General features: G+C 38.4%; 114 protein-coding genes and 1 riboswitch. Of the genes, 75 read left to right on the top strand and 39 right to left on the bottom strand.

Annotation, left to right across the window (positions count from 1 at the left end):
- Positions 1–93: 93 nt before the first annotated feature.
- From ACT2CV_RS07400 to ACT2CV_RS07385, 4 genes are all read left to right on the top strand, one after another.
- Complete coding sequence (locus tag ACT2CV_RS07400; RefSeq protein ID WP_464974056.1) at positions 94–783, top strand: oxamate carbamoyltransferase subunit AllH family protein; 690 nt, start codon at positions 94–96, stop codon at positions 781–783.
- Between the two features lie 143 nt (positions 784–926).
- Complete coding sequence (allB, locus tag ACT2CV_RS07395; protein ID WP_464972891.1) at positions 927–2,300, top strand: allantoinase AllB; 1,374 nt, start codon at positions 927–929, stop codon at positions 2,298–2,300.
- Positions 2,301–2,302: 2 nt separating this feature from the next.
- Positions 2,303–3,655, top strand: a complete 1,353-nt coding sequence (locus ACT2CV_RS07390; RefSeq protein WP_464972890.1) for an NCS1 family transporter — start codon at positions 2,303–2,305, stop codon at positions 3,653–3,655.
- A 78-nt stretch (positions 3,656–3,733) separates the two neighbouring features.
- A complete protein-coding gene (locus tag ACT2CV_RS07385) occupies positions 3,734–4,954 on the top strand; it encodes a dicarboxylate/amino acid:cation symporter (RefSeq protein WP_464972889.1) in 1,221 nt (406 codons plus the stop codon).
- A 67-nt stretch (positions 4,955–5,021) separates the two neighbouring features.
- On the opposite strand, the gene ACT2CV_RS07380 is transcribed toward ACT2CV_RS07385, so the two are convergent.
- The 5 genes from ACT2CV_RS07380 to leuA all read right to left on the bottom strand — a co-directional run bounded on the left by ACT2CV_RS07380 (position 5,022) and on the right by leuA (position 11,170).
- On the bottom strand, positions 5,022–6,017 hold the full coding sequence (locus ACT2CV_RS07380) for an amidohydrolase family protein (RefSeq protein WP_464972888.1): 996 nt from the start codon (positions 6,015–6,017) through the stop codon (positions 5,022–5,024).
- 275 nt (positions 6,018–6,292) lie between these two features.
- Positions 6,293–6,895: a 3-isopropylmalate dehydratase small subunit gene (gene leuD / locus ACT2CV_RS07375; RefSeq protein ID WP_464972887.1), complete on the bottom strand. Its 603-nt coding sequence runs from the start codon at positions 6,893–6,895 to the stop codon at positions 6,293–6,295.
- A 9-nt stretch (positions 6,896–6,904) separates the two neighbouring features.
- The gene (gene leuC, locus ACT2CV_RS07370; RefSeq protein WP_464972886.1) at positions 6,905–8,314 is read right to left on the bottom strand and encodes a 3-isopropylmalate dehydratase large subunit; all 1,410 of its coding nucleotides are present in this window, start codon (positions 8,312–8,314) and stop codon (positions 6,905–6,907) included.
- Positions 8,315–8,452: 138 nt separating this feature from the next.
- The gene (leuB, locus tag ACT2CV_RS07365; protein WP_464972885.1) at positions 8,453–9,532 is read right to left on the bottom strand and encodes a 3-isopropylmalate dehydrogenase; all 1,080 of its coding nucleotides are present in this window, start codon (positions 9,530–9,532) and stop codon (positions 8,453–8,455) included.
- Between the two features lie 81 nt (positions 9,533–9,613).
- Positions 9,614–11,170 (bottom strand): 2-isopropylmalate synthase, encoded by a 1,557-nt coding sequence (gene leuA, locus ACT2CV_RS07360; RefSeq protein WP_464972884.1) that lies wholly within the window; start codon positions 11,168–11,170, stop codon positions 9,614–9,616.
- A 550-nt stretch (positions 11,171–11,720) separates the two neighbouring features.
- On the opposite strand from leuA, the gene ccmA reads away from it, so the two are divergent.
- The 11 genes from ccmA (at position 11,721) to pilW (ending at position 20,288) form a co-directional block, all read left to right on the top strand.
- Positions 11,721–12,359, top strand: a complete 639-nt coding sequence (gene ccmA / locus ACT2CV_RS07355; protein WP_464974027.1) for a cytochrome c biogenesis heme-transporting ATPase CcmA — start codon at positions 11,721–11,723, stop codon at positions 12,357–12,359.
- Complete coding sequence (ccmB, locus tag ACT2CV_RS07350; RefSeq protein ID WP_464972883.1) at positions 12,356–13,021, top strand: heme exporter protein CcmB; 666 nt, start codon at positions 12,356–12,358, stop codon at positions 13,019–13,021. Before ccmA ends, ccmB begins: the two co-directional genes overlap by 4 nt.
- Positions 13,022–13,037: 16 nt before the next feature.
- On the top strand, positions 13,038–13,769 hold the full coding sequence (locus ACT2CV_RS07345) for a heme ABC transporter permease (RefSeq protein ID WP_464972882.1): 732 nt from the start codon (positions 13,038–13,040) through the stop codon (positions 13,767–13,769).
- 45 nt (positions 13,770–13,814) lie between these two features.
- A complete protein-coding gene (gene ccmD / locus ACT2CV_RS07340) occupies positions 13,815–14,018 on the top strand; it encodes a heme exporter protein CcmD (RefSeq protein WP_464972881.1) in 204 nt (67 codons plus the stop codon).
- Positions 14,015–14,545, top strand: a complete 531-nt coding sequence (gene ccmE, locus ACT2CV_RS07335; RefSeq protein WP_464972880.1) for a cytochrome c maturation protein CcmE — start codon at positions 14,015–14,017, stop codon at positions 14,543–14,545. Before ccmD ends, ccmE begins: the two co-directional genes overlap by 4 nt.
- A complete protein-coding gene (locus ACT2CV_RS07330) occupies positions 14,542–16,488 on the top strand; it encodes a heme lyase CcmF/NrfE family subunit (RefSeq protein ID WP_464972879.1) in 1,947 nt (648 codons plus the stop codon). Before ccmE ends, ACT2CV_RS07330 begins: the two co-directional genes overlap by 4 nt.
- A gap of 44 nt (positions 16,489–16,532) precedes the next feature.
- Positions 16,533–17,078, top strand: a complete 546-nt coding sequence (locus tag ACT2CV_RS07325) for a DsbE family thiol:disulfide interchange protein (RefSeq protein ID WP_464972878.1) — start codon at positions 16,533–16,535, stop codon at positions 17,076–17,078.
- Complete coding sequence (locus tag ACT2CV_RS07320) at positions 17,078–17,545, top strand: cytochrome c-type biogenesis protein (protein ID WP_464972877.1); 468 nt, start codon at positions 17,078–17,080, stop codon at positions 17,543–17,545. The genes ACT2CV_RS07325 and ACT2CV_RS07320 overlap by 1 nt, the downstream gene beginning before the upstream one ends.
- Positions 17,542–18,450, top strand: a complete 909-nt coding sequence (ccmI, locus tag ACT2CV_RS07315; RefSeq protein WP_464972876.1) for a c-type cytochrome biogenesis protein CcmI — start codon at positions 17,542–17,544, stop codon at positions 18,448–18,450. Before ACT2CV_RS07320 ends, ccmI begins: the two co-directional genes overlap by 4 nt.
- 141 nt (positions 18,451–18,591) lie before the next feature.
- Positions 18,592–19,707, top strand: a complete 1,116-nt coding sequence (gene rlmN, locus ACT2CV_RS07310) for a dual-specificity RNA methyltransferase RlmN (RefSeq protein ID WP_464972875.1) — start codon at positions 18,592–18,594, stop codon at positions 19,705–19,707.
- 53 nt (positions 19,708–19,760) lie between these two features.
- A complete protein-coding gene (gene pilW, locus ACT2CV_RS07305) occupies positions 19,761–20,288 on the top strand; it encodes a type IV pilus biogenesis/stability protein PilW (protein ID WP_464974026.1) in 528 nt (175 codons plus the stop codon).
- Between the two features lie 23 nt (positions 20,289–20,311).
- Here the strand turns inward: pilW and cysZ are convergent, their stop codons facing one another.
- Positions 20,312–21,163 (bottom strand): sulfate transporter CysZ, encoded by an 852-nt coding sequence (gene cysZ / locus ACT2CV_RS07300; protein WP_464972874.1) that lies wholly within the window; start codon positions 21,161–21,163, stop codon positions 20,312–20,314.
- A gap of 133 nt (positions 21,164–21,296) precedes the next feature.
- Between cysZ and zipA the strand changes: the two genes are divergently transcribed.
- The 3 genes from zipA to paeA all read left to right on the top strand — a co-directional run bounded on the left by zipA (position 21,297) and on the right by paeA (position 25,677).
- Positions 21,297–22,253: a cell division protein ZipA gene (gene zipA / locus ACT2CV_RS07295; protein ID WP_464972873.1), complete on the top strand. Its 957-nt coding sequence runs from the start codon at positions 21,297–21,299 to the stop codon at positions 22,251–22,253.
- Between the two features lie 77 nt (positions 22,254–22,330).
- Complete coding sequence (gene ligA / locus ACT2CV_RS07290; RefSeq protein WP_464972872.1) at positions 22,331–24,352, top strand: NAD-dependent DNA ligase LigA; 2,022 nt, start codon at positions 22,331–22,333, stop codon at positions 24,350–24,352.
- Between the two features lie 26 nt (positions 24,353–24,378).
- Positions 24,379–25,677 (top strand): polyamine export protein PaeA, encoded by a 1,299-nt coding sequence (paeA, locus tag ACT2CV_RS07285; RefSeq protein ID WP_464972871.1) that lies wholly within the window; start codon positions 24,379–24,381, stop codon positions 25,675–25,677.
- Positions 25,678–25,704: 27 nt separating this feature from the next.
- On the opposite strand, the gene folA is transcribed toward paeA, so the two are convergent.
- The 7 genes from folA to plsY are packed head-to-tail and all read right to left on the bottom strand — an operon-like array spanning position 25,705 to position 30,855.
- Entirely contained in the window at positions 25,705–26,193 is a 489-nt protein-coding gene (gene folA / locus ACT2CV_RS07280) for a type 3 dihydrofolate reductase (protein ID WP_464972870.1), read from the bottom strand.
- Between the two features lie 2 nt (positions 26,194–26,195).
- Positions 26,196–26,726 carry a DUF1523 family protein gene (locus tag ACT2CV_RS07275; protein ID WP_464972869.1) on the bottom strand — a complete coding sequence of 177 codons (531 nt, stop codon included), beginning with the start codon at positions 26,724–26,726 and terminating at the stop codon, positions 26,196–26,198.
- A gap of 30 nt (positions 26,727–26,756) precedes the next feature.
- Positions 26,757–27,539, bottom strand: coding sequence for a TatD family hydrolase (locus ACT2CV_RS07270; protein ID WP_464972868.1), 783 nt, complete (start codon positions 27,537–27,539; stop codon positions 26,757–26,759).
- Between the two features lie 24 nt (positions 27,540–27,563).
- The gene (locus ACT2CV_RS07265; RefSeq protein WP_464972867.1) at positions 27,564–28,544 is read right to left on the bottom strand and encodes a DNA polymerase III subunit delta'; all 981 of its coding nucleotides are present in this window, start codon (positions 28,542–28,544) and stop codon (positions 27,564–27,566) included.
- Positions 28,545–28,548: 4 nt separating this feature from the next.
- The gene (gene tmk, locus ACT2CV_RS07260) at positions 28,549–29,184 is read right to left on the bottom strand and encodes a dTMP kinase (protein ID WP_464972866.1); all 636 of its coding nucleotides are present in this window, start codon (positions 29,182–29,184) and stop codon (positions 28,549–28,551) included.
- A gap of 1 nt (position 29,185) precedes the next feature.
- The gene (gene mltG / locus ACT2CV_RS07255; RefSeq protein WP_464972865.1) at positions 29,186–30,256 is read right to left on the bottom strand and encodes an endolytic transglycosylase MltG; all 1,071 of its coding nucleotides are present in this window, start codon (positions 30,254–30,256) and stop codon (positions 29,186–29,188) included.
- Complete coding sequence (gene plsY / locus ACT2CV_RS07250; RefSeq protein WP_464972864.1) at positions 30,253–30,855, bottom strand: glycerol-3-phosphate 1-O-acyltransferase PlsY; 603 nt, start codon at positions 30,853–30,855, stop codon at positions 30,253–30,255. The genes mltG and plsY overlap by 4 nt, the downstream gene beginning before the upstream one ends.
- 87 nt (positions 30,856–30,942) lie before the next feature.
- Between plsY and folB the strand changes: the two genes are divergently transcribed.
- Positions 30,943–31,299: a dihydroneopterin aldolase gene (folB, locus tag ACT2CV_RS07245; protein WP_464972863.1), complete on the top strand. Its 357-nt coding sequence runs from the start codon at positions 30,943–30,945 to the stop codon at positions 31,297–31,299.
- A 93-nt stretch (positions 31,300–31,392) separates the two neighbouring features.
- Here folB and ypfJ read toward each other — a convergent pair whose 3' ends face one another.
- Positions 31,393–32,235 (bottom strand): KPN_02809 family neutral zinc metallopeptidase, encoded by an 843-nt coding sequence (gene ypfJ / locus ACT2CV_RS07240; RefSeq protein WP_464972862.1) that lies wholly within the window; start codon positions 32,233–32,235, stop codon positions 31,393–31,395.
- 185 nt (positions 32,236–32,420) lie between these two features.
- Here ypfJ and lysM point away from each other — a divergent pair, with 185 nt between their 5' ends.
- The 8 genes from lysM to tsf all read left to right on the top strand — a co-directional run bounded on the left by lysM (position 32,421) and on the right by tsf (position 42,796).
- Positions 32,421–32,864 carry a peptidoglycan-binding protein LysM gene (lysM, locus tag ACT2CV_RS07235; RefSeq protein WP_464972861.1) on the top strand — a complete coding sequence of 148 codons (444 nt, stop codon included), beginning with the start codon at positions 32,421–32,423 and terminating at the stop codon, positions 32,862–32,864.
- A gap of 158 nt (positions 32,865–33,022) precedes the next feature.
- On the top strand, positions 33,023–34,318 hold the full coding sequence (gene tig, locus ACT2CV_RS07230) for a trigger factor (protein WP_464972860.1): 1,296 nt from the start codon (positions 33,023–33,025) through the stop codon (positions 34,316–34,318).
- A 154-nt stretch (positions 34,319–34,472) separates the two neighbouring features.
- A complete protein-coding gene (gene clpP, locus ACT2CV_RS07225) occupies positions 34,473–35,054 on the top strand; it encodes an ATP-dependent Clp endopeptidase proteolytic subunit ClpP (protein WP_464972859.1) in 582 nt (193 codons plus the stop codon).
- Between the two features lie 19 nt (positions 35,055–35,073).
- Positions 35,074–36,309, top strand: a complete 1,236-nt coding sequence (gene clpX / locus ACT2CV_RS07220; protein ID WP_464972858.1) for an ATP-dependent protease ATP-binding subunit ClpX — start codon at positions 35,074–35,076, stop codon at positions 36,307–36,309.
- A gap of 118 nt (positions 36,310–36,427) precedes the next feature.
- A complete protein-coding gene (lon, locus tag ACT2CV_RS07215; protein WP_464972857.1) occupies positions 36,428–38,848 on the top strand; it encodes an endopeptidase La in 2,421 nt (806 codons plus the stop codon).
- A 115-nt stretch (positions 38,849–38,963) separates the two neighbouring features.
- Positions 38,964–40,838, top strand: coding sequence for a peptidylprolyl isomerase (gene ppiD, locus ACT2CV_RS07210; protein ID WP_464972856.1), 1,875 nt, complete (start codon positions 38,964–38,966; stop codon positions 40,836–40,838).
- Positions 40,839–41,077: 239 nt separating this feature from the next.
- The gene (gene rpsB / locus ACT2CV_RS07205; RefSeq protein WP_464972855.1) at positions 41,078–41,803 is read left to right on the top strand and encodes a 30S ribosomal protein S2; all 726 of its coding nucleotides are present in this window, start codon (positions 41,078–41,080) and stop codon (positions 41,801–41,803) included.
- Between the two features lie 144 nt (positions 41,804–41,947).
- Positions 41,948–42,796: a translation elongation factor Ts gene (tsf, locus tag ACT2CV_RS07200; RefSeq protein ID WP_464972854.1), complete on the top strand. Its 849-nt coding sequence runs from the start codon at positions 41,948–41,950 to the stop codon at positions 42,794–42,796.
- Positions 42,797–42,855: 59 nt separating this feature from the next.
- Here the strand turns inward: tsf and ACT2CV_RS07195 are convergent, their stop codons facing one another.
- Positions 42,856–44,406 (bottom strand): phosphoethanolamine transferase, encoded by a 1,551-nt coding sequence (locus tag ACT2CV_RS07195; protein WP_464972853.1) that lies wholly within the window; start codon positions 44,404–44,406, stop codon positions 42,856–42,858.
- 139 nt (positions 44,407–44,545) lie between these two features.
- Between ACT2CV_RS07195 and pyrH the strand changes: the two genes are divergently transcribed.
- From pyrH to cysK, 20 genes are all read left to right on the top strand, one after another.
- Positions 44,546–45,262 carry a UMP kinase gene (pyrH, locus tag ACT2CV_RS07190; protein ID WP_464972852.1) on the top strand — a complete coding sequence of 239 codons (717 nt, stop codon included), beginning with the start codon at positions 44,546–44,548 and terminating at the stop codon, positions 45,260–45,262.
- A 146-nt stretch (positions 45,263–45,408) separates the two neighbouring features.
- Positions 45,409–45,966: a ribosome recycling factor gene (gene frr, locus ACT2CV_RS07185; protein WP_464972851.1), complete on the top strand. Its 558-nt coding sequence runs from the start codon at positions 45,409–45,411 to the stop codon at positions 45,964–45,966.
- A 104-nt stretch (positions 45,967–46,070) separates the two neighbouring features.
- A complete protein-coding gene (locus ACT2CV_RS07180) occupies positions 46,071–46,289 on the top strand; it encodes a hypothetical protein (protein WP_464972850.1) in 219 nt (72 codons plus the stop codon).
- A 45-nt stretch (positions 46,290–46,334) separates the two neighbouring features.
- A complete protein-coding gene (ispC, locus tag ACT2CV_RS07175) occupies positions 46,335–47,531 on the top strand; it encodes a 1-deoxy-D-xylulose-5-phosphate reductoisomerase (protein ID WP_464972849.1) in 1,197 nt (398 codons plus the stop codon).
- Between the two features lie 99 nt (positions 47,532–47,630).
- Complete coding sequence (gene uppS / locus ACT2CV_RS07170) at positions 47,631–48,350, top strand: polyprenyl diphosphate synthase (RefSeq protein WP_464972848.1); 720 nt, start codon at positions 47,631–47,633, stop codon at positions 48,348–48,350.
- 12 nt (positions 48,351–48,362) lie between these two features.
- Entirely contained in the window at positions 48,363–49,226 is an 864-nt protein-coding gene (locus ACT2CV_RS07165) for a phosphatidate cytidylyltransferase (protein WP_464972847.1), read from the top strand.
- A 9-nt stretch (positions 49,227–49,235) separates the two neighbouring features.
- On the top strand, positions 49,236–50,564 hold the full coding sequence (gene rseP / locus ACT2CV_RS07160) for a sigma E protease regulator RseP (protein WP_464972846.1): 1,329 nt from the start codon (positions 49,236–49,238) through the stop codon (positions 50,562–50,564).
- A gap of 48 nt (positions 50,565–50,612) precedes the next feature.
- Complete coding sequence (bamA, locus tag ACT2CV_RS07155) at positions 50,613–52,973, top strand: outer membrane protein assembly factor BamA (protein ID WP_464972845.1); 2,361 nt, start codon at positions 50,613–50,615, stop codon at positions 52,971–52,973.
- 105 nt (positions 52,974–53,078) lie between these two features.
- Positions 53,079–53,633, top strand: coding sequence for an OmpH/Skp family outer membrane protein (locus ACT2CV_RS07150; RefSeq protein ID WP_464972844.1), 555 nt, complete (start codon positions 53,079–53,081; stop codon positions 53,631–53,633).
- A 22-nt stretch (positions 53,634–53,655) separates the two neighbouring features.
- Positions 53,656–54,681 carry a UDP-3-O-(3-hydroxymyristoyl)glucosamine N-acyltransferase gene (gene lpxD, locus ACT2CV_RS07145; RefSeq protein WP_464972843.1) on the top strand — a complete coding sequence of 342 codons (1,026 nt, stop codon included), beginning with the start codon at positions 53,656–53,658 and terminating at the stop codon, positions 54,679–54,681.
- A gap of 135 nt (positions 54,682–54,816) precedes the next feature.
- Positions 54,817–55,278 carry a 3-hydroxyacyl-ACP dehydratase FabZ gene (fabZ, locus tag ACT2CV_RS07140; RefSeq protein WP_464974025.1) on the top strand — a complete coding sequence of 154 codons (462 nt, stop codon included), beginning with the start codon at positions 54,817–54,819 and terminating at the stop codon, positions 55,276–55,278.
- 9 nt (positions 55,279–55,287) lie between these two features.
- Positions 55,288–56,097, top strand: coding sequence for an acyl-ACP--UDP-N-acetylglucosamine O-acyltransferase (lpxA, locus tag ACT2CV_RS07135; RefSeq protein ID WP_464972842.1), 810 nt, complete (start codon positions 55,288–55,290; stop codon positions 56,095–56,097).
- Positions 56,098–56,162: 65 nt separating this feature from the next.
- The gene (gene lpxB / locus ACT2CV_RS07130; protein ID WP_464972841.1) at positions 56,163–57,326 is read left to right on the top strand and encodes a lipid-A-disaccharide synthase; all 1,164 of its coding nucleotides are present in this window, start codon (positions 56,163–56,165) and stop codon (positions 57,324–57,326) included.
- A 7-nt stretch (positions 57,327–57,333) separates the two neighbouring features.
- Positions 57,334–57,924, top strand: coding sequence for a ribonuclease HII (gene rnhB, locus ACT2CV_RS07125; protein ID WP_464972840.1), 591 nt, complete (start codon positions 57,334–57,336; stop codon positions 57,922–57,924).
- A 27-nt stretch (positions 57,925–57,951) separates the two neighbouring features.
- Positions 57,952–59,808 (top strand): SLC13 family permease, encoded by a 1,857-nt coding sequence (locus ACT2CV_RS07120; protein WP_464972839.1) that lies wholly within the window; start codon positions 57,952–57,954, stop codon positions 59,806–59,808.
- Between the two features lie 59 nt (positions 59,809–59,867).
- Positions 59,868–60,461 carry a molybdopterin adenylyltransferase gene (mog, locus tag ACT2CV_RS07115; RefSeq protein ID WP_464972838.1) on the top strand — a complete coding sequence of 198 codons (594 nt, stop codon included), beginning with the start codon at positions 59,868–59,870 and terminating at the stop codon, positions 60,459–60,461.
- Positions 60,462–60,466: 5 nt separating this feature from the next.
- On the top strand, positions 60,467–60,928 hold the full coding sequence (locus ACT2CV_RS07110) for a DMT family transporter (protein ID WP_464972837.1): 462 nt from the start codon (positions 60,467–60,469) through the stop codon (positions 60,926–60,928).
- A gap of 11 nt (positions 60,929–60,939) precedes the next feature.
- The gene (gene glnB / locus ACT2CV_RS07105) at positions 60,940–61,278 is read left to right on the top strand and encodes a nitrogen regulatory protein P-II (RefSeq protein WP_464972836.1); all 339 of its coding nucleotides are present in this window, start codon (positions 60,940–60,942) and stop codon (positions 61,276–61,278) included.
- A 15-nt stretch (positions 61,279–61,293) separates the two neighbouring features.
- Positions 61,294–62,346: an AI-2E family transporter gene (locus ACT2CV_RS07100; protein WP_464972835.1), complete on the top strand. Its 1,053-nt coding sequence runs from the start codon at positions 61,294–61,296 to the stop codon at positions 62,344–62,346.
- Between the two features lie 110 nt (positions 62,347–62,456).
- Positions 62,457–63,407 carry a cysteine synthase A gene (cysK, locus tag ACT2CV_RS07095; protein WP_464972834.1) on the top strand — a complete coding sequence of 317 codons (951 nt, stop codon included), beginning with the start codon at positions 62,457–62,459 and terminating at the stop codon, positions 63,405–63,407.
- Positions 63,408–63,482: 75 nt separating this feature from the next.
- Here cysK and ACT2CV_RS07090 read toward each other — a convergent pair whose 3' ends face one another.
- The 4 genes from ACT2CV_RS07090 to dapF are packed head-to-tail and all read right to left on the bottom strand — an operon-like array spanning position 63,483 to position 66,666.
- A complete protein-coding gene (locus ACT2CV_RS07090; protein WP_464972833.1) occupies positions 63,483–64,181 on the bottom strand; it encodes an HAD-IA family hydrolase in 699 nt (232 codons plus the stop codon).
- A 9-nt stretch (positions 64,182–64,190) separates the two neighbouring features.
- Positions 64,191–65,078, bottom strand: a complete 888-nt coding sequence (gene xerC, locus ACT2CV_RS07085; protein WP_464972832.1) for a tyrosine recombinase XerC — start codon at positions 65,076–65,078, stop codon at positions 64,191–64,193.
- Positions 65,079–65,121: 43 nt separating this feature from the next.
- Positions 65,122–65,823, bottom strand: a complete 702-nt coding sequence (locus ACT2CV_RS07080) for a DUF484 family protein (RefSeq protein WP_464972831.1) — start codon at positions 65,821–65,823, stop codon at positions 65,122–65,124.
- A gap of 18 nt (positions 65,824–65,841) precedes the next feature.
- A complete protein-coding gene (gene dapF / locus ACT2CV_RS07075; protein ID WP_464972830.1) occupies positions 65,842–66,666 on the bottom strand; it encodes a diaminopimelate epimerase in 825 nt (274 codons plus the stop codon).
- 176 nt (positions 66,667–66,842) lie between these two features.
- Between dapF and clpB the strand changes: the two genes are divergently transcribed.
- The 13 genes from clpB (at position 66,843) to ACT2CV_RS07010 (ending at position 79,889) form a co-directional block, all read left to right on the top strand.
- A complete protein-coding gene (gene clpB / locus ACT2CV_RS07070; RefSeq protein WP_464972829.1) occupies positions 66,843–69,413 on the top strand; it encodes an ATP-dependent chaperone ClpB in 2,571 nt (856 codons plus the stop codon).
- 165 nt (positions 69,414–69,578) lie between these two features.
- Positions 69,579–70,034 (top strand): TonB-system energizer ExbB, encoded by a 456-nt coding sequence (gene exbB / locus ACT2CV_RS07065; protein WP_464972828.1) that lies wholly within the window; start codon positions 69,579–69,581, stop codon positions 70,032–70,034.
- Between the two features lie 3 nt (positions 70,035–70,037).
- On the top strand, positions 70,038–70,424 hold the full coding sequence (gene exbD, locus ACT2CV_RS07060) for a TonB system transport protein ExbD (protein ID WP_464972827.1): 387 nt from the start codon (positions 70,038–70,040) through the stop codon (positions 70,422–70,424).
- A gap of 1 nt (position 70,425) precedes the next feature.
- Positions 70,426–71,190 carry an energy transducer TonB family protein gene (locus tag ACT2CV_RS07055; protein WP_464972826.1) on the top strand — a complete coding sequence of 255 codons (765 nt, stop codon included), beginning with the start codon at positions 70,426–70,428 and terminating at the stop codon, positions 71,188–71,190.
- A 91-nt stretch (positions 71,191–71,281) separates the two neighbouring features.
- Positions 71,282–71,644, top strand: coding sequence for a YbaN family protein (locus ACT2CV_RS07050; RefSeq protein WP_464972825.1), 363 nt, complete (start codon positions 71,282–71,284; stop codon positions 71,642–71,644).
- 184 nt (positions 71,645–71,828) lie between these two features.
- A complete protein-coding gene (gene raiA, locus ACT2CV_RS07045) occupies positions 71,829–72,149 on the top strand; it encodes a ribosome-associated translation inhibitor RaiA (RefSeq protein ID WP_464972824.1) in 321 nt (106 codons plus the stop codon).
- A 358-nt stretch (positions 72,150–72,507) separates the two neighbouring features.
- A complete protein-coding gene (gene grcA, locus ACT2CV_RS07040) occupies positions 72,508–72,891 on the top strand; it encodes an autonomous glycyl radical cofactor GrcA (protein ID WP_464972823.1) in 384 nt (127 codons plus the stop codon).
- A 196-nt stretch (positions 72,892–73,087) separates the two neighbouring features.
- Positions 73,088–74,884 carry a translation elongation factor 4 gene (lepA, locus tag ACT2CV_RS07035; protein WP_464972822.1) on the top strand — a complete coding sequence of 599 codons (1,797 nt, stop codon included), beginning with the start codon at positions 73,088–73,090 and terminating at the stop codon, positions 74,882–74,884.
- A gap of 8 nt (positions 74,885–74,892) precedes the next feature.
- A complete protein-coding gene (gene lepB / locus ACT2CV_RS07030; RefSeq protein ID WP_464972821.1) occupies positions 74,893–75,915 on the top strand; it encodes a signal peptidase I in 1,023 nt (340 codons plus the stop codon).
- A 1-nt stretch (position 75,916) separates the two neighbouring features.
- Positions 75,917–76,588 (top strand): ribonuclease III, encoded by a 672-nt coding sequence (rnc, locus tag ACT2CV_RS07025; protein ID WP_464972820.1) that lies wholly within the window; start codon positions 75,917–75,919, stop codon positions 76,586–76,588.
- A gap of 2 nt (positions 76,589–76,590) precedes the next feature.
- Positions 76,591–77,517: a GTPase Era gene (gene era, locus ACT2CV_RS07020; RefSeq protein WP_464972819.1), complete on the top strand. Its 927-nt coding sequence runs from the start codon at positions 76,591–76,593 to the stop codon at positions 77,515–77,517.
- 192 nt (positions 77,518–77,709) lie between these two features.
- On the top strand, positions 77,710–78,954 hold the full coding sequence (locus tag ACT2CV_RS07015) for a dicarboxylate/amino acid:cation symporter (protein WP_464972818.1): 1,245 nt from the start codon (positions 77,710–77,712) through the stop codon (positions 78,952–78,954).
- Between the two features lie 8 nt (positions 78,955–78,962).
- Entirely contained in the window at positions 78,963–79,889 is a 927-nt protein-coding gene (locus tag ACT2CV_RS07010; RefSeq protein WP_464972817.1) for an ABC transporter substrate-binding protein, read from the top strand.
- A gap of 43 nt (positions 79,890–79,932) precedes the next feature.
- Here the strand turns inward: ACT2CV_RS07010 and ACT2CV_RS07005 are convergent, their stop codons facing one another.
- Positions 79,933–80,679: an epoxyqueuosine reductase QueH gene (locus ACT2CV_RS07005; RefSeq protein WP_464972816.1), complete on the bottom strand. Its 747-nt coding sequence runs from the start codon at positions 80,677–80,679 to the stop codon at positions 79,933–79,935.
- A 55-nt stretch (positions 80,680–80,734) separates the two neighbouring features.
- Positions 80,735–81,706 (bottom strand): octaprenyl diphosphate synthase, encoded by a 972-nt coding sequence (ispB, locus tag ACT2CV_RS07000; RefSeq protein WP_464974024.1) that lies wholly within the window; start codon positions 81,704–81,706, stop codon positions 80,735–80,737.
- Positions 81,707–81,941: 235 nt separating this feature from the next.
- Between ispB and rplU the strand changes: the two genes are divergently transcribed.
- From rplU to cgtA, 4 genes are all read left to right on the top strand, one after another.
- The gene (gene rplU / locus ACT2CV_RS06995) at positions 81,942–82,253 is read left to right on the top strand and encodes a 50S ribosomal protein L21 (RefSeq protein ID WP_005695431.1); all 312 of its coding nucleotides are present in this window, start codon (positions 81,942–81,944) and stop codon (positions 82,251–82,253) included.
- A gap of 20 nt (positions 82,254–82,273) precedes the next feature.
- Positions 82,274–82,531, top strand: a complete 258-nt coding sequence (gene rpmA / locus ACT2CV_RS06990; RefSeq protein ID WP_005626413.1) for a 50S ribosomal protein L27 — start codon at positions 82,274–82,276, stop codon at positions 82,529–82,531.
- 73 nt (positions 82,532–82,604) lie between these two features.
- Positions 82,605–83,543 (top strand): DMT family transporter, encoded by a 939-nt coding sequence (locus ACT2CV_RS06985; RefSeq protein ID WP_464972815.1) that lies wholly within the window; start codon positions 82,605–82,607, stop codon positions 83,541–83,543.
- 31 nt (positions 83,544–83,574) lie between these two features.
- A complete protein-coding gene (gene cgtA, locus ACT2CV_RS06980) occupies positions 83,575–84,741 on the top strand; it encodes an Obg family GTPase CgtA (protein WP_464972814.1) in 1,167 nt (388 codons plus the stop codon).
- Between the two features lie 61 nt (positions 84,742–84,802).
- On the opposite strand, the gene ACT2CV_RS06975 is transcribed toward cgtA, so the two are convergent.
- Positions 84,803–85,540, bottom strand: a complete 738-nt coding sequence (locus tag ACT2CV_RS06975) for a ComEA family DNA-binding protein (protein WP_464972813.1) — start codon at positions 85,538–85,540, stop codon at positions 84,803–84,805.
- Positions 85,541–85,703: 163 nt separating this feature from the next.
- Positions 85,704–86,174 (bottom strand): thioredoxin-dependent thiol peroxidase, encoded by a 471-nt coding sequence (gene bcp / locus ACT2CV_RS06970; protein WP_464972812.1) that lies wholly within the window; start codon positions 86,172–86,174, stop codon positions 85,704–85,706.
- 129 nt (positions 86,175–86,303) lie between these two features.
- Between bcp and dapA the strand changes: the two genes are divergently transcribed.
- Together dapA and bamC are read left to right on the top strand one after the other, a co-directional pair.
- On the top strand, positions 86,304–87,197 hold the full coding sequence (gene dapA, locus ACT2CV_RS06965; protein ID WP_464972811.1) for a 4-hydroxy-tetrahydrodipicolinate synthase: 894 nt from the start codon (positions 86,304–86,306) through the stop codon (positions 87,195–87,197).
- A 108-nt stretch (positions 87,198–87,305) separates the two neighbouring features.
- Entirely contained in the window at positions 87,306–88,307 is a 1,002-nt protein-coding gene (gene bamC / locus ACT2CV_RS06960; protein ID WP_464972810.1) for an outer membrane protein assembly factor BamC, read from the top strand.
- Between the two features lie 62 nt (positions 88,308–88,369).
- Here bamC and ACT2CV_RS06955 read toward each other — a convergent pair whose 3' ends face one another.
- Positions 88,370–88,636 (bottom strand): GrxA family glutaredoxin, encoded by a 267-nt coding sequence (locus tag ACT2CV_RS06955; RefSeq protein WP_464972809.1) that lies wholly within the window; start codon positions 88,634–88,636, stop codon positions 88,370–88,372.
- A gap of 130 nt (positions 88,637–88,766) precedes the next feature.
- Between ACT2CV_RS06955 and ACT2CV_RS06950 the strand changes: the two genes are divergently transcribed.
- Positions 88,767–89,666: a RimK family alpha-L-glutamate ligase gene (locus ACT2CV_RS06950; protein WP_464972808.1), complete on the top strand. Its 900-nt coding sequence runs from the start codon at positions 88,767–88,769 to the stop codon at positions 89,664–89,666.
- A gap of 30 nt (positions 89,667–89,696) precedes the next feature.
- Here the strand turns inward: ACT2CV_RS06950 and ACT2CV_RS06945 are convergent, their stop codons facing one another.
- The 12 genes from ACT2CV_RS06945 to ACT2CV_RS06890 form a co-directional block, all read right to left on the bottom strand.
- On the bottom strand, positions 89,697–90,299 hold the full coding sequence (locus tag ACT2CV_RS06945; RefSeq protein WP_464972807.1) for a hypothetical protein: 603 nt from the start codon (positions 90,297–90,299) through the stop codon (positions 89,697–89,699).
- 135 nt (positions 90,300–90,434) lie between these two features.
- Entirely contained in the window at positions 90,435–91,427 is a 993-nt protein-coding gene (locus ACT2CV_RS06940) for a hypothetical protein (protein ID WP_464972806.1), read from the bottom strand.
- A gap of 35 nt (positions 91,428–91,462) precedes the next feature.
- On the bottom strand, positions 91,463–92,962 hold the full coding sequence (locus ACT2CV_RS06935; RefSeq protein WP_464972805.1) for a surface lipoprotein assembly modifier: 1,500 nt from the start codon (positions 92,960–92,962) through the stop codon (positions 91,463–91,465).
- Between the two features lie 254 nt (positions 92,963–93,216).
- Entirely contained in the window at positions 93,217–95,151 is a 1,935-nt protein-coding gene (gene thiC / locus ACT2CV_RS06930) for a phosphomethylpyrimidine synthase ThiC (protein ID WP_464972804.1), read from the bottom strand.
- Positions 95,152–95,270: 119 nt separating this feature from the next.
- A riboswitch (TPP riboswitch) is annotated at positions 95,271–95,366 on the bottom strand.
- Between the two features lie 99 nt (positions 95,367–95,465).
- Positions 95,466–97,739, bottom strand: coding sequence for a 5-methyltetrahydropteroyltriglutamate--homocysteine S-methyltransferase (gene metE, locus ACT2CV_RS06925; protein WP_464972803.1), 2,274 nt, complete (start codon positions 97,737–97,739; stop codon positions 95,466–95,468).
- Between the two features lie 181 nt (positions 97,740–97,920).
- A complete protein-coding gene (nagA, locus tag ACT2CV_RS06920) occupies positions 97,921–99,063 on the bottom strand; it encodes an N-acetylglucosamine-6-phosphate deacetylase (protein ID WP_464972802.1) in 1,143 nt (380 codons plus the stop codon).
- Between the two features lie 50 nt (positions 99,064–99,113).
- The gene (gene nagB, locus ACT2CV_RS06915; protein WP_464972801.1) at positions 99,114–99,917 is read right to left on the bottom strand and encodes a glucosamine-6-phosphate deaminase; all 804 of its coding nucleotides are present in this window, start codon (positions 99,915–99,917) and stop codon (positions 99,114–99,116) included.
- Between the two features lie 58 nt (positions 99,918–99,975).
- Positions 99,976–100,854 carry an N-acetylneuraminate lyase gene (gene nanA / locus ACT2CV_RS06910; RefSeq protein WP_464972800.1) on the bottom strand — a complete coding sequence of 293 codons (879 nt, stop codon included), beginning with the start codon at positions 100,852–100,854 and terminating at the stop codon, positions 99,976–99,978.
- Between the two features lie 11 nt (positions 100,855–100,865).
- Complete coding sequence (locus ACT2CV_RS06905) at positions 100,866–101,729, bottom strand: MurR/RpiR family transcriptional regulator (RefSeq protein ID WP_464972799.1); 864 nt, start codon at positions 101,727–101,729, stop codon at positions 100,866–100,868.
- A 29-nt stretch (positions 101,730–101,758) separates the two neighbouring features.
- The gene (gene nanQ / locus ACT2CV_RS06900; protein WP_464972798.1) at positions 101,759–102,229 is read right to left on the bottom strand and encodes an N-acetylneuraminate anomerase; all 471 of its coding nucleotides are present in this window, start codon (positions 102,227–102,229) and stop codon (positions 101,759–101,761) included.
- A gap of 16 nt (positions 102,230–102,245) precedes the next feature.
- Positions 102,246–103,124 (bottom strand): N-acetylmannosamine kinase, encoded by an 879-nt coding sequence (locus tag ACT2CV_RS06895; protein ID WP_464972797.1) that lies wholly within the window; start codon positions 103,122–103,124, stop codon positions 102,246–102,248.
- Positions 103,125–103,179: 55 nt separating this feature from the next.
- Positions 103,180–103,866 carry an N-acetylmannosamine-6-phosphate 2-epimerase gene (locus ACT2CV_RS06890; RefSeq protein ID WP_464972796.1) on the bottom strand — a complete coding sequence of 229 codons (687 nt, stop codon included), beginning with the start codon at positions 103,864–103,866 and terminating at the stop codon, positions 103,180–103,182.
- Between the two features lie 303 nt (positions 103,867–104,169).
- On the opposite strand from ACT2CV_RS06890, the gene ACT2CV_RS06885 reads away from it, so the two are divergent.
- From ACT2CV_RS06885 to ACT2CV_RS06870, 4 genes are all read left to right on the top strand, one after another.
- Positions 104,170–105,153, top strand: a complete 984-nt coding sequence (locus tag ACT2CV_RS06885; protein WP_464972795.1) for a sialic acid TRAP transporter substrate-binding protein SiaP — start codon at positions 104,170–104,172, stop codon at positions 105,151–105,153.
- An 88-nt stretch (positions 105,154–105,241) separates the two neighbouring features.
- Positions 105,242–107,089, top strand: a complete 1,848-nt coding sequence (locus tag ACT2CV_RS06880; RefSeq protein WP_464972794.1) for a TRAP transporter large permease subunit — start codon at positions 105,242–105,244, stop codon at positions 107,087–107,089.
- A gap of 96 nt (positions 107,090–107,185) precedes the next feature.
- A complete protein-coding gene (locus ACT2CV_RS06875; RefSeq protein WP_464972793.1) occupies positions 107,186–108,349 on the top strand; it encodes an N-acetylneuraminate epimerase in 1,164 nt (387 codons plus the stop codon).
- Positions 108,350–108,453: 104 nt separating this feature from the next.
- A complete protein-coding gene (locus ACT2CV_RS06870; protein ID WP_464972792.1) occupies positions 108,454–109,380 on the top strand; it encodes a LysR family transcriptional regulator in 927 nt (308 codons plus the stop codon).
- 52 nt (positions 109,381–109,432) lie between these two features.
- Here the strand turns inward: ACT2CV_RS06870 and ACT2CV_RS06865 are convergent, their stop codons facing one another.
- Genes ACT2CV_RS06865 through ACT2CV_RS06855 form a run of 3 tightly spaced genes read right to left on the bottom strand, consistent with a single transcriptional unit; the run spans position 109,433 to position 111,515 of the window.
- Positions 109,433–109,816, bottom strand: coding sequence for a SufE family protein (locus ACT2CV_RS06865; protein WP_464972791.1), 384 nt, complete (start codon positions 109,814–109,816; stop codon positions 109,433–109,435).
- A gap of 2 nt (positions 109,817–109,818) precedes the next feature.
- Positions 109,819–111,018 (bottom strand): aminotransferase class V-fold PLP-dependent enzyme, encoded by a 1,200-nt coding sequence (locus tag ACT2CV_RS06860; RefSeq protein ID WP_464972790.1) that lies wholly within the window; start codon positions 111,016–111,018, stop codon positions 109,819–109,821.
- The gene (locus ACT2CV_RS06855; protein ID WP_464972789.1) at positions 111,018–111,515 is read right to left on the bottom strand and encodes a thermonuclease family protein; all 498 of its coding nucleotides are present in this window, start codon (positions 111,513–111,515) and stop codon (positions 111,018–111,020) included. Before ACT2CV_RS06855 ends, ACT2CV_RS06860 begins: the two co-directional genes overlap by 1 nt.
- Before the next feature lie 105 nt (positions 111,516–111,620).
- Between ACT2CV_RS06855 and ACT2CV_RS06850 the strand changes: the two genes are divergently transcribed.
- Genes ACT2CV_RS06850 through ACT2CV_RS06835 form a run of 4 tightly spaced genes read left to right on the top strand, consistent with a single transcriptional unit; the run spans position 111,621 to position 115,266 of the window.
- Entirely contained in the window at positions 111,621–112,034 is a 414-nt protein-coding gene (locus ACT2CV_RS06850; RefSeq protein ID WP_464972788.1) for a CidA/LrgA family protein, read from the top strand.
- Complete coding sequence (locus tag ACT2CV_RS06845) at positions 112,031–112,714, top strand: CidB/LrgB family autolysis modulator (protein ID WP_464972787.1); 684 nt, start codon at positions 112,031–112,033, stop codon at positions 112,712–112,714. The genes ACT2CV_RS06850 and ACT2CV_RS06845 overlap by 4 nt, the downstream gene beginning before the upstream one ends.
- Positions 112,715–114,088 carry an anti-phage deoxyguanosine triphosphatase gene (locus ACT2CV_RS06840; RefSeq protein ID WP_464972786.1) on the top strand — a complete coding sequence of 458 codons (1,374 nt, stop codon included), beginning with the start codon at positions 112,715–112,717 and terminating at the stop codon, positions 114,086–114,088.
- A 41-nt stretch (positions 114,089–114,129) separates the two neighbouring features.
- The gene (locus tag ACT2CV_RS06835; protein ID WP_464972785.1) at positions 114,130–115,266 is read left to right on the top strand and encodes a glycerate kinase; all 1,137 of its coding nucleotides are present in this window, start codon (positions 114,130–114,132) and stop codon (positions 115,264–115,266) included.
- The last annotated feature ends 77 nt before the right edge of the window (positions 115,267–115,343 follow it).

Genomic DNA, 115,343 nt, shown 5'->3' with positions numbered 1-115,343 from the left:
CATAGTATTTTTGCTAAAACGGTTAACCTCTCATTTTTGAAAAAAATTTTTGCATTACAAACAAAAAATAGTTATTTGTCTCCTTTGAGTTTGTTGACGAATTATACAGAAGAGGAATTACAGCAATTAGCTCAGCAGTGGAATGGGGATAAACATGGCGTGGTGAAGATTGAATTTGACCTATCACAAGCCCATATTTATGACTCAAGGCTAACCAGTGTGCCTTTTGAACTCTCCATTTGCAAATATTATAGACAACTGGCAGTGCAGCTATTAAATCAATCCAATAAAGCTGGATTGCGCCATTTGTTGTTATGGGATAAAGCAGATGATTTTGTTTTCCAATCTGTAGGGAAAGTGTTAGCACAAGCAAAATGTGCATTTTTACAACAAAATGAACGAGAATTTGCGCATTATTTGGCAAAATTAATAGGAGTCGGCATAGGATTGACGCCAAGTGGTGATGATTTTTTATCTGGTGTTTTAGCGCTGCTACATAAAATTGGGCTAAAACAGACCGCACTTTTTGCTGAACTTCAATTGGCGATTCAACAAAATTTAGCCAGAACCAATGAGATTAGCGCGGCATTTTTAACCTGTGCATTGGAAAATCATTTCTCGCAACCTGTGATTCATTTTTTTGAACAAAATTCTCCGCAAAATTCCACCGCACTTTTTCAGGAATTTGACCAAATTGGTCATTCGTCGGGAATGGATACCATATGCGGCATTTATTTTATGTCCAAGCTATTAGCGGAAACCACTCTTGATTTAAAATCATAAACAGATTGTGACATAGCTCTCAATAATGAAAATACTTGATTGATTTGATGAAATTAATTAAATATACTCAACCCGATTTGTGCTTAGGTATGACTTTGTACAATTTAACTCACTTATTTTAATATTTCTAAGGAGATCTAGAGATGTATGATCTAGTATTAAAAAATGGAAAAATAGTGTTATCTGATGCTGTATTTGAAGGAACTATTGCCGTTAATAATGGAAAAATTGCAGCAATATTAGACGAATATTCAGAAGTGGATGCGAAAGAAGTTATTGATGTAAAAGGAAATTATATTTTCCCTGGTGCGATTGACACTCATGCACACTTAAATGATCCAGGTTATGAATGGCGTGAAGATTATGCACATGGAACCGCTGCAGCAGCTGTAGGTGGCTATACAACAATTATTGATATGCCATTACAAAATGAACCTGCACTGACAACCGCTGCTATTTTTGATAAGAAAATTGCCAAAGTATCGCCAAGCGCTTATGTAGATTATTGTTTCTGGGGCGGTTTAGTGCCAGATAATTTTGATCATTTAGCTGATTTAGATAAAAAAGGCTGCGTAGCACTTAAATCATTTATTGGTCCTGTTTCGCCTGATTATGCTTCTTTAAACTATGGTCAAACTTATGAAGCCATGCAACGTATCCAAAAATTTGGTGGACGTGCAGGCTTCCATTGTGAAGATTTCTCTACCATTAAATGGCAAGAACAGCGCATGAAAAATGAAGGTCGTTTAGACTGGAAAGCTTTCCTTGATTCTCGCCCGCTTATCGCAGAACTGCTTGCAACCGTTGATATTATTGAAATTGCCAAAGCAACAGGGTGTAAAGCGCATATTTGTCATGTAAGCCATCCTGATGTGGCACAAAAAATTAAAGAAGCACAACAAGAAGGCTATGATATTACCGCTGAAACCTGCGCGCATTATTTAGTGTTTACCGAAGATGACGTGATTGAAAAAGGGCCATTATTTAAATGTGCACCGCCATTACGTTCTAAAGCTGATGTGGATCGTTTGTGGGAATATGTGATTGATGGTACCTTTAGCGGTATTGGTAGTGACCATTCACCTTGTACCTATGAGGAAAAACACACTGAAATTCTTGGTCAAAAAATTGAAAATGTATTTGATGTATGGGGCGGTATCAGCGGTATTCAAAGCTGTGTTCAAGTTGCCTTCTCTGAGGGTTGTGTAAAACGTGGTATCTGCCCAACTGTATTAGCAAACTCAATGGCGAAATTACCAGCAAAAGCTTTCGGCATTTATGGACAAAAAGGGGATATTCGCGTTGGATTTGATGCAGATTTCACTATTATCGATCCTAACCAAGAATGGGAAATCAAAGCAGAAGATTTACAATATGTGAATAAAATGTCTGCTTATGTTGGATTAAAAGGTAAAGGTCTACCTGTTTGCACCATTGTTCGTGGTCAAGTGGTTGCTCAAGATGGAAAAGTTGTCGGAACCAAAGGTTTCGGTAAATTTGTTATGAAAGGAGAATAAAAATGATTGATAACAAAGTACTTAGCCCAGAGTTGGCGAAAGGGATCAATGAAGATCTGCAGCCAACCAAAACACGTATTATGGATAACTTCTCTTATTGGGCAAGTTTCTTAGGTGGCTGTGTGTCTATTGGTACATTCTCAATGGGCGCAAGCTTAATTGGTGCTTTAACTGTGACGCAAGCCATTTTGGCTATGTCAATTGGTTGTGTTGTTATTGCTATTGGCTTAGTGTTAATTGGTAATATGGGGCACAAATATGGTGTGCCATTCACCGTTCAATTGAGAAGTAGCTTTGGTACGACTGGCGTTAAGATCCCGGGGATTTTACGTGGTGTGCCTGCAATCGTATGGTTCGGCTTCCAAAGCTGGGTGGGCGCTGGCGCGATCAATATGTGTTTAAAACTTTTGTTTGGTTTTGATAATTTACCAATTGTTTATGTGCTATTCACTTTATTACAAGTTGGTTTATCAATCGGTGGCTTTAAAGGTATTAAATGGTTAGAAAACGTTTCTTGCGTATTCTTGATTGGTATCTTGGCTTATATGCTTTATGTGGTAAACACACAATTCTCTACAGAAATTGGTAACCGTTTCTCAAGCATTGAAGGTTCTTGGGGGATGCCATTCTGGGCTGCAACCACAGCATTCCTTGGTATTTACTCAACAATGATCTTAAACGCCTCTGACTATTCTCGTCATGTGAAAGAAAAAACAAGTGGCGTGACAACAGGTGTGATCTATGTGCTTTCAATTTTACCTGTTACCTTATTTATGGGATTAATCGGTTTATTAGTGACTGCAGCAACAGGTAATAGTGATCCAATCGAAGTATTTGCTACTGCAATGGATAACAAAGCATTAACTATCATCACATTATTATTTATTGCTTTCGCTCAAGTAACTACTAACGTATTAAACAACATTGTTCCACCATCTTACATTTTAATGGACTCATTCAAAATGAAATGGTCACACGCAACAATTTTGGTGGGTTTACTTTCAATGTGTGTAATGCCTTGGAAACTGGTTACCGCAGAATCAGCAGAAGGTTTATCATTATTCATTAAAATCTACTCTGCATTCTTAGGTCCTATCTTCGCTGTAATGGTAGTTGATTACTATATTTTAAGAAAACAAACCATTAACGTGAATGATATCTATGACAAACAAGGTATCTTCAAAGGCGTTAACTGGGCAGGTATCATTGCCATTGGTGTTGGTTCACTTTGCTCATTAATCGTTGTTGATTTATCTTGGTATGTGAGTTTAATTCCATCTGGTTTAACTTACTTCATTTTAATGAAAGCCCTGCCAAGCTCGGCAAACTTCCGTAAAGGAACGACCTTTGAATAATTAACAAAAAGTGCGGTGTAAAAACAATAAGTTTTGCACCGCACTTTTTTTATCACTCATGTTACATAGGAGCGTTTTATGAAGATAAAAGGTAATACCACATTACAAATTTTTCTTGCGATGGTTTTAGGGATTATTGCTGGATTTATATTCCCTAAATTACTGGTGGAATTTAAATTTATTGGTGATATTTTCTTACGATTAATCCAAATGGGGATTATCTTGCTTGTCATGGGCTCAGTAATTGAAGCTGTTGGTTCATTAAAACGTCAAGAAATAGGCTCTCTTGGCTTGAAAGCGGTCATTGGCTTTGCTATTACGACAACTGTTGCAGCTGTTGTTGGCATTGTGATTGGCAATTTAATTCAACCGGGTGTTGGCATTGATATGTCAAGAGAATTGGTTTCTAGTATCAAGGGAACGGATAAAACAATTACACAAATCATCGTTGACTTTTTCCCAACAAATTTAATCGCTTCTATTTCTTCAGGTAATACAATTCAAGTTATTGTATTTGCGATCTTAGCTGGTGTGGCGGCAAGTATTATTTCGGAAAGTAAGACAGATAATAACTTTTTGCTTTCCATAAAAAGCTTTAATGAAGTGCTATTAGGTGTGATCAAATTGATCATGAAAATTGCCCCATTAGGTATCTTCTGTTTACTTGGCTGGGTAATTGGTAACTATGGGGTGGAAATTATTATCCCACTAGTGAAATTTTTAGCAGCATTTGCGGTATCTACCATCATTATTCTAACGATTTTTATTTCACTAACTTGTGCGATTGTAAAAGTCAGCCCTGCTAAATTAATCCGTAAATTGTTACGCATGGGGATCATGGCATTTACAACGACCTCATCCGCAGTAACTTTACCAGTGAAAATGGAAGATGCAGAAAAGCGTATTGGGGTAAGTAAACGAGTTTCTCGCTTAATCAACCCGTTAGGTATGTCATTAAATAGTGATGGTTTAGCTATTTATTTAGCCTTAGCTTGCATTACTGTTGCGCAATTCTTTGGGGTTGATATGTCCATTAAACAACAATTTATTGTTGTTATTATGTCAACCCTAGCCACATTAGGGACAGTAACTGTACCAGGTGGCGGTTTAGTGGCATTAGCCATTGTCCTACCAACAGTAGGTTTACCAATTGAAGGTGTTGCGTTACTGGCAGGGATTGACTGGTTCTCTGGTATGTTCAGAACTGTATTAAATGTTGTTGATGATGCATTAGTGGCGACAGTTGTTGCTCATACAGAGGGAGAACTTGATCGTAACATTTTTGATAATACACCTTAATTATTTGTAAAAGTGAAAAACGCAGCCTTGAGCTGCGTTTTTTTATAAAGTGCGGTGTATTTTTGCTTTATTTTAATGGATCTAAGCCTAACACTTTACGCCCGTTAATACTTGCAATGTTCACCATTTCTTCTAAATTAGGGAAACGGCAGCCCGCTGCTAATAAACTCAACTCTTGCCACATATCGCCTTCACATAATGGCACCATATAGTCACAGATGTTATCTGTTCCAATTGCCACCGTAATGCCTTCAGGAATCATTTCATCCGCTGGTGTTAAGGCATTGTGGAATGGCATAAGCTCTTCTTTACGGTTACTATCAATCCATGCCATAGGGCAGGCGATCATCATTAATTGCGCTTCACGCATTTTTTTATACAAATTGTAACGATATTCTTTAGAATGTGCACCGATAGAAATACCATGGATCGCCACAACGCGTCCTTGCATGCCATGCTCAATAATTTTGTCGCATAATTGCTCGGTTTCTTTTTCTTTTGGCGTGTTAAATTGGTCAACATGCACATGACACATAATGCCTAGGGACTTGGCTTTATCTAATAAAATATCCATTGCTTCAAGACCACGTCCAAAATCCAACTCATCACGATAAGGCAAGCCACCAATCATATCCACCATTTCAGAACCAATATCAAACCATTTTTTGGCGGTTGGCTCGATAACGCCTTTTAATGTTTGGTTAGCAAATTTCAGTACAATATCACTTTTATAAATTTCACGCGCTTTATGTGCAGCAATGATAGCGCGGTCTTCACAAACAGGGTCAATATCCACAAATGTACCAAATGCCGTAACCCCTTGAGAAATCATTAACTCAATAGCTTGGCAAAAACGCGCATAATAGTCTTCCACAGTAGATGTACGTTTTACTTCATCCACTAAATCCCATTTTTGTTGTAGGTTACAGTTTTGATAAATACTGATTTTCTCTGGTGTCATTGTGAAAGCGCGGTCAGCATGAGCATGCGCATTTACCCAGCCCCCTTTCTTAATAATTTCATCTCGAATAAAGGTTTTAAAACTACGAACGTGGTTTTTCATAAGTGCTCCATAATGATTGAATAGGTGCGGATAGAATGAGCAAGTTTGAATACATGCCTAATAGGGACGTGGTATTAATAGAAAATACGAATGGAATCAATGAGAAAGCATTGATTGATTGAGTTGACATGTTATAAAAAATTCGCTGATTTTTCATTAATAACATTGCTGTCTAGTCCGAGTTGATACTAGAGGCATAGTATAAAACTTTCAGTTTGAAAAGACTAGTCTATCAATAGAAAAAGTGCGGTGAAAATACACCGCACTTTTTGTGTTTACCTCAAAAACGCAGGAATATTTTTTTCGTATTCCGCGATTTTATCTTCATGTTGTAAGGTTAAGCCGATGTTATCCAAGCCGTTTAATAGGCAGTGGCGACGGAATTCATCGAGTTCAAAATGATAGACTTTGTCGCCTGTGGTGACGGTCATTTTTTCTAAATCCACATGAATTTGTTTTCCTTCATTTGCCCAAACCCATTGGAAGATTTCTTCCACTTCTTCTTCGCTTAAACGAATAGGCAACATATGGTTGTTGAGGCTGTTGTTGTAGAAAATATCTGCAAAACTTGGGGCGATCATGACTTTGAAACCATAATCAGCTAACGCCCAAGGCGCGTGTTCACGAGAAGAACCACAACCTAAATTTTTACGTGCTAACAAAATAGTTGCGCCTTGGTATTGAGGATAATTCAACACAAAATTAGGATTTTCCTGTGTGCCTTCTGCGTCGGAATATCGCCATTCGTGGAATAAATGCTTACCAAACCCTACGCGCGTGATAGCTTGCAAAAATTGTTTTGGAATGATGGCATCTGTGTCCACATTTGCCACATCAAGAGGCACCACTAAGCCTGAATGTTGTTTAAAACCTGCCATGTGTTCCTCCTAATTTAATTCTACTTGGCGAATATCAACAAATTTACCAAACATCGCAGCAGCGGCTGCCATCGCTGGGCTGACAAGATGGGTACGTCCATTTCGACCTTGGCGACCTTCAAAATTACGGTTAGATGTAGAGGCGCAGCGTTCCCATTCGCCTAATTGGTCATCGTTCATACCTAAGCACATTGAGCAACCTGGGTTACGCCATTCTGCGCCAGCTTCGATGAAAATTTTATCCAAGCCTTCTTTTTCGGCTTGTTCTTTTACTAATCCAGAGCCGGGCACCACTAAAATGCGTTTTACATTAGCGGCTTTTTTACGGCCTTTCATCACCGCAGCGGCAGCACGTAAATCTTCAATGCGAGAGTTGGTGCAAGATCCAATAAAGACTTGATCAACAGGGATTTCTTTCAGATCTGTATTCGCTTCTAAACCGATATAGGCAAGGGCTTTTTCTGCTGAGGCGCGCACAACAGGATCGACCATTTCTGCTGGATTTGGTACAAGTTGGTCAATGCCGATCACTTGACCTGGATTGGTTCCCCAAGTGACTTGTGGCGCAATATCTTTAGCTTCTAATACAACGACGGTATCGAAATGCGCGCCTTCGTCAGTTTGTAAAGTTTTCCAATATTCCACCGCACTTTCCCAATCCTTACCTTTTGGTGCATGAGGTTTGTCTTTTAAATAAGCAAAAGTGGTTTCATCTGGCGCGATTAAACCGGCTTTAGCGCCAAGTTCAATTGCCATATTACATACTGTCATGCGTCCTTCCATTGAAAGATCGCGAATAGCTTCACCACAGAATTCCACAACATGTCCTGTTCCGCCTGCCATGGTGGTTTTGCCGATAATGGCTAACACAATATCTTTAGCAGTAATACCTGGGTTGACTTTGCCACGCACTTCAATTTTCATATTTTTTGCACGAGCTTGTTTTAATGTTTGCGTGGCAAGAACGTGTTCTACTTCGGAGGTACCGATCCCGAATGCTAACGCGCCAAATGCCCCATGGGTAGCAGTGTGTGAGTCACCACAAACAATGGTCATGCCAGGGAGTGTCAAGCCTTGTTCGGGTCCCATAACATGAACAATACCTTGTTCTTTACTGTTCATATCAAACAAGGAAATCCCCGTTGCTTTACAGTTTTTATCCAACTCAAGTACTTGGATTTTTGCTCGTCCTTGTAATTGTTCTACATCACGCACTTGAGTAGAAATACTATGGTCCATTGTACCGAATGTTTTACCCACTTGGCGTACTTGGCGACCTGCAACTCGCAAACCATCAAAGGCTTGTGGTGAAGTCACTTCATGAATAAGGTGACGGTTGATGTATAAAATTGGGGTTTCACCGTCTGCTTCGTGGACGATGTGGGAGTCGAAGAGTTTTTCGTAGAGGGTTCGTTTCATGGTAGTTACCTGAGTAATTAAGTAGGGACGCGATGTTCGCGTCCGTATCAGTGTTAAAATAATCGTTTTATATGTTTGTTATAAGAATAGCTTTGGTTTCAAAGTAGGCGCCAGCGTGGCGCCTCTACATTCATATTTTTATTCGATTGCTTGAGCGATTAGGTTGCCCATTTCTGCGGTTGAAATTGGTTTTCCTTCATCTGCTAAGTCGGCGGTGCGGTGTCCTTCGGCTAGCACTTTTCTTACTGCATTTTCGATAGCATTAGCAGCGTCGTTTAAGTTGAAACTGTGACGTAGCATCATTGCAGCTGATAAAATTTGGGCAATTGGGTTGGCGATGCCTTTGCCTGCAATATCAGGTGCTGATCCGCCAGCAGGTTCGTATAGACCAAAGCCTTTTTCGTTTAAGCTCGCAGAAGGTAGCATGCCCATTGAACCAGTGATCATTGCACATTCGTCGGAAATGATGTCACCAAAAATATTAGAACAAAGCAACACGTCAAAGAATTCAGGTTGTTTAATAAGCTGCATGGTAGCATTGTCAATGTAAATGTGATCTAATTTCACTTCTGGATAATCTTTTGCCACTTCGCATACTACTTCACGCCATAAAACAGAACTGATTAATACGTTGGCTTTGTCCACAGAGGTAACGTGCTTATTACGTTTCATTGCGGTTTCAAAAGCAACTTTAGCAATACGTTCAATTTCGTAGCGATGATAGACTTCGGTATCGAATGCTTTTTCATTGGCACCTTCGCCTTCACGACCTTTCGGCTGACCAAAATAAATACCACCAGTGAGTTCTCGTACGGTTACCATATCAAAGCCTTTGGCGGAAATGTCTGAACGCAATGGACAGAATTTTTCTAGGCCTTTATAAAGGGTTGCAGGGCGTAAGTTACAAAACAAAGCGAAATGTTTGCGTAAAGGAAGCAATGCACCTCGTTCAGGTTGTTGAGCTGGAGGTAAATTTTCCCATTTTGGTCCTCCCACTGAGCCAAATAGGATCGCATCACTTTCTTCACAGCCTTTTAAGGTGCTTTCTGGTAATGGTGTTCCATGGTTGTCAATTGCAATGCCACCTACATCAAAAGTGCGATAGTTTAATTTGAATTGATATTTTTGTTGTACAACATCTAAAACTTTGATGGCTTCCGCCATAATTTCAGGACCGATGCCGTCACCACTGAGAACTGCGATATTATATGTTTGCATTGTTTTTCCTTTTAAATATTTATTAAATTCTATTTTGTTACTTGCTTACCACATAAAAGTGCGGTGCGTTTTTTGCAAGTTTTATACGCCAGTAATTTTATGTAATTTTAAATCGGCCACTTTTTGTGAACGATAAATGGCGTTTATCGCATGGATCAAGGCTCTTGCCGAAGATTCCACAATATCTGTTGCTAAACCAACACCATGGAAACGTCTGCCTTCGTGCTCGACTACAATATCCACCTGTCCTAATGCTTCCGCACCTTCGCCTTTAGCGGTTAAGTTGTAGTTTAACATTTGAACTTGCATGCCTGTAATAGATAAAATCGCACTATAAACAGCATCTACCGGGCCATTACCACTACTTGCCACTTGGCTGATTTTTTTGTTGTCCAATTCCACTTGCACGAAAGCGGAGGCGGGTAAATGGCTGATACATTGAGACGTAATCACATCTAAGGCTAAGCGATCTTCATCGCCTTGCTGCATATCAATAAAGGCAAGGGCTTCTAAATCATAATCGAAAACTTGTCCTTTTTTATCGGCAAGTTTCAAGAAGGCGGTATAAAGTTTATCCAAATCATAATCTGCTTCGGTATAACCCATATCGTTCATATGCCCTTTCACTGCTGCGCGTCCAGAACGTGCGGTTAAATTCAATTTTTCTTTTTTCAAGCCAATACTTTCTGGTGACATGATTTCATAGGTATTTTTATTTTTTAACACGCCGTCTTGGTGAATACCAGAAGAATGAGCAAAGGCATTTGATCCCACAATAGCTTTGTTTGGTTGAATTGGCATATTACAAAGTTGGCTGACCATTTGGCTAACACGATGAATTTCTTGTGTATTAATACGCGTATCCAAACCATTAAACATATCTTGGCGCGTTTTAATTGCCATTACGACTTCTTCCAATGCAGTGTTACCAGCTCGTTCGCCAATACCATTAATGGTACATTCAATTTGTCTTGCACCATTTAAAACCGCGGTTAAAGAATTTGCTGTTGCCATGCCCAAATCATTGTGGCAATGCACAGATATAATGGCTTTATCAATATTTGGTACGCGGTTGACGACGTCTGCAATAATGCTGCCATATTGAGTTGGCAAGCAGTAACCTACGGTGTCAGGGATATTTACTGTTGTCGCTCCTGCATTGATAGCGGCTTCTACAATTCGGCAAATATTGTCAATCCCTGTGCGGCCTGCATCTTCACAAGAAAATTCTACATCATCTGTATAGCCTCTGGCGCGTTTTACTGCAGCAACAGCCATTTCAACCACATCATCAAAACTACGTTTTAATTTGGCTTCAACATGTAATGCAGAACTAGCAATAAAGGTGTGGATGCGGAAAGCTTCAGCCACTTTGAGCGCTTCATAAGCAGCATCAATATCTTTGTCAACAGCACGAGACAGGGCGCAAACACGACTATTTTTTATATTTTCAGCAATGGTACGAACAGATAAAAAGTCGCCCTCTGAGGAAATAGGAAAACCGACTTCCATAACATCTACGCCTAATCGCTCTAAAGCAAAAGCAATTTGTAATTTTTCTTTTACAGTTAAGCTCGCTTTTAAAGCCTGTTCGCCGTCGCGCAATGTGGTATCGAAGATAATAATGTTGTTTGCCATATGATTGTCCTTTCAAAAGCAGTTAGACGTTAATATTAAGGTTCATTAGGTATAAAAAAACCCGAACTTTGTTATAAAGTGCGGGTTTATGAATTTTATGCTTTTTCTTTCATCCACAACTTAACCGCACAAGGAATGTGATAATCGTAAGTTGAGGAGAAGAGAAATAAAGTTAAACATAAAAATCAGCTAATAAAATAAATGAAGTGGTTTTTATATTACTGGTAAAAATATTGCTGTCAAATGTTTTTTTAGATAAATATCTTGGTTTTTGTTGCTTGAGTTTGCCTTAAATTATACATAAATCTATTTTGTTTGTTTATTTTGGTATTTTATTTTGTGATTTGTTGTTGTTTAATTTTTATGTTTTATGATTTTATCAAATTCAAGTATCTGATTTTTTTTTCACGTTAATGTTAAAAACTTGTGCTAAATCAATAAACACTATAATCCACCTCTAAAGAGGTATGCTTTGCGAGGCGATAGAATTATACGTTACGCAAGGCTTATGATAGAATTGCGACGCTTAATTAATGTTAGGGACAGTAAAATGGTGAATAGCCTAGAAATTGAACAACTTGCTTGCCAACGTGGTAGTCAAATTCTTTTTACCGATTTGACATTGCGCTTTCAATCAGGCGATTTTGTGCAAATAGAAGGGCATAATGGTATTGGTAAAACCAGTTTACTGCGTATTTTAACGGGATTGGCTCAGCCTTTGGCCGGAAAAGTGCGGTGGAATTCTGAACAGATTTCCCATTGTCGAGAAGAATATTATCATCAATTATTGTATTTGGGCCATTCCGCTGGGGTGAAACCTGAATTAACCGCTTGGGAAAATTTGAAATTTTATCAAGGGGTTAGTCATTGTCATCAAGGTGATGAGATTGTATGGCAAGTCTTAGAAAAAGTAGGATTACTAGGACGAGATGATATTGTGGCAAGTCAGCTTTCCGCAGGGCAACAAAAACGCATTGCCTTAGCAAGATTATGGCTTTCTAAAGCGCCACTATGGATTTTGGACGAACCTTTTAATGCTATTGATAAAAATGGTGTTAAGACATTAACAGAATATTTTGAACAACACTGCGAACAGGGTGGAATGGTGATTTTAACCAGCCATCAAGAAGTGCCGAGCGATAAATTACAAAAAGTGCGGTTAGATTTATATAAGTTTTTAGAACAATGATATTTATTGAAATAATCCAACGCGAATTGCGTATCGCAATGAGAAAACAGGCAGAGATTTTAAATCCGCTTTGGTTTTTTTTAATTGTTATTACGCTTTTTCCGTTAGTGATTGGCCCAGATCCGAAATTATTAGCGAAAATTGCACCAGGAGTGGCTTGGGTGGCTGCGTTGCTTTCTGCATTGTTGTCATTTGAACGTTTGTTTCGTGATGATTTTGTAGATGGTTCCTTAGAGCAACTATTGTTATTAGCGCAGCCGTTGCCTTTAACGGCTTTAGCGAAAGTGATTGCTCATTGGTTATTAACGGGGCTGCCTTTGATTTTATTATCACCTATTGCTGCCTTATTATTATCTTTGGAGCAGCATATTTGGTGGGCATTGGTACTAACCTTATTGATTGGTACGCCAGTGTTGAGCTGTTTAGGGGCGATTGGTGTTGCCTTAACCGTTGGGTTGCGTAAAGGCGGTGTGTTACTGAGCCTTATCGTATTACCTTTATTTATCCCAGTATTAATTTTTTCTGCCGCAGTATTAGATGCGGCAACCTTGAATTTACCCTATGATGGTCAATTGGCTATTTTAGGGGCAATTTTAGCGGTAGCAGTAACATTATCACCTTTTGCCATTGCTGCGGCGTTACGTATTAGTTTAGATCAATAATAAAAGGAACTTGAGTATGTGGAAGTGGTTACACCCTTACGCTAAACCTGAAACACAATATCATTTATGTGGCAAATTTGTTCCCTTTTTTGCGTTCTTAACCCTTGTGTTATTAGGTGTTGGTACGGTTTGGGGATTGGCTTATGCGCCAGCAGATTACCAGCAAGGTAATAGTTTCCGCATTATGTATATCCATGTGCCAGCAGCGATTTGGTCCATGAGTTTATATGTATCCATGGCGATTGCTGGGGTTATCGGTTTGGTATGGCAAATTAAACAAGCGCATTTGTCAATCATCGCCATGGCGCCGATTGGAGCAGTATTTAACTTTTTAGCCTTAGCAACAGGTGCCATTTGGGGTAAACCAATGTGGGGAACTTGGTGGGTTTGGGATGCTCGCTTAACCTCGTCGTTAATTTTATTCTTCCTTTATTTAGGTGTTATGGCACTTTATTCCGCTTTCCAAGATCGTAGCACAGGTATGAAAGCTGCAGCGATTTTAAGCATTGTTGGTGTGATCAATATTCCAATTATTCACTTCTCAGTGGAATGGTGGAATACCTTGCACCAAGGCGCAAGCATCACAAAATTTGAGAAACCTTCTATTGCGACACCTATGTTAATTCCGCTGATTTTCAATATTTTTGGTTTTATGGCAATGAGTATTTGGTTGACTCTAGTACGCTATCGCAATGCCTTATTGCAAGAAGATATGAAACGCCCTTGGGTAAAAGATTTGGCGAAATAAAAGGTAAAAGTGCGGTGAAAATTTGAATCGTTTTTGGAGATAAAAATGTTTTTTGAAACTTGGGCAGATTTTTTAGATATGGGGGGCTACGGTTTTTACGTGTGGTTATCCTATGGCATTTCTTTTGTTGCTATCGCATTTTTGGCGGTGCAAAGTTATCGTGGGAAAAATGCAATTTTACGTGAAGTTCGTCGTGAACAAGCACGTGAACAGCGTTTACAATCAAATAAAAGTGGGAGTGGATTATGAACCCAAGACGTAAATCAAGATTAACTGTTATTTTATTTGTGCTTTTTGGCGTAGCGATTGCGACAGGATTAGTAACCTATGCTTTACGTTCAAATATTGACTTATTCTATACGCCTTCTGAAATTGTAAATGGTAAAAATGATGATCCAAGCCAAAAACCAGAAGTGGGACAACGTATTCGTGTTGGCGGTATGGTTGTGGAAGGAACGGTTGAACGTGATGCGAAAAGTTTGAAAGTTAAATTTGACTTAAATGATGTTGGTCCTTCCATTACTGTTGAATATGAAGGCATTTTGCCGGATTTATTCCGCGAAGGGCAAGGCATTGTGGCGCAAGGCGTGTTAAAAGCTCCTACTTTGCTGGAAGCAACAGAAGTGTTAGCAAAACATGATGAAAATTATGTGCCGCCTGAACTAGGTGATCAAATGAAAAAAGCACATCAACCTATGGGCATTTCAGATGCGGATCTGAAAGGTGAAAGCGATCGCGATAGAAATGATAAAGCGATGCAAGAGGGTAACAAATGATTCCTGAACTAGGTAATTATGCTTTAGCCTTAAGTTTAGCTGTAGCAATCTTACTTGCGATTTTTCCATTATGGGGCGCAGAAAAAGGTCACACACAATTAATGTCTTTGGCTCGTCCAATGACGTATGCCTTATTTATTGCATTAACTGTGGCATTTTTAGCCTTATTTTATGCTTTTGCTGTCAATGATTTTACAGTGCAATATGTGGTAAATAACTCTAATAGCCAATTGCCTTTGCGTTATCGTTTGTCTGCGGTTTGGGGATCTCATGAAGGTTCTCTCTTGTTGTGGATTTGGTTATTAACTTTTTGGGGTGCTGCAGTTGCTGCTTTCAGTAAACAATTACCACAAGAGGCTGTTGCTCGTGTATTGGGTATTATGGGCATTGTGAGTATCGGCTTTCTTGTTTTTGTGCTCTTTACCTCAAATCCATTTACCCGTACTTTCCCTAATTTCCCCGTCGATGGACGTGAACTTAATCCTTTATTACAAGATGTAGGCTTAATTTTCCATCCGCCTTTACTGTACATGGGCTATGTGGGTTTTTCAGTGTCTTTTGCCTTTTCTATTGCTTCTTTAATGACAGGAAAATTAGATACAGCTTGGGCGCGTTGGTCACGTCCTTGGACAATGGCTGCTTGGGTATTCTTAACTCTTGGTATTGTATTAGGCTCTTGGTGGGCATATTACGAACTCGGCTGGGGTGGCTGGTGGTTCTGGGATCCCGTTGAAAATGCTTCATTAATGCCTTGGCTTGCTGGTACCGCATTATTACATAGCTTAGCGGTCACTGAAAAACGTGGTTCTTTCAAAGCTTGGACGGTTTTATTATCCATTCTTGCTTTTTCCTTATGTTTATTAGGCACATTCTTAGTGCGTTCAGGCATTTTAGTATCGGTGCATGCTTTTGCTTCTGATCCTACGCGTGGTTTATATATTTTAGCGTACTTAATTGTCGTAATTGGTGGCTCTTTAACGTTATATGCGATTAAAGGTAGCCAAATTCGTTCGCGAGATAATGCTGAACGTTATTCACGCGAAACCATGTTACTTCTAAATAATATCTTATTAATGACCGCACTTGCGGTGGTATTTTTAGGCACGCTATTACCATTAGTGCATAAGCAATTAGGTCTGGGCTCAATTTCTATTGGAGCACCATTTTTTGATCAAATGTTTTTGATTATTTGTACGCCATTTGCTTTATTATTGGGTATCGGCCCTTTAGTTAAATGGCGCAGAGATCAATTTTCAGCTATTCGCATGCCCGTAGTGATTAGTGTCATCCTGATGGCAATCGCTGGATTTGTATTGCCGCTGTTGTTGCAAGATAAACTCACTGTGAGTGCAATTCTTGGTGTCATGATGTCAGTAATTATCTGCGTTTTAGCATTATATGAATTGAAATTACGCACAACGGAACGTCATTCATTCTTTGTGGGAATCAGCAAATTATCTCGTTCTCAATGGGGCATGACGTTGGCGCATTTAGGTGTTGCCATGACAATCTGGGGCATTGCATTCAGCCAAAATTACAGCATTGAACGTGATGTGCGCATGAATGTGGGCGATAGTGTTCAAATTGAAGATTATCGATTCCAATTCCAAGGCATCAGCGATGCCAATGGTCCAAACTATGCGGGCGGTAAAGCACAAGTGGATATCTATTTGCATGATAAATTGGAAACAACCTTATATGCAGAGAAACGTTTTTATACTGTCAGCAAAATGACTATGACTGAAGCTGCAATTGATTGGGGATTTAGTCGAGATCTCTATGTGGCTTTAGGCGAAAGTCTTGGTGATGGTTCTTGGGCATTACGCTTATATTACAAACCTTTTATTCGTTGGATTTGGTTTGGTGGTTTATTTATGGCATTAGGTGGCTTGCTCTGTATGTTCGATCGCCGTTATCGTTTTAGTAAACTCATTAAAGCGTAAGGCTGACAATTGGCTTACATATTGATAATTGGATATGAATGAGTATGAATAAAAAATTATATCTTCCTCTTATTATTTTCTTTGGATTGATTATTGCTTTCTTTGTGCAGTTACAACGCAATGCACAAGGTGAAGATCCTAAGGCTTTGGAAAGTGCGTTAATCGGTAAAACGGTGCCAAGTAAAACGCTGTACGATTTATTTGAGAATAAAGCGGTGGGCAATGAGATTTTTCAACAAGGTCAACCTATTTTATTAAATGTATGGGCGACTTGGTGCCCAACTTGTTATGCGGAACATCAATACTTAAATCAACTTGCACAACAAGGCATTGTGATTATTGGTTTAGATTATAAAGATAACAATGAAAAAGCGATTAAATGGTTGAAAGACTTAAAAAATCCGTACCAAATCGTACTAAAAGATGAAAAAGGCTCTTTTGGTTTGGATTTAGGTGTCTATGGTGCGCCAGAAACCTTCATTATTGATGGAAAAGGCGTTATTCATTATCGTCATGCTGGTGATGTGAACGAAAAAGTCTGGAACAATGTCTTAAAACCGATTTATGACAAATTGGCGGAGCAAAAATAATGAAAAAATGGACCGCACTTTTTACTTTGTTTATTAGTGTTTCTGCTTTTTCGGCCATTGATGCGCTAAATTTCCAATCTACGCAGCAAGAGGAAGACTATCATTCATTAACTCAGCAGTTACGTTGTCCACAATGTCAAAACAATAATATTGCGGATAGTAATGCCACGATCGCTGTTGATATGCGTGGCAAGGTGTTTGAATTATTGCAGGAAGGGAAAAGCAAACAAGATATTGTGGATTACATGGTTGAGCGCTATGGCAATTTTGTCACCTATAATCCACCGATTACGGCTGCCAGCATTTTGTTATGGATTGTGCCTGCTATTTTAGTGTTATTGGGTTTGTTTATGGTATTGCGCCGTCAGCCTAAAAAACGTAATGCTAATATCCAAACAGATACTTCCTTAAGCGAGAGTGAAAGTCAACGCTTACAATCCATTTTAAATGATAAGGAATCATTATGATGTTATGGTTAAGTATTGGATTACTGACCTTAGTAATTGCCTTAATTTGTTTCTATCCTTTGTTGAGAAAGGCACAGCCACAGCAACAAACAGAGCGTGATCAACTCAACAAAGCGTTTTATTTAGATCGTTTAAAAGAAATTGAACGAGATCAACAACAGGGTTTAATTGAAAATAGCGAGCAGATCAAAACGGAATTGCAGCAAACCTTATTGCAAGATATTCCTGCTCAATCTGAACTGAAAAATGCCACAAAATCAGTGAGTAAGCTTTGGTTTGTTACAGGATTATTTAGCCTAGCCATTATCGCGGGCGTGACCTATTTCAAATTAGGCGCTTGGCAAGCGCAAGATATGTTGGCGAAATCCTACGAAAAATTGCCTTATTTTTATGAGCGAGTGAAGGAAGAAGAAACAAATCCACTTTCTGAACAAGAAATGCAGCAATTTTCCACCGCACTTCGTATGAAAGTGCAAAAAGAGCCAAATGATGCGAAAAGTTGGTTTTTATTGGGACAACTTGGCATGGCAATGGATAATGGCCAATTGGCATTGGACAGCTACGCAAAGGCACATCGCTTAGATCAAGAAAATACCCAATATAAATTGGCTTATGCTCGAATTTTAATGTTTTCTACTGATGAAAGTGAACGTAGTCAGGGGGAAGAATTGCTCAAACAAGTAATTCGTCAGGATCATACCAATATGGATGCTTTAAGCTTGCTGGCGTTTCGTTATTTTGAGCAAGAAGATTACAAAATGGCGATTGTTAGTTGGGCGATGATGTTGAAATTTATGCCAGAAGATGATCGCCGACGTGCATTAATCGAGAAATCTATTCGTTCAGCACGTGATGCCTTAGAAGAGCAGCAAGAAGAAAAGAAAAAAACGATCACACCACAATAGTTTTGTGATCAACATTCCAAAAAGTGCGGTGTATTTTTGCATTATTTTGTGAAATTGATAGATTAAAAGGGCGGAAATCGGTAGAATGTCGCCCTTTTATTATGTATAAACAATGCCGTAAGGTGTAATAACGGGGCAAAAATGTCAGACAAAATTAACTTAATGAATCTCACTCGCCAACAAATGCGCGAGTTTTTTAAAGAATTAGGCGAAAAACCGTTTCGTGCAGACCAATTAGTCAAATGGATTTATCATTTTGGTGAAGATAATTTCGATAATATGACTAATTTAAACAAACAGTTACGCGAAAAATTGAAATCTGTGGCGGAAATTGTTGCGCCAGAAGTTGCGGTAGAACAGCGTTCTTCTGATGGTACGATCAAATGGGCAATGCAAGTGGGTAACCAACAGGTTGAAACTGTGTATATTCCAGAAGGCGATCGTGCGACTTTATGTGTTTCTTCACAAGTGGGCTGTGCATTGGCTTGTACTTTCTGTTCAACGGCACAACAAGGATTTAACCGAAACTTAACGGTCTCTGAAATTATTGGTCAAGTATGGCGTGCGTCTAAGATTCTAGGTAATTTTGGTGTGACAGGCGTAAGACCGATTACTAATGTTGTTATGATGGGAATGGGCGAGCCATTACTCAATGTGGCGAACGTCGTGCCTGCAATGGAATTAATGTTAGATGATTTTGCTTATGGTTTATCAAAACGTCGTGTCACTTTATCTACGTCAGGAGTTGTGCCTGCGCTAGATAAATTAAGTGAAATGATTGATGTGGCATTAGCGATTTCATTACATGCACCAAATGATGAACTGCGTGATGTGTTAGTACCAATTAACAAAAAATACAACATTAAAATGTTAATTGATAGCGTAAATCGTTATTTAAGTGTTTCTAATGCGAATCATGGCAAGGTAACCATTGAATATGTTTTGCTCGATCATGTGAATGATGGAACGGAACATGCGCATCAGTTAGCAGAAGTGCTTAAAAATACTCCTTGTAAAATTAACTTGATTCCTTGGAATCCGTTCCCTGAAGCGCCTTATGCAAAAAGTTCTAACTCTCGTATTGATCGCTTCCAAAAAACATTGATGGAATATGGTTTAACTGTGATTGTTCGCAAAACGCGTGGTGATGATATTGACGCAGCTTGTGGGCAATTAGCGGGCGATGTGATTGATAGAACAAAACGTACTGCTGCTAAGAAACAGTTTGGTGAAAGTATTGATATAAAGGTTCAATAAACCCAGAATGAAGGCGGTTTATTGAGTTATTCACTCCATTTAAAGTAGAGAAAATAATGAAATTTAGACCGCACTTTTTATGCTCATTTCTATTGCTTGGCTGTGTATCACAGGTGCCACAAGTGGACTTTGATACGCAACAAGCGGCAAAAGCTCGAGTGGAATTAGCCTTAGGTTATTTAGCTCAACATCATTATGAACAAGCCAAACAGAACTTGGACAAAGCCCTTAACTATGCACCAAATTATTACTTAGTGCATTCCGCATTAGCGTATTTTTATCAACAACAAGGGAATATTCAGCAAGCGAGAGCTTCTTATATTAAAGCCATTGATTTAGATGACAAGCAAGGCGATGTGCATAATAATTATGGGGCTTTTTTATGTTCTCAAGCAGAATTTCAAGAGGCATATCAACAATTTGAATTGGCATTAAATTCACCAAATTATTATCGCCAAGCCGATAGTTATGAAAATAAGGCATTATGTGCTTTAGCGGCAAAAGACCAAGCCCTTTATCAACAAAGTTTATCGGAACTTGCTAGAATTGATCCGAAAAGAGCAGATAAAATTAGACAGTAGCCTAGTTGAACTAGGCTATTTTTTTATAAGCTCAGATCGGTATTAGATCGAGGAATGATATCTTTCCCCTGACTACCATTGATTTCCGTTGAAACTGCGGTGGAATTTTGAGTTGTTTTTGTGTTTCTTTGATATAGCGTTGGGCGGTAAGTTTCGACCCACATTGCTGTTGCACCGCAAACAGCAATAGGAATTACCACTAAATTGATAATGGGGACAAGGGTGCAAAGCGAAACCAAGCCGCCAAAGGTTAAACTTTGAATTCGGTTTTCTTTTAATTTTGCGTGCATGGTCGGAAAAGCAATTTTGTGGTTATCAAAGGGATAGTCACAATATTGAATTGCCATCATCCAAGCGGCAAATACGAAGCCTAAAATGGGAACGATTGTTTGTCCTAAAATCGGCATAAAACCAAATAAAAAAAGCGCAATATAGATCGGTAAACTATAAAGTAATTTTTGCCATTCTCGTTTCAACATTCTAGGAATATCTCGGACAAAATCCGCCATAGTGACATCAGCGAGATTTTCGCCTGTGAGCATTTTTTCTACTTTTTCTGCTAATAAGCCGTTAAAAGGTGCAGCAATAAAGCCGGATAGCATGGTAAATGAAAAATAGAAAAACACGAGAATCATGCCTAAGGACATGATAAACATAATGGAACTAAGCCATTCCAACCAAGAAGGTAAAAATCCCATTACCCAATCGATCATGCCACTGATTTGAGTGATGAATAGCCAAAATAAGCCAATCATTAATAGGATATTCAGCAGAATCGGCATAATGACGAATCGGCGTAGCCCTTTTTGTTTAATCAAATTGTAGCCCATTAGAAAATAATGAACTCCCGATTTGATTTGCTGTTGATCTAACATAAGTGTCCTTTTCAATAAATGCGAAGATGACTTATAAAGTGCGGTTAAAAAAAGCAAATTTCAAGATCCATAACATGAATAAATATGGTAAGCTAACGATTATTTTAGCTGCAATGAAGTAGGGCATTTTGCAATGGATCTTAATACAATTTTAATTATCTTAGGTATTTTGGCGTTAATCGGGTTAGTCGCACATGGTATTTGGGCGAATCGTCGAGAAAAATCGCAATATTTTGATAATGCAAATAATTTTAATCGTGGCAATGTGCCTGCTCAAGCTACCGCAACACCTGATTTTCCTGTTAAGGAAGAAGTTCAGCCGGTTCAATCTATGCCTTTTCAGCAACCAGAAGTTGCGTCTCAACCATCTCCGATGCCTGTTGCTGAGTCTGCAGATCAAATAAAAATTACGTTGCCTAAGGCAGATCATAATACAAGAAGCCAAGCAACAGAGACCTATGTGTACGAGCCAGAAATTAAGAAGCCATCGGCAAATATTGCAGAACGAACCTTAGCAGAAATGGCAGAATATGCGGACTCTGAAGAAGGTATTGATATGTCTAATGAACAGTTGCGCGTTGAATTAAGGGAGTCCTCGCAATCAATGTCTTCGCCTATTTCGAATGCCAAATTACAACAACCCGTTGAAAATGAATGGTCTGTGCAACAGGAAGAACCTGTACAAGAAACCGTAGCGAAAGAGTTTATTATGCTGTATGTGGTGGCGGCAGAAAATAGCCAATTCCAAGGCCATACTCTTGCTCATTGTTTAGATAATTTTGGCTTTGTGTTTGGTAAAGGTGATTTGTATCATCGTCATGTGGATACGGTGGCAAGTCCCGTTATTTTTAGTGTAGCAAATATTAATCAGCCAGGTACTTTCAATCCTTATGGTATGCAAGATTTTACCACAGTGGGCATTGCGCTATTTATGCAAGTGCCTTCATTGGTTGGAGATGAACGCACGAATTTACGCATGATGATTCAAACAGCGAAGAATCTTGCTGCTGAGTTAGGTGGCTTTGTCTTAACGGAGCAACAAGAATTATTAGATGAAAGTGCAGAACAACTTTATTTATCTCGTGTTTAATTCGCGATAAAATAAGCCAAAATTTAACCGCACTTTAATTTAAAGTGCGGTTTATTTATTCAAGTTTAGGAAAAAGAATGACAGATATAGCTCAACAAATTGCTTCATTGCGTGAACAACTTCGTTATCATGAATATCAATACCATGTTTTAGATGATCCTAAAATTCCTGATAGCGAGTATGATCGACTTTTCCATCAATTAAAGCATTTAGAACAACAACATCCTGAATTAATTACGGAAAATTCGCCTACGCAACGAGTTGGTGCCAAACCATTAACGAACTTTGCACAAATCACCCATGAAATTCCCATGCTTTCTTTAGACAATGCGTTTTCTGATGAAGATTTCCATGCTTTCGTGAAACGTATTCAGGAGCGTTTGTCGGGGCAAACTAAAACATTAGCATTTTGTTGTGAGCCAAAATTAGATGGTTTGGCTGTAAGTATTTTATATGTTAATGGTATTTTAACTCAGGCAGCAACGAGGGGAGATGGTACGACTGGAGAAGATATTACTGCTAATATTCGTACGATCCGCAATATTCCATTACAGCTTCTCACCGATAATCCGCCTATACGTTTAGAGGTGCGGGGCGAGGTCTTTATGCCGCAGGCTGGGTTTGAAAAATTAAACCAACAAGCCTTAAGTAAAGGGGAAAAAACATTTGCGAATCCGCGTAATGCAGCAGCAGGATCATTACGTCAGTTAGACCCTCGCATTACCAGTCTGCGTCCATTACAATTAAATGCTTACAGTATTGGTGTAGCGGAAGGGGTTGAATTGCCAAATACCCAGTATGAGCGTTTGCAGTGGTTAAAATCATTAGGAATTCCTGTAAATAACGAAATTCAATTGTGTGATGGTGTTGAAAATGTCTTGAATTTCTACCGCACTATTCAGCAAAAACGCCCAACGTTAGGTTATGACATTGATGGTACGGTGTTAAAAATCAATGATATTGCGTTACAACAGGAATTGGGATTTATTTCAAAAGCGCCACGTTGGGCTATTGCCTACAAATTCCCTGCGCAGGAGGAAATGACTGTACTAAATGACGTTGAATTCCAAGTGGGACGAACAGGGGCAATAACGCCAGTGGCGAAATTAGAGCCTGTTTTTGTTGCGGGTGTAACTGTAAGCAATGCAACCTTACATAATGGCGATGAAATTGAGCGTTTGGATATTGCCATTGGCGATACGGTCATTATTCGTCGAGCTGGCGATGTGATTCCTCAAATTGTTGGTGTTGTGCATGAACGTCGCCCCGCGGATGCGAAAAAAATCCAATTCCCAACCCATTGCCCTGTTTGTGATTCCGCTGTTGTGCGTATTGAAGGAGAAGCCGTTGCGCGTTGTACTGGCGGTTTATTTTGTGATGCGCAACGTAAAGAATCTCTCAAGCATTTTGTTTCTCGTAAAGCTATGGATATTGATGGTGTGGGCGCCAAATTGATTGAACAATTAGTAGAGCGAGAACTTATTCACACGCCTGCAGATTTATTCAAATTGGATTTGTTTGCCCTTATGCGTTTGGAACGGATGGGGCAAAAATCAGCACAAAATGCCTTGGATAGTTTGGATAAATCGAAGAAAACTACGCTTGCTCGTTTTATTTTTGCTTTAGGTATTCGTGAAGTTGGCGAAGCAACCGCATTGAATTTAGCGAATTTCTTCAAAAATTTAACCGCGCTTCAGCAGGCTGATATTGAACAATTACAAGCGGTGCCAGACGTTGGGCAAGTTGTTGCAAATCATATTTATGTCTTCTGGCGTGAGGAACATAATTTAGCGGTGGTGAATGATCTCATTGCGCAAGGGGTGCATTGGGATGATGTGGAAGTCAAAGAAACGCAGCAAAATCCATTGTTAAATAAAACCGTTGTTTTAACGGGAACCTTAACAAAAATGGGGCGTTCTGAAGCGAAAGAATTATTGCAATCTTTTGGTTGTAAAGTGAGCGGTAGTGTATCTGCGAAAACAGATTTAGTGATTGCTGGTGAGGCTGCCGGTTCAAAATTAAGTAAAGCACAAGAATTAGGGATCGAAGTGTGGGATGAAGGGCGTTTCTTAGACTTTGTTCAACAATATTCTGCCTAAAGTGCGGTGAAAATTAGGATATTTTTATGGGATTATTTGAAGCAATTTTAATTATTTTCGGACTAATTGTTATTAGTGCGGTGATTTCTTCTGCGGAAATTTCCTTGGCGGGTGCGCGTAAAATAAAGTTACAAACCTTAGCTAATGAAGGAAATCAGAAAGCGGAAGAGGTGCTGAAGTTACAACAAAAACCAGGGCGTTTTATTACTGTAGTGCAAATTGGCTTAAATATGGTGGCGATCCTCGGTGGTATGATTGGGGAAAGTGCGATTAATCCTTATTTATCGCAATTCTTGCAACAATATTGGCAAGCGGATTGGGTTGATAGTGCAGCGTCTTGGTTAGCATTTACTGTCGTGACTTTCCTTTTTATTTTGGTGGCGGATCTTATTCCTAAACGCTTAGCCATGACCTATCCAGAGAAGATTGCGATTAAAACTGTTAGCATTATGCAATTCTGTATTTTTATTTTTAAACCATTGGTGTGGTTTATTGATAGCATTGCAAATTTAGTTTTTCGTTTATTCCGCATTTCTACGGTACGAGAAGAAAATATGACTTCGGAAGATATTGTGGCGTTAGTTGAGGCTGGTGCTGAATCTGGTGTGTTGAAGGCACAAGAGCAATATCTTATCGAAAATATTTTTGATATGCAGTCCAGAACTGTCACTTCTACCATGACGACGCGTGAAAATATCGTATTTTTAGACCGCACTTTTTCGCGTCAGGATGTATTAAATACTTTAGTGCAAGATTCTCATTCCAAATTACCAATTTGTGATGGTGGCTTGGATAAAATCTTAGGTTATGTGGAATCTCATACTTTGTTGACTTGCTATTTAAACGGCAACGATGTATCGCTAACGGATAACCGTTTATTACGCAAGGCCTTGTTTGTGCCAGATACGTTGTCTTTGTATGAAGTGTTAGAACTTTTTAAATCCACAGGGGAAGATTTTGCCTTAATCATCAATGAATATGCGTTAGTTGTAGGGATTGTCACCTTAAATGATGTGATGAGCATTGTGATGGGCGAATTGGTTTCCAATGAAGAAGAACAAATTGTACGTCGAGATGAAGATTCTTGGTTAATCGACGGTATTACGCCTCTAGAAGATGTGATGCGCGCCTTAGATATTGTGGAATTCCCCGCAGCAGAAAATTATGAGACTATCGGTGGTTTTATGATGTATATGTTGCGAAAAATTCCGAAGAAAACCGATTTTGTGTTATATGATAAATACAAATTTGAGATCATTGATACAGAGAATTTCAAAATTGATCAGTTGATGGTTTCTCTGCGTAAAGATTTGAAAGAGGATTAACAAAAAAGCAGGTTTAACCTGCTTTTTCTATTTTTCTTTGCGTGTCAAAATTAAGAAACGGCAGTCGTAAGCATTATTCTCGTCCGCAGGGCGATATTGCTCAAATTCAATTTGCCATTCATCCCAATTTAATTCAGGAAAAAAAGTATCGCCGTCAATTTCTGTTTGAATTTGCGTGAAATAAAGCTTGCTTGCCTGTGGTAAATATTGTTTGAACAGCTGACCGCCGCCAATAAGCATAATTTCTGCAGAATCTTTGACAAAATTGACCGCACTTTCAAAATCAGGCTGCCAAATAACCCCTTCATGTACAAATTCTTGGCGTGATAGCACAATATTTGTGCGTTTTGGCAATGGGCGACCAATACTTTCAAAAGTCTTTCTGCCCATAATCACTGGTTTGCCTTGAGTGTTTTGTCTAAACCAAGCTAAGTCAGCAGGCAAATGCCATGGCATTTGATTATCTTTGCCAATAACCCAATTTTTCGTTGCTGCAACAATTATGCTAAACGACATGGTTAAGCCTCGCTATCAAACCAACCGCGAATAAATTGGATTGATAAAAATAGGGTAATCAATCCTAAGAAATAGAAAATATAACTTAGAACAGGGTGCGATTTCTCATCTGGTGAGGCAATTTCTTTGATCGACACAACATTGCGGAATTCATCAAACATGGTTAAGCGCCAGCCATAATATTTCATTTCGACCCAGCTTTGACGTTCAGCAAAATCTTGCGCTTTGGCTTGTAAATTGGCTGATTCAAATTTGAAATAGAATGGAAAACCCCAGCGTGTATCTTCATTGCGATACACCATCGGTTGCGTTTCTTCTGGGCGTTTGGTGTTAATAAAGTAAACATCTCTTGTGGTGAGATTGTCAGCAGGGTTGGCTTTTGTAATTAATCCATCTTTATCCATACGTTTAACGTCAGTGTTGATGACTTTAGTTACTTCATATTGCGGAAAAATAAAGTTAATGCCAGCAAAGAGAACGGTATGGAATGCAAATACGATAAATAATAAAAAATATTTGATAATTTTGCGCATAATTTGTCCTTTTAAATCTAGTTTGCCCGATTATAGCACGTTAATTTTAAATAAACGCTCAAAATTTTGGCTGCTGATTTGTGCAAATTCTTCTAATGACAATCCTTTCAAGCTAGCAACATATTCACAAACTTCACGCGTATATGCTGGTTGATTTTGTTTGCCACGATAAGGTACGGGCGCTAAATAAGGGCTATCTGTTTCAACAAGCAAACGATCTAGCGGCACATAGCGAGCCACTTCACGAATTTCTTCGGCATTTTTGAACGTCACAATGCCGGAAAAAGAAATATAAAAATCTAAGTCTAAGGCTTTTTTTGCGAATTCCATGGTTTCCGTAAAACAATGAATCACTCCACCGCACTTTTCAGCCTGATTATCTTGCAAAATCTGAATAGTATCATCGCCAGCAGCTCTTGTGTGGATAATGACAGGTTTATTTAATTGATTTGCCACATCAATTTGGCTGGCAAAAATCTGTTGCTGCAGCTCTTTATTATCTGCACTGTAATAATAATCCAAACCAATTTCGCCAATGGAAACGACTTTAGGATGTTGTGCCAATTTGATTAAGCGGGCTTGATCATAGGGTTCATCTTCTAAATCAAGAGGATGAACGCCACAAGCAAAGGAAATATCTTGGCGATGTGCAAGAGCATCTCGCTGTTTTTCAAATCGGCTGAGGGTAACGCCAATGGTGAGCAAATGTTGAACGTCGCGCGCTTTGGCTTTTTCAACAACATCATCTATATCTTTGTGTAGATTGTCGTAATCTAGAGCATCTAAATGACAATGACTGTCAACGATAAACATAAAATTCCTTTATAAAATAATTAATTAGTTTTGAGTGAAAACCTCGGTGATGAGACGCGTTAATCCATCAAGCAAGATTAATTCTTGGTTGACGGCATTAATTTCGCTTAAATCAGACCGCACTTTTTGCATAATTTGATTGGCTTTTAATAAGCTTTCTGCTTGCTGTTTCTGGCTGAATTGTTGGACGCCTTTGATGAGATCCGCATTAATCCAACCCGTTTGAATTCCCAGTTTGTCTTTTAAAGCGTCACTAATAAAAGAGGCAATCCAATCAATTTGATGAAAGATTAACGTTTTATCAAATAATGGTAACAGCTCCAATGGCGATTTACGTTGGTAATATAACCAAAAAGCACGCATAAATTCGCGTCTTTTTTCTAGTAAACCTTGTTCTAAACAATTTAGCGCTAATAAGGGACGTCCATAGTTAATACAAAGTGCGGTTGAAATTTGTTCTGTTTCTGCTTGATATTGTGATTGCAACCATTCCATTGCAACATCGGTATCAGGCGAAGGAATGACTCGCACTTGGCAACGGCTATAAATTGTCGGCATGAGAGCTGAAGTTAAATCTGCTTGTAGTAAAAAATAGGTTTGAGGGCGAGGCTCTTCTAATGTCTTTAATAGTGCGTTTGAGGCAGCTTCAGTAAGGCGTTCAACGCCTTGGATAAACACTACTTTGTTGCCATTTTGTTGAGCAAATTGCTGTACTTTTTCATTAATATCACGCACTTGATCAACACCGATATCCTTGTTATCAATAGGTGCAAGCACATGATAATCAGGATGATTGCCTGATTTAGCTAAGTTGCAACTATGACAATTGTCGCAAGGTGCATGGGGTTCGGTACAAAGTAGGAACTGGCTAAGTGCGCTGATTAACTGTTCAATGCCTAATCCTTGCTCCGTCCGAAACAGCAACGCATGATGACCATGCCCTTGTGCAAAAGCGGAGGTTACTTGCTGATAAATAGGAGTAAGCCAAGGATAAAGCATTGCCATTATGTTAACTTTCCTGTTGAGAAATCACGAATTTTTGCACCGCACTTTTTATATCTGCAGTGACTTGTTCAATTGGCTGCTCTGCATTGATGATGGCAGCTTTGGGATTGTTTTCCACTAATTCAAGATAACGTTGACGAGTGCGGTGGAAAAAATCTAAGTTTTGTTGCTCAATGCGATCCAATTCGCCACGTCCTCTGGCTCGAGCTAATCCAATTGCAGGATCGATATCTAAATAAAGGGTAAAATCGGGTTCAAACTCGCCAAGTACCGTTTGTTTTAGATTATTCAATAATGCCAAATCGAGCTGACGACCACCGCCTTGGTAAGCTTGGGATGACATATCATGTCTATCACCGATAACCCATTTCCCTTCAGCAAGTGCAGGCTTGATCACATTTTCAACCAATTGAATACGTGCTGCGTAAAGCATTAATAATTCTGCTTTGTCGCTAACGGGTTCTTCCATTTCATGCTTAATTAATTGGCGCAATTTTTCTGCTAAGGGCGTGCCACCAGGCTCGCGAGTAAATACTAAATTCGTAATGCCAAGTTGATGTAATTGTTCAATAACAGCTTCGCGAGCAGTGGTTTTGCCAGCACCTTCTAAGCCTTCTAAGACGATAAATTTTCCGTTCATATTATTTTTTCTTATTGTTTTCGCGGTACCAACGTAAATATTCTTGCACTGCTTTATTATGTTCATTTAGGGTGCGACTAAATTTGTGTCCACCCGTACCATCTGCCACAAAATAAATAAAATCATGTTTTTCAGGGTGTGCCACCGCTAAAATTGCACTCTCGCTTGGATTGGCAATCGGCGTTGGCGGTAATCCATCAATAATATAAGTATTATATGGTGTTGGTGTTTCTAAATCTTTTTTACGAATATTGCCATTATAATTATCGCCCATGCCATAAATCACTGTTGGATCCGTTTGTAGTTTAATTTTAGCTTTTAAGCGATTAACAAATACGCCAGCAATACGGCTGCGTTCTGCTTGTAAAGCGCTTTCTTTCTCTACAATAGAAGCCAAAATGAGCATTTCATAGGGATTATTTAATGGCAGATCTTTATCTCTATTTTGCCAAGCATTTTCTAGGACTTTGCTTGTACGCTCGATAGCTCGTTTAAGGAGCGCCTTGTCGCTAGAATTTGGCGTGTAATGATAGGTATCAGGATAAACCCAGCCATCAATATTCTGATATTCCGCGATAGATTTACTGAAGGCAGGAATCAGTTTATCCGTATTAGAAAAGTATTCAAGCACGTTGGCATTCATGCGTGATGATTGATAATCAAATTCGTGCTTTAAGTGCGGTGCATTTTCAAGGGATTTTTGTACTTGTTGCCAAGTTTCACCTTCGCCAAAACGAATGGCAAATTGTGCTTCTTTGCCTTCATTAAGCACTTTCAACAAATCACTCAGTGTTTGCACATTGTTTAAAGCGTAAGTACCCGCTTTAATTTTATTGAGTTGAGGATTTAATTTTAGCGCCCATGGTAACCAGTTAGCTTGCTGAATTTGAAATTCCTGTTGCAATAATGTCACCAGTTTTTGCCCAGTTGTACCTCGTTCAATGGTAATTAATTGATCTTGTTTTACTTCAATAGACTGTGCAATAACCTGCTGAATTTGTTGATAACCCCAAAATCCAACTGCTGCACAAATAATTAAAATGATTGCAAAAAAAGAGAGTAGTTTCTTCATGGTAATTTCTTAAATTTCGACCAAACTTTGTCTTCTTGGCCACGCCATAAGCGTTGAATATTTGAATGGTGGCGATAAATCAATAAACAGCACACTAATGCTACCGGGAAAGTAAACTCAGGTTTAAACCACCATACATAAAATGGTGTGAGCAATGCAGCAACAACGGCGCTTAATGAGGAATAACCGCTGATTAAAAAAACAATCAACCAAGTACCAACCATTGTACCAGCAACCCCCCAAGCAATAGGTGCGATAGCACCAAAGGCAGTTGCTACGCCTTTTCCGCCCCGGAATTTAAAAAATACAGGGAAGATGTGACCTAAACAAGCCGCTAATGCAACCATGCCAAGTTGAAAATGGGTTAAGCCTAAATAATAACCAATCCAAACGGGCGCCATGCCTTTGATAATATCAAACAGTAGCACAAATAAGGCTGCCCAGCGTCCACCAAGGCGTAAAACATTTGTCGCACCTGGGTTTTGTGAACCTTCTTCACGAGGATCTGGGAGACCTTTTAAGCGACAAATGACAATTGCACCAGAGATAGAACCTAATAAATAGGTGAGCAACATATAAAAAAGGGAAAATAAGCTCATTGTGCATCTCTCAATAAAAAACTATGACTATTCTACCTAAACTTGATAGGATTAAGCCAATAGTATTTTATTAAAAAGGGATGGAAAATGACTGATCGGATTTTTATTGAAGGATTAACGGTATTTGCACAAATTGGCGTTTATGATTGGGAGCAACAAATTAAACAAAAGTTAATATTTGATATTGAAATGGCGTGGGATTGCGAACAAGCGGCACGCAGCGATGATGTAAAATATTGTTTAAATTATGCTGAAGTCAGCCAATTTATTATTGATTATGTGCAGTCTCAACCGTTTTTATTAATTGAACGTGTGGCTTATGAAGTGGCTGATCAGCTACAAAACCAATTTAAGTTGCAAGCTTTGCGCCTAAAACTAAGCAAACCAACTGCAGTACCACAAGCAAAAAATGTGGGTGTCATTGTGCAACGTGGTGATTTATAAAACGCGTGAAAAATTCACCGCACTTTGAGATAAAAATAAAAATCCCCAATTTTCTTAATATAAAATTGGGGATTTTTTCAACTTATTCGTTTCTTAATTAAAAGTATTACATTGTGCTGGATTGCCTGTTTGTAATCCGCGACGGAACCATTCTAAACGCTGAGCAGAGGTGCCATGGGTAAAACTGTCAGGGACTGCATAACCTTGGCTGCGTTTTTGTAAACGGTCATCACCAACCGCTTCTGCCGCATTAAAGGCTTCTTCAAGATCACCTTGTTCAAATAATCCTTGTTTTGAAGCTTGATGCCCCCAAACGCCAGCGAAGCAGTCAGCTTGTAATTCAGCTCGAACAGATAACTGGTTGGCTTGCGCGCGGTTTTGTTGTTGTAACATATGTACTTTAGGCAAAATGCCCATCAAATTTTGGACGTGGTGCCCCACTTCATGCGCAATCACATAAGCAAAAGCGGTATCACCGGCTGCCCCCAATTTATTTTTCATATCCGCATAGAAAGACAGATCTAAATACACTTTGTTATCACTCGGGCAGTAAAATGGTCCCATTGCCGCTAATCCATTACCACAAGCGGTACGAGTGGAGCCCGTATAAAGCACCATTGTTGGTGCTATATAACGTTGTCCTTGTTGGGCAAAGTAATTTTGCCAAGTGACTTCAGTATCGCGCAATACTACGCGAGAAAGCTCATTCAGCATTTGTTCATCTTTTTCTGAAAGTTTGGACGAGGATTGTGTCACAGAACTAAACCCCGGCAATTCTCCGCCCACTAAGCCTGAGAGGTCAACCCCATAATAAGCGCCTACCAATAATATAATAAAGCCAAGGATACCTGTTTTACGTCCTCCGCCCATTCGCATACCACCGGAAGAACGACGATCTTCCACATTTGAACTCTGTTGTCTGCCTTGCCAACGCATAATTTTTTTCCTTTATGTGATGTAATAAATTTGTTGCCTATTGTACTCGAAAATTGCAAAAAGTGCGGTGAAATTTTTACAAGATTTTATAGACATTGTGATGATATTTCGTTATTTTAGACCCAGTTTATTAGCAATGATAAACTGGTTCATATTTTGATTCATCTTTTAAAAGGAAAAAACAAATGGGTTTATTTGATTTTGTGGGTAGTATTGGCAGAAAATTATTTGGTAAGGATGATGATCCTTCAAAAGCAATAACAAAACATATTGCTGAAGACAATCCAGGTATCGAAAATGTATCTGTAACTGTTGAAAATGGTGTAGCAAAAATTAGTGGTACAGCAGCTTCTGCACAAGCGCTAGAAAAAGCAATTTTAATGGCGGGTAATGTTGAAGGTGTTGAAAGCGTAAATGTTGATGCAGTAACCATTGCAAATGGTGAAACCTTAGCAACGGAAGAAGAATTCTACGTGATTCAAAAAGGCGATACTTTATGGGCGATTGCTGAGAAAGCATATGGTAACGGTACTAAATACAAAGCTATCGTTGAAGCAAATAAAGAAGTGATCAAAGACGAAAATAAAATTTTCCCTGGTCAAAAAATTCGTTTACCGAAAGCACTTTAATTTTTCGTTTTATATTAAAAATCCCGTATTCAGCGGGATTTTTTATCGCTAAAATTTTCCTCGACTGAATTATAATCTTTCGCTATAATTTGCCAGTTTATTTTTATCTAAATTCAGCGTTTGCTGGGTTTTTCATTCAATATTAAAGGAAAAGAACAATGTCAACTATTGAAACAACTCAAGGTTTAGAGCGTCGTGTTAGCATTACTGTCCCAGCAGAAACAGTAACAACTGCAGTGCGTGAAGAATTAAAACGTGCAGCAAAAAATGTACGCGTTGATGGTTTCCGTAAAGGTAAAGTGCCTGCGCAAATCGTAGAAAAACGCTTTGGTGCATCAATTCGTCAAGATGTGTTAAATGATTTATTACCTCGCCATTTCTTTGATTTAATGTTCAAAGAAAAAGTAAATTTAGCGGGTCGTCCAACATTTGCGGTTGAAAGCTTTGAAGATGGTAAAGATTTAGTATTTACCGCAACATTTGAAGTTTATCCAGAAGTTAAATTACAAGGTTTAGAAAACATTAAAGTTGAGAAACCAGTTGTTGAAATTACAGATGCTGATGTTGATAACATGGTAAATGTATTACGTAAACAACAATCAACTTGGGCTGAAACTCAAGAAGCTGCAAAAGCAGATGATCGTGTAACTATTGACTTTGTTGGTTCAGTAGATGGCGAAGAATTTGAAGGTGGTAAAGCGACTGACTTCGCATTAGCGATGGGACAAGGTCGTATGATTCCTGGTTTTGAAGAAGGTATCGTTGGTCATAAAGCTGGCGAACAATTTGATATTGATGTGACTTTCCCTGCTGAATATCATTCTGAAAACTTAAAAGGTAAAGCAGCTAAATTTGCTATTACCTTGAAAAAAGTTGAAAACCAAGTGTTACCTGAATTAACAGATGAATTTGTAGCAAAATTTGGTCCAAATACAAAAACAGTTGAAGATTTACGTGTAGAAATTCGTAAAAATATGCAACGTGAATTGAAAAACGCTCTTGTTGCACGTGTGAAGCAACAAGTTATTGAAGGCTTAATCGCTGAAAACCAAATTGATGTACCAACAGCTGCAGTAGAACAAGAAATTGAAGTATTACGTGGTCAAGCTGCACAACGTTTTGGTGGTAATGCTCAACAAGCTGCACAATTACCACGCGAATTATTTGAAGAGCAAGCGAAACGTCGCGTATTAGTTGGCTTGTTATTCTCTGAAGTCATTGCATCAAATGAATTAAAAGCAGATGAAGATCGCGTTAAAGCAATGATCGAAGAAATCGCTTCAGCTTATGAGCAACCTGCAGAAGTTGTTGAATACTATGGTAAAAACAACGAGTTAATGAATAATCTTCGTAACGTTGTATTAGAAGAGCAAGCGGTTGAAGCTGTACTTGCAAAAGCGCAAGTTACAGAAAAAGCTTCATCTTTCGATGAGATCATGAATCCACAAGCTTAATCTTTTATTTATTAACATTAAAGTGCGGTTATATTTTGCGATGTTTTAAAACTCGCCCAAAATAGACCGCACTTTTGTTTTATATTTAGGTAAAACCTGAGTTTTCGGGTAGAATAGCTCGGTTATGATGAAAATGAATTTATGGGGGGACATTATGTCAGTCATTCCTATGGTCGTAGAACAGACTTCAAGAGGGGAGCGTTCTTATGACATTTATTCACGTTTATTAAAAGAGCGTGTGATCTTTTTAAGCGGTGAAGTTGAAGACCGTATGGCAAATTTAATTGTTGCGCAGTTATTATTCCTTGAGTCTGAAAATCCAGATAAAGACATTAATATTTATATTAATAGCCCTGGTGGTTCAGTAACTGCGGGCATGGCGATTTATGACACCATGCAATTTATTAAACCTGATGTGCGTACGCTTTGTATTGGTCAAGCTTGTTCAATGGGCGCTTTTTTATTAGCGGGTGGTACAGCAGGTAAACGTGCAGCATTGCCTCATGCGCGCGTGATGATTCATCAACCATTAGGCGGTTTTCGTGGTCAAGCATCAGATATCCAAATTCATGCGCAAGAAATTCTAAAAATCAAACAGACATTAAATGAACGCTTAGCCTTCCATACAGGACAAGCGATTGAGCGAATTGAACGTGATACGGATAGAGATAATTTTATGTCTGCAGAAGAAGCGAAAAATTACGGTTTAGTCGATAGCGTATTAGTGAAACGCTAATCAGAAATGGGAAGATAAAATGGCGAATGAAAACGAAACCCATTGTTCATTTTGTGGTAAATCACAGGATGAAGTGGGGAAATTAATTGCAGGAACATCAGGTTATATTTGTGGTGATTGTATTGAGCTTTGCCATAGCTTATTACAACAAGAAGCGGAAGAAGTAGAAGAAACGGAAGCAGAGGTTGTTGAGACAAAATTACCTACACCACATGAAATTCGCGCGAATTTAGATGATTATGTAATTGGTCAAGATTATGCGAAAAAGGTGATGGCAGTTGCCTTATATAACCATTACAAACGCTTACGTTCAAATCATCAAACCGATGAAGTGGAATTAAGTAAAAGTAATGTGTTATTAATTGGTCCAACAGGAAGCGGTAAAACCCTTTTAGCACAGACTTTGGCAAGAATGTTGAATGTTCCTTTTGCAATGGCGGATGCGACTACATTAACAGAAGCTGGCTATGTGGGTGAAGACGTTGAGAATGTCATTCAGAAATTATTGCAAAATTGTGATTACGATACCGAAAAAGCAGAGCAAGGCATTATTTACATTGATGAAATTGATAAGATTACGCGTAAATCTGAAAATCCATCGATTACGCGTGATGTATCAGGTGAAGGTGTTCAGCAAGCTTTATTAAAATTAATTGAAGGTACCGTTGCTTCTGTACCTCCGCAAGGTGGACGCAAACATCCACAACAAGATATGTTACGTGTTGATACATCGAAAATTTTATTTATTTGCGGTGGTGCTTTCGCCGGCTTAGATAAAATTGTACAAAAACGCGTTCATGTTGGTAGTGGAATTGGTTTCGATGCGGAAGTTAAAGGCGAACAGGATGAATTAAGCTTAACTGAATTATTCAAACAAATTGAAACAGAAGATTTGATTAAATTCGGTATGATTCCTGAGTTTGTTGGTCGTTTGCCTGTAGTGGCACCATTGAGTGAATTGGATGAAGAGGCATTGATTCAGATTTTAACAGAGCCAAAAAATGCGTTAATTAAACAATATCAAGCCTTATTTAGTTTAGAAGACGTGGAGCTGGAATTTACGCCAGAAGCATTGCAAGCAATGGCGAAAAAAGCACTTGCTCGCAAAACAGGTGCTCGTGGTTTACGTTCGATTGTTGAGTCAGTATTGTTAGACACCATGTATGATTTACCTTCTATTGAAAATTTAGCCAAAGTGGTGGTGGATGAGAAGGTTATCAACGAAGATAAAGCCCCGACTTTGTTGTATAAATAAATGAGTAAAACAAAGTGCGGTTAAATTAACCGCACTTTTGGTTTCTAGGCTTGAAGTTTAGTTTTTTGCCTATATATTGGCTAGTATTATCCCGAATTTGTAATGATAGAGAAAGAAAATGAGTGTAAAAAAAAGCGAAACACATGAAATCCCCGTCTTGCCATTGCGAGATGTGGTTGTTTTTCCTTACATGGTCATGCCATTGTTTGTTGGTCGTGATAAATCAATTCGTAGCTTAGATGCGGCGATGGAAAATGGAAAGCAATTATTACTCGTTGCTCAAAAACAAGCTGATATTGAAGAACCTCAGGTTGAAGATCTCTTTTCAGTGGGTACGCTGGTCAATATTATTCAGTTATTAAAACTGCCAGATGGCACAGTAAAAGTGCTAGTGGAAGGTCAACAACGTGTCAATGTGAAACATATCACTGATGAAGGCTATTTCTCTGCAACAGTCGATTTAATTGAAACGACTTATGCGGATGAAAAAGAAATGTTGGTTCTGCGTGATATGACGTTGAAAGAATTTGATAATTTTGCCAAACAGAATAAGAAAGTTCAGCCTGAAATTTATAAAGCATTGGAGGCTATTTTAGAGCCTGATCGTTTTGCTGATACTTTGGCAGCTCATTTACCGCTAGCTTTACGTCACAAACAAGAAGTGTTAGAACGTGCGAATGTGTCTGACAGACTTGAATATTTACTTGGTGCAATGGAAAGTGAAAATGACTTATTGCAGGTGGAAAAACGTATTCGCGCGAAAGTCAAAGAGCAAATGGAAAAAACGCAGCGTGATTATTACCTCAATGAGCAAATGAAAGCGATTCGTAAAGAATTGGGGCATCAAGATGAGAATCCAGATGAAAATGAAATTGATCAATTATATAAAAAGTTAGAAGAAGCAAAATTACCGCAAGAAGCTAAAGAAAAAGTTGAATCAGAACTGAAAAAACTCAAAATGATGTCCCCAATGTCTTCAGAAGCGACAGTGGTGCGTGGTTACATTGATTGGATGTTGCAGATTCCTTGGCATAAAACTACCAAGGTGAAGAAAGATTTAGCCAAGGCTCAGGTTGTTTTGGATGCAGATCATTATGGTTTAGAACGCGTTAAAGAACGTATTTTGGAATATCTCGCGGTACAAAATCGTCTAAATAAAATTAAAGGACCTATTTTGTGCTTAGTTGGACCGCCAGGCGTGGGTAAAACGTCTTTGGGACAATCTATCGCCAATGCAACAGGACGTAAATACGTGCGTATGGCATTAGGTGGGGTACGAGATGAAGCTGAAATCAGAGGTCATCGTAAAACCTATATCGGTTCATTACCGGGTAAATTAATTCAGAAAATGGCAAAAGTAGGTGTCAAAAACCCACTATTCTTGCTAGATGAAATTGACAAAATGGCGATGGATCATCGAGGAGACCCGGCTTCTGCCCTATTAGAAGTGCTTGATCCTGAACAAAATACGAAGTTCAACGACCATTATTTAGAAGTGGATTATGATTTGTCTGATGTGATGTTTGTGGCGACTTCAAATTCCATGAATATTCCAGGGCCGTTGCTTGATCGTATGGAAGTGATTCGTCTTGCTGGTTATACCGAAGATGAGAAATTAAATATCGCTACTCAGCATTTGTTGAACAAACAAATTGAACGTAATGGTTTAAAAGCGGGTGAATTAACCATCGAAGAAAACGCGATTTTAGATATTATCCGTTATTATACGCGTGAAGCCGGTGTGCGTGGATTAGAACGTGAAATTTCTAAAATTTGCCGTAAAGCAGTAAAAAATCTGCTGCTCAATAAGAAATTGAAAGCTATTGTGGTCAATTCCGCGAACTTACAAGAATATTTGGGCGTGAAACGTTTTGATTTCGGCTTGGCGGATACCCAAAATCGAGTTGGTGAAGTTACCGGCTTAGCTTGGACTGAAGTAGGCGGTGATTTACTGACTATTGAAACCGCTTCTGTTATCGGTAAAGGTAAATTAACCTATACTGGCTCATTGGGTGATGTCATGAAAGAAAGTATCCAAGCCGCGATGACAGTTGTTCGTTCTCGTGCGGAGAAATTGGGTATTGCTTCTGATTTCCATGAAAAGCGAGATATTCACATTCATGTGCCTGATGGAGCAACACCAAAAGATGGTCCGAGTGCTGGTATTGCAATGTGTACAGCCCTTGTTTCTTGTTTAACTGGAAACCCAGTTCGTGCGGATGTGGCTATGACGGGTGAGATTAGTTTACGAGGAAAAGTGCTGCCAATTGGTGGTTTAAAAGAAAAACTATTGGCCGCTTATCGTGGTGGTATTAAAACGGTGTTAATTCCAAAAGATAATGTGAAAGATTTGGAAGAAATTCCAGATAATGCCAAAGCGGGTCTAGCGATTCATGCAGTTGAAACCATTGATGAGGTACTCAGTCTTGCTTTAGAAAATCCACCTGAAGGTGTGGAAATGGTGAAGATGACACCGGTCAATGCAGTTAAAGTAGTGAGAGCTCGTAAAAGCCGTAAAATTGCGCCAACAGTGAATTAATCATCAATATTAAGTGCGGTGGAAAAAACGGAAGTTTTAAAAACTTGCTGATTTTTCACCGCACTTTCGTTTATAATTTGCAAAATTTTTAGATTTATAGATTAGGAATGTGCCCATGTTTATGGAAAAAATGCACCACGCATCAAATAGTGGTATTGCCAAAGCCGTCTTAGCATTAATCGGGGTATCCTTTGTGATTACGGGGATGTATGGTTATTTAGGCCGTAGCGCAGATACCTTTGCTGTTAAGATTAATGGTGAGGAAGTCTCTCAAGCGGAATTTCAGCAACAATACAACAATGAATATCAGCGTAGTAGCCAGTTATTAGGGGCAAAATTTGCAGAGGTAGCTAATACACCTGAATTTACAAAAGGTATTCGTGCTTCTGTATTAAATCGCATGATTGAACAAAAATTGCTGACTCAATATATTACCGATTTAAAATTGGGTGTCAGTGATGAACGTATTAAGCAAGAAATTGTTAGAACGCCAATGTTCCAAATGGATGGCAAATTTAGTAATGAAGCTTATCAGCAAGTGTTGCGCAATAATAATATGACTGCGGATATGTATGCGGCTTATGTGCGTGAAGCCTTGCGTTTTGAGCAATTACAATCGGGTTTGAATAATTCCGTCTTTCTATTACCAACAAGCCAAGAGGAATTTGCTAAGTTATTTTTCCAACAACGCAAAGTGCGCTTTGCTCAATTGCCTTTAGCAGATGAAATCGCAAAACAGCAAGTGTCAGAACAGGAAATCAAAGCCTATTATGATGCCAATAGCAATGCTTTCATTGTGCCTGAATTGGTAAAAGTACAATATCTTGATTTAAATAAAGAAATCGTTAATAAATCGATTACAGTCGATGACACGAAAATTCAGCAATATTATCAAGATAATAAGAGCCAATTTATGTCTAAAGGGCAACAAAATATTGCACATATTCAGTTTGCAAATGAAACTGATGCTTTAGATGCTTATCAAGCCTTACAAAATGGTGCAGATTTCGCTGAATTAGCGAAAACGAAATCTACTGATAAGCTATCAGGAGATAAAGGTGGTGAATTAGGTTGGTTTAGCAATGGTGATTTACCAAAAGATTTTGAAGACGCCGCAATTTTAGTGGAAGTGGGAAAATTTAGCACACCAGTAAAAATTGATGGCAGTTACCATATTATTTTAGTGAAAGATCGTAAAGGGGCAACAGTCTTGCCATTTGAACAAGTGAAAACGCAAATTGCGCAACAAGTTCGTCAAGATTTAACCCATACGCAGTTCTATACTATTGAGAAAAAAGCGGCAGAAAAAGCATTTGAAGATCAATCTTCATTAAAAGCAGCGGCAGATGCAGCAGGTGTGGAAGTGAAAGAAACGGGGTATTTCTCTCGTGATGACATTCCGGTTGAACTGAATTTCCCAAATGTAGTACATGCTATGTTTGATGGCGATGTATCACAAGGCAATATGAATTCAGAGCCAATGAATGTGGAAGAACAACATTCAATTGTGGTGCGTGTTCTAGAGCATAAGCCGCAAGCGAAGAAAACATTAGATGAAGCTAAAGCGGAAATTGAAACGTTACTCAAACGCCAAAAAGCAGAAGTGGCTGTGTTAGCAAAAGCCAACGAGTTGGCGAAATCATTGGCTTCAAATAAAGAAGCGAAAGTCGATGGGGTTAATTTCGGTAAGCAAGAAACTTGGGTTTATGCGCAAAATAAAGATCCTGTGTTAAATAACGTGATTTTTGCTATGAAACCTGAGCAAGATCATCATGTTTACCAAGTTGCGCAGACCAACAGCGGTGATGTAGTTATTATTGCTTTGGATGGTATTGAAAATGTGGCTGTTGAACAAGCCGCGAAAGAGCAATTTGCAGCGAAGATTATGCAAGGTAAAGCCTTTGATTTACAAGCGAATTTATTGAAATCATTACGCGCTAAAGCGAAAATTGAAGTGAATGATGAATTTATGAATCAAAGTGCAGAATAATTGTTGATCTAAATTTGCTAAGCCCGCGTAAATCGCGGGTTTAGTTTTTTGGTAAAAAATAAAAAATTAGCTAGTTTTTAACCGCACTTTATGGTATAAAATGCCCCGTTATTTTGTCTTAGCAGAATAACAATTTTTTATTTATTAACAACACACACATATCATAAAAGTAAATCGGGGTGCCAAACGGTCGGTTTGCTGGTATGTGGAGGCTCAACCCCAATTAAAAGGAAAATATTATGGCACAAGTTTCAATGCGCGACATGATTAATGCAGGCGTACATTTCGGTCACCAAACTCGTTACTGGAACCCAAAAATGAAACCATTCATTTTCGGTGCTCGTAACGGTGTTCATATCGTTAACTTAGAAAAAACGCTTCCATTATTCAATGAAGCATTAGCTGAATTAACTCGTATCGCAAGTAACAACGGTAAAATCTTATTCGTTGGTACAAAACGTGCAGCTTCAGAAGCAGTTAAAGCAGCAGCATTAGATTGTCAACAATATTATGTAAATCACCGTTGGTTAGGTGGTATGTTGACTAACTGGAAAACAGTTCGTCAATCAATCAAACGTTTAAAAGATTTTGAAGTTCAATCTCAAGACGGTACATTTGATAAATTAACCAAAAAAGAAGCATTAGATCGTACTCGTGAAATGCAAAAACTTGAATTAAGCCTTGGCGGTATCAAAGATATGGCAGGTCTTCCAGATGCGATTTTCGTTATCGGTGCAGATTACGAACACATTGCAGTAAAAGAAGCAAACAATCTAGGTATTCCAGTATTTGCAGTAGTTGATACTAACGCTAGCCCAGATGGCGTTGATTTCTTAATCCCTGGTAACGATGATGCAACTCGCGCGATTCAATTATATTTAACAGCTGCAGCAGCGGCAGTTAAAGAAGGTCGCCAAGCTGAAGTGGCTGTAGAAGAAAAATTCGCAGCAGAATCTGCTGAGTAATCAGGTTGAATAAGGCGAAAGCCCTATTATCAGCAGGGGGCAAATTGTTCCCTGCTTTTATATCAAATTCCCAAAAGTGCGGTGTTTTTTTATTAAATTTTGAAACAGCGTATTTCCATTCAAGAATATTAGAGGACAACAAAAATGGCTGAAATCACAGCAGCATTAGTAAAAGAACTTCGTGAGCGTACTGGCGCAGGCATGATGGAATGTAAAAAAGCGTTAGTTGAAGCAAACGGTGATATTGAATTAGCAATCGACAATATGCGTAAATCAGGTCAAGCGAAAGCGGCTAAAAAAGCGGGTCGTATTGCGGCAGAAGGTGTTATCCTTGCTCGTATTGGTGCAGGTTTTGGCGTATTAGTTGAAATGAACTGCGAAACTGACTTCGTAGCGAAAGATGCAGGTTTCTTAGGTTTAGCAAATGAAGTTGCTGACTATGCATTAGCAAACAAAGGCACCACAATTGAAACATTAGCAGCACAATTTGAAGAAAAACGTGCAGCATTAGTTGCTAAAATCGGTGAAAACATGACAATCCGTCGTGTTCAATACTTAGATGGTCAAGTGATTGCACAATACTTACATGGTGCGAAAATCGGTGTGTTAGTTGCAGGTGCTGGTTCAGAAGATGAACTTAAAAAAGTAGCAATGCACGTTGCAGCATCTAAACCAGAATTCGTAAACCCAGAAGATGTTTCTGCTGAAGTTGTTGCTCATGAGCGTCAAATTCAAATCGACATCGCAATCAACTCTGGTAAACCAAAAGAAATCGCAGAGAAAATGGTTGAAGGTCGTATGAAGAAATTCACTGGTGAAGTATCATTAACGGGTCAAGCATTCGTTATGGATCCTTCACAAACTGTGGGTGACTACTTAAAATCAGTAGGTACTTCAGTTTCTAACTTTATCCGTTTAGAAGTGGGTGAAGGTATCGAGAAAGTGGAAGAAGATTTCGCAGCAGAAGTTGCTAAAATCACTGGTAATGCTTAATTATCTAAACTGATTGATTTAAAAAACACCTACAAGAAATTGTAGGTGTTTTTTTTGTTTTATGGTTTAAATGGAATGACTACTGCAGGATCTTCTTCTGAAGGAATAGTCTTAATTTTCTCAGCTAATCCGTAATCATCAGGATCATTTTCAGGACTGAATAAATCTTCGTTTTTTAATAATGGGTTATGAATTCCTATCCAATGTGCAATGCCCGCAGTGAAATTTAGCCCTGACTTGAAGGCTTGATATTCTTTCCGTTCATTATCATCACTAGAAATTTTAAATAGTGGAACATTGAAATGTAATTTACTTTGTTTGCTGTTCATAATATGGATTGTTTTATCATCCATTTCATGTTTCAAACCATGATCAGAAAAATAAACCATTGAAAAAGTGCGGTGTGTTTTTTCATAGTTTTTTACTAAACGCTGATGCACTTGTTGTAGTAACTCATCGGTTTTTTTAATGGAAGAAATATAGCAATTCACATTGAAATATTTATTATCAATTTGGTTGTCGTCAAAAATTTTCGGATAATCATCCAGTCGATCACAGCTTATTGGATGGGAGCCATAAAGGTGTAACACAATAAATCGCTTGCTTGAGAATGGCTGTTCGATAACTTGATCAAATTTAGGTAATAATTTGAAATCACTGACATTAGTATTCAGCGAGTCGCCATATTTTAAAAAGATTTTTTCATCACTTTTATTGGCGATTGCTGAAATTGGTGTGTCAAAATCGCCCAAGTAACCTTGGTTAGAAATCCAATAGATTTTTATTCCTGCTGATTTTATTAAATCCACCAAATTTAAACTGTAATCACCTTCCCAATTTTGCGTATCAGGCTGCGTGAGCATTAATTTTAAGGAGGCGATTGTGTTTGTACCGCCAGAGGCTAAGCCATTAATTAATGTGCCTTTTGCTGTTGACATAAAAGGCGTATTTTCTATTGGATAGCCATACGCATGATGATAATCACGTCGAGCGCTTTCACCAATAATCAACACATAATCATCATATTGGCTGTGATTGAGTGTCGATTTCCCCCAACGGCTTTCAATGCTGAACCCATTAAGACGTGATAATTCTTGTTGTACTTTTAGAATGGATTGACTGCCTTCCTGAATAAATTTGAGTGCGGGGGTATTGAGTAACATGATAGTCGCAGAAAGTGCTAAAAACACTTTATTTTTATGAAAATGCAGGGCAAATTTTTGTGTTACAAATCGGAAGACTAGTATTAAGCCGATGATAGCAAAACCATAAGCAATATGACTGAAAGAAAGTTGAGCCAAGAATTCTTTACTTTCTTGTAAGTCCGTTGCAAAGATTGAGGCGACATATTGATAAGAGGGCGGCCCAAATACTAATCCAACGGGTGCATATAATGCTTGCATGCTCACAAAGGGCAAAAGCACCCAATAAAACAGTTTTTTTGAGGCAGTAAAGAAAATGATCAATAAGGATAATGAAAAAATGGCTTGCTGTTCAGGCTGTGGGAAAAAACCGCTCGCAGCCAATAACCCTTGGCTTGCAAAGTAAAGGCATATCAATGAGATAACCATTGCGACGATTTGTTTTATACCGAATTTGTGGGATTTCATTACGTCTTCCATATTGCGTTATAAAAAGTGCGGTGAAATTTTACCTAATTTTAAATTGATCTGCTATGCCTATTTCCTGTTGAAAAATGTTGGATTATAATACGATGGATTTTATGTCAACACTTCAAGGGGAAACGAGATGAGCAAACCAATTTATAAACGTATTTTATTAAAATTGAGCGGTGAAGCTTTACAAGGCGATGAAGGTTTTGGTATTGATCCAACGATTTTGGATCGAATGGCATTAGAAATTAAAGATGTTTTAGCAATGGGTGTTGAAGTTGGGGTCGTTCTTGGTGGTGGTAATTTATTCCGCGGTGCAAAATTAGCCAAAGCGGGAATGAATCGTGTTGTTGGTGACCATATGGGGATGTTAGCGACAGTAATGAATGGTTTAGCTATGCGTGATGCATTACACCGAGCGGATGTGAATGCCAAACTTATGTCTGCGTTTCAACTTAATGGGATTTGCGATACGTATAACTGGTCAGAAGCGATCAAAATGTTGCGTGAAGGTCGCGTAGTGATTTTCTCTGCAGGGACGGGGAGTCCTTTCTTTACTACTGATTCTGCAGCTTGTTTACGTGGTATTGAAATTGAAGCAGATGTTGTTTTAAAAGCAACGAAAGTGGATGGCGTGTACGATTGCGATCCGGCTAAAAACCCGGATGCAAAATTATATAACAAATTAACCTTTGCAGAAGTGATTGAAAAAGAATTACAAGTGATGGATTTAGCCGCATTTACGCTTGCGCGTGACCATGGTATTCCAATTCGTGTATTTAATATGGGTAAACCTGGCGCATTACGCAATGTGATTTTAGGTGAAGCGGAAGGCACAACAATTGTTGGTTAATCATCAGAGGTAAGGTTGACACCTTACCTTTCTTTTTATCTTTTTCTTTTAGTTTGGATTGATAACTAAATCTTTTATTTAAAAAAATGTAAAAATCCAGTACAATTCCATTGTTTTTATCTCAACATAGATTAAAGGATACACGAATGATTAATGAAATTAGAAAAGATGCACAAGATCGTATGGAAAAAAGTCTTGAGGCGTTAAAAGGTCATATTTCTAAGATCCGCACAGGTCGTGCACAACCTTCATTATTAGATGCTATTCAAGTGGATTATTATGGTGCTGCAACTCCATTACGCCAATTAGCGAACGTAGTCGCTGAAGATGCACGCACATTAGCGGTAACTGTTTTTGATCGTAGCCTAATTGGTGCGGTAGAAAAAGCCATTTTAACTTCTGATTTAGGTTTAAACCCGTCTTCAGCAGGGACAACCATTCGTGTTCCATTACCACCATTAACAGAAGAACGTCGTCGTGATCTAATTAAATTAGTGAAAGCCGAAGGCGAGCAAGGTAAAGTGGCGGTCCGTAACGTACGTCGTGATGCTAATGACAAAATTAAACAATTATTAAAAGACAAAGAAATTAGCGAAAACGAGCAACACAAAGCGGAAGCTGAAATTCAAAAAATCACAGATGATTTTGTGAAGAAAGTGGATGCAGTATTGGCGGAAAAAGAAAAAGAATTATTGGATTTCTAATTGAAGTGTACTCGCTGTAGTATAGTGATTTAATAAAAACATTGGAGAATAGCTTCATTTCAAATACTGAACAATTACCTAAAAATCCTAAATTAGCTATTCTTATGAGCATCATTATTGGCTGCGCAATGCTCTATGGGGCTTTCTATATTTATCAAGATATTCTTGAATGGGAAGCAATGGGTGGTACAAAACGTATGCATTGGATGATTTATATGGCTTACGAATTATTAGGTGCTATAGGTGTTTCAGCATTAGTTGCGATAGTCGGATTATTCTTTTTCTATCATGCGTACCGTTTATATGGAAAGCTGAAAGGCTAATCTTTATTTAGGGCGTCAAACGCCCTATTTTTATATGTATTTAAAATGAAAAAACAAAAACTTGTCATTCTTGGTTCTACGGGTTCTATTGGAACCAGCACCTTATCTGTTATTGAACACAATCCAAAACAATATGAAGCCTTTGCCCTTGTAGGTGGGCGCAATGTGGATTTAATGTTCGAACAATGTGTCAAATTTCAGCCTCAATTTGTGGCATTAGCAGATGAAACTGCTGCTCAGAAATTACGTGAAAAATTAACCGCACTTCATAGCAAAACACAGGTTCTAAGTGGTCAACAAGCAATTTGTGAATTAGCTGCTCATCCTGATGTAGATCAAGTGATGGCTGCAATTGTGGGCGCAGCGGGTTTATTACCAACCCTTGCGGCGATTAAAGCTGGCAAGCGTATTTTGTTGGCTAACAAAGAAGCATTGGTGACTTGTGGTCAGCTATTTCTTGATGAAGTGCGTAAAAATAAAGCGCAACTTTTGCCCGTCGATAGTGAACATAATGCGATTTTTCAATCCTTACCGCCACAGGCACAACAACAAATCGGTTTCTGTCCACTTGCTGAATTGGGTATTAGTAAAATTGTATTAACAGGATCGGGCGGGCCTTTCCGTTACACTGATTTAAGCGAATTCGAACATATTACGCCTGCGCAAGCTGTTGCTCATCCTAATTGGTCAATGGGGAAAAAGATCTCTGTGGATTCAGCGACCATGATGAACAAAGGTTTAGAATATATTGAAGCGCGTTGGTTATTTAATGCCAGTGAAGATGAAATGGAAGTGATCATTCATCCTCAATCAATTATTCATTCCATGGTGCGTTATATTGATGGTTCAGTGATTGCCCAAATGGGCAATCCAGATATGCGTACGCCAATTGCAGAAACCATGGCTTATCCACAACGTATTTTTGCGGGTGTTGCTCCATTAGATTTCTATCAACTTAATGGTTTGACGTTCTTACAACCCGATTATCAGCGTTATCCTTGCTTAAAATTGGCTATTGATGCTTTCGCTGCAGGGCAATATGCGACAACCGCTTTAAATGCAGCCAATGAAATTGCAGTAGAAGCCTTTTTAAATGAGCAAATTAAATTTACGGATATTGCGAAGGTGAATTTGGCTGTGGTCGAAAAAATGCCATCACAACAGATTATTTGTGTTGAAGATGTGTTGGAAGTGGATCGTAAAGCAAGAGAATTGGCATTGCAGTTAATTTCATCAAAATAACACCGCACTTTTAGCCTAGAATAAAAGCTCATAGCGCAAGTTAGTGAGTTATGCTATATTCAGGCACAAATTTAGATGAAGCAATAATATTGATTTTTAATGAAAGAATTAGATCCAAATAATATTCCTCAACATATTGCAATTATTATGGATGGCAATGGCCGTTGGGCAAAACAGAAAGGCAAAATGCGTGTGTTTGGACATACCAATGGCGTAAAGGCTGTACGTCGTTCCGTCGCCTATGCGAGAGAAATTGGGGTGAAATCCTTAACGCTTTATGCCTTTAGTAGCGAAAATTGGAATCGTCCAGCAGAAGAAGTATCAGCTTTAATGAGTTTATTTATGCAAGCGCTTGATCGAGAAGTGAAAAAATTGCATAAAAATAATATCAAACTCAATATCTTAGGGGATGTTTCTAAATTCAGCCCAAGTTTACAAGCAAAGATTGCTGCCGCAGAAAAAACAACCGAAAATAACACCGCACTTACTCTCAATATTGCTGCCAATTATGGTGGCTGTTGGGATATTGTGCAGGCAACGCAACAGATTGCAACTCAGGTGAAACAAGGGGATTTGTTAATTGAACAGATTAATGAAGAACTTTTCCAACAAAATTTGGTCACAAAACAGCAGCCGCCAGTAGATTTATTGATTCGTACCAGTGGCGAGCAACGCATTAGTAATTTCTTATTATGGCAAATCGCTTATGCGGAATTATTTTTTTCCGAAGTGTTATGGCCTGATTTTGATGAACAAGAATTTAATCGTGCCATTTGGGCATATCAACAACGTGAGCGCCGCTTTGGCGGTTCAGAATAGAGGTAAAAAAACGTGCTTAAAGAACGAGTTATTTCAGCTATTTTTATGATTGCCATTGTTTGTGTTGCGTTACTTTTCTTTTCTCCTTTCTATTTTACTTTAGCGCTTGGCGTTGTTGTAACCCTTGGCATATGGGAATGGACACAGTTTCCTAAATTAAAATTCGTTTGGCGTTTTGTGGTTACTGCATTAGCAGCCGCTTTTTTATTTTTATGGATTTTTACTTACGCCGATTATTTAAATGCGGGGCGTGTGTTTGAAGATTATGCAGAGCCGTTATTGTTAGTGTCTGTTATTTGGTGGTTGGCGGCAACAGGACTCGTGATGAGTTATCCAAATTCTGCAAAATTATGGAGTAAATCTTTAATTCTTCAGTTGATTTTTGCGTTTAATACGTTAGTCCCTTTCTTAGTTGCTGTTGCTAGCTTACGTTTAGAAAACTATGTTGTCGATTCAATTCATGGCGTTCAGTTATTGCTTTATGTCTTTATTCTAGTTTGGGCGGCAGATAGTGGTGCTTATTTTGCTGGACGTAAATTCGGTAAACATAAATTAGCACCCAAAGTGTCACCTGGAAAAACATGGCAAGGTGTGATTGGCGGCGTGATTTCTGCTGGTGTGCTGGCGATGCTCTTTATTCATTTTGCCGGCGAAAGTTTGTTTATGCATGGCAATCTGCTTTCTTTAACCCTATTATCTGTTGCAACCATCGTTATTTCAGTATTGGGCGATTTAACCGAAAGTATGTTCAAGCGTGAAAGTGGTATTAAAGACAGTAGCAATTTGATTCCAGGACATGGTGGCATTTTAGATCGTATTGATAGCTTAACCGCTGCAACCCCGTTTTTTGCCTATTTTTACTTTTTCTGGCTATAGGAATTTTGAATGTCGTTTTTGTGGTCATTAGCTTCTTTTATTGTTGTTATTGGTATCTTGGTTTCCGTACATGAATTTGGGCATTTCTGGGCGGCGAGAAAGTGCGGTATAAAAGTTCATCGTTTTTCTATTGGCTTTGGCAAAGTTTTGTGGTCAAAAAAGGATAAAAAAGGAACGGAATTTGCGGTTTCAGTTATTCCGCTTGGCGGCTATGTGAAAATGCTGGATGAACGTAATGAAGAAGTGCCTGCACATTTACGATCAGAAAGTTTTAATCATAAAACTGTATTACAACGCGCTTTTGTCATTGTCGCAGGGCCTTTAGCTAATTTTATTTTTGCTATTTTCGCATATTGGGTTATTTTTTCTGTTGGTATTCCAAGTGTTAAACCGGTAATTGCAGACGTGAAAACGGATAGCATTGCTGCATTAGCGGGTATTCAACCTGATAGTCAAATTTTAGCTATTGATGGTACGGATACTGCAGATTGGGAAAGCATCAATATGCTATTGGCAACCAAATTAGGTAATCAGCAAGTCGCCATAACTGTTACGCCTTTTGGCGAAGACCGTCCACAACAAAAAACATTGGATATTTCTGGTTGGTCTTTTGAACCGGATAAACAAACGGCATTCCGTTCTTTAGGAATTTCGCCTGTAAGCAATCAAATTGAGATGAAAATTTCAAAGGTTGCAGAAAATTCGCCTGCTGAAAAAGCGGGTTTGCAAGTTGGTGATGAAATTTATCAATTAAATCAGCAATCTTTTGTTTGGCAAGATTTTGTCAGCGAAGTACAAAGAGGACAAGCTTTGCACCTAACAGTATTACGCAATGGAGAAATGTTTACTTTACAGGTGATGCCAGAGCAAAAAGAGGGGCGTTATTTTGTGGGGATTTCACCAACCGTTAAGCCACTAGCTGAGCAGTATCGCACAGAATTAAAATATGATATGCTTGATGCTCTGTGGAAAGGCGTAGAGAAAACTGGTCAATTGGCTTGGTTAACAATCAAAGTTATTGGAAAATTGTTTACCGGCGATCTTTCCCTGAATAATTTAAGTGGTCCAATTTCCATTGCACAGGGGGCTGGCGTATCTTCCCAAATTGGATTTATTTATTATTTGAGCTTTATGGCATTAATTAGTGTCAATTTGGGCATTATGAATTTATTTCCGTTGCCAGTATTAGATGGTGGTCATCTTGTTTTCTTGGCGGCGGAAGGCATTCGAGGCAAACCTATTTCTGAACGAATCCAACATATTTGTTATCGAGTAGGTGCAGTGTTGTTATTAACCCTAACTGCTTTCGCTTTATTTAATGATTTTTTACGTTTATAAAACGTTGTAAAATTTAACCGCACTTTAATTTAATAAGGTCATCAGAAAATGAAAAAACTTTTAATTGCTAGTTTATTATTTGGCTCTGCTAGCGTTTATGCTGCACCATTTGTGGTGAAGGATGTTCGCGTTGACGGCGTTCAAGCTGGGGCAGAAGGAAATGTATTAGCGGGTTTACCTATAAATGTGGGTAAAACCATTACTGATAATCAGATCGCGCATATTGTAAAAACACTCTATGCAAGAGGCTATGATGACGTAAGAGCTGGTCGTGAAGGAAACACATTAGTGATTTCTGTATTTCAACAACCAGTCATCACAGAAGTAACATTAGATGGTAACAGCACCATTCCAGATGAAGCTTTAAAAGCAAATTTAGAAAGTAATGGCTTTAAAAGCGGTGAAGTTCTTAATCGTGAAAAATTAGAAGCTTTCCGTCAAAGTTTATTAGACCATTATCAAAATACAGGTCGTTATAATGCGAAAGTGGAAGCTATCGTAAATAATTTGCCGAATAACCGCGCGGAAGTGAAGTTACAGATTAAAGAAGATGATGTTGCTTTATTAAAAGGCATTACTTTTGAAGGTAATAATCATATTGATAGTGACACTTTACAAGAGCAAATGGAATTACAACCAGATGCATGGTGGAAATTATTTGGTAATAAATTTGCACCAGACCAATTTGGTAAAGATATCAATGCGATTCAAGATTATTATGCAGAAAATGGTTATGCCAAGGCACGAGTAACAGGCACTGATGTTCAGTTAAATGAAGCAAAAACAGAAGCGCAAGTGAAAGTGATGGTTGATGAAGGCGATGTGTATACCGTTAATCATGCTCGAATTATCGGGGATGTGGGTGGTATGCAAGACGAATTAGCGCCTTTATTGAAAGGTATTCGTTTAAATGATGAATTCCGCCGTAGCGAAATTTCAGCAGTTGAAAATGATATTAAAGCGAAATTAGCTGAACAAGGCTATGCGACTGCACAGGTAAATATTCACCCAGAATTTGATGAAACCAATAAAACCATTGCAATTACTTACATTGTTGAAGCTGGACGTCGTTATTCTGTTCGCCAAATTCGTTTTGAAGGAAACACAGTAAGTGCAGATAGCACATTACGTCAAGAAATGCGTCAACAAGAAGGTACTTGGTTATCTTCCCAATTAGTTGAATTGGGTAAAATTCGCTTAGAGCGTACAGGTTTCTTTGAAACAGTTGAACAACGCAATGAAGTGGTTCCAGGAACAGATGACCTTTTAGATGTTGTTTATAATGTGAAAGAGCGTAATACAGGGAGTATTAACTTCGGTATTGGTTATGGTACAGAAAGTGGTTTTAGCTACCAATCAAGTATTAAGCAAGATAACTTCTTAGGAACAGGCGCTGCAGTTAGCCTTGGTGGTCGAAAAGATAAGTATTCCACAAGTATTAATTTAGGTTATACCGAACCTTACTTCACAAAAGATGGTGTAAGCCTAGGTGGAAATGTCTTCTATGAAAAATATGACAACTCAGATGATAAGAATGCAGCAAGTTTCTCTCGTACTACTTATGGTGCCGATGTAACCTTAGGTTTCCCTGTGAACGAGAACAACTCTTATTATTTAGGTTTAGGCTATGCTTACAATAAATTGAAAAATGTGGCACCTGAATATTCACGCCAAAAATATTTGGATTCAATGAAATATGAAGGTCGTTCATTCAAGTCAAATGACTTCTTCTTTAAAGCTGGCTGGAACTACAATAGTTTAAACCGCGGTTATTTCCCAACTAAAGGTGTGAAAGCAGGTATTGGTGGTTCTGTTACTATTCCGGGATCTGATAATAAATTCTATGCATTAACAGCGGATTTTGCAGGTTTCTATCCATTAGATCGTGATCATGCTTGGGTTATTTCGGCGAAAGCTGGAGCGGCTTATGCGAATGGGTTTGGTGGAAAACGTGTTCCGTTCTACCGTAACTATAGCGCTGGTGGTATCGGTTCATTACGCGGCTTTGCTTCAGGTGCGATTGGACCAAATGCGATATATGCAACAAACAAACCAGGACAGTATCAGCCAAGTACCGATATTATCGGTGGTAATGCAATGGTTAATGCAAGTTTAGAATTAATCGTACCTACACCATTTGTTGCAGAAAAAAATCAACACAGCGTAAGAACATCTGTATTCTTTGATGCTGCGAGTGTATGGGATACAAAATGGAAAAAAGAAGGTAAGAAAGACTTCCCGTCATTACCTGATTATGGTGATCCAACTCGAGTACGTACCTCTGCTGGCGTAGCATTCCAATGGCAATCGCCAATTGGACCATTGGTATTCTCTTATGCAAAACCAATCAAAAAATATAAAAATGATGATGTTGAGCGTTTCCAATTTAGCATTGGTGGTACATTCTAATATTATTTAATGAACTAATTCTGAGTTTGCAAGTCTAAGCCTAGGCTTGCACTCAGAAATATCTGAGTTCTTTGAAAAATGATTAATTACAAGGAAATTAAACAAATGAAAAAAATCGTAAAAGTAACCGCACTTTCTTTAGCTTTAGGTTTTGCTTCTGCTGCAATGGCTGCTGAAAATATTGCATTTATCAATGCGGGTTTCTTATTCCAACATCATCCAGAACGTGAAGCAATTGCACAAAAATTAGATAAAGAATTTAAAGGCAAAGCAGATCAATTAGCGGCAGCTAAGAAAAAAATTGAAGGTAAAATTGCTGCATTGAAAAAAGAAGCGCCAAATTTACGTAGTGCTGATATTAAGAAACGTGAAGATGAAATTAATAAATTAATGAAAGATCACGATGCGCAAGCACAAAAATTCCAACAAAATGCACAAGCATTGGAAAATGAAGAACGTGCTAAATTATTAGAATCAATCCAAACTGCAACAAATAATTTAGCAAAAGAAAAAGGTTATACTTACGTGCTTGATGCAAATTCTGTAGTTTTCGCTGTTGATGGTAAAGATATTACTGAAGATGTCTTAAAAGCAATGGGTGGTAAATTACCAGAAGCGCCAAAAGCGGAAGAAAAACCAGCAGAACCAGCGAAAAAATAATTCCTGAATAGGTAAATAAATAATGCGTTCTTATACATTAAAAGAATTAGCAGAACATATCGGCGGTGCCATTCGTGGCAACGCCGATGTTATTGTTACGGCTATTGCGCCTTTAGATAAAGCAACTAGTCAACAACTCACCTTCATTTCAAACGTTAAATATCGTCCTTATCTTGCTTTATCCCAAGCAGGAATTTTAGTTGTCTCTGAGGCAGATGTTGAGTTTTGTGCCGCTGATGCTAACTTATTGATCGTTAAAAATCCTTATGTGGCTTATGCTTTATTAGCGCAATATATGGATGGCACGCCTAAAGCAGCTTATGATATTGCTTCAAGTGCGGTGATTTCTAGCACAGTTTCTTTAGGGCAAAATGTTTCTATTGGTGCAAATGCGGTTGTTGAAGATGGCGCTGTCATTGGTGATAACGCGATTATTGGCTCGGGTTGTTTTATTGGTAAAAATGCCACTATTGGTGCCAATACACAACTTTGGGCAAATGTGTCGATTTATCATGATGTTCAGATTGGCGAGCATTGTTTAATTCAATCTGGTGCAGTGATTGGCAGTGATGGTTTCGGTTACGCTAATGAGCGTGGTCGTTGGATTAAAATTCCTCAAACGGGTTCTGTGATTATTGGTAATCATGTTGAAATTGGTGCTTGCACTTGTATTGACCGTGGTGCTTTAGATAATACAGTGATTGAAGATAATGTGATTATCGATAACCTATGCCAAATTGCACATAATGTACACATTGGTACAGGCACAGCGGTTGCAGGTGGCGTGATTATGGCAGGAAGTCTAAAAGTAGGACGTTATTGCCAAATTGGTGGCGCAAGTGTGATCAATGGTCATATGGAAATTTGTGATCAAGCAGTGATTACTGGGATGGGTATGGTCATGCGTCCAATTACTGAGCCGGGTATTTATTCTTCAGGTATTCCATTGCAAACTAATAAACAATGGCGCAAAACAGCGGCATTAACAATGGATATTGATAATATGAATAAACGTCTCAAAGCATTAGAAAAGAAATTAGCTGAGTAATAAAAAGGCCTACGAAAGTAGGCTTTATTTATTTTGGCATTTATCTTGTCTAACCTCAATAGACTGTAAATTTTGATCCAAATAACGTATAATTAGCTAAAATTAATTTAGTATAAGTTAAAAGATAAGGTACTTATTGTGACAACGGAAAGAACTCCTCGTATCATTGAAGCAAGTGAAATCATGACATTATTGCCACACCGCTATCCTTTTTTATTAGTGGATCGCGTAGTGGATTATCAAGAAGGCGAATGGTTAAAAGCCGTAAAAAATATTAGCGTGAACGAGCCTTGTTTTACTGGTCATTTCCCTGAAAATCCAGTGTTTCCAGGCGTGTTAATTTTAGAAGCGATGGCACAAGCAACAGGCGTGTTAGCTTGTAAAACCTATCGTCCGTTAGAGAATGAACTCTATTATTTCGCGGCGATTGACAGCGCTCGTTTCCGTCGCCCTGTTTTACCTGGCGATCGTATGGAATTAGAAGTTCGCTTTGTTGCGGAACGTCGTGGTGTAACTAAATTTACAGGCGTTGCTACAGTAGATGGCAAAGTCGTCTGTGAAGCAGAATTGATGTGCGCACGCAGAGCCGCATCATAAGGAGAAATTATGACTCAGCACGATAATAAAAATATTCATCCAACGGCGAAAATTCACCCAACTTCTATTGTGGAACAAGGCGCAAAAATTGGCGAAAATGTGGTGATTGGTCCGTTTTGTGTGATTGGCGCTCAAGTTGAGATTGGTAAAGGAACTGTGCTTCATTCTCATGTTGTGGTAAATGGTGTCACGACTATCGGGGAAGATAACCAAATTTTCCAAGGGGCAAGTATTGGTGAAGTCAATCAAGATTTAAAATATCAGGGTGAGCCAACAAAAACTATTATTGGTGATCGCAACCGTATTCGTGAGAATGTAACCATCCATCGTGGAACAGTACAAGGTGGTGGTGTTACTCGTGTTGGTAGCGATAACTTATTCATGGTAAATGCTCATATTGCCCATGACTGTCGCATTAAAAACCGCTGTATTTTAGCCAATAATGCAACCCTAGCAGGACATGTTGAGCTGGATGATTTTGTGATCGTGGGTGGAATGTCAGCTATTCATCAATTTGTTATTGTTGGTGCTCATGTTATGCTGGGTGGCGGTTCTATGGTCAGCCAAGATGTACCACCTTATGTGATGGCGCAAGGCAATCATGCACGTCCATTTGGTGTCAACATTGAAGGATTAAAACGTCGTGGGTTTGATAAACCAACACTGCATGCCATTCGCAATGTTTATAAATTAATTTATCGTAGTGATAAAACTTTAGAAGAAGTGATGCCAGAAATTGAACATTATGCCAAAACAGAAACCGCAATTAGTTTCTTTTTAGAATTCTTTAAACGCTCCACGCGTGGCATTATTCGTTAATTAAAAACTCACTAAAAATAGACCGCACTTTTTAAGTGCGGTTATTTTTCATTAAGGATTGTGAAATGGAACAAAATAATCCAACTATTGCAATTGTAGCAGGGGAAGTTTCCGGTGATATTTTAGGCGCTGGTCTTATCCGCAGTTTGAAAATTCGTTATCCAAATGCTCGTTTTGTTGGCATTGCAGGGGATAGAATGATTGCTGAAGGCTGCGAAACCTTAGTGGATATGGAAGAAATTGCGGTAATGGGGTTAGCCGAAATTGTGAAGCATTTACCTCGTTTATTGCGAATTCGTAAAAATACGGTTCAGCAGTTATTGGCGCTAAAACCAGATATTTTTATTGGTATTGATTCGCCAGAATTTAATTTGTATGTAGAAGAAAAGCTTAAAGCACAGGGTATCAAAACCATTCATTATGTCAGCCCTTCTGTTTGGGCTTGGCGGCAAAATCGTATTCATCAAATTGCCAATGCAGTGGATTTGGTTTTAGCATTTTTACCTTTTGAGAAAGCCTTTTATGATCGTTTTAATGTGCCTTGCCGTTTTATTGGGCATACCATGGCGGATCAAATTGCCTTAAAACCAAATCGTTCAGAAGCCTGTCAATTACTTAATATTGATCCGAACCAACGCTATGTAGCGATTCTAGTTGGTAGCCGAGGTTCAGAAGTGGAATTCTTAGCGGAACCTTTTTTACAAACAGCACAAAAACTTAAACAACAATTCCCTGATGTGCAATTTTTGTTGCCTTTAATTAACCGCAAACGCCGAGAGCAATTTGAGCAAATCAAAGCGCAGGTTGCCCCTGAATTAGAAATGATCTTATTAGATGGTCAAGCTAGACAAGCGATGATTGCAGCAGAAGCCACTTTATTAGCTTCCGGAACTGCCGCATTAGAATGTATGCTCTGCAAATCACCAATGGTAGTGGGTTATCGAATGAAAAGCACCACTTATTTCCTTGCCAAACGCTTGGTGAAAACGGATTATATTGCTTTGCCTAATTTATTAGCCAATGAAATGCTGGTGCCAGAAATGATTCAGCAAGATTGCACAGCGGAGAAACTGGCTGAGAAATTGAGTTTGTATTTAGAACAAACGGAAAGTGCGGTGCAAAATCGTTATGTTTTAATTCAACGCTTTATGGATTTACACAAGCAAATTCAATGCGATGCAGATAAACAAGCGGCTGAAGCAGTGATTGAGTTACTTGAAACGAGATAATAGAACAATGGCATTTATTTATCCAGATGTAGATTTGATTGCTGGCGTTGATGAAGTGGGGCGTGGACCTTTAGTGGGCGCGGTCGTAACTGCAGCAGTCATTTTAGATCCAAACAATCCTATCCAAGGGTTAGCGGATAGTAAAAAATTATCTGAAAAGAAACGTTTGTTATTAGCGGAAGAAATTAAGCAAAAAGCGCTCGCTTGGGCATTAGGACGCGCAGAGCCGGAAGAAATAAATCAATTAAATATTTTGTACGCAACCATGTTAGCGATGCAACGAGCTGTAAAAAATCTGAAAATTCAACCGCACTTTGTGCTGGTGGATGGCAATCGCATTCCTGATTTAGCTATGCCTGCCCAGGCTGTTGTGAAAGGGGATAGTTTAGTAGCTGAAATTAGTGCCGCATCGATTTTAGCGAAGGTTGCTCGCGATCAAGAAATGGCGGAATTAGATCTGTTACATCCTGAATATGCATTTGCACAGCATAAAGGTTATCCAACTAAACTGCATTTAGAAAAATTAGCACAATTTGGACCTTTGCCCCAACATCGCCGCAGTTTTGCTCCGGTTAAAAAACTATTAACTAATAGATAAATGGACTTGAATGAGGAGAATTCACCAATGGATAAACTGACGATGCTTGAATTTCAATCCCCGCTGTTATGGACGGTGGGATTGCTTGTTATCGCCGTTTTTTTGTTTATTCAAAACAAATTACGCATGGATGTCATTGCGTTATTAGTGATGTTAGCTTTTTGTTTAACAGGGATTCTCAGTGTACAAGAAGTATTTGCGGGATTTAGTGATCCCAATATCATTTTGATCGCACTACTTTTTATTGTAGGAGAAGCACTTGTCCGGACTGGCGTGGCTTATCAAGTGAGCGAATGGCTAATGAAAGCGGCAAAAAATAGTGAAACGCGAGTGCTTATTTTGCTGATGTTAGCGGTCGCTGGCTTAGGTTCATTTATGAGTTCTACGGGCGTTGTGGCTATTTTCATTCCTGTGGTGTTAGTAATTTGTCAGCAAATGAATATTTCACCTAAGCGTTTAATGATGCCACTCAGTGTTGCAGGTTTAATTAGTGGTATGATGACATTAATTGCGACAGCGCCAAACCTAGTAGTGAATGCGGAATTAGTGCGTACATCAGCAGGTCGTTTTAGTTTCTTCTCTTTTACGCCTATTGGTTTAATTGTTTTGGTCATTGGCATTTTGTATATGTTGATTGCACGCCGTTGGCTTGCAAATGCTGATGAGCAATATACACAATTGGCGGATCGCCATTCCATTAAAGATCTAATTGAAAGCTATCAATTAAATCATCGAATTAAACGTTTTGTTGTCTTAGCTGATTCGGATTTTATTGGTAGTAGCGTGGCGGATTTGAATTTGCGTTCTACTTATGGCTTTAATATTTTAGCAATTGAACGTTGGAAGCGCTTTCGCCCTATGTTTATGGCAGTGTATTTGGGAAAATTAGAGATTAGAGCCAAAGATATCCTTATGATTGATATTGGTGATCCGGATCTTGATCTCACAGACTTTTGTTTACAACATCATTTAGAACCTACGGAAATTCGTGAAAAGAGTTTTAATGAACAAACGAAATCCATTGGTATGGCAGAAATAACGCCGATCCCTGATGCAAGCGCGGTAGGAAAAAGTGCGGTGGAATTACACTTTAGATCCAATTATGGTTTGAATATCATTGGTATTAAACGCAACGGTGAATTACTCAAAGGACCTATTGCTGAAGAAGCGTTAAAAGTGGGCGACTTGTTGTTGGTTGTGGGCGATTGGAAACTCTTGCACCAATTACGCGAACGAACAAAATCCTTTTTCTTATTAAATTATCCTAGCGAAGTGGAAAAGGCAGTGCCCGCTCGAAGCCAAGCCATACATGCCATATTATCCATTGCAGTGATGGTTGCTCTAATGGTTAGTGGAGTCGTTCCCAATGTGATTGCCGCATTAATCGCTTGTTTAATGCTTGGTAAATTCCGTTGTATTGATGCTAAAAGTGCTTATAGTAGCATTCATTGGTCAAGTCTCATTTTGATTATCGGTATGATGCCATTTTCTATTGCATTACAAAAAACGGGTGGTGTTTCTTTAGTAGTTGATTTTATGATTCATACCGTCGGTACCATGGGTAAACATTGGATGCTCATTAGTTTATTCTTATTGTGTGCAGTGGTAGGGCTTTTTATTTCCAATACGGCAACCGCAATTTTAATGGCACCTATTGCAATTACTATGGCACAACAGTTACATTTATCCCCAATGCCATTTGCAATGACGGTTGCGATTGCTTCATCCGCCGCATTTATGACACCAATTTCTTCGCCAGTGAATACGATGGTATTAGGTCCAGGTGGCTATAAATTTGCTGATTTTGTCAAAATAGGCGTTCCTTTTACCTTATTGGTAATGTTAGCGACTATTTTCTGTATTCCCGTATTATTCCCATTCTAAAGCGCGGTGAAAAAATGCCGAGTTTTAGTGGGAAAACACTAAATAAAATAAGGAAAAATATGACCGCACTTTTAGATGATTTTTTAAAAATTGGTTTAGTTTCTGTTTCCGATCGTGCTTCAGCAGGCGTGTATCAGGATCAAGGTATTCCTGAATTACAAGCTTGGTTAGAAAAAGCACTAATTGCGCCTTTTTCAATAGAAACACGTTTAATTCCTGATGAACAGAAACATATTGAGCAAACCTTAATTGAATTGGTGGATCAACATAAATGCCACCTGATTTTGACTACGGGCGGAACGGGGCCAGCTAAACGAGATGTGACACCTGATGCAACGCTTGCGATTGCAGAACGAGAGCTTCCTGGTTTTGGCGAACAAATGCGTCGCGTGAGTTTGCATTTTGTACCAACCGCGATTTTATCTCGTCAAGTTGCAGTAACTCGTCATGAAAGTTTGATTTTAAATTTACCCGGTCAACCTAAATCCATTAAACAAACATTGGAAGGGGTAAAAGATGAAAAAGGAAATGCAATCGTAGATGGTGTATTTGCCGCAGTACCTTATTGTTTGCAGTTACTCAGTGGTATTTATATTGATACACATCCAGAAGTTGTAAAAAGTTTTAGACCTGCCGCAGCAAAAAGAGAATAACCCCTATGTTTTTATCTTTTATCATTATCGCTTTATGTGCGGGTGCAGCGTTGGCAATTCAGTCGGCAATTAATAGCCAGTTAGCTGGTGCCATGGGGGGACAACCTGTTGTTGCGGCTTTTATTTCTTTCTTTACTGGGGCGGTCGTATTATTTAGCATTTGTTTATGGAAAGCGGATCTCGGGATTGCATGGCAACATTTGCCCAAGCAACCTTGGTGGCGTTTTATTGGCGGTGCACTAGGTGCATTGGTGGTTTATACCACGATTTTCCTCGCGCCTAAAATTGGTATTACCAATATGCTGTTTTTTATTATTGTTGGGCAGCTTATTACTGCTGCAATTATTGATCATTTTGGTTTGCTTGGTATGGCAGAGCGGCCTACCCATATTTGGCAATTAATTGGTTTTGTGATTATCGCTTGTGGATTAACAATTTTCTTTTTTGGCAAAAAATTATTTGGTTAGAAGGATAAAAAATGAAAAAAATAGAAGCCATTATTAAACCTTTTAAATTAGATGATGTGCGTGAAGCGTTGTCTGATATTGGTATTGCTGGTATGACAGTGACTGAAGTGAGAGGCTTTGGACGACAAAAAGGGCATACGGAATTATATCGTGGTGCCGAGTATGCAGTCGATTTCCTTCCTAAAGTAAAAATTGAATTAATTGTGCCAGCGGACTTGGTTGAACAATGTATTGAAGCCATTATGGATACCGCACAAACAGGCAAAATTGGTGATGGCAAGATTTTTGTTTACGATGTGGAGCGAGTTATTCGTATTCGTACAGGTGAAGAGAACGAAGACGCCATTTAAAGTGCGGTGTATTTTATGACAAAAAGAATTTCTTTAACCCAAGCTCTTGTGGTATTAGCCGCTTTGGTCGTGATTTTTGCAGGGATAAAATTAGCATCAGAGATTGTGGTGCCTTTTCTACTTTCTCTATTTATCGCTATTATTTGTTCGCCGCTGATTCGATTTATGACTAACCGAAAAGTACCACATTGGTTGGCTATTACAGGATTATTTCTGCTGATTTTATTGGTCTTTTTCTTTTTAATTGGATTGATTAATAGCTCAGTGCGTGAGTTTTCACATTCTATGCCGCAATATCGAGAGCTATTGACTCAACGTATCAATGATATTCAGCTAGTGGCAGCAAAATGGAATATTCCTTTAACAATCAAACGAGAAGCTGTGTTAGAACATTTCGACCCGAATTCAATTATGAATTTTGTCAGCAGCTTATTACTCAACTTTTCTAACGTAGTTTCCAATGCTTTTGTGTTAATTTTAGTTGTTGTCTTTATGTTGTTAGAAGCACCTTACGCAAAACGTAAATTTGCTATCGCCTTTAGTCATAATTTGCAAGAACAAGGACAAGAAGAGCGCCATCTTGATTTAGTACTACAAAGTATTATTAGTTATTTAGGTATTAAAACCACAGTGAGCTTAATGACGGGGATCGCAGTTTGGCTTCTATTAGAAATTGCTGGTGTGCAATATTCTGTTTTGTGGGCAACGTTGAGTTTTCTTTTTAACTATATCCCTAACATTGGATCTGTCATTGCCGCAGTACCTATTGTTATACAAACTCTCTTATTAAACGGTTTCCCAACAGGGTTTGGCGTGGCTATTGGCGTGATTATGATAAATGTCATCATTGGTAATGTGATTGAGCCTAAAATGATGGGACAGCGTTTAGGATTATCCACTTTAGTGATTTTCCTTTCACTTTTATTTTGGGGATGGTTATTAGGAACTGTGGGTATGCTACTATCTGTTCCATTAACAATGGCGTTAAAAATTGCACTAGAATCCAGCCCAAGTACAGCACGCTATGCCGTATTATTGAGTGATCGATTACCTAATAAATACCAATAAATAATTTTTAATTCTATTTCGTTATAAAATAGAAGAAATGGCTATTTTTACTACAAATATAAATAGGTTTAAAATAACGCTATTGAAAAGCCATAGTTAAGGAGATAACAATGACAATTTTTGCAGATAATGCTTATTCTATCGGTAATACACCATTAGTGCGTTTAAAGCATTTTGGTCAGAATGGAAATGTTGTAGTTAAAATTGAAGGACGTAACCCAAGTTTTAGCGTGAAATGTCGTATCGGCGCCAATATGATTTGGCAAGCGGAAAAAGATGGATTATTACAAAAGGGTAAAGAAATCGTTGATGCGACAAGTGGAAATACTGGAATTGCTTTAGCCTATGTTGCTGCAGCGAGAGGATATAAACTGATTTTAACCATGCCTGAAACTATGAGTGCTGAGCGTAAGCGTTTATTACGTGGATTAGGTGTGAATTTAGTATTGACAGAAGGCGCAAAAGGCATGAAAGGCGCTATTGCTAAGGCTGAGGAAATCGTCGCGAGTGATCCAAATCGTTACATTATGTTAAAACAGTTTGAAAATCCAGCAAACCCAGCAATTCATCAACAAACAACAGGCCCTGAAATTTGGAAAGATACGGAAGGAAAAGTGGATGTTATTGTTGCGGGCGTGGGTACTGGCGGTACAATCACAGGGATTAGTCGTTACTTAAAACAGGATCAAGGAAAAGCAATTATTTCTGTTGCTGTTGAGCCAGAAGAAAGTCCGGTTATTACTCAAACATTAAATGGTGAAGAAATTAAGCCTGCACCACATAAAATTCAAGGTATTGGAGCCGGATTTATTCCTAAAAATTTAGATTTAAGCTTAATTGACCGAGTGGAAAAAGTAGATAGTGAAACGGCAATTGCTACTGCCAAACGACTTATGGCAGAGGAAGGTATTTTAGGCGGTATTTCATCGGGTGCCGCAGTAGCTGCAGCAGATCGTATTGCAAAATTACCTGAATTTAAGGATAAATTAATTGTTGCGATTTTACCTTCTGCTTCAGAGCGTTATTTAAGTACCGCCCTGTTTGAAGGGATTGAACCTTAATCACACACATAAAAGCCAATCTTTGATTGGCTTTTTTACTATTTGACTTAAAGTGCGGTGAAATTTTACTGAGTTTTAAATGAGCTGAAGTAACTCATCTATATGATGAATTTCTAATGTAGGATGGGTTGCGGATTGAGGTAGCTTGTCATTAAAACAATTGAACCATACTGACTGACAGCCCGCTTGAATAGCACCTTCTACATCCGTAATCAGATGATCGCCAATATGCAAAATTTGTTGGGACGAAACCTGATATTGCTTAGCGACTTGATGAAATAAATCACAATGCGGTTTTGCTCTGCCTTGCTCTCCACCTCGTAATATTAACTCAAACTGATTTAAGCCAATTCTCATAGGATCTACATTTCCATTAGTAATTGCGACTAAAGGAAAATGCGATTTGAGCTGATTTAATACAGTTATCGTTGAAGATGGTACTTCAATTTTATGTCGCCACAACACAAATTCCTGCATAACGATTTGACTAATTTGTTGAATTTGTAGTGCATTTTTACCTTGATCTTGTAAATATTGCTCAATTGTACGAATACGCCAAGCCACCACATCTTCACAAAAAATCGGATCTTGCTGCTGAACTTGTTGTTTATAAGCTTGCCATTGCTCAGGTTGAATATTGCATTGACTTGTTTTCTGTAAGCAGGATAAAAATTGCTGTTCTGCGAGGTTTATGACTTCTCGGTTATCATATAGGGTGTCATCCAAATCGAAACTTAGAAGTTTAAAAGGCTGTAAAGTGCGGTGAAATTTCATGTATTTTCTCTATTTTTTACGTTTGGCTCTTGGATGCGCTGCATCATATACTTCCGCCAAATGTTGAAAATTTAAATGCGTATATATCTGCGTGGTGGAAAGATTGCTATGCCCCAATAATTCTTGCACAGCCCGTAGATCAGAGCTGGCTTCTAACATATGGGTTGCAAAAGAATGACGTAATTTATGTGGATTTAAATGCGCATTTAAACCTTGGCGAATTCCCCATGTTTCCATGCGTTTTTGGATAGATCGGTGAGACATACGATTCCCCAAGGAACTTACAAATAATGCCTCATCTTTTGGGTTAAATAATAACCGCACTTTTAACCAATCTTGTAAGGCATGATGGGCGTGATGGCCAAAAGGCAAAATACGTTCTTTATTACCTTTCCCTAACACTCTAACTTCTTTTGTGCGCATATTTAGGCTATTCAAACTCAGCCCTTGTAGTTCTGATAAACGTAATCCTGAACTATACATCAGCTCTAACATGGCACGATCTCGAATATCGATGGGCTCTTGGCTCTGATTATTGAGTAGCTTGCTGACTTGTTCCTGATCCATATTTTTCGGCAAATGTTTACCCTGTTTAGGCGCAGAAATGCCCACTGCTGGATTGACTTTGAGTTCACCTTGAACCACTAAATAATGCAGAAATTGACGTAGGGCAGAGAGACGTAATGCGAGGCTTTTTTCATTTAGGCCTGCTTTTTTGCTGCTCGCTAGCACAAAACGTACCATGCTTGGACTAATTTGTTTCCAATCATGCACGCCTTGCTGTTGCAAGAGTTCAACAACAGCAGATAATTGTCGCTGGTAATTTGTCAGCGTATGAGGGCTGAGTTGCCGTTCGATACGCAAGTAGTCGTAGTATTTTTGAAGTAAATTCAGCATAAAATGTTATTAAAAAGCACCGCACTTTATGGATAACAATCCGTTATTTTTGATAAGCCAATAGCCAGCGGTGTAAGTGAATATCAACTATATTGACTAAATGTTTTAAAAAAGCGGTGTCTTGTCCATTGTGGAAGTGTAGAGTATCGTGGGCAGCGAAAATCAACAACGCTTGACCTTGTTGCTGTGATTTTCCTCCTACTAAACAGCAAGCAACTGAGCCTATCGGGAATTCTTCAGGCAAAAAGAGTAAGGATTTTTCACGATTAGTCAGCTCGCCTAAATAAAAACGTCGCAAACCAAAGCGTTCTAAGCGGATTAATTCAAAGCCTTTTCGATCTAACCAAAAATTTTCGGATAAATGCGGAATATGGTTCCATTTATCTCGAAAAAGCAGCAATTTAGCTTGTTGCAACTCAAATTTCTTCGCCCATTGGTTGAGCACTGCAATGCCTTGTTCAAGATTTTCAACCGTTGAAAGCTGTTTTTGTAATGGCATAAGAGCTAAGAAAATATCTTGTTCCTGATGAACAAGTTGCTGCAAGAGGGCGAGTTCTTGTTCCAAGCTTTTAATGCGTTCACGCTGACTTTCTAGTTGCATCTCAACTAAGGATAAGGTGCCTTTCTGGCTATGGGGAATGGTTAAATGATTTAATAATTCTAAATGTTGAGCAAAAAAGTGCGGTGAATTTTGCAAGAATTTTACTACCTGTTCTTCGGTTAACTCATTGTTTGAATTATTCATTTTAACCACCGCAAGACCTTATAATTTAATTACACCATCGTAAATATGAGTGGCATCGCCTGTCATATAAAGTGGGCTCTCACCACCTTTCCATTCAATGATTAAACTACCGCCGGGAAGATCAACCTGTACTCGTTGATCCAGCAGCCCTTGCATAATCCCGACAGCAACCGCTGCACAAGCACCACTACCGCAAGCTTGGGTTTCGCCCGCACCTCTTTCGTAGACGCGCAATTTGATGTGTCCACGATGCATAACTTGCATAAATCCGACATTCACTCTTTCAGGGAAACGCTCATGGCTTTCGAGTAGTGGTCCTAATTGATCGACATTGGCGGTTTGGATATTGTCAACTTGCACCACACAATGTGGATTTCCCATTGAAACAGCACCACATAATACAGTTTGGATTGGGGTGCGCAGAATATAATTTTTTTCAAATTTGTTCGCGGTAAATGGGATTTTTGCCGGTTCCCAAATGGGTTTACCCATATTGACGCGAATCATGCCATCGTCTTTAATGGTTAAAATCATTTTTCCATTTTGCGTACTAACGGCAATCTCTTTTTTATTGGTTAAGCCTTTTAATGTAACAAAACGGGCAAAACAACGCGCACCATTGCCACATTGAGCTACTTCGCTACCATCTGCGTTAAAAATGCGATAATGAAAATCAAGATCAGGATCATAAGGTGGCTCAACTACTAATAGTTGATCAAAGCCAATACCGCGGTGTCGATCCGCCAGTTTTTTAATGATTTCTTCTGGGAAATAGGCATTTTGCGTCACCGTATCGACAACAACGAAATCATTTCCTAATCCATGCATTTTGGAAAATTGCATTTTTCCATCCTTAAAACGATATCTCATTGTTGGCATTATAATTGGCAAAGGTCATTGAGTAAATCATACAAATTTAATTTAACATAATACTTGAAATTTTATTTTTGAGAGCCATATTAAAATCACGAAAGATAGAAAGAACAACCGTTCAAAACTTATTTTGTGAGAGATAAAACATGAATATTGAAAAATTTACAACTAAATTCCAACAAGCCCTTGCTGAAGCACAGTCTTTGGCAATTGGCAAAGATAATCAATTTATTGAACCTACGCATTTATTAACCGCACTTTTAAACCAACAAGATGGCTCAATTATGCCAATCTTGACAAGTAGCGGCGCCAATATTAGTCAATTACGCCAAGCATTAAATGCGGAATTAAATAAATTACCGCAAGTATCAGGCAAGGGTGGCGATGTGCAGATTTCTCGCCAATTACTAAGCCTGTTGAATTTATGCGATAAAATAGCACAACGTCAGAATGATAAATTTATTTCTTCGGAAGTCTTTTTATTAGCCGCCTTAGAGGAAAAAAGTGCATTAGGCGATTTGTTAATAAAGTGCGGTGTAAATAAAGCAAGTTTACAGCAGGCAATTCAGAAACTTCGAGGAGGGGAGAGTGTGAACGATCAAAATCAAGAAGAAAGCCGTCAAGCGTTAGAAAAATATACGATTGATTTAACCGCGCGGGCGGAAAGTGGCAAATTGGATCCTGTCATTGGACGTGATGAAGAAATCCGTCGTGCCATTCAGGTGTTACAACGCCGTACCAAAAACAACCCTGTGTTAATTGGTGAACCGGGTGTAGGGAAAACGGCGATTGTGGAAGGCTTGGCACAACGTATTGTTAACGGTGAAGTACCTGAAGGCTTGAAAAATAAACGGGTGCTTTCCCTTGATATGGGGGCGTTGATTGCAGGGGCGAAATACCGTGGGGAATTTGAAGAACGTTTAAAAGCGGTATTAAATGAATTGGCGAAAGAAGAAGGTCGAGTGATTTTATTCATCGACGAAATTCACACCATGGTGGGGGCAGGCAAAACTGATGGGGCGATGGATGCAGGTAATCTGCTTAAACCAAGTTTGGCTCGTGGGGAATTGCACTGCGTTGGCGCCACCACCCTTGATGAATATCGCCAATATATTGAGAAAGATGCCGCACTTGAACGTCGCTTCCAAAAAGTGTTTGTAGGCGAGCCAACAGTGGAAGACACCATTGCCATTTTGCGTGGTTTGAAAGAACGTTATGAAATTCACCACCATGTGCAAATTACCGACCCCGCCATTGTGGCGGCGGCGACCCTGTCTCATCGCTATATTTCCGATCGTCAATTGCCAGATAAAGCCATTGACTTGATTGATGAGGCGGCGTCAAGTATTCGTATGGAAATTGATTCCAAACCACAACCTTTGGATCGGTTAGAACGTCGTATTATCCAATTAAAATTGGAACAACAAGCTTTACAAAAAGAAGACGATGACGCCAGCCGCAAACGTTTAGAGATGCTGGAAAAAGAATTAAGCGACAAAGAACGTGAATATGCGGAATTAGAAGAGGTGTGGAAAGCGGAAAAAGCCGCCCTTTCAGGCACGCAACATATTAAGGCAGAATTAGACAGTGCGAAAACCCAAATGGAACAAGCACGCCGTGTGAGTGATTTTGCCAAAATGTCTGAGTTGCAATACGGGGTGATTCCTGCCCTTGAAAAACAATTAGCCCAAGCGGAATCGGCGGAAGGTAAAGAAATGACCTTACTTCGCTATCGTGTAACCGATGAAGAAATCGCTGAAGTGCTTTCTCGTGCAACGGGGATCCCTGTGGCGAAAATGATGGAAGGGGAAAAAGAAAAACTCTTGCGTATGGAAGAGGAATTACACAAACGGGTCATCGGGCAAAATGAGGCCATTGAAGCGGTGGCAAATGCCATTCGTCGTAGCCGAGCGGGGTTATCCGATCCAAATCGTCCAATTGGTTCTTTCTTATTCTTAGGACCGACTGGGGTAGGGAAAACCGAATTGTGTAAAACCCTTGCTAACTTCCTGTTTGACGATGAAAACGCCATGGTGCGTATTGATATGTCAGAATTTATGGAAAAACACAGTGTGTCTCGTTTAGTGGGGGCACCTCCGGGCTATGTGGGCTATGAAGAGGGTGGTTATTTAACGGAAGCGGTACGTCGTCGTCCTTATTCTGTGATTTTGTTAGATGAAGTGGAAAAAGCACATCATGATGTGTTTAACATTTTGTTACAAGTGTTAGATGACGGTCGTTTAACGGATGGTCAGGGGCGCACTGTAGATTTCCGCAATACGGTAGTGATTATGACCTCAAATTTGGGATCACACTTAATCCAAGAAAACCAAAGCGCCGATTACGACAGCATGAAAGCCTTGGTGATGACGGTGGTGGGACAACATTTCCGCCCAGAATTTATCAACCGTATTGATGAAACCGTGGTCTTCCACCCATTAGGTAAAGAAAATATTCGTGCCATTGCGACGATTCAGTTACAACGTTTAATCAAACGCATGGAAAGTCATGGTTATCAATTACACTTTACCGATGCTTGCTTAGATTTTATTGGCGAGGTGGGTTACGATCCTGTGTATGGTGCACGTCCGTTAAAACGTGCTATTCAACAAGAAATCGAAAACCCATTGGCACAACAAATTCTGTCAGGAAAATTGTTGCCAGATCAGTTGGTGACCATTGATTATGTAGATGGAAACATCGTGGCGAAACAATAGAAAACTAAGCAAAAACTGCGGTGAAATTCACCGCAGTTTTTTTGTCTTTCTTGTCTACTTTCAATTTATTTAAATTTATTTTCCTCTTTTTTATCCTTAGGGCTTTTGCTAGAATTGTTCTCTTTGATATTAATTCTCAATTAGATTGACACTTAAGGATTTTATATGCTAGCGTTGTTTCATTTTTTAAAACAGTATAGTGATTATATTATTATTGGTTTGCTCTGTTTTATGAGCTTTATTATGCTGTGGTTTGTTATTGAACGTTATTTATTTTTAGGTCGTGTTAAAGTTTCGCAATATAGTAATATTCATGAATTAGATATTGATCTTAACCGCCATTTAACCATTATTTCTACTATTGGTGCAAACGCGCCTTATATTGGTTTATTGGGAACCGTTATTGGTATCTTATTAACTTTCTATGATTTAGGGAATTCTTCCGGTGACATTGATGCTGCTTCTATTATGCTTCATCTTTCTCTTGCTTTAAAAGCAACAGCTGTGGGGATTTTGGTAGCGATTCCATCTATGGTGTTTTACAGTGCATTAGGACGTAAAGTTGAAGTGAATCGTTTGAAATGGAAGGCCTTAAATAGTGAGAAAAATGTTGGGGCCTAATTCATGAAAAAATTTGATGAAATCAATATTATCCCCTTTATTGACATTATGTTAGTGCTATTGGCGATTGTTTTGATTACGGCTTCTTTTATTTCACAGGGCAAGATTCAAGTCAATGTACCAAAAGCCTCTCAAACAGTAGCATTTAAGTCGGATGATTTAGCTAAATTATTAACTGTGACAGAAAATGGTGAGGTTTTCTTGAATGATAAACCCATTGATATGGTTAATTTGGAGCAAGAGATTTCTAGCTGGGATAAAGCGCAAAAAGTCACATTAAAAGTAGATGCGAAAGCCTCTTTCCAAGACTTTGTTTCGATCACTGATTTAATGGCAAAAAATCAAATTACGAATGTTGCGATTGTAACAATGAAAGACAAAGGCAAGTAGTATGCCGAAAAATTCATGGTTAGGTTTTACAGGATCCTTCGTTTTTCATTTGGGATTGGCTGCACTTATTATTTTTGGATTGAGAGACGATAATAGTGCTAGTACTCAATCGAATGAGTTGGCTAATACGGCAATTTCTATGCAAATGATGATGGCGACAATGGTTGAACAAGCTTCAGAGCCAGAACCTGAAGTGGAAAGTGAGCAACCTGTCATCGAGGAAAAAAAGGAAATTGTTGCGGATCCAATGATAAAAAAAATAGAGGAAAAACCAAAAGAGAAGCCGAAAGAAAAACCTAAGGAAAAACCAAAGAAAAAAGAAAAGCCAAAGGTTAAAACAGAAATCAAAGCTAAAGCTGTAGAACAAAAAGATGCGGTAAAAGCAGATCAAGTGAGAGAAGGTAACTCAAATGTCAATTCTCAAGCAAGTTCGGTAAAAGGAAATACGAATGCTGCAAATTTAGCAGGAAATGGTACAAACACATCAGAAATTAGTGCATATAAAAGCGCATTACGTCGTGAAATTGAACGGCATAAAAAATATTCACAGCGTGCTAAAATGATGCGTAAACAAGGGATGGTAATTGTTAAATTTAATCTTGCTGCTGATGGTTCGATTAATAGTGCGAGTATTAGCAAATCCTCTGGTAGTGATGATTTAGATAACTCGGCATTGCAAGCAGTACAAAGCGCAAGATCTGTTGGTGCAAGACCAATAGGAATGCCGGCTTCTTTAGAAGTGCCAATTCAGTTTAGGTTACAATAAGGGTATAATAAAGTGCGGTGGAAAATATGAGCGTTTTCACCGCACTTTTAATTTTTAGATGACGTATTTATAAGGAAGTGATCGATATTATATGAGAGCAGTTTATATTTTATTGGCTTTTTTCAGTATAGGATTGGGTATTATAGGAATTCCAACACCAGGTTTACCGACAACGCCTTTCTTGCTATTAGCACTTTATTTCTTTGGTAAAAGCTCACCAAGGTTGAAACATTGGTTTATGACTACACAATTATACGACAAATATTTGAAAGACTATGATCAACATAAATCAATGACAATGAAGCAAAAAATCAGCATTTTGGCAATTTCGGCACCTTTTTGCTTGTTAGCCTTTTTTATGCTACCAAATATTTGGGGAAAACTGACGTTAGGTTTGGTTATTGTTGCTCAATATTATTATTTCTTCTTTAAAATTAAAACCTTACCTAAATAATCTTCTCTATTATTCTTATAACAAAATATATAATCAGAAGCTGATTTTTCGATTGAGATCACATTTTTGTAAATTAGTTGCGGGTTTCGTTATAAATGACTTGAAATGTTTGGCTGAAGGGCATATTTTGTAGTTAAGATGTAAACAAGAGTAATCAAACTCACTAACAAAAGAGGTAAATGCTATGACACTTAATATTGCAAGTAAACAAATGGACATTACACCGGCAATTCGTGCTCACATTGAGGATAGACTCGCTAAATTAGAGAAATGGCAAACCCAGTTAATTAATCCGCATTTTATATTAAATAAGGTGCCACAAGGTTTTTCCGTCGAGGCATCAATTGGTACACCTCATGGTAATTTGTTCGCAAGTGCTGAAGCCGATGATATGTACAAAGCCATTAATGAGGTTGAGGAAAAACTCGAACGTCAATTAAATAAACTTCAGCATAAAGGCGAAGCGCGTCGTGCTGATGAACGATTGAAAGATTCATTTCAATAATAAAGAATAGCAATTTATATTCCTGCCCCAGATAATATCGTCTGGGGTATTTTTTGTATAAAATTGAGAAAAATAGCACTTCACTTATTTAGACGAAATATGGTAATAATTTTGTTTATTTAGGTAAGATAGATAAATAATAAATAAGTTAAATGTTTATAAGTTGTTAAATTATGTAATTAAAATGTTAATAAGTGATTTTATTTAAGTGCTTTTATGTGACCTAAGTCAAGTTTAAGTAAAATTTGTACGATTTTCTCTTGATAAATGTCAAATATTGTTGAAATCATCAAATTTTTTGATAAAATTTCGCACAATTCAAACCAATTAATAACCGCCAATTATAGGAGGCAGAAAAATGATTAAAGGTATTCAAATTACCCAAGCAGCAAACGACAATTTATTAAATTCATTCTGGTTATTAGACAGCGACAAAGGTGAAGCGCGTTGTTTATGTGCAAAAGGTGAATTCGTGGAAGATCAAATCGTTGCAATCAACGAATTAGGTCAAATCGAATATCGTGAATTACCAGTTGATGTTGCACCAACAGTAAAAGTTGAAGGTGGTCAACACTTAAACGTAAACGTTTTACGTCGTGAAACTTTAGAAGATGCAGTAAAAAATCCAGAAAAATACCCACAATTAACAATTCGTGTTTCTGGTTATGCTGTACGTTTCAACTCATTAACGCCAGAACAACAACGTGATGTAATCACTCGTACTTTCACTGAAAGCCTATAATTTGTTGTTTTAGTATAAAAGAAAACCCTGAGTTTCACTCAGGGTTTTTTATTGCCAGTAAATAAGATGTTGTGAAAAGTTTGTGAATTTTCACCGCACTTTGCTTTTGTTCGTATAGCGGTCTGTTGGAATTTCAGGTACAATTGCACGATTTATATTGATTTACTTTTTATTATTACAACAGATTATTATTTTTATGAAGAATATTCGTAACTTTTCAATTATTGCTCATATTGACCATGGGAAATCGACTTTATCGGATCGTTTAATTCAAACCTGTGGTGGTTTATCGGATCGTGAAATGGAAGCGCAAGTGTTGGATTCAATGGATCTTGAACGTGAGCGTGGTATTACCATTAAAGCACAAAGTGTGACTTTAAATTATAAAGCAAAAGACGGCGAAACCTATCAATTAAACTTTATCGATACGCCAGGACATGTGGATTTTTCTTATGAAGTATCTCGTTCATTAGCGGCTTGTGAAGGTGCATTATTGGTGGTGGACGCAGGACAAGGCGTGGAAGCACAAACCCTTGCTAACTGTTACACCGCGATTGAAATGAATTTAGAAGTGGTGCCAATTTTAAACAAAATTGACTTGCCAGCAGCCGATCCAGAACGTGTCGCAGAAGAAATTGAAGATATTGTTGGTATTGACGCGATGGAAGCCGTGCGTTGTTCAGCGAAAACAGGCGTGGGGATTGATGAGGTATTAGAAGAAATTGTTCATAAAATCCCTGCACCAGAAGGCGATCCTGAAGCGCCATTACAAGCCTTAATTATTGACTCTTGGTTCGATAATTATTTGGGTGTGGTATCTTTAGTGCGTATTAAAAATGGTACTTTACGTAAAGGCGATAAGATCAAAGTGATGTCCACAGGGCAATCTTATAACGTGGATCGTCTTGGTATTTTTACACCAAAACAAGTGGATACAACTGTACTCAATTGTGGTGAAGTAGGTTGGGTAGTTTGTGCTATTAAAGACATTTTAGGTGCGCCAGTGGGCGATACCTTAACTTCTCACCATAATCCAGCTACATCGGTTTTACCAGGCTTTAAAAAAGTGAAGCCGCAAGTTTATGCAGGGTTGTTCCCGATTAGTTCTGATGATTATGAGGCGTTCAGGGATGCTTTAGGTAAATTAAGCCTCAATGATGCTTCTCTTTTCTATGAGCCTGAAAATTCCACCGCTCTTGGCTTTGGTTTCCGTTGTGGTTTCCTTGGCTTGTTGCACATGGAGATTATTCAAGAGCGTTTAGAGCGTGAATATGACTTAGATCTCATCACAACTGCGCCAACAGTAGTTTATGAAGTAGAACAAACCAACGGTGAAGTGATCTATGTAGATAGCCCGTCAAAATTACCGCCGTTAAGCAACATTGCAGAAATTCGTGAGCCGATTGCAGAATGTAATATGTTATTGCCACAAAGCTATTTAGGTAATGTTATCACCCTTTGCGTGGAGAAGCGCGGTGTTCAAACCAATATGGTTTACCATGGTAATCAAGTGGCGCTGACTTATGAAATTCCAATGGGCGAAGTAGTGTTAGACTTCTTTGACCGTTTGAAATCAACTTCTCGTGGTTATGCTTCATTAGATTATGGATTCAAACGTTTCCAAGCAGCAGATATGGTGCGTGTGGATATTATGATTAATGGGGAACGAGTGGACGCACTTGCATTAATTGTTCATAAAGACAATGCGCAATATCGTGGTCGTGAGCTTGTGGAAAAAATGCGTGAACTCATTCCACGCCAACAATTTGATATTGCTATTCAAGCGGCGATTGGTAACCACATTATTGCTCGTTCTACGGTAAAACAATTGCGTAAAAACGTATTGGCGAAATGTTACGGTGGTGACGTGAGCCGTAAGAAAAAACTATTACAAAAACAAAAAGAAGGTAAAAAACGTATGAAATCCTTAGGTAATGTTGAAGTACCACAAGAAGCGTTTTTAGCCATTTTGCATGTTGGTAAAGATAAATAAGGAATATTATGTCAAAACTCTTTTTACCTATTTTATTTGCGGTAGGATTTGGTGTTTGGAAAGTGCTAGATCATTTGCAGTTACCAAATACATTCTCAATTTTATTAATTTTATTCACCGCACTTTCAGGTATTTTATGGTGCTACCATCGTTTTTCTGTTCAGCCACGCCGCCAACGACAAATTGCACGAACAGAACAACGTAGTGGCCAAACATTAACGGATGAAGAAAAAAGTAAAATTGAACCTATTGGCGAAGGCGAAGAATTTATTGCTTCGTTGTTTCCTGTATTAGCCTTTGTGTTGATTTTACGTTCTTTTGTGATTGAACCATTCCAAATTCCTTCTCAGTCAATGGAGCCAACATTAAGAGTGGGCGATTTTATTGTGGTGGAAAAATATGCGTATGGCATTAAAGATCCTGTATTTCAGAATAAATTAATTGAAACAGGCAATGTACAGCGTGGTGATGTAGTTGTGTTTAAGGCTCCGCCAGCACCAAGCATTGATTATATTAAACGTGTCATTGGTATCGGTGGCGATCGTGTTATTTATAACGAACTTGATCGTAAATTAACAGTGATTTATGGACAAGATGGAAAAGCGTGCGAAAATAATTGTTCGGTGAAAACCTTTGATTATTCAGATCCACAAATTAACGATGAATTTAGAGCAATTATTGGTAAAAATCCAGATGGTAGCTTTAGATATGGTCCAAGTATGTTGGAATTAGTGGAAAAAGGTGATGTAGAGCACAAAATCCATTGGTTTCCTGAGCCCATTTCTGAAGGTTTCCGCTATAAAGATTATGCACGTCAAGAATATTACACAACGGAATGGATTGTACCCGCTGGGCATTATTTTATGATGGGCGATAACCGTAATATGAGCGAAGATAGTCGTTTCTGGGGATTCGTACCAGAGAAAAATATTGTCGGTAAAGCGACTTATATTTGGTTGAGCTTAGATAAGAAACCAGGCGAATGGCCAACAGGTATTCGTACTAAACGTCTATTTACAAAAATTCAGTAATATGAATGATTTAAATCGATTACAACGCCATATTGGTTATCAATTTAATCAAGTGGCGCTTTTACAGCAAGCATTAACACATCGCAGTGCAGCAAAAATTCATAATGAACGATTGGAATTTTTGGGCGATGCGATCCTGAATTTAACTATTGCCGAAGCACTATATCAACAGTTTCCTAATTGCAATGAAGGTGAATTGAGCCGTATGCGTGCTTCTTTAGTGCGTGAGCAAACCTTAGCGGAATTAGCGCGTAAATTTGAGTTAGGCGATTATATGGCATTAGGGGCTGGTGAGCTAAAAAGTGGTGGTTTCCGTCGAGCATCTATTTTGGCTGATTGTGTTGAGGCGATTATTGGCGCGATGTCCTTAGATCGAGATTTAGCACAAACCATGACTATTGTTCGTCAATGGTATCAAGATTATTTGCAAGCCATTAAGCCGGGCGAAAATCAAAAAGATCCTAAAACACGTTTGCAAGAATATTTACAGAGTAAACGTTTAGAATTGCCAACTTATAATGTTACTCATATTCAAGGGGAAGCGCATTGTCAGACTTTTACGGTGGAATGTAATGTATCAAATTTAGACCGCACTTTTATTGGGGTGGCAAGCAGCCGTCGTAAAGCTGAGCAAATAGCAGCTGAACAAGTATTAAAAGAATTGGATATTTAATTATGACAGAAGAGATTTTATCAGAGGATATGGGCGAAACCTATTGTGGATTTATTGCCATTGTAGGTCGTCCAAATGTAGGGAAATCCACCTTGCTCAACAAAATATTAGGGCAAAAGATTTCCATTACTTCACGAAAAGCACAAACCACACGTCACCGCATTGTAGGTATTCATACGGAAGGGGCTTACCAAGCTGTCTATGTGGATACGCCAGGATTACATATTGAAGAAAAACGTGCCATTAACCGTTTAATGAATCGTGCGGCAAGTAGTGCAATTGGCGATGTAGATTTAATTATTTTTGTGGTGGACGGCACTCATTGGAACGATGATGATGAAATGGTATTAAACAAATTGCGCCAAGCCAAAGCACCGGTTGTGTTGGCTATCAATAAAATCGACAATGTAAAAAATAAAGAAGAAATACTGCCTTTTATCACAGAATTAAGTGCAAAATTTAATTTCAAAGACATTGTGCCAATTTCTGCACAACGTGGCAACAACGTACATATTTTGCAAAAAATCGTACGCGAATCATTGAAGAAAGGTGTTCACCATTTCCCTGAAGATTATGTAACGGATCGCTCACAACGTTTTATGGCGTCGGAAATTATTCGTGAAAAATTAATGCGTTTTATGGGTGAAGAATTACCTTATTCTGTGACGGTTGAAATTGAACAATTTAAGCTAAACGAACGTGGTACCTATGAAATTAATGGTTTAATTTTGGTTGAACGTGATGGTCAGAAAAAAATGGTGATTGGTAGCAAAGGACAAAAAATCAAAACTATTGGAATGGAAGCTCGAGCCGATATGGAAAGACTTTTTGATAACAAAGTGCATTTGGAACTTTGGGTAAAAGTGAAATCAGGCTGGGCGGATGATGAAAGGGCATTACGCAGCCTTGGTTATATGGAAGATTATTAATCTTTTCTGATTAAAAGTGCGGTGGAAAATTTGACAGTTTTTCACCGCACTTTTTTATGTTTTTTTCTATGCTGTTTTTTTATGCAAAAAAGTTATTAGGCTGTGATCCCTCTCACAGAATAAAGATCGGAGGATTTCCTTAGCCATTAAAATATGATCTAATGTTAATCCATTATTAAATAGGAGTTAAATATGAGCAAAAAATTTTCGCTTTCGCTAACAAACCAAATTTTGTTAGCGACCGTTATTGGTTTGATTCTTGGTGCTGTTGTTGGGCCTCAAATTGAGCCTATTGGCAGCTTGGGTACGATTTTCTTGAACCTTGTGATGATGGGGGTACCTATTGTCATCTTAGGGGCTGTAACTGAAGCGGTTGGACAATTATCACCAAGTCAGTTAGGGAAAATGGGCGCTCGTTTGTTTACCATGTTCTTTTTATCGACAGTGATTGCAGCAGTGATTGGCGTATTCTTTGCTTTAGTTATTCAGCCTGGTGTTGGTGTGAATGTGGAAGCCGCCAATGTAAACATCAGCGGACATGGTAAATCCTTTACAGATATTATCACTTCATTCTTCCCGAAAAATATTATTTCGGCATTAAGTCGTGGCGATATGATGCAAGTGATCATTTTCGCTCTATTCTTTGGGGTGGCAACCAGTGTTTACTTAGATAAAACTGGTGATGACAAAGTATTAGAATTTGTTAAATCATTAAATAAAACTATTTTAATTTTAATTGGTTTTGTAATGAAAATTGCGCCAATCGGTGTGGGTGCATTAATGGCTAAAGTTGCAGGTGCTACCGGATTAGCTGTATTGTTACCATTGGCGAAGTACTTATTTACTTTATTCATTGCTACCGCATTGATTATGCTTATTTATGTGTTAATTACGGCTTTTTATGTTAAGGTCTCTCCAATTAAATTGACTCAAAAAGTTATCCCTATGTCAATTATGGCGGCAACAACAACCTCTAGTGCTATGTCTTTACCAATCAAAATGAAAGATTCTGAGGAAAAATTAGGGGTAAGCCACCGTATTTCTAATTTAGTAAATCCATTAGGCATGGTGTTAAATAGTGCAGGTCAAGCGGTTTTCTTATCAATTGCCTCAATCTTTATTATTCAAATTTATAATATCGATATTCCATTTACAGGTATTATTCAAATTGTTGCGTTATCAACCTTAGCTTGTATGGGAACGCTTTCTGTGCCGGGCGGTGCATTAGTGATTTTCGCCAGTTTAATGCCAAGCTTAGGCTTACCTGCTGAAGGTGTTGCCTTTATTGCTGGTATTGACTGGTTCCGCGGCATGATTACAACGATCCCTAATGTAACTGGTGATGCTTTAATTGCGACTATTATTGCAAAACAAGAAGGTGAGTTTAATCGCGATATTTTTGATGGCAAAGTAGTTCATGTGAAAGAAGATGTTTAGGAGAAAGCATGGATAAGTATAAAATTTCATCAACCGGTAATTCGATTAACTATTTGCCACAATATATTGCGGAAAAATTAGGTTTCTTTAAAGAGCAAGATTTGGATGTGGAAACCCATATTCCAGCCAATTGGACACAATGTTTATCTGATATTGATTCTGGCGAATATCATGCAGTATGTGGTGGTATTTGGGTACCGAATATGTATCAACTACATAATGTAAATAAATATTTGTCTTTTGCGAAAATTTCCTCTAAATGTCCTTTTAAATTAGTGGCGAGAGAAAATAAACCATTTAATTGGAAAGATGTTGAAGGCAAAACCATTTTAGTGCCTTGTGATGGGGGAGCGAGTGGATATATTTTCTTGGTCGGAACGCTGAAAAAATATGGTGTTGATGTTTCTAAAGTGAGATTTATTCATGATTTCGTCAATCACATGTTAGTTGAAACCTTCTCAAAAGGGACTTTTGGTGATTATATTTGCACGCAAGCGGTTTGGGCGGATGAATTGCAAGATCAAGGGCATGGCTATATTGTTTCCGAAATGGCAAAAGATGGCGATACTATTCCTTGGAGTGTTTATTATACTAACTTAGCCGTTGCGCAAGATCCAAAAGCATTAAACAAACGCTTTGCCTTAGGATTGCAAAAAGGTATTGATTGGTTATTAGCACATTATCAGACAGATCCTGATGGCGTTATCAGCCATATTCTAGCGGAGCGTTGGGGTGAGTTAAATGTGCAAACAGGCAAAGCCACAGTAGCTCGATTTGTTGAAGAAGGCATGTGGTCTCCATCAATTGAAATAACAAAATCCGAATTTGAAACCTATCTTGAATATCAGTTGGATGCCGGCATTATTGACCGCTTGGTTTCCGCGGAAGAAATGGTGGATTATGACGTATTAGATTTTGTGAATCAGCACAAATAAAAGTGCGGTGAAAAAAATCCCCTTTTTATAAGGGGATTTTTGTTTATTTGTCTGGCGAATAATAGAGTTTACCAATTTCAATGCGCTGGCGGCCATTTTCTAAGCGCCATTTATTTGTGTCACGCAATGAATAAACACAACCGCAGTATTCTTGTTGATAGAAACGTTCACGTTTACTTATTTCAATCATTCGAGCCGTTCCACCGCCTTTACGCCAGTTGTAATCCCAGTAGACCACATCCTCATAAGGTGCTGCCGCGCGATGACCGCAATTGTTAATTTGGTTCATATCTTTCCAGCGCGAAATACCTAAGCAACTGGTAAAAACAGGAAAACCATTTTCATGGGCGTATTGCGCCGCTTTTTCAAATCGCATATCAAAGCACATTGTGCAACGAACTCCGCGCTCGGGTTCCCACTCCATGCCTTCTGCGCGTTTAAACCAGGTTTTGCGATCATTTTCATAATCATCATCCACATCAATAAATGGAATATTATGTTTCTCTGCAAAGCGGATATTCTCTTCTTTACGAATTAAATATTCTTTTAATGGATGAATATTCGGGTTGTAAAAATAAATGGTGAACTCAATACCAGAAGCTAAAATCGCTTCCATCACTTCGCCCGAGCAAGGAGCACAGCAAGAATGAAGCAATAATTTATTGTGCCCATCTGGTAATTCTAATTTAGGGCGTACAAAAGGGGCATTGGGATCTTTTCGCTCTTTTTTCTTTCTATTTTTAGGTTCAAAGTGCGGTGTATTTTGTGGAAGTTTTGTTTGTTCTGTCATGGAAAAAACTCAAAATAAAATGACCGCACTTTTATGCGGTCTTCATGTTTAATCGTTAGTAAGACCGATCGACTGATAAATAAGCCAATGAGATTAAGGCTTGTTTATATTCACTATCTGGTAGGATGTCTATAGCATCTACCGCTTTTTGTGCTTCTTGCTTGGCTCGCTGCATTGCATAATCAAGGGATTGATGTTCAGCCATAATTGCAAGCACATCCTCAATAATCTCTCGTTGTCCACCTTGTTGAATGGCGTTGCGAATGAGTTCAGCTTGTTGTGGATTGCCATGACGCATCGCATGGAGCAATGGTAATGTCGGTTTACCTTCCGCTAAGTCATCGCCCACATTCTTACCTAAAGCTGCAGCATTGGCGCTGTAATCTAAAATATCATCGACAAGTTGGAATGCGGTACCTAAATAGCGACCATAAAGTTGTAAGGCAGTTTCAATTTCTTCACTTGCATTGGCAACAACAGCAGCGGATTGCGTTGATACTTCAAATAAGCGTGCAGTTTTACGGTAGATTACTTGCATATAGCTTTCTTCAGTTGTATCGGGATCATTCACATTCATTAATTGTTGGACTTCACCTTCGGCTAATACATTGGTTGCATCTGACATAATACGCAACATTTTTAATGAATTGAGCTTCGCCATAAGCTGAAAAGCACGTGTGTAAATGAAATCGCCCACTAATACACTTGCTGCATTACCAAACTCGGCATTCGCAGTTGGATTCCCGCGGCGTAAATCAGATTCATCAACTACATCATCATGCAATAAGCTTGCGGTATGAATAAATTCGATAAAGGCTGCACACGTCGGCATATGTTCACCTTGATAATTTAGGGCTTTGGCAGCAAGTAGTGCGATCATTGGGCGAATACGTTTTCCACCACTTTGAATAATATAAAAGCCTAATTGATTGATCAAAGAAACATCTGAATTAAGCTGAGCAAGAATTTCCTCATTGACGAGTTGCATATCTTTCTCAATTAATGCTTGTATGCTATTAATATCCATTAAATTTGTAGTTGTCATCGCAAATAATCTGAATTAAAACTATAAGTGCGGTGGATTTTACCTGATTTTTCACAATTTCTAAAATGAAACCACCTTATTTCAGACTTTTTTTATTTTATTTCAAATAAACGCTTGCTATATGAAGTAATTTTACGTAGAATTTGCGACCTATTTATATGAATTTAATGTGCTAAAAATGAAATGACATTATAAGCACAATATTAGCGGAGTATTTATGTACGCAGTTTTCCAAAGTGGCGGTAAACAACATCGTGTAAGCGAAGGTCAAGTTGTTCGTTTAGAAAAACTTGAATTAGCAACAGGTGCAACTGTTGAATTCGATTCAGTGTTGATGGTCGTTAATGGTGAAGATGTAAAAATCGGCGCTCCAGTTGTTGCTGGTGCAAAAGTAGTGGCTGAAGTTGTGGCTCAAGGTCGTGGCGATAAAGTGAAAATCGTTAAGTTCCGTCGTCGTAAACACAGCCGTAAACAACAAGGTCATCGTCAGTGGTTCACAGAAGTGAAAATCACTGGGATTCAAGCATAATTTCAGAGGAGATCAAGTAGATGGCAACTAAAAAAGCTGGTGGTTCAACTCGTAACGGTCGTGATTCTGAAGCTAAACGCCTTGGTGTTAAACGTTTCGGTGGCGAGTCTGTTTTAGCAGGTAGCATTATCGTTCGTCAACGTGGTACTAAATTCCACGCAGGTTCAAATGTAGGTATGGGTAAAGACCACACTTTATTTGCAACTGCAGACGGAAAAGTTAAATTTGAAGTTAAAGGCGAAAAAAGCCGTAAATACGTAAGTATTGTAACTGAGTAATTTCAAATTAGCAGAATAAAATGCCTCGCTTTCAATTGCGAGGCATTTTTGTTTTAAGGCTTCAAGTATCAGTATGAAACAGCAAAGACCTCTTCTCGGATTTTTATTAGCCCTGACAACAGCAATGGCTTGGGGATCGCTTTCTATTGCTTTAAAACAAGTTGTTACGGTTATGCAAGCGACAACGATCGTTTGGTATCGTTTTGTTGTGGCATCTATTGCTTTATTTCTTATTCTTGCTTGTGCTAAAAAATTGCCGAAAAGATCACAATTTAATCGTTATTATTTTATTTGGGCGATTATAGGTGTGTTGGGACTTGCAGGTAATTTCGTTTTATTTAATTCTTCCTTAAATTATGTAGAACCTGCTGTTACACAAATTTTTATTCATTTGTCCTCTTTCGCTATGTTGCTTATTGGCGTGCTTGTTTTTAAAGAGCGTTTGGGGTTACATCAGAAAATTGGGTTAGCTTTATTAGTGATAGGTTTGAGTTTATTTTTTAATGATAAGCTCGAGCTTTTCCTAAATCTGAATGTGTATTCAATTGGTGTGATATTGAGTATTCTTTCCGCTTTAGTTTGGGTCGGCTATGGCGTTGCACAAAAATTAATGTTAAGACAGTTTTCCAGCCAGCAAATTTTATTGCTTATGTATATTGGTTGTGTCATCGTCTTTATGCCTTTTGCTGAATTTAAACAAATTGAAAATCTGAATTTTTTTACTTGGTGTTGCTTTATTTATTGTTGCTTGAATACGGTTATTGCTTATGGTGCTTATGCTGAGTCGTTAAATCATTGGGATGTGTCTAAAATTAGCGTTGTATTGACTTCTGTTCCTTTATTTACCATTTTATTCTCTCACATTTTACATCATATCGCGCCAACGACTTTTGCTGCACCTGAATTGAATTCATTAAGTTATATTGGCGCCTTTGTGGTAGTATTAGGGGCAATGTTATCCTCTATTGGACATAAATTATTTAAGAAAAACGTACAAAATAAATCAAGGTAGGGAATAATCCTTATCTTACGGAGAAATTATAATGAAATTTATTGATGAAGCCTTAATTCGTGTGGAAGCGGGAGATGGTGGTAATGGCTGTGTCAGTTTCCGTCGCGAGAAATTTATTCCTAAGGGTGGTCCTGATGGTGGTGATGGTGGCGATGGCGGTGATGTTTATTTAGTAGCGGATGAAAATCTTAATACATTAATTGATTACCGCTTTGAGAAACGTTTTGCCGCACAGCGCGGTGAAAATGGACGCAGTTCTGATTGCACAGGTAAACGAGGCCAAGATATTGTCTTACGTGTGCCAGTAGGAACGAGAGCAACGGATAATGATACGAAAGAAGTATTGGGCGATTTAACTAAACATGGCGCTAAAATGTTAGTCGCGAAAGGCGGTTATCATGGTTTAGGTAATACCCGTTTTAAATCTTCAGTCAATCGTGCGCCACGTCAAAAAACCATGGGAACTCCGGGCGAAAAACGAGACTTACAACTTGAATTAATGCTATTGGCCGATGTAGGTATGCTTGGGTTACCAAATGCGGGTAAATCAACCTTTATTCGAGCAGTTTCTGCTGCAAAACCTAAAGTTGCGGATTATCCTTTCACAACCTTAGTGCCAAGTTTAGGTGTGGCTCGAATTGGCGCTGATCGTAGCTTTGTGGTGGCTGATATCCCAGGGTTAATTGAAAATGCCTCTGAAGGTGCAGGACTTGGTATTCGTTTCTTAAAACATTTAGAACGTTGTCGTGTTTTGATTCATTTGGTGGATATTGATCCAATTGATCAATCTGATCCAGCGGATAATATTGCGATTATTGAAAATGAGTTATTCCAATATAGTGAAAAATTAGCAGATAAACCGCGCTGGTTAGTGTTCAATAAGATTGACACTATGAGCGAGGAGGAGGCATTAGAAAAAGCGCAAGAGATCACAGAACGCCTTGGCTATGATGAAGATTATTTCCTCATTTCTGCCGCGACAGGTAAAAATGTGTCGGATTTAACGCGCGAAATTATGGATTTCATTGAAGCCAACCCGCGTGAAGTTGAGGAAGAACAAAAAGCAGAGGAAGAAGTGAAATTCAAATGGGACGATTATCACCAACAAGCCATGGAAAATGCGGTTGAAGAAGATGATTTCTGGGATGATTGGTCTGAGGAAGATGAAGAAGGCGTAGAAATTATTTACGAACGCTAAATAAACAGAAAAGCGCGGTTAAAAATATGAAAATTTTAACCGCGCTTTTTTTATAAATTAATTAAAAGCCAATAAAACCTTTTAATTTTTCTAATGTTGCTTCGCCAATACCTGAAACATTAGATAATTCTTTTAAGTCCTTGATTTTTCCTACTTTATTACGATAATCAATGATCGCTTGCGCTTTCACTGGACCAATGCCATTAAGCTGTTGCAAAGTCGCTAAATCAGCTGTGTTGACATTGACTTTTCCCATTGAGCTGAGCTTTTCTTTTGCCTTATCCGCTTTTTCTTTAACCGAATCCATTTGTTCTTTAGCTTTATGTGCTTTTCCTTTCACATTGTCTGCTTGCTCTTTCACTTTTGACATTTTCTCTTTTGCAGCATCCATTTTTTCATTTGCCATGGATTTTGCAGAATCAACAGATTTTTTGCTCTCAGTGACTTGTTTTTGTGCAGTTTCTTTTGCGTTATTAACTTTGCTTTCCACTTTGGCTTTCGCCGTTTCTTTTAGTTCAGCTACTTTATTTTCAGTTTTTGATTTCATTGCATCTTTTGCTGACGCCATATTATTTGTGCTCTCAGTCACTTTATTTTTAGCCGCTTCCTTAACTGAATTGAATTTATCGCTAGCCATTGATTTCACTGAATCTTTTGCAGCTTTAGTAGTATGTTTAACTGCTTCTACTTGTTGATTTGCCACTTGCTTGGCTGAATTCAACGCTGCGCTATTGTCTGCCAATACGGATGTTGAAATAAGTGCAGCTGTTAAAGTTAATACTGTTTTTAATGCTTTCATTTGTTTTCCTTCATAATAATTAAACCAGATAAATTTCGGTATCATTGGTTTTACTGCTATAAACAATAAATCATGATGTCACTTGGGCAATTGATTTTTGAATTTGTTCCCAATAAGAAGATAAATTTATTTTAGAACTGCTATTTACTTTACGTTCAAACAATTAATTACTATTGCTTAAATAGTCCAAAATCAGTTGATGGTGTTCGCTGGTTTTGAATTTATCAAAAACATGCTCAATTTTTCCGTTCTCATCAATTAAAAAACTAATGCGATGAATACCATCGTAGGTTTTGCCCATAAATTTCTTTTCCCCCCATACACCGAATTGTTCTGCAACTTGATGATCAGGATCAGATAATAAAGGAAAGTTAAGGGCTTTTTTCTCAACAAATTTGGCGAGCTTTTCTGGACTGTCAGGGCTAATGCCTAGAATGATTAATCCTAATTGCTCTAATTCCGATTTGCTATCTCGTAATCCACAAGCTTGGGTGGTACAACCGGGCGTTAATGCTTTGGGATAAAAATAGACTAATACTTTCTGCCCAGAGAATTGTTGGAGTGAAACAGATTGATTTTCATGGTTTTTTAGCACAAAGTGCGGTGCATTTTCACCAATTTTTAATGGGGACATTGAATATTTCCTTATAATTTGGATTTTTCTTTATAAAATGAAAAAAATTGCTTGCAAATTTTGACTATTTTAGCAATGCTAAAGGAAAATTACCAAGCAAACATCAACAAGATATTATGAGAGGTTTTTATGTCTTCAAATCCTTTATTTTTCGGTAGTATCGTCGCATTAATTACTCCAATGGATAGCCATGGCGAAGTTGATTATAACGAACTGAAGAAATTAGTTGATTTCCATGTCGCTTCAGGTACGCATGGCATTGTGTCTGTGGGAACTACTGGTGAAGCAGCAACATTAAGTATTGAAGAAAATGTGAAGACTATTCTCAAGACCTTGGAATTTGCTGATGGTCGAATTCCAGTGATTGCAGGCGCTGGAGCAAATGCTACAAGTGAAGCGATTACCATGACCAAATTACTTACTGGTAGTGGTGTTGCAGGTTGTTTATCTGTTGTGCCTTATTACAATAAACCAACGCAAGAAGGTATGTATCAACATTTTAAAGCGATTGCAGAATGTACGGATTTGCCACAAATTTTATATAATGTGCCAGGCAGAACGGGTAGTGATATGAAACCGGAAACCGTTGGTCGTTTAGCGGAAATTGCCAATATTGTGGGTATCAAAGAAGCAAGTGGCGATGTAAGTCGTGTACGTCAAATTAAAGATTGTGCTGGCGAAGATTTTATTTTCTTAAGTGGTGATGATGCCACTGGATTGGAAAGTATCAAATTAGGTGGACAGGGCGTTATTTCTGTTACCAATAATTTAGCCGCAGCGGATATGGCAAAAATGTGCGAATATGCATTAGCAGGTAAATTTGCGGAAGCTGATGAAATTAATGATCGTTTAATGACTTTGCACCGTAATTTATTCGTCGAAGGCAACCCAATTCCAGTTAAATGGGCTGCATATAAATTGGGACTTATTGCCAACCCAACCTTACGTTTACCATTAACAACATTAAGTGAAGCTGCACAACCTAAGGTGTTAGAAGCATTGCAGATCGCAAAACTCTTATAATTTTAACCGCACTTTTAGGGCTGTGTATGCAGCCCTAAAACTTTTCAGCAAATTTATTGTCTATGCAGAGAGTAAATAGAAATTTCAGTCAATCTTAAGGGACAAATTATGAAAAAATGGCTTGTATCGTTTAGTATTTTAGCAACATTAACCGCTTGTTCTACAAGTAATGAAAGCAAACAATCTGCTAACGATAGCTATGAACGTCAAGGTGCTACGCCTGTTTTTACTAAATTAGAAACTGGTGGTGTCACTATTTTAGGACAAGACAATACTTATCAGTTGCCAACGGATGTTGTGGCGAAAACGGATGGTATTGATATTCGTCCACCATCTACACCAATGGCGATTATTACCCATTCAGTTGCGCAATTTGATGGCGAGCGTTCATTGATCGCCTATCCGTTAGAAAAACAACAGGTTTATAATTTGCAACAAATTGAACGCTTATTGACTGAACAAAATATTGCTTATAAAACAGAAGGTAATCGTATTCAAACTGATTGGACTTCAACAGGTCGGGCAGATGATATTGGTAACACACAAATTCGTTATATCATCGAAGAATTAAGTGATCATCAAGCGAGCGCGTTAACTGTGACAATTGCGGAAATGAAACGTGATGATATTATTTTTACCCCAAGTGTGAAAGATAAAGAACGTTATACGTCAGATCGCTTAAACCAATTAGTCGGCGAGTTGAATCGTGCGTACCGTACGCAACAACAGCAAGTAGCGTTAGAAAATGCCGGTCCTGTGCAATCGGCCTTGATTACGGATAATAACCAACATTTAGCTTTAGCTATGAATGTAAATTTCCGTCAAGCTTGGAATAAATTAGGTGATGCATTACCACAATTAGGCTTTAATATCGAAGAAGAAGTTGCAGGACGTGGTTATCGTGTGTTGAAATATAAAGCACTTGATGCAACGGAATGGGCGCGTTTTGGTGTGACTCAACCTGATTTAGAGCGTGGCGAATACTATATGCAACTTAATGCTTATGGCAATGAAAGTGCAGTTGTGATGAGTAATGAAGATAAAGAAGCTTTAGCAGGCGAAGCTGGACAGGCAGTTTACCAAGCCCTACAAGCAATTCTTGCCAAATAGTTGATGATTAGAAAGTAAAATGGAAAAGTGATTGTTCACTTTTCCATTTTTTATTGTCTGTATTACACATTAATACCAAATTGAGCTTGGCTAAAGGCTTGGAAATCTGTGCAACCGCCAATTGGTTTGCCATCAATGGTTACCTGTGGTACGGTTTGCACTTCATCTACACCAATCAACTCAGCAATATCATCTTTTGTGAGATTCTGTGCGATCATATCAATAAATTCATAGCTAAAATCAGCCACTTCAGCTGTTAATTTTTCTGCTAAATTTTTTGCTCTAACGCAATATGGGCAGCTCATGCGACCATAGATTTTTACAAACATAATATTTCCTTTTCTGTGTTATGGTTTGCTCATTCTAGCGGATTTTTTAATAAAGTATAAATGATTTCAATCATTGATCTGATTGAGGTAATATTAGCGCAATGAAAACTGATGAGTAAGATGGTATCAAATGAAATTTCTAATGCTATGCCGAGAGCCTAGATTATACAGTTGCCAGCGTTTAAAAGAGGCAGCTGAACAATGTGGTCATCAAATGGATATTTTGGATCCAAACCGTTTTTTATTAAAACTTGAACAAAACGCACCGCACTTTAATTTATATTATCAAGAGAATTATAAAGCTACGCCTTATCCTGTGCCAGATTATGATGCGGTGTTGCCACGTTTTGGTTCTGCCAGTACCAAAATGGGCTGTGCTGTTTTACGTCATTTTCGGGCGAAGTCGGTACCTTGTTTAAACGACGATATTGCTTTCTCACAAGCCAGAGATAAATGGCAAAGTTTGCAACTTTTACAGCAAGAAGGGATTGCAGTGCCGAATACTTTACTGGCGGGTTGTGAATGTGAAGTAGGGGAAAGCATAAATTATATTGCAGAGCCATTAATCATCAAAACGTTATCGGGATCGCAAGGTATTGGCGTGATTCTGGCAGATAAAAAGCAGCGAGCAGTCAGTATTTTAGAAACCTTAAAAGATGCGAGTGTGCCAGTGCTATTACAGGATTTTATTGAAGAAGCTAATAATGCCGATATTCGTTGTTTTGTGATTGGTGATAGCGTTGTAGCAAGTATGCAACGACAAGGGCAAAATGGAGAATTTCGTGCCAATTTTCATCGTGGTGGCAGTGCAGATACCTTACAACTCAATGAAACGGAAAAAGCAATTGCTATCAAGGCGACTAAAGCATTAGGTTTAGATGTTGCAGGCGTGGATCTTATTCGATCTCAACATGGATTGCTCGTTCTTGAAGTTAATGCCAGCCCAGGTTTAGAAATGATAGAGAAGACCAGTGGCATTGATATTGCACTGCAAATGATTATTTATTTAGAGAAGAAATTAATGAGATAAAGATAAGCCCAGCATTTAGCTGGGCTTTATTTATGAAACGCGTTTATCAGGATTCTGTATTTGATATTCTGGTGGCAATTGAGGATTGATTTCTTCCTCATGTAATGGCACCGCGTCTTGTGTAGGTTTCGTTGGCGCATCTTGTAGATCATTTTTTGATTTATCAATTAAATTTGCACGCATTTTGGGGTGCTTTGTTTGTGGAGATAGCCAAATATCAATAAATGCCTGATTAAATTGCTGATCAAATTCGTAATCTAACACTGTATCATTAAGTACAAAATAGCCCTTATCCTCAAGAGCAATATAGCTTAACTTATCATTAGGTGAGAAATCAGGAAAAATACGTTGTAATTCCTTTAACCAGCCCTCAGTATCAGCTTCGATTTTAAAATTCTCTAATTCTTTAATTAAGCTAACGGCAAAATTCTTCCCTTCTACTTGTTTGTCATAAGTAAAAGTTAACATTAATGGGCGCTCATTTTCTTGATAATTGCCTGTTTCAGTGTGCAAAGCGATGGTATAAACTAAAAAAGGTCCCCAGTTATAATCTGTTTTACCAACAGGTTGCCATTGTGCCCATAGCATTGTCGGCAAGAGTAGTAATGAAAGTACAACGGATTTAAATGTCATAGCCTATATATTAGAGGAAAAAATTAGCTAAATTATAGCAATAATTTTTAGATGAAAATATAGTATTTTGTGAAATTACAAAAAATAACACCGTACTTTTATATGAGAAAGTGCGGTGTGTTTTTCAATTATTTTCTATTGTTTGGTTGCGCCGATAACTCCCCAATATTTCTCATGTTTTACTTCACCTACAATGTGTTTATTTTCCACTTTATCTTTGCCGTTTACAAAGTGGAGTTCTGCAACTGCACGGTCAGGTGAATCCTTTGATACGACTAATGGTTCAGATAAATTATCTAATTGTGTTGTTTCAGGTTTGAAAACAACACTTCTTGGATCGCCCGGGTTGCTTTTTAAAGAAAACAATTCAGTTCCAGTGTATTTACCAATAACTTTACCAGTTGCTTCCCCCGCTTTATAAGAAAGTTCTAAGTTAGCTGGTGTAACAATTTCAGTATTTACAGTTGTAGTATATAAAAATTGTCCTTTATAGTTTGCAGTTAGGTGGCTTAAGTCGCCAGTGTTTTCAGATCCTTCTTCAATAGAATATACATAATTATTACGTACTTTCATGAAATCTACCGTATCACGATAGTAACCATAATAAACGTTATCATCTAGTAGGTAAAAATCATAATGAGGGCCAGCTTCATTATCTGTATTTTTTCCAGGTTTTAATTGAATTACGCCTTCTTTTACTTCTTTGATATGTTTATCTGTGCTATAGGTATATTTTTCATTTGGGACAATATATTTTACTGGCACGGCATCTTTACTATGTGCAAAGTTGCCATTCCATTTTTTTTCTGGCTCAGGTTGTTTTTGAGGCTCAGGTTGTTTTTGAGGCTCAGGTTGTTTTTGAGGCTCAGGTTGTTTTTGAGGCTCAGGTTGTTTTTGAGGCTCAGGCTGTTTTTGAGTTTCAGATTGTTTAGTTGTTGTATTCGTAGCTGATTCTTTTGATTTGTCTTTGTGTGTGCTATTTCCATTCTTATTTGATTGTGCATTTGTTTGAGAATGGTTTGGATTAACTGCTGATGGTGCTGTATGACTAGCACCTCCGCCACCTCCACTACAAGCGACAATTAATCCTGATAACATTGTTAGTGTGAAAGTTTTTGTTAGTTTCATAAAAATCCTTAAATAAAATAGAAATAAAAAAATAATTAAAAAGTTTTACTGAACGTCATATAAATCCGTTGACGATCATATTCAGCAAACGGATTATTGCTTTTTGTTTTTTGGAAAAAAGCAGAAATTCTAGGTGTTATACCAAAAAAATGCAAGTCTCTTTTCCAGAGGTCCAATCTGATAGCGTATTCTTTGTTCTGTTGTCTTACTTTAAAAAAGCTAGGTGCAAAAATATCTTCGCTTGATGCTGAAGCAGCTTTATATTGGCGTTGTGCATAACTAAGTTGTAGTGAAGTAGAAATGCCTTTTAGCCATTCCTGTGCCCAGCCTACAGATACTGCGTAACGTTGAAAGGCGTTAGCTTTCAATGTCGCGTTTTTACGATAATAATCTAAACCTAAAGACCATACTTGCTTACTATTTGGAATATATTGAATTTGATGAGATAGGGAATAGTAATTACCATTCGCATGATGTTGTTCTGGCTGATGATGGCGTTGTTCTGCATATCTCATTTCAGTTGATAATTTCCAGTTTGAATTTAACCAAGTTTTATAACTTAAGGCTAAACCAACTTGTTTTTCATAGGGCTTTAATTTTGTAGTGGTTGATTTTTCACCACCTGCATACCAAAGTCTTTCTATATAAGGGGCAATTTTGATTTCATGGTTAAGATTGCGATAACCGAATCCCCATTGTCCTTGTAATGAGAGTTCATTATATTTACGATTATCCCAATAATATTTACCATTAATATCCACATCAATATCGGTAAAGAAACCTTTTGCTAAAGACCAATTTTTATGCATATTAGCAAAATATCCTACACCTGTTGCTCGTTCTGGTTCACTTGATGGTGTAAAACCTTCTACTTTTAATCCAGATTTAGGTGCATTATTCACATTGGATTCTTGTAAATAATTCGCACTAAAATAAAATTGCACCTGATCTTGTTTATTTAATTCTGTTAAATAAGTATCAATTAAATGGATTAATGGTGTAGGCAGAGGCTCTGAGCGTAATTTGGTAAATTCCCATTGTGCCGCTTCATTTTGTTTATTTTTAAAAAGTGCAATTGCTAATTGTAAACGAATTGCTTGTTGATCGGGATCTTTAGCCAATAAGGCTCGATATAAATCAATAGAATGACTAAGATTCCCTTTATGATAGGCGATTAATGCTCCAGCCCATTGTAATAATTCTTGATCAGGTTGCGGAGTTCGTTGATAAATTTCTGTTAATAGCTCTACTTGTACGATATCGTTATTTTTTAATGCATTAACAAGAAGCTGTAATGTTAACTCGGGTTGTTGCTCCAGTTGGGCTTTTGTTAATACCTGTGCTTCTTGTTTATTTATGCTTGAGGTTGGTTCTATATCTTGGATAGAACGTGTAGGTCTAGTCGCCGTTGTTTGCATAAATTTTTCATCAGGGCGATGATTATCTACATTAATAATTCGATCATTATTTGCCCAAGTGAGTTGGCAAATAGTTGTCAAAAAAGTGAGGGCTGTAATTTTATATTTCATCTTCATTCTCTGTTACTTTATTTAAAAGCGGGCGAGTGTATCAGTAACATGCCCATATGTAAATTAAATAGGTGTTATTTTATTCAATTTATAAGATAAAAAATACCACGATTTCACAGAAAATTGCTTCGATTTTATACCTATAACGAAGAAAATTATAATTATCGTGGTATTAGTATTACATTGAGAAATATTATGATTATTACCCACCATATTTATATGATATGGTGGGTAACTTTTTCTTACTCTGACGGGGTTAACTACAGTAAATCCTGCGTTTGATGATAAATCTCACCGCCTTTTTCGCGGAATTTTTCTGCCATTTCACGCAATCCTTCTGCTTGAGTTTGGACATCGTCTGTCACGTTCACCACTTCAATGCTTTCCAAGCTTTTCGCATAATCACGCACTTCTTGGGTGATTTTCATGGAGCAGAATTTTGGCCCACACATCGAGCAGAAATGGGCGACTTTGCCTGATTCCTGTGGCAAGGTTTCATCGTGGTAGGCACGAGCGGTTTCAGGATCGAGAGAAAGGTTAAACTGATCTTCCCAACGGAATTCAAAACGGGCTTTTGACATGGCATTATCACGAATTTGTGCCGCTGGGTGTCCTTTGGCTAAATCTGCAGCGTGGGCAGCGATTTTGTAGGTAATTAGCCCTTGTTTAACATCTTCTTTGTCAGGCAAGCCTAAATGCTCTTTCGGCGTTACATAACACAGCATGGCACAGCCAAACCAGCCGATCATCGCTGCCCCAATGCCTGAAGTGAAATGATCATAGCCCGGGGCAATATCGGTAGTCAGTGGTCCTAAGGTATAGAAAGGCGCTTCGTGGCAATGTTCAAGTTCTTCGGTCATATTGCGTTGGATCATATGCATCGGAATATGCCCTGGCCCTTCGATCATCACTTGCACATCATATTCCCACGCAATTTTGGTGAGTTCGCCTAAGGTGTAAAGCTCAGAAAATTGCGCTTCATCATTAGCATCTTGAATAGAACCTGGGCGTAAGCCATCGCCTAAAGACAGTGACACATCATAGCTGGCACAAATTTCACAGATTTCACGGAAATGTTCATACAAGAAATTTTCCTGATGATGCGACAAGCACCATTTCGCCATAATGGAACCGCCACGAGAAACAATGCCCGTTAAGCGTTTGGCAGTCATCGGCACATAACGCAACAAGGTGCCAGCGTGAATGGTGAAATAATCCACCCCTTGCTCCGCTTGTTCAATAATGGTGTCTTTGAAAATTTCCCAAGTGAGATTTTCCGCCACGCCATTGACCTTTTCTAAGGCTTGATAAAGCGGCACCGTGCCAATTGGCACAGGGCTGTTGCGAATAATCCATTCCCGTGTTTCGTGGATATTCCGTCCTGTGGACAAGTCCATCACTGTATCCGCACCCCAACGGGTTGCCCACACCAGTTTTTCCACTTCTTCTTCAATAGATGAGGTCACTGCAGAGTTACCAATATTGGCATTGACTTTCACTAAGAAATTACGCCCAATGATCATCGGTTCTAATTCAGGGTGATTGATATTACAAGGAATAATCGCACGCCCTGCCGCCACTTCTTGTCGCACAAATTCAGGGGTGATTTTATCAGGAATATTTGCACCAAACGCCTGCCCCAAATGTTGTTGCAAAAGCACCGCACTTTTCACTCGCTCACGCCCCATATTTTCACGCAGAGCGATAAATTCCATTTCAGGGGTGATAATGCCTTGTTTGGCATAATGCATTTGCGTCACACATTTGCCCGATTTGGCACGTCGCACTTGATGTTTCAGTTGAAAACGCAGTTCGTCCAAAGTGCGGTCATTTTGGCGTAAATTCGCATAATCGGAACTCAACGCCGACAATTGCTCCGTGTCATCACGTTCAATGATCCAATTTTCACGACAAGCAGGAATGCCTTTGGTGACATCAATCTCTTTTTGCTCATCACCATAGACGCCAGCGGTATCATAAATAGGAATGGATTCGTTCGGCTCATATTGCGGATTATTTTTATCGCCGCCCACCAAAGTTGGACTTAAATGAATTTCTCGCATCGGCACTTGAATATCTGCCCGAGAACCTTGCAAATAAAAGCGAGAAGAATTGGGGTGTTGATGCCCTTTTAAATTATGAATAAAGGCTTGTGCCGCTTCACGTTTTTCACGGCGAGTAGTAACTTTTGACATAAGCAAATACCTTTTTTAATGGAAGAAAGTAAATTGCTTGTTGAAGTGAGGGGTAAATCATCGTATAACGTCTGTTTTGCAAAAATGCAGGCGACATACACAAAAGTGCGGTTTAATTTTGATGAGTTTTACTTGTTTCCCTACGCGGGTGTTAGCCCAACAGGTTCGACGGATCCCAATATGGTCTCAGCTCGAAAGCACTCCGACAAGATTGAAAAAGTATAAATTAAAATAGCTTAAAAAGCGATCAAAAAATCCTCGTGATAATAACACGAGGATTTTGATGATGTGCTTGACTAGCGAGTTAGCTTAAATTACGCCAATTCTGCACGTAATTTTTTGGTCACTGCCACCATTACTTCTAATTGAGCAATGGTTTCTGTCCAGCCACGGGTTTTTAAACCACAGTCTGGGTTGACCCATAAACGCTCTTTTGGCACCACTTTCAACGCTTTGCGGAGTAAGTGTTCAATTTCTTCCGCTTTTGGCACGCGTGGACTGTGAATGTCGTACACGCCTGGGCCGATGTCGTTCGGGTATTTGAAATCGCCGAATGCGGTTAATAATTCCATATCTGAACGTGACGTTTCAATCGTGATTACGTCGGCATCTAAACCGGCAATGGCTGGTAAGATGTCGTTAAATTCAGAGTAACACATATGGGTGTGGATTTGCGTGTCATCTTGTACTCCCATATAGCTTAAGCGGAACGCTTCGCCTGCCCATTGTAAGTACGCATCCCAGTCGGCGCGTTTGAGCGGTAAACCTTCACGGATTGCTGGCTCGTCGATTTGGATCACTTTGATGCCTGCTTTTTCTAAGTCTAATACTTCGTCAGATAACGCCACACCGATTTGTTTACATACGGTTGAACGTGGAATATCGTTACGCACGAATGACCATTGTAAAATGGTGACAGGACCCGTTAGCATCCCTTTCATCACTTTTTTGGTTAAGCTTTGTGCATATTGTGACCAACGCACAGTCATTGGCTCTGGACGAACCACATCACCGTAAATTACTGGTGGTTTTACGCAGCGTGAACCGTAGCTTTGTACCCAACCGAATTTGGTAAACGCAAAACCGTCTAATAATTCACCGAAGTATTCCACCATATCGTTACGCTCTGCTTCACCGTGAACAAGCACATCAAGGTCAAGTTCTTCTTGGCGACGCACCACATATTCGATCTCTTTCTTCATTGCTGCTTCATAATCAGCAAGGCTTAAATCGCCTTTTTTGAAGCTCGCACGAGCGTGGCGGATTTCCGTGGTTTGTGGGAATGAACCGATGTTGGTAGTCGGTAGAAGCGGTAAGTTCAACCACGCATTTTGCTTCTCGATACGCTCTGCAAATGGTGACTTGCGTTGGTCAGCATTCGCTGGCAAGTTTGCTAAACGCTCTGCCACTTCAGGGCGGTGAATTTCTTTAGAATTTGCACGCGCGTCCGCAGCCGCTTGGCTTGCATCTAATTCTGCTTTAATGGCATCACGACCTTTTTCAAGCGCAGTTTTTAATACGTTTAACTCTTGTACTTTTTGTAATGTGAAGGCTAACCAGCTGTAAAGTGCAGGGTTTTTCTCTTGTAATTGAGTTTCAACGCTTAAATCAAATGGCGTGTGAAGTAATGAACAGCTTGGTGCAATCCATAAGCGTTCGCCTAATTTTGCCTTTAACGGCTCAACCACATCTAATACTTTGTTTAGGTTCGCACGCCAAATGTTACGACCTTCGATCACACCCGCTGAAAGTACTTTGCTGTAATCTTCAAAGGCAGCAAGTTGCTCTGGGGAACGGATTAAATCTAAGTGTAAACCGTCTACGGGTAAGTCTTTTAACAGCGCAGCGTGTTCTGCCACTGAACCAAAGTAAGTCGCTAATAATAATTTTGCTTTCACTTGGTCTGCAAAGGTTGCGTAAACTGCTTTGTAGGCTTCTACCCATTCTTTTGGTAAGTCTAAGGCAAGGGCTGGCTCGTCGATTTGGATCCATTCAGCACCTTCAGCCACTAAGGCATTTAAGATTTCTACATAAACTGGCACTAATTTGTTTAATAAGTCAAAACGGTTGAAGGCTTCGCCTTTTTCTTTCCCTAACCAAAGGAATGTTAATGGACCGACGATGACTGGTTTGAATTTGTGGCCTGCCGCTTTTGCTTCACGAATTTGTTGTACATAGTGAGCTGGGTTGGCTTTGAATTCGGTTGTTTTTTGGAATTCTGGTACAAGGTAGTGATAGTTAGTGTCGAACCATTTGGTCATTTCGATCGCAAATTGCTCTTTGTTACCACGAGCTAATTGGAAGTATTGATCAAGGGTTAAATTTTGGCTATCGAACCCAAAACGAGCTGGGATCGCACCTGTTGCCACTTGTAAATCTAAAATGTGATCGTAGAACGTGAAATCGCCCACTGCCACGAAATCAGCATTTGCATCCGCTTGGTGTTTCCAGTTTTTCTCACGCAACGCTTTGGCTAAATCTAATAAATCTTGCTCACTTAATTCTTTACGCCAGTAACGTTCTTGGGCAAATTTTAATTCACGCTTTGCACCGACACGTGGAAAACCTAAAACGTGGAATGTTGTCATAGTAATATCTCCTATCTTTTGATTAATGATTTAGACGTCTAAACATCTGTTTGATAGGATAATGCGCTAAAATTACTATTTAATCAAATTCATATTTTTCATTTTATTTATGAATAATTTTAATGATGTAGTTTAAAAAAGTGCGGTGAAAATTTATGATTTTTTCACCGCGCTTGTGATGTTAGAAAGTGTGCCAATCGCCGTTTACTGCGGTACCAATAACTTTAAATTGGTTAGTAAATGCCGTTAAGTTAGCAATTTTTCCTACTTCAATGGATCCTAAATGATCATCTACTTTGATGGCTTTAGCAGGGTAGTAGTTGCACATTCTTAAGGTTTCATCAAGCGGAATGCCTACGTGCTGAACAACATTGCGAATTGACTCGATCATTGTGATTGCTGAACCACCGAGCGTGCCATTTTCATCGACGCATTTACCATCACGCACATAAACGGTTTTGCCAACGAAAATAAATTTGTCAATGTTTGCGCCAGCTGGTGCAACAGCATCAGTAACTAAGCACAGTTTTTCGCCTTTTGCTAATTTATCAATACGAATATTGCCGAAAGTTACATGCAAACCATCTGCAATAATGCCTGCATAAACTTCTTCAGAATCCAAAACTGCGCCTACAACGCCCATATCGCGTCCAGAGCTAATTGGAGACATTGCATTATGCAAATGAGTTGCAAAGGTCGCACCTTTCGCGATGGCTTCTTTGGCGACGTCATAGCTTGCATTGGAATGGCCAATGGAAACGATAATACCTTTTTCTACAAATTCAGGAATATATTGTGCCGTTGGATTTTCGGCTGCCATAGTGATTTTAGTAATCACATCAGCGTTATCAAGCAAAAAGGTTTTCATTTCTTGGCTGATTTCACGAATATATTCTTCTCGGTGAACGCCTTTTTTTGCCAAACTTAAATAAGGTCCTTCTAAATGCAGCCCCAATGCTTGATTTTTATGGGTTGCTAAATAATCTCGCATTGTTTTGACCGCACTTTTTATATCTTCATCTGGTGACGTAATTAAAGTTGGCAAGTAGCTAGTTGTCCCTGATTTTAAGTTGGTTTTTTGCATAATCTCAAGGGTTTCGATGGTTGGTTCTGTATTGAAGGTAACGCCACCACAACCATTGAGTTGTAAATCAATAAAGCCAGCAGTGAGATTTGCTCCTTGAAGATCGATACGTTGAATCGATTGGTTGAGTTCTTTTTCGGGCAAAATGGCTTGAATTTTATCTTGTTCGACAACCACGCAATGTTCATATAATACTGATTTTGCAGTATAAATTACACAATTAGTGAGTGCGTATGTCATAGTTATTCTCCTGAATAAAAAAGGATGTATGCACATCCTTTTCTTTATTTTTAGATAACAGAATGGATGGCGTTTGCCTCTAATTCTGTGAAATATTTGACTGTTTTTACTTTAAGTTCTTGAGTTGCTGGTTCATCACAAACCATAATGCAGTGACGATGTAGTTGTAATGCACTAATAGTCCATAAATGATTTACAGGACCTTCCACGCCAGCTTGTAATGCAAGCGCTTTTTGATGACCTGTGACAAGCAGTAACACTTCTTCTGAGTCCAATAAAGTACCAACACCAATGGTTAACGCATATTTTGGTACTTGATTAATGTCGTTGTTGAAGAAGCGAGAGTTAGCAATTAACGTATCTGGTGTTAATGTTTTGATACGTGTTCTGGAATTTAATGATGAAGCGGGTTCATTGAACGCAATATGTCCATCATTACCTACGCCGCCCATAAATAAATGAATTTTTCCGTAAGATTTAATTTTCTCTTCATAACGGCGACATTCTTCATCATGGTTATCGGTATTTCCATTTAAAATATTGACGTTTTCATGTGGAATATCAATATGATTAAAGAAATTATTAAACATGAAAGAATGATAGCTTTCAGGGTGCTCTTTTGGTAAATCAACATATTCATCCATGTTAAATGTCACAACATGTTTGAAACTGACTTCGCCTGCTTGATAGAGTTTAATTAATTCTTTGTAGGTTTTTAATGGTGTGCCGCCGGTTGGTAAACCTAACACAAAAGGACGTTCTGCTGTTGGTTTAAATTGATTGATTCGATCTGCAATATAGCGAGCCGACCATTTACTTACTTGTTCATCATTTTGTAATGGAATTAAACGCATAAAATTACCCCCAAACTGACCGCACTTTTTAAAAGTGCGGTCTATTTTTTCCTACTTTTTATAAAAATTTTGCTTTAAGTTCTTTAGCCACTGCCAGTTGTTGTTCTGATGCTTTCGCTGTCATCGGTTCACGACAATAGCCTGCATCAACACCATCTAATTTCAACAATTCTTTAATGGTTAAATATAAGCCATTTGCTAAGATACCTTCGATTAAATCATTGGTAACATGTTGAATTGCAAGTGCTTCTTTTAATTTACCCGCTTGAGTTAATTCAAAAATTTGACGAGCACGAACACCATTGACGTTGAATGTTGAACCAATTGCACCATCTACACCTAATGAAGCCGCAGGTAACATCATTTCATCAAAACCAGCCCAGATTAAGTGGTTTGGATAGGCTTTTTTCAAGCGCTCTAATAAATAGAAATCGCCGGCAGTGAATTTAACACCGATAACTTTCGGATTTTTATATAATTCGCCAAATTGCTCAATACCCATGTTTACGCCTGTTAAGAATGGAATAGAGTAAACAATCATATTGTTGCCAGTGGCTTCGATAATGCTATCGTAATAATGTTTGATTTCTGCAAAGCTGAATTTGTAATAGAATGGGGTAACGGCTGATAAGCTGTCATAGCCTAATTCTGTTGCGTATTTACCTAATTCGATGGCTTCTTTTAAGTTTACGCTACCAACTTGTGCGATAAGTGCGATTTGATCTTTTGCTTCGTCTTTTGCAATGCGGAAAATTTCTTTTTTCTCCTCAGTGGAAAGCATGAAGTTTTCACCTGTTGAACCACCAACATATAAACCATCCACTTTCATCTTGTCGATGTTGTAGCGAACAATTTCACGTAAGCCTTTTTCGTTTACAGAGCCATCAGCATTGAAAGATACTAATAAAGCACTGAAAATACCTTTTAAGTTTTTCATAGAACGTTCTCCTATTTTTGACGTTGTTCTAAAATAACATTGAGTGTTTTTTGTTTTGCTGAAATTGATTTTTCTTCTTCTGCTTGAACTAATAATGCGTAAATTAGATCAAGAATGAATAATTGAGTGATTTTTGTTCCAATGGAATCTCCTTGCAGCAACCCTTGGCGGTTACCATTTTGCAGAACATAATCCGATACCTTTGTCACTGGTGAACGTGCGTTATGGGTAATAGCAACGATTTTTGCACCTGATTTTCTAGCGATAGATAAGGCTTGAGTGATTTCTTGAGAATGACCTGAATGACTAATGCCTATGACTACATCACCTTTTTTCATTAATGCGGCTTGCATATACATAAAATGGTTATTGCTGGTGGCATCAACTTGCAAGCCGATACGCATAAATTTATTTTTGGCATCTTCGGCTGTAATGCCAGAAGAACCAACACCAAATAAGAAAATGCGCCTTGCAACACGTAATTCATTCACCACATTTTCTAATACCGTAAAGTCCAATAATTTAATAGTTTCCTCAATAACATTATTGAGTACGGCTTGCATTTTATCTGCGATTAAATTGGGGCTATCATCAGGGGTAATCTGGGTATCAAGTAAGTTGCTTGAACGTTGTTCTTGGGTGGCCAATTCAATGGCAAATTCCATTTTGAAGTCACTAAACCCTTTAAACCCTAATGTTCGACAAAAGCGAATGAAGGTTGCCTCGCCAACTTCAAGGCTGGTTGCGACTTCAGATAAAGAGGAATAGGTTAAGAAATCAGGCATTTGCAAAATACGTTCTGCAATCCGTTTTTCTGTTTTAGTGAAACTGGAACGTAAGCCCGCAATTCGTTCTAAAATATTGAGATTTCCCATCGCTTATTCCTCTTATGTTGTAAAGAAAACTACAACAATGAAACTGGCACTTTGACCACTAATTTTTTCAATTTGATGACTTCGCCATTGATATTGCAACAAGGTTTATGTGGCTCAAATGGGTAGTAAACGACAAATTGATGTGGCTGTACAACAATCCAATTCTTATCAGCAATTGGTTTATCCGTTACCTGATAATCATCAGCTTCATTGTAGGCTTCATATAAAGCTAAATCAGGGTAAGCAACACCATATTCCATGCCATCAGCACCAGAAATAATGAGTTGTAAATCAATATATTTATGGTGTAATTCTGTTTTCTTATTTTCCGCAGCATCGCTTGTTGGCGTCATCACATTCATGTAGATTTCATCATTAATATCATGACGACCATTTTCTAATTGTTGTAAATCTAAGGTTTTTAGATAATCGCAAATATCTGCTAATACTTTTGGTAAATCACGACGATAGTCGTTACGATTGAGATCACCAATATACATATGCTTTTTCCTCGTATTATGGTTTGAGTTGTGATAATCCCCAAGCTGCTGCACCGATAAGTCCAGCGTCACCTGCATATTGTGCTTTAGCTATGTCACAATGATAAAAGTGCGGTAGATTTTCTAAATGTTTTTTAACCAATGGCAGATAGCCTTCTGCCAGTCCAACGCTGCCGCCTAAAATAATTTTTTGTGTATCTAAACTGATACGCAAGTCAGCAATTAAATTAGCAATCGCTTTTGCAGAACGTTCAATTAATGCAGTGGCTTTGGCATCACCTTGGCGGAATAACTCAAAGGCTTGTTTTGGTGTGCAAGGTGGATTCCACTGACTTGATACCGCTTCAATTGCTCTGCCGGAAGCAACTGCTTCAACACAACCTCTGCGACCACAGCCGCAAACAACTTCATTGGGATCTGCAAGGGTATGGCCAATATGGCCCGCAATACCATGAGGTCCAGTCAGTAATGCGCCATTTTGAATAATGCCGCCACCGACACCCGTTGAAACGGTAATAAATACCAAATTTTTCACCGCACTTTGATCTTCATGCTGATATTCTGCAATGGCTGCGGCTTGCACGTCATTGAGTAAGAAAACTGGTTTGTCTGTATTGGCTTCAATGCTCGCTTTTAAAGGGAATTCCGCTAATCCGCCTAAATTTTTCGGATTAAGTGCGGTTAAAATACCTTGATTTATAATGCCTGTTGAAGCAACGGCAATATAATCAAATTGCCCTTGATATTGGGAAACCAAATCTGCTAAGCAACGATGCATTGCATTGCCCGCATTTTCTTGTGGTGTTGTGACTTGTTGGCGTTGAGTTAAGGTGTTATTTTCAACCAATGCGGTAGCGATTTTGGTGCCACCAATATCAATTGCTAAACAACGCATAATATATTCCTTAAATAGAATGAATAGTATAGGCAGATATACCGCCTATCATATTTTATTTTTGAGCAGATTTTACTGAATCAGCAAACCAACTTACGATATGTTCTAAGCGAGTTAATGCTGAACCAACAGTGACAGAATCCGCACCAATTTCAATAGCAACTTTGGCTAATTCAGGACTGTTATAACGACCTTCAGCCATGACAAAACAACCGGCAGCTTTTAAATCTTTTACCAATTGATAATCAGGTTCTTCTGGTACTTCACCGCCAGTATAACCAGACATGGTGCTACCAATAATGTCATAACCTAATTGTTGACAATATAAACCTTCTTCTAAATTAGAGCAGTCTGCCATGGCTAGACAACCTAATTCATGAATTTTTTTCACCGCACTTTCACGATCCACTGGGCGAACACGATCTGTGCCATCTACTGCGATGATATTTGCACCTGCCGCTGCTAAATCTTCAATATCTTGTAAGAATGGGGTGATACGAATTGGGCTATCAGGTAAATCGCGTTTTACGATACCAATAATTGGTAGAGATACGGTAGGTCTTGTCGCTTTTAAATTTTCAATACCTTCAATACGAAGACCAGCAGCACCACCAACAACTGAAGCTTGCGCCATGGCGGCAACAATTTCAGGTTTGTCCATTGGACCATCATCGACAGGTTGGCAAGAGGCAATTAATCCATATTGAATTTGGTTGAGTACATGATGAAGAGGTGTTGACATAATTACTCCCAAAAATGTAGTGATTTGATAAAATATGTTTAGATGACTTTTTAAAGTTGGCTCATTATATAGAAATTACAATAAGAATGGTATTAAAAATGGAGTTTTTTTTCATAAAAAAATGTCAGAATTGTGATGAAGGTCACAAATCTGATAAAAATACTCCAAAAATAACAAATTTACCTTAAGAAAATAGTTTTATTGTTTTAGAATGTGTGCGTAGTTTAGTTATACGGGTAATAAATTTATTTGTTATCTAAAGTTTCATTTCTAATCATCTACTATTTAATAGGAGAATTTTCTATGAGTTTTAAAAAATTAGCTCTTGCAGCACTTGTAGCTTGTGCATCATCTTCTGTATTCGCAGCTGACTATGACCTTAAATTTGGTTTGGTAGCAGGCACAAGTTCAAATGAATATAAAGCAGTGGAATTCTTTGCAAAAGAAGTTAAAGATAAATCTGCTGGCAAAATTGAAGTTGCAATTTTCCCTGCTGCACAATTAGGTGATGACCGTGCAATGTTAAAACAATTGAAAGATGGTGCGTTAGATTTCACATTAGGTGAAAGTGCTCGTTTCCAAATTTTCTATCCTGAAGCAGAAATTTTTGCTTTACCTTATATGGTGCCTAACTTCGAGTTCTCTAAAAAAGCATTATTAGAAACTGAATTTGGTAAAGATTTATTAGCTAAAATAGATAAAGAGCTTGGCGTAAAAATGTTAGGTGTTGCTTACAATGGTACACGTCAAACAACGTCTAACCGTCCAATTAATAGCATTGAGGATATGAAAGGCTTAAAACTTCGTGTTCCAAATGCAGCAACTAACTTAGCATTTGCTAAATATATTGGTGCAGCTCCAACTCCAATGGCGTTCTCTGAAGTTTATCTTGCATTACAAACTAACTCTGTAGATGGTCAAGAAAACCCATTACCAACTATCCAAGCGCAAAAATTCTACGAAGTACAGAAAAACTTAGCTTTAACCAACCACATCCTTAATGACCAACTTTACTTAGTTAGTAATGAAACGTTAAATGAGTTACCAGAAGACTTACAAAAAGTGGTTAAAGATGCGGCGATGGCAACAGCGGAATACCACACAAAATTATTTAAAGAAGGTGAAGAAAATTTAATTACCTTCTTTAAAGAAAAAGGTATGAACGTTACTCAACCTGATTTGAAACCATTCAAAGAAGCGTTAAAACCATATTATGATGATTATTTACAGCGTACTGGCGAAGCTGGTAAGAAAGCAATGGAATCATTGTCTAAATTAGCTCAATAATCATTTAATCTAATTTCTAGGGCATTGAAAGATGCCCTAGAATATATCTAATCACCTTAATGAAGAAGCCTGATATTTTGGAGGCGCTATGAAGTTCTTCAATAAGTTAGAAGAATGGATTGGTGGTTCTTTACTACTGATCATTTTTTTAATTTTACTTGCTCAAATTATTGCTCGTCAGGTGTTTCAATCACCGATCATCTGGAGTGAGGAATTAGCTCGTTTATTATTTGTGTATGCGGGATTACTGGGGATCAGTATGGCGGTGCGCAGTCAACAGCACGTTTATATTGATTTTATTACCAATAGAATGTCCCCACCGATAAAAAGAGCAGTAAATTCATTTATACAGATTTTAATTTTTGTTTCTATTATTCTTTTTCTCCATTTAGGATTAAAAACTTGGCTAGACGCTAATTTCAAAATTGTGTCATTAGATATCTCGGAAAAATGGCTTTACGCAGGGTTACCTTTCATTTCCATTTTGATGTTCTATCGCTTTTTAGAAGTACAAGTGGAATGCTACAAAAATAAAACCAGTTATCTCCCTGCGTTATTCTTTGTTATAAGTGCGGTGATTATTCTTGCCATTTTATTTTTACAACCTGATTGGTTTAAAGTCTTACGCATTTCTAATTATGTGAAGTTTGGTAGTTCAGCAGTATATGTATCCCTCGGTGTGTGGCTCATTATCATGTTCCTTGGTACGCCAGTAGGTTGGTCATTGTTTATTACAACCATTGTGTATTTCTCAATGACGCGCTGGAATATCGTAAACTCTGCAGCAAGTAAATTAGTGGATAGTTTAAATAGCTTCCCATTGTTAAGTGTACCATTCTTTATTTTAACTGGTATCTTGATGAATACTGGGGGGATTACGACGAAGATCTTTGATTTCGCTAAAAATTTATTAGGTCACTATACCGGTGGTATGGGACATGTAAATATCGGTGCAAGTTTGATTTTCTCTGGTATGTCAGGTTCTGCACTTGCTGATGCGGGTGGTTTAGGTCAGTTAGAGATCAAAGCAATGCGTGATGCCGGCTATGACGATGATATTTGTGGTGGGATTACAGCAGCTTCTTGCATTATTGGCCCTTTAGTGCCACCAAGTATCGCAATGATTATCTACGGTGTTATTGCTAACGAAAGTATTGCAAAACTTTTCGTTGCTGGTTTTGTGCCGGGTGTAATTGTTACCGCAGCATTAATGGCGATGAACTACTTCGTATCGAAAAAACGTGGCTATCCTAAGACACCAAAAGCTACGCGTGAGCAGTTATGCAAATCATTCAAAGAAAGTATTTGGGCAATCTTAACGCCAGTTTTAATTATCACCGGTATTTTCTCAGGTTTATTTACACCAACTGAAGCTGCGGTATTTGCGGCAACCTATTCTGTTATTGTAGGTAAATTCGTCTATAAAGAATTAACATTAGCGGCATTATTCAGAAGTTGTGTTGAAGCCATTTCTATTACGGGTGTAACAGCATTAATGGTGATGACCGTTACATTCTTTGGCGATATGATTGCGCGTGAACAGGTAGCAATCCGCATTGCTGATGCGTTCATGGCATTCGCTGATAGTCAAATCATGGTGTTAGTAATGATCAATTTACTTCTCTTATTCTTAGGGATGTTTATTGATGCGCTGGCATTGCAATTCTTAGTTTTACCAATGTTAATTCCAATTGCGGTGCATTTTGGTATTGACCTTGTGTTCTTTGGTGTGATGACCACATTAAATATGATGATTGGTATTTTAACTCCACCAATGGGAATGGCGTTATTTGTGGTGGCTCGTGTAGGTAATATGTCTGTATCCACCGTAACCAAAGGAATATTACCGTTCTTAGTACCAATTTTCTTAACCTTGGTATTAATTACAATCTTCCCACAAATTATTACATTTATACCGAACTTATTAATGCCTTAAAGTGCGGTGAAAAAAAGCAACGTTTTTATAACAGGGAATTTATTTATGAATAAGTAAATTCCCACTCATACAATCTCTTAATGAAGGAGCTATCTTATGAAATTTACAAAATCTTTATTAGCTGTATCAGTATTTGGTTTAATGGCGTTTAATGCAAATGCGGCACAATACCCAGATCTTCCAGTTGGAATCAAAAGCGGTACTGGCGCATTAATGGGCGATACAGTTTATGTTGGTTTAGGTTCTGGTGGCGATAAATTCTTCGCATTGAACTTAAAAGAAAAAGATGGTCAATGGAAAGAGTTACCTGCATTCCCAGGTGGTGCACGTAATCAACCTGTTTCTGCAGTAGTTGATGGTAAATTGTATGTGTTTGGTGGTATGCAAAATACAGATGTAGCTGCAAACCAAATCATTAATGATGTACATGTTTACAACCCAGCAGATAAAACATGGACAAAATTACAAACTCGCTCACCTCGTTCAGCCTCAGTTGGTGCAAGTGCGGTGGCTAAAGATGGCAAAATTTATTTCATCGGTGGTGTAAACCATGAAATCTGGAATGGTTTATTCCAAGATGCAAAAGCAGCAGTGGGTACAAAAGAAGGTGATGAGAAAAAAGCTGCGGAAAAACCAATTTTCGATGCTTACTTTAATTTACGTCATCAAGACTTCTTATTTAACGCGGATGTCTTAAGCTATGAGCCAGCAACTAATACATGGCGTAATGAAGGTCATTTCCCATATTCAGGTCGTGCGGGTGCTGCAATTGCAGTGAAAGGCGATAAATTACTGGTTGTGAATGGTGAAATCAAAGCAGGTCTTCGTACTGATACAACAGAAATTGGTACTATTGGCAAAAATGGCATTACATGGAAACAATTAGGTAAATTACCTGCACCAAAAGGTTTTGCGCAACAAGATGGTTTAGCTGGTGGTATGGGTGGCTACACAAATGGTAACTACATCGTAACTGGTGGTGCAAACTTCCCAGGTGCACGTGCAAACTACGCGAAAGGTATCAACGATGCACACCGTACTGGCGGCTTGAAGAAAACATTCCATAATGCAGTTTATGCATTAAATGAAAAAATGGGTACATGGAAAATTGTTGGTGAATACCCAATTAACATTGCCTATGGTGTTGCATTACCATACAACAACAAAGTGTTAATGGTTGGTGGTGAAACAGATGGCGGTAAAGCGCTAACTGAAGTGAAAACCATGAGCTTTGATGGCAAAAAACTTGTTGTTGAATAAGAAACTCGACTAAATTTAACCGCACTTTAATTTTTTATTAAAGTTGCGGTTATTTTTTTGTAAAATACGATTCATTATATTGATTGTTTTAATGAATTATTCTCATGAAACCCACTTTTCTTGAACTTCGTCATTTGAAAACTTTATTAGCACTGAAGGAAACAGGCTCTGTTTCTCTTGCTGCTAAGCGTGTTTATTTGACCCAATCCGCCCTTTCTCACCAGATTAAATTATTGGAAGAACAATATGGATTGCCTTTGTTTGAGCGTAAAACATCACCTTTACGTTTTACTGCAGCAGGCGAGCGCTTGATTAAATTAGCCAATGATATTATGCCGAAGGTAGCAGAAGCGGAGCGAGATCTTTCTCGCGTGAAGCAAGGAGAAGCGGGGGAATTGCGGATTGCAGTAGAATGCCATACTTGCTTTGATTGGCTAATGCCTGCGATGGATAGTTTCCGTACGCATTGGCCTTTAGTAGAATTAGATATTGTATCTGGTTTCCATACGGATCCCGTCGGTTTATTGCTCACACATCGAGCTGATTGGGCAGTGGTTTCTGAAGCGGAGGAGACGGAAGGAATTATCTATCAGCCTTTATTCTCCTATGAAATGGTTGGTTTATGCGCAAAAGATCATCCTCTCGCGCAAAAAGAAATTTGGCTGGCCAAGGATTTTGAGGATCAAACCTTGATTACTTATCCCGTTCCCGATGATATGCTCGATTTATTACGTAAAGTGCTAAAACCTGAAGGCATTAATCCAGCGCGTCGCACCAGTGAATTAACCATCGCTATTATTCAGCTTGTTGCCAGTAAAAGAGGCATTGCGGCATTACCTTTTTGGGCGGCGAAACCTTATTTGGATCGCGGTTATATTGTGGCAAGAAAAATTACGCCAAAGGGTTTATATAGCAATTTATACGCAGCCTATCGAGAATTTGATGTGGAAAGTGCGTTCATTAATGATTTTTATGAAACGGTGAAATCACAAAGTTTTTCAACATTACAAGGTTTATCTGTGCTTGAATGATCTAAGTTCTTGTGATCTTGTATTAGGATTGCAGACCTAATAAAAAACTCGCTTAAGCGAGTTTTTTTATGTGGTTTTCAATTTGTTTAAGCCCATTTAATCGGGTTTCGCTGAGTCGTTGTGCAATGCCTAACTCATTGAAAAATGCGGTAATATCTAATGTGAGTAGGGATTCAATAGGCTGATGGTTATACTCTTGTATCAGCAACCATAATAAACCATTCATAATACGTGCTTCGCTATAAGCTTGTAGCTGCAAAGTGCGGTCAATATTTAGTGACATTTTTAGCCATAATTTTGCTTCACAGCCATCAATATTTGTCCATTTTTGCAATTCCCGCTCAGAAGGTTGGGGCAAGTTTTTTCCTGCTTGAATAAGCAAGCGGTAGCGTTCTTCCCAACTTTTTGCCAGTTTAATTTGTTGTTGAATGCTCATGTTTATTCCGTTAGTAATGAAAGTGCTTTGTCTAAAGCACTAAAAAATGCATCTATATCTTGCTGATTATTATAAGGCGCCAAGCTTAAACGTAAGGTACTGTGGACGCCTAAACGTTGTAAATAGGGCATGGCACAATGCGCACCTGAGCGTAAAGCGATATGTTGTTCTGCGAGCAAGGTGGCTAAATCTGAATTAGCAATGCCTTTAAAGGTAAAACTAATGATACTGCTTGGATGTGGTGCGCAGAATAATTGGCAATTCTCATAATTTTTTAACCGCGCTTTTGCTTGCTCTGCGAGAGAGAGACAATATTGCTCGGTGGAGGATAAATCCCATTGTGTTAACCAATGTAAAACTTGATTAAAACCAATCACTGCAGCAATATTTGGCGTGCCAGCTTCTAATCGATAGGGCAATTCCGAATAGTCGCTTTTTTCGGCGGATACATAGGACACCATTTTTCCGCCATATTGTAAGGGTTGCAGTAATTCTAGGGAAGAGAGTTTGCCACTTAATACGCCTAAACCTGTTGGTCCATAAAGTTTATGCGCTGAAAAGGCAATGAAATCTGCGTCTAATTGTTGCAAATCTAATTTGATATGGCTAATCGCTTGAGCGGCATCCAATAAAATCAAGGCATTGCTTTTAGCGCGTATTAAGCGAATAAGATCTTCTATGGGCTGCTGTGTGCCTGTTACATTTGACATCACATTGATCGCGACAAGCTTTGTCTGTGCATTGAGTTTCTCTAACAAAATATTGGTATCAATAAGCCAGTTATCTTGTAATGGTAAAATATGTAATTTTGCACCGCACTTTTGCGCCACTTGCTGCCAAGTCACAAAATTGGCATGATGATCCGCTTGGCTAATGATTATTTCATCGTTCGGTTCAAAAGCTGGAATCAATCCATTTGCCACCATATTAATTGCTTGCGTCGTGCCCGATGTCCAAATCACTGCGCGTTCTGTTTCTGAGTTGATTAATTGTTGCACTTGCTTTCTGGCTTGCTCATAACAAGCTGTTTGCTCAGCATCATATTGGCTGCGATGAACAGAGCCAGCGGATTGGTAAAATGCTGTTGTGGCTTCAATTAAACATTCTGGTTTAAGTGCCGTTGCTGCACTGTCTAAATAAATGGTGGCATTAGGTTGTTTAAAATAAGGAAATGCAGAACGGAACATATGATTGTTAAACATTAGTGATTGCCTCGCGCTTTTTGTTTGCGAAATACATGAGGAGGAATAGGCTGAGGATCTTGCCAAAGACCAATTCGCTGTTGTTGCGCTTGATGTTGTGCCTGAAGATATTGTGGATCTCGCATATATTTTTCAAATGCCCAAGCCATTCCAAGTTGCACCATGCGTAAATTAATGTTTTCTTTATTGTTTGTGTAAAGCGTGGCTAAAACGCGTTGATAGCGATCATAACCTGAGATGGCAAGCTGTATCTGTTTTTTATGGACTAACGCGGCTAAGGTTTGGCGTGCACGACGACCAAACGCTTGTTTTTTTTCAGGTGCATCAATTTCTTGGAGGCGAACTTTTAGCTGCTTACGATTTTCCAATAAGCAAGTAATGGTATCGCCATCGCTCACACCGACGACATAACAATTCATCCAACGAACTTGAGAAAAAGCTTGGCAAGAACAAAAAAGAAGAAAAAGTGCGGTTAAAAAAGTCGTAATTTTGTGCATATTTTGTATTTATATCAAAACATTGAGTATATTTTACTGAAAAAAAGCGTAAAAATGAAAAAATAAGCGTAAAATAATCAGGAATAATATTTGGATGATAAGGTTATGAAAAAGAAAGTTATTGATTTATTAAGAAGTTTTGCCATTTTATATGTGCTGCTCTATATCGGAGAGGGTATTGCCTATTTAGTTCCGGTGGGGATTCCAGGGAGCATTTTCGGATTATTATTGCTATTTTTCGGCTTAACGACACAAACCATTAAATTGGAATGGATTTATTCTGGCGCAAATTTGCTGTTGAGCTATATGGCATTGCTTTTTGTACCAGCCAGTGTTGGTATTATGAAATATTTTGATTTGTTAATTTCACAGGCGAAAGCCTTTGTGATTCCTAATGTGGTGAGTTCGCTTTTGACGCTGGTTGTGTTTGGTGTGTTGGCGGATTATTTATTTTTACGTCGTTCATTTTCTCGACTTCGCCATAAAGTATTACAACGTCGAATTAAGGAAGGAAAATGATTTATCTTTTTACTTTATTAACGCTGGTTTGCTTTTCTATCGCATTGAAAATTAATAAAAAATTGAAATCAGTGGTATTTAACACATTGGTACTGAGCGTGTTAATGTTAGTGGCTATATTAGTGAGCTTTGATGTGACTTATGATACTTATATGGCAGGTAATGCGCCTTTAAATAATTTACTTAATCTGAGCTTAGTTGCATTAGCGTTACCTTTGTATCAGCAGTTAAAACAAATTATGGCTTTTTGGAAAAGTATTTTATTAATTACCACATTAGCTTCTATTTTTTCTATGGCAACAGGTGCTGGATTAGCAATATGGTTAGGGGCGAATAAGGAAATTGTGGCTTCGGTCATTTCTAAATCAGTGACAACCCCTATTGCGATGGCTGTTAGTGATAATTTGGGCGGTATTCCTGCCATTGCTGCGGTAGGCGTGATTTTAGCAGGATTGCAAGGTGCAATTTTGGGCTATGTGATATTAAAAAAATTAGGTTTAAAAAGTTCAGAGGGAATTGGTTTGGCGATAGGTTCCATGTCACATGCCTTAGGTACTGTTATTGTTATTGAAAAAGATCCAAAAGCGGGTTCTTATAGCTCAATTGCATTAGTACTATGTGGCATTATTAGCTCCATTCTTGCGCCACTTGTGTTTAAATTAATTTATATGGTGGCATAAATGTTAAGAAATAATCTGAAATCGGCTTGGTTAGAACGATTTGTCAGTAATAAACCGAGAGAAAAAGATCATCGTCCGCCATTCAGACGCGATCGTGCTCGCATTTTGCATAGCGCGTCATTCCGTTGCTTACAAGCTAAAACGCAAATTCATGCGGTTGGTGAGAATGATTTTTTTCGTACCCGTTTAACGCATTCTTTGGAAGTGGCGCAAATTGGTAGCAGCCTCACATCTCAGCTGAAATTTGTGGATTCTTATACTAAATTGGCGGAACAATTAAACATTGATAAAGCGGAACTACAAAAAGAGCTGAAACCATTGCTACCTACCAATGATTTGATAGAAAGTCTTTGTTTTGCCCATGATATTGGGCATCCTCCTTTTGGTCATGGTGGCGAAACTGCATTAAATTCCATGATGCGAGATAGCGGTGGTTTTGAAGGCAATGCACAAACGTTCCGCTTGTTGACCAAGTTAGAGCCCTATACGCAAAATGCGGGAATGAATTTAACGCGTCGCACACTTCTCGGTATAGTGAAATATCCTGCCATTTTAGATGAAACTTCACCGCAATATGCGCAATTGGATTTACCCTCATTTCATGAGCAACATACTTTACGAAAAATCGATTGGCGACCGGGCAAAGGGGTTTTTCGCGATGATCTAGCGATGTTTGATTGGTTATTAGAGCCACTCACAGCAGAAGATAAAAGCTTGTTTATGAAATTGCAAAAAGTGCGGTCAAATCCGCAAGAGTTTTTGAAAACGTGCTTTAAATCCTTAGATTGCAGCATTATGGAATTGGCGGATGACATTGCTTATGGCGTGCATGATTTGGAAGATGCCATTGTGGTTGGCATGGTAGATCGCAATTTATGGCAGAATGCATTACAAAAGCTAAAACAATGTTGTTCTGATTGGGTTCGACAACATATTGATGATCTAACCGAAAAATTGTTTTCCGATTATCATTATGAACGCAAAAATGCCATTGGTGCATTAGTTAACTATTTTATTACCAATGTCCGCTGGAAACTGACAGCCGAATTTGATGAGCCTTTGCTACGTTACAATGCTGAATTGCCACAAGAAGTGGAGCAAGTACTGAATATTTTTAAAGAATTTGTGTTTGAATTTGTGATCAGAGATGTGGAAACGCAGCGCATTGAATACCGAGGACAACGCATTTTAACTGAAATGTTCCAAATTTTTGAGAGTGATCCTGAACGTTTATTGCCTCGTAATACAGCAAATCGTTGGCGTAATGCTGATGAAAATGGCAAAAAGCGAATTATCTGTGATTATATGGCGGGTATGTCGGATGCTTATGCATTAAAAGTATATCGACAATTGTCATCTTCGGTTAATTTTTAATAAAAGTGCGGTGTAATTTTTACAAGTTTTAGGAGTCGATAATGAAAATTGTCATAGCGCCAGATTCATATAAAGAAAGCCTTTCTGCTTTACAAGTAGCGGAAACCATTGAAAAGGGTTTTAAACAAATATTTCCAACAGCAACCTATATTAAAGTGCCCGTTGCGGATGGCGGGGAAGGCACTGTTGATACTATGGTCGAAGTGACAAATGGACGTAAAATTGAATTAAATGTGACCGATGCTTTAGGTTGTCAGTTAAAAGGTTTCTTTGGAGTTTCCGAAGATCAAAGCGTGGCATTTATTGAAGTCGCTGCCGCTTGTGGACTTGAACAAGTACCAATGGATAAACGTAATCCGTTGTTTACAACAACTTATGGTGTGGGTGAATTAATTTTAGCTGCATTAGATCTAGGTGTTCGCCATTTCATTATTGGATTAGGTGGTAGCGCCACAAATGATGGCGGGGCAGGCATGTTACAAGCTCTGGGAGCAAAACTGCTTGATAAAGAACATAAAGCTATTGGATATGGCGGGGCAGAATTGATCCGTTTAGCTCATATTGATATATCCAATATGGATCCTCGCCTAAAAGAATGTTGCTTTGAAATTGCCTGTGATGTAACAAATCCATTGGTAGGAGAAAAGGGGGCATCTGCGATTTTTGGTCCTCAAAAAGGTGCGACCCCAGAAATGGTCAAACAGCTAGATAAGGCATTAAATCATTATGGTGATATTATCTGGCAAGATCTCCAAGTTGAAGTAAAACACCTGTCTGGTGCGGGAGCCGCTGGTGGACTTGGCGCAGCTTTTGCTGGATTTTTAGGTGCAGAATTAAAAAGTGGCATTAAAATTATCACGACATTACTTCAGTTAGAACAAAAGATGGAAGGCGCTAATTTAGTGATTACAGGCGAGGGGCGCATTGATCATCAAAGTATTAATGGTAAAGTTCCTGTTGGTGTTGCAGCAGTCGCTAAAAAATTTAATATTCCAGTGATTTGTATTGCAGGTAGTTTAGGTCAAGATATTCATGTGGTTTATGAACATGGAATAGACGCGGTATTCAGTATTTTAAACCGTACTTGTAACCTAGAAGAAGCTTTTGCAGAGGCTGAACAAAACTTAGAAATTACTGCAAGAAATGTTGCGGCTACCTTACATATGACAATGAATTAAAAACAGTTAAAAATTTAACCGCAGTTTGTTGTGGTTTTCATCGTTAAGCTTAAAAAATCATCGCTTAACAAAAAAGT

This window comes from Reella acinonychis (assembly GCF_052384575.1).
Taxonomy (GTDB): domain Bacteria; phylum Pseudomonadota; class Gammaproteobacteria; order Enterobacterales; family Pasteurellaceae; genus JBQSUQ01.
This window is presented reverse-complemented; position numbering and strand designations above follow the sequence as displayed.

Excerpts from the sequence above, each read along its gene's own strand:
- lon (WP_464972857.1), top strand. The coding sequence starts at position 36,428 with ATGAGTGTAAAAAAAAGCGAAACACATGAAATCCCCGTCTTGCCATTG.
- tsf (WP_464972854.1), top strand. The coding sequence starts at position 41,948 with ATGGCTGAAATCACAGCAGCATTAGTAAAAGAACTTCGTGAGCGTACT.
- paeA (WP_464972871.1), top strand. The coding sequence starts at position 24,379 with ATGGGATTATTTGAAGCAATTTTAATTATTTTCGGACTAATTGTTATT.
- nagA (WP_464972802.1), bottom strand. The coding sequence starts at position 99,063 with ATGACATACGCACTCACTAATTGTGTAATTTATACTGCAAAATCAGTA.
- ACT2CV_RS07150 (WP_464972844.1), top strand. The coding sequence starts at position 53,079 with ATGAAAAAAATCGTAAAAGTAACCGCACTTTCTTTAGCTTTAGGTTTT.
- lysM (WP_464972861.1), top strand. The coding sequence starts at position 32,421 with ATGGGTTTATTTGATTTTGTGGGTAGTATTGGCAGAAAATTATTTGGT.
- ACT2CV_RS06860 (WP_464972790.1), bottom strand. The coding sequence starts at position 111,018 with ATGTTTAACAATCATATGTTCCGTTCTGCATTTCCTTATTTTAAACAA.
- thiC (WP_464972804.1), bottom strand. The coding sequence starts at position 95,151 with ATGTCAAAAGTTACTACTCGCCGTGAAAAACGTGAAGCGGCACAAGCC.
- lpxA (WP_464972842.1), top strand. The coding sequence starts at position 55,288 with ATGACTCAGCACGATAATAAAAATATTCATCCAACGGCGAAAATTCAC.
- bamA (WP_464972845.1), top strand. The coding sequence starts at position 50,613 with ATGAAAAAACTTTTAATTGCTAGTTTATTATTTGGCTCTGCTAGCGTT.
- ACT2CV_RS06905 (WP_464972799.1), bottom strand. The coding sequence starts at position 101,729 with ATGGGAAATCTCAATATTTTAGAACGAATTGCGGGCTTACGTTCCAGT.
- metE (WP_464972803.1), bottom strand. The coding sequence starts at position 97,739 with ATGACAACATTCCACGTTTTAGGTTTTCCACGTGTCGGTGCAAAGCGT.
- raiA (WP_464972824.1), top strand. The coding sequence starts at position 71,829 with ATGACACTTAATATTGCAAGTAAACAAATGGACATTACACCGGCAATT.
- ACT2CV_RS07110 (WP_464972837.1), top strand. The coding sequence starts at position 60,467 with ATGTTTTTATCTTTTATCATTATCGCTTTATGTGCGGGTGCAGCGTTG.
- cgtA (WP_464972814.1), top strand. The coding sequence starts at position 83,575 with ATGAAATTTATTGATGAAGCCTTAATTCGTGTGGAAGCGGGAGATGGT.
- folB (WP_464972863.1), top strand. The coding sequence starts at position 30,943 with ATGACTGATCGGATTTTTATTGAAGGATTAACGGTATTTGCACAAATT.
- ACT2CV_RS06975 (WP_464972813.1), bottom strand. The coding sequence starts at position 85,540 with ATGAAAGCATTAAAAACAGTATTAACTTTAACAGCTGCACTTATTTCA.
- ispB (WP_464974024.1), bottom strand. The coding sequence starts at position 81,706 with ATGGATATTAATAGCATACAAGCATTAATTGAGAAAGATATGCAACTC.
- ACT2CV_RS06945 (WP_464972807.1), bottom strand. The coding sequence starts at position 90,299 with ATGACATTTAAATCCGTTGTACTTTCATTACTACTCTTGCCGACAATG.
- dapF (WP_464972830.1), bottom strand. The coding sequence starts at position 66,666 with ATGCAATTTTCCAAAATGCATGGATTAGGAAATGATTTCGTTGTTGTC.
- ACT2CV_RS06890 (WP_464972796.1), bottom strand. The coding sequence starts at position 103,866 with ATGTCAACACCTCTTCATCATGTACTCAACCAAATTCAATATGGATTA.
- mltG (WP_464972865.1), bottom strand. The coding sequence starts at position 30,256 with ATGAAGAAACTACTCTCTTTTTTTGCAATCATTTTAATTATTTGTGCA.
- glnB (WP_464972836.1), top strand. The coding sequence starts at position 60,940 with ATGAAAAAAATAGAAGCCATTATTAAACCTTTTAAATTAGATGATGTG.
- ACT2CV_RS07275 (WP_464972869.1), bottom strand. The coding sequence starts at position 26,726 with ATGCGCAAAATTATCAAATATTTTTTATTATTTATCGTATTTGCATTC.
- ispC (WP_464972849.1), top strand. The coding sequence starts at position 46,335 with ATGAAAAAACAAAAACTTGTCATTCTTGGTTCTACGGGTTCTATTGGA.
- ACT2CV_RS07100 (WP_464972835.1), top strand. The coding sequence starts at position 61,294 with ATGACAAAAAGAATTTCTTTAACCCAAGCTCTTGTGGTATTAGCCGCT.
- ACT2CV_RS06950 (WP_464972808.1), top strand. The coding sequence starts at position 88,767 with ATGAAATTTCTAATGCTATGCCGAGAGCCTAGATTATACAGTTGCCAG.
- cysZ (WP_464972874.1), bottom strand. The coding sequence starts at position 21,163 with ATGTTAGATCAACAGCAAATCAAATCGGGAGTTCATTATTTTCTAATG.
- uppS (WP_464972848.1), top strand. The coding sequence starts at position 47,631 with ATGAAAGAATTAGATCCAAATAATATTCCTCAACATATTGCAATTATT.
- rlmN (WP_464972875.1), top strand. The coding sequence starts at position 18,592 with ATGTCAGACAAAATTAACTTAATGAATCTCACTCGCCAACAAATGCGC.
- ccmA (WP_464974027.1), top strand. The coding sequence starts at position 11,721 with ATGGTGAATAGCCTAGAAATTGAACAACTTGCTTGCCAACGTGGTAGT.
- folA (WP_464972870.1), bottom strand. The coding sequence starts at position 26,193 with ATGTCGTTTAGCATAATTGTTGCAGCAACGAAAAATTGGGTTATTGGC.
- ligA (WP_464972872.1), top strand. The coding sequence starts at position 22,331 with ATGACAGATATAGCTCAACAAATTGCTTCATTGCGTGAACAACTTCGT.
- clpP (WP_464972859.1), top strand. The coding sequence starts at position 34,473 with ATGTCAGTCATTCCTATGGTCGTAGAACAGACTTCAAGAGGGGAGCGT.
- grcA (WP_464972823.1), top strand. The coding sequence starts at position 72,508 with ATGATTAAAGGTATTCAAATTACCCAAGCAGCAAACGACAATTTATTA.
- ACT2CV_RS07050 (WP_464972825.1), top strand. The coding sequence starts at position 71,282 with ATGAGAGCAGTTTATATTTTATTGGCTTTTTTCAGTATAGGATTGGGT.
- exbD (WP_464972827.1), top strand. The coding sequence starts at position 70,038 with ATGAAAAAATTTGATGAAATCAATATTATCCCCTTTATTGACATTATG.
- pyrH (WP_464972852.1), top strand. The coding sequence starts at position 44,546 with ATGAGCAAACCAATTTATAAACGTATTTTATTAAAATTGAGCGGTGAA.
- ACT2CV_RS07325 (WP_464972878.1), top strand. The coding sequence starts at position 16,533 with ATGAATAAAAAATTATATCTTCCTCTTATTATTTTCTTTGGATTGATT.
- nanQ (WP_464972798.1), bottom strand. The coding sequence starts at position 102,229 with ATGTATATTGGTGATCTCAATCGTAACGACTATCGTCGTGATTTACCA.
- rseP (WP_464972846.1), top strand. The coding sequence starts at position 49,236 with ATGTCGTTTTTGTGGTCATTAGCTTCTTTTATTGTTGTTATTGGTATC.
- rpsB (WP_464972855.1), top strand. The coding sequence starts at position 41,078 with ATGGCACAAGTTTCAATGCGCGACATGATTAATGCAGGCGTACATTTC.
- tig (WP_464972860.1), top strand. The coding sequence starts at position 33,023 with ATGTCAACTATTGAAACAACTCAAGGTTTAGAGCGTCGTGTTAGCATT.
- ACT2CV_RS07195 (WP_464972853.1), bottom strand. The coding sequence starts at position 44,406 with ATGAAATCCCACAAATTCGGTATAAAACAAATCGTCGCAATGGTTATC.
- ACT2CV_RS06870 (WP_464972792.1), top strand. The coding sequence starts at position 108,454 with ATGAAACCCACTTTTCTTGAACTTCGTCATTTGAAAACTTTATTAGCA.
- ACT2CV_RS06835 (WP_464972785.1), top strand. The coding sequence starts at position 114,130 with ATGAAAATTGTCATAGCGCCAGATTCATATAAAGAAAGCCTTTCTGCT.
- bcp (WP_464972812.1), bottom strand. The coding sequence starts at position 86,174 with ATGTCCCCATTAAAAATTGGTGAAAATGCACCGCACTTTGTGCTAAAA.
- leuD (WP_464972887.1), bottom strand. The coding sequence starts at position 6,895 with ATGGCAGGTTTTAAACAACATTCAGGCTTAGTGGTGCCTCTTGATGTG.
- leuC (WP_464972886.1), bottom strand. The coding sequence starts at position 8,314 with ATGAAACGAACCCTCTACGAAAAACTCTTCGACTCCCACATCGTCCAC.
- ACT2CV_RS06935 (WP_464972805.1), bottom strand. The coding sequence starts at position 92,962 with ATGAAGATGAAATATAAAATTACAGCCCTCACTTTTTTGACAACTATT.
- ypfJ (WP_464972862.1), bottom strand. The coding sequence starts at position 32,235 with ATGCGTTGGCAAGGCAGACAACAGAGTTCAAATGTGGAAGATCGTCGT.
- ACT2CV_RS06880 (WP_464972794.1), top strand. The coding sequence starts at position 105,242 with ATGAAGTTCTTCAATAAGTTAGAAGAATGGATTGGTGGTTCTTTACTA.
- ACT2CV_RS07010 (WP_464972817.1), top strand. The coding sequence starts at position 78,963 with ATGGATAAGTATAAAATTTCATCAACCGGTAATTCGATTAACTATTTG.
- ACT2CV_RS06850 (WP_464972788.1), top strand. The coding sequence starts at position 111,621 with ATGAAAAAGAAAGTTATTGATTTATTAAGAAGTTTTGCCATTTTATAT.
- rnhB (WP_464972840.1), top strand. The coding sequence starts at position 57,334 with ATGGCATTTATTTATCCAGATGTAGATTTGATTGCTGGCGTTGATGAA.
- allB (WP_464972891.1), top strand. The coding sequence starts at position 927 with ATGTATGATCTAGTATTAAAAAATGGAAAAATAGTGTTATCTGATGCT.
- nagB (WP_464972801.1), bottom strand. The coding sequence starts at position 99,917 with ATGCGTTTAATTCCATTACAAAATGATGAACAAGTAAGTAAATGGTCG.
- clpB (WP_464972829.1), top strand. The coding sequence starts at position 66,843 with ATGAATATTGAAAAATTTACAACTAAATTCCAACAAGCCCTTGCTGAA.
- ACT2CV_RS07320 (WP_464972877.1), top strand. The coding sequence starts at position 17,078 with ATGAAAAAATGGACCGCACTTTTTACTTTGTTTATTAGTGTTTCTGCT.
- cysK (WP_464972834.1), top strand. The coding sequence starts at position 62,457 with ATGACAATTTTTGCAGATAATGCTTATTCTATCGGTAATACACCATTA.
- lpxD (WP_464972843.1), top strand. The coding sequence starts at position 53,656 with ATGCGTTCTTATACATTAAAAGAATTAGCAGAACATATCGGCGGTGCC.
- ACT2CV_RS07080 (WP_464972831.1), bottom strand. The coding sequence starts at position 65,823 with ATGAATAATTCAAACAATGAGTTAACCGAAGAACAGGTAGTAAAATTC.
- rpmA (WP_005626413.1), top strand. The coding sequence starts at position 82,274 with ATGGCAACTAAAAAAGCTGGTGGTTCAACTCGTAACGGTCGTGATTCT.
- rplU (WP_005695431.1), top strand. The coding sequence starts at position 81,942 with ATGTACGCAGTTTTCCAAAGTGGCGGTAAACAACATCGTGTAAGCGAA.
- ACT2CV_RS07120 (WP_464972839.1), top strand. The coding sequence starts at position 57,952 with ATGGATAAACTGACGATGCTTGAATTTCAATCCCCGCTGTTATGGACG.
- leuB (WP_464972885.1), bottom strand. The coding sequence starts at position 9,532 with ATGCAAACATATAATATCGCAGTTCTCAGTGGTGACGGCATCGGTCCT.
- ACT2CV_RS06875 (WP_464972793.1), top strand. The coding sequence starts at position 107,186 with ATGAAATTTACAAAATCTTTATTAGCTGTATCAGTATTTGGTTTAATG.
- ACT2CV_RS07005 (WP_464972816.1), bottom strand. The coding sequence starts at position 80,679 with ATGACAGAACAAACAAAACTTCCACAAAATACACCGCACTTTGAACCT.
- ccmD (WP_464972881.1), top strand. The coding sequence starts at position 13,815 with ATGTTTTTTGAAACTTGGGCAGATTTTTTAGATATGGGGGGCTACGGT.
- lepA (WP_464972822.1), top strand. The coding sequence starts at position 73,088 with ATGAAGAATATTCGTAACTTTTCAATTATTGCTCATATTGACCATGGG.
- ACT2CV_RS06885 (WP_464972795.1), top strand. The coding sequence starts at position 104,170 with ATGAGTTTTAAAAAATTAGCTCTTGCAGCACTTGTAGCTTGTGCATCA.
- rnc (WP_464972820.1), top strand. The coding sequence starts at position 75,917 with ATGAATGATTTAAATCGATTACAACGCCATATTGGTTATCAATTTAAT.
- clpX (WP_464972858.1), top strand. The coding sequence starts at position 35,074 with ATGGCGAATGAAAACGAAACCCATTGTTCATTTTGTGGTAAATCACAG.
- ccmI (WP_464972876.1), top strand. The coding sequence starts at position 17,542 with ATGATGTTATGGTTAAGTATTGGATTACTGACCTTAGTAATTGCCTTA.
- plsY (WP_464972864.1), bottom strand. The coding sequence starts at position 30,855 with ATGAGCTTATTTTCCCTTTTTTATATGTTGCTCACCTATTTATTAGGT.
- ACT2CV_RS07330 (WP_464972879.1), top strand. The coding sequence starts at position 14,542 with ATGATTCCTGAACTAGGTAATTATGCTTTAGCCTTAAGTTTAGCTGTA.
- ppiD (WP_464972856.1), top strand. The coding sequence starts at position 38,964 with ATGTTTATGGAAAAAATGCACCACGCATCAAATAGTGGTATTGCCAAA.
- ccmE (WP_464972880.1), top strand. The coding sequence starts at position 14,015 with ATGAACCCAAGACGTAAATCAAGATTAACTGTTATTTTATTTGTGCTT.
- ACT2CV_RS06985 (WP_464972815.1), top strand. The coding sequence starts at position 82,605 with ATGAAACAGCAAAGACCTCTTCTCGGATTTTTATTAGCCCTGACAACA.
- ccmB (WP_464972883.1), top strand. The coding sequence starts at position 12,356 with ATGATATTTATTGAAATAATCCAACGCGAATTGCGTATCGCAATGAGA.
- bamC (WP_464972810.1), top strand. The coding sequence starts at position 87,306 with ATGAAAAAATGGCTTGTATCGTTTAGTATTTTAGCAACATTAACCGCT.
- ACT2CV_RS06845 (WP_464972787.1), top strand. The coding sequence starts at position 112,031 with ATGATTTATCTTTTTACTTTATTAACGCTGGTTTGCTTTTCTATCGCA.
- nanA (WP_464972800.1), bottom strand. The coding sequence starts at position 100,854 with ATGAAAAACTTAAAAGGTATTTTCAGTGCTTTATTAGTATCTTTCAAT.
- mog (WP_464972838.1), top strand. The coding sequence starts at position 59,868 with ATGACCGCACTTTTAGATGATTTTTTAAAAATTGGTTTAGTTTCTGTT.
- xerC (WP_464972832.1), bottom strand. The coding sequence starts at position 65,078 with ATGCTGAATTTACTTCAAAAATACTACGACTACTTGCGTATCGAACGG.
- ACT2CV_RS06955 (WP_464972809.1), bottom strand. The coding sequence starts at position 88,636 with ATGTTTGTAAAAATCTATGGTCGCATGAGCTGCCCATATTGCGTTAGA.
- ACT2CV_RS07265 (WP_464972867.1), bottom strand. The coding sequence starts at position 28,544 with ATGGCAATGCTTTATCCTTGGCTTACTCCTATTTATCAGCAAGTAACC.
- ACT2CV_RS07345 (WP_464972882.1), top strand. The coding sequence starts at position 13,038 with ATGTGGAAGTGGTTACACCCTTACGCTAAACCTGAAACACAATATCAT.
- ACT2CV_RS06940 (WP_464972806.1), bottom strand. The coding sequence starts at position 91,427 with ATGAAACTAACAAAAACTTTCACACTAACAATGTTATCAGGATTAATT.
- ACT2CV_RS06840 (WP_464972786.1), top strand. The coding sequence starts at position 112,715 with ATGTTAAGAAATAATCTGAAATCGGCTTGGTTAGAACGATTTGTCAGT.
- ACT2CV_RS06895 (WP_464972797.1), bottom strand. The coding sequence starts at position 103,124 with ATGCGTTGTTTAGCAATTGATATTGGTGGCACCAAAATCGCTACCGCA.
- ACT2CV_RS06865 (WP_464972791.1), bottom strand. The coding sequence starts at position 109,816 with ATGAGCATTCAACAACAAATTAAACTGGCAAAAAGTTGGGAAGAACGC.
- dapA (WP_464972811.1), top strand. The coding sequence starts at position 86,304 with ATGTCTTCAAATCCTTTATTTTTCGGTAGTATCGTCGCATTAATTACT.
- ACT2CV_RS07055 (WP_464972826.1), top strand. The coding sequence starts at position 70,426 with ATGCCGAAAAATTCATGGTTAGGTTTTACAGGATCCTTCGTTTTTCAT.
- lpxB (WP_464972841.1), top strand. The coding sequence starts at position 56,163 with ATGGAACAAAATAATCCAACTATTGCAATTGTAGCAGGGGAAGTTTCC.
- ACT2CV_RS07180 (WP_464972850.1), top strand. The coding sequence starts at position 46,071 with ATGAGCATCATTATTGGCTGCGCAATGCTCTATGGGGCTTTCTATATT.
- era (WP_464972819.1), top strand. The coding sequence starts at position 76,591 with ATGACAGAAGAGATTTTATCAGAGGATATGGGCGAAACCTATTGTGGA.
- ACT2CV_RS07015 (WP_464972818.1), top strand. The coding sequence starts at position 77,710 with ATGAGCAAAAAATTTTCGCTTTCGCTAACAAACCAAATTTTGTTAGCG.
- zipA (WP_464972873.1), top strand. The coding sequence starts at position 21,297 with ATGGATCTTAATACAATTTTAATTATCTTAGGTATTTTGGCGTTAATC.
- ACT2CV_RS07380 (WP_464972888.1), bottom strand. The coding sequence starts at position 6,017 with ATGAAAAACCACGTTCGTAGTTTTAAAACCTTTATTCGAGATGAAATT.
- ACT2CV_RS07390 (WP_464972890.1), top strand. The coding sequence starts at position 2,303 with ATGATTGATAACAAAGTACTTAGCCCAGAGTTGGCGAAAGGGATCAAT.
- ACT2CV_RS07385 (WP_464972889.1), top strand. The coding sequence starts at position 3,734 with ATGAAGATAAAAGGTAATACCACATTACAAATTTTTCTTGCGATGGTT.
- ACT2CV_RS07270 (WP_464972868.1), bottom strand. The coding sequence starts at position 27,539 with ATGTTTATCGTTGACAGTCATTGTCATTTAGATGCTCTAGATTACGAC.
- ACT2CV_RS06855 (WP_464972789.1), bottom strand. The coding sequence starts at position 111,515 with ATGCACAAAATTACGACTTTTTTAACCGCACTTTTTCTTCTTTTTTGT.
- ACT2CV_RS07090 (WP_464972833.1), bottom strand. The coding sequence starts at position 64,181 with ATGAAATTTCACCGCACTTTACAGCCTTTTAAACTTCTAAGTTTCGAT.
- frr (WP_464972851.1), top strand. The coding sequence starts at position 45,409 with ATGATTAATGAAATTAGAAAAGATGCACAAGATCGTATGGAAAAAAGT.
- exbB (WP_464972828.1), top strand. The coding sequence starts at position 69,579 with ATGCTAGCGTTGTTTCATTTTTTAAAACAGTATAGTGATTATATTATT.
- leuA (WP_464972884.1), bottom strand. The coding sequence starts at position 11,170 with ATGGCAAACAACATTATTATCTTCGATACCACATTGCGCGACGGCGAA.
- lepB (WP_464972821.1), top strand. The coding sequence starts at position 74,893 with ATGTCAAAACTCTTTTTACCTATTTTATTTGCGGTAGGATTTGGTGTT.
- tmk (WP_464972866.1), bottom strand. The coding sequence starts at position 29,184 with ATGAACGGAAAATTTATCGTCTTAGAAGGCTTAGAAGGTGCTGGCAAA.